The organism is Variovorax sp. LjRoot175 (genome assembly GCF_964253805.1).
Lineage (GTDB): Bacteria > Pseudomonadota > Gammaproteobacteria > Burkholderiales > Burkholderiaceae_C > Variovorax.
Window position 1 is genome coordinate 166555 of the sequence record NZ_CAXURY020000002.1, and the last position, 111254, is coordinate 277808.

Below are 111254 nucleotides of genomic sequence, written 5' to 3' on the forward strand. Positions count from 1 at the left end.
ATCGCTTCCTGACATGCCGACGACGATGCGGGCGGGCGCAAGACGCCGGGTCGACCTCCTTCGCCGTGCGCTCCGCTGGGGTGCCGTGATCGGCGCGGTGGTCGGGAGCACGAGCGGCTACGGGTTCTCCGACGCGCCGCTCTTCGGCGCAAGCTTCGGTGCCTTGGCGGGCGCCACCCACGGCGTGCTGCTGGCCGGCGCGATTTTCGGCGCCGAAATCTTCCTTCCGCCGACGCGGCTCGGTCACACGCTCGAACGGGCGCCGTTCCTCGTCAGCTTCGCGATGAAGTTGCTTGTCTATGGCGCCGTCATCGTGCTCGTTATCGGAGCCAGACCAGGCTGGCAGCTCGCCGGCGCCATCGCTGCCATATTGCCCAACCCCGAGCTCGCAGCGGCGATCTCCGTGAAGATCGCGACTCCGAGGGCGCCATCGGTTGCGCTTGCGTTCCTGATCCTAGGTGCCGGCATTTTTTTGCTGCAAATGGGCCGCCTGGTCGGCGAGCAGACCTTGCGCGACATCGTGTTGGGCCGCTACCACCGCCCGCGCACGGAGGAGCGGTTCTTCCTGTTCGTCGACATCGTCGGCTCGACGCCGCTCGCCGAGCGGATTGGCCCCGACGCGGTCCATCGCTTTCTCGGCGAGGTCTTCCGGCTCGCCTCAGACCTGATCGATGACCACCTAGGCGAGGTCTATCAATACGTCGGCGACGAGATCGTGATCACCTGGGCGGTGGCCGAAGGGCGCGAGGGCGCTCGACCGGTCGCCTGCTACTTCGCGATCGAACAGGCGCTCGCGCGGGCTGCGCCGGAGTTCGAGCGCGAGTTCGGCGCGGTGCCGCGGCTTCGCGCTGCGCTGCATGGCGGCCCGGTCATCACCGGCGAAGTGGGAGGCAGTCGGCGCGCGATCGTGTACCACGGTGACGTGGTGAACACCACGTCACGCATCGAACAGGCGACGCGAGACCTCGAGCGCCAGTTCCTGGTCTCGGGCGACGCGCTGGAGCGGCTCGAGGATCTCGAGGGCTGCGCGCTCGAGGACCTCGGCCTCCAGCAACTGCGTGGCCGCGCCGCCGCGATGCAGGTCTACGCGGTCAGGGCCAAGGCCTCAACGAACAGCCAATAGAGGATTTAACTGGAACCGGGGCTGTCGATCTAAGGCCTGCAGCCGATGACCTTCGGGCTCGCCGATACCGGGCGTGTTAGGCCGCACCAGAGACCAGTAGAACTCAATCATGGATCCAAAGCTGCCGATTCGCAGTCTCGACTACACCGTGATCTTTGCTCGCCTGCCAGCGATGCGGGAGTTCTACAGCACCGTGCTTGGCTTTCCTGTGCACAGGCTAAATCTCAGCATAGATCTCCAAGACATTGCCGTCAGGATCTCGGAAGAACAGTGTTCGATGGCCCCATGGTTGGTCAGTGGGACCCGAGATGATATTGACACCACGCTCCGCGAGGGTACTTGCACAGGTCGCGACCTCGCTTGGCGTAACACGAAACGCAAGCTGCAGTGACAGCACACCAAAATGTCGTCAGTCCAGTGACCGCTTCGCGGCGATCGGACCCACATCTTGAACAGCCGCTTTGGGCCCACTGCTGCCTTACGGGTTGTCGCGATGGACGTCCGCAATGCAGGCGAAGCGGTCTTAGATTGTGGATTCGTCCAACTGGCCGCAGTTGAGGTCATACCCTGCGGTGACCACGACCACGACCACGACCACGACCACGACCACGACCACGACCACGACCACGACCAAGATGCGATCACACTCCAATCGCGGCGTTCCAGAACGCGTTGGCGGCCTTCCCCAAAAGCTCGCTGTCGCGATAGAGCCTTATTTCCAAGGGAACTTCCCAGTCGTTGCTCGCCGCGGCGACAAGCCGACCCTGGTCAATATCGTCCTCCACCAGCGTCTGCGGCAACCACGCGATCCCCCTACCGTCTAGCACCATCGTTCTGAGGACAGAGGCGAGATGAGCCGTGAAGACGGCCTGCGCAGGAACTGACTCCAGCCTGCGACCGATCACGGCGCGCATGATGCGTCCCAGCCCTGATTCCTCGGTGTACTGGAGCACAGGTACTGCAGGTCCGCCTTGACGCGCGAGCTGATAACGCGCGTTACCTTCCTCGTCCGGCGCCGACACCGCGATCAGCAGATCCTCACCGATCCGGGCCGACCTGTACGGCTCTGCATCCAGCGCCCCTTGCGCCTTGCTGTGCGCGTGGCTCAACACAAACTGAACCTTGCTTTGCAGCATCAGTGCTTCGCAACGCTGAAGCACGTCGGACATCAGTTGCACCGGCCCGAGCGTCGTATTCGATTCGAGGCTTCGCAACCATCGCGGCAGAAAAGTAAAAGAGAGCGCATGCGTGGACGCGATGCGCAAGGTGACCGAACTGGCCTCGGCGACCTTCTTGGCGTCACCCGGCACCCGCGCGACCCTGGCGATCAATTCCTGTGCCACGCCGGTGAACCATTCGCCGACTTCGGTCAGCTTGGCGGGTTGCGAACTCCTGTCGAAAAGCTCGGCGCCGATCCACTCCTCCAGGGCACGAATGCGCCGGCTAAACGCGGGTTGGGAGCTGTGGCGGTCCTCCGCAGCGCGCGAAAAATTTCCCGTGGCAGCCAGGGCCACAAAGTCTTCAAGCCAGATCAGATTCATGTGCGGTTCGTCCGGTGCATAGAAGCAGCGAAAAAGAGCATTGGCCCAAAAAGCCCGTGCGGCGGACCATACAGGCTCTCAATCAAACACCCCCCGGAGCCAACCATGAAGATCGTCGAAATCCGCGAGAAAACCATCCCCATCAGCTCGCCCATCCGCAACGCCTACATCGACTTTAGCAAGATGACGCTGAGTCTTGTCGCGGTGATCACTGACGTGATCCGCGACGGCAAGCCGGTCGTCGGCTACGGTTTCAATTCGAACGGTCGCTATGGCCAGGGCAAGCTGATGCGCGAGCGGTTCATCCCGCGCATCCTCGAAGCGGATCCGACTTCGCTCGTCGACGACACGGGCGACAACCTCGACCCGCACAAGATCTGGAACACGATGTTCACCAACGAGAAGCCGGGCGGCCATGGTGAACGCTCCGTGGCGATCGGCACGATCGACATGGCGGTGTGGGACGCCGTGGCCAAGATCGAAGGCAAGCCCCTCTTCCAGTTGCTGGCGGACCGCTACGGAGACGGAAAGCCGAACCGCAAGATCTTCGTCTACGCGGCGGGCGGCTACTACTACCCTGGGCAGGACCACAGGAAGCTCCAGGACGAGATGCGCAGCTACATCGACCGCGGCTACACGGTCGTCAAGAAAAAGATCGGCGGCGCCTCGCTCGACGAAGACCTTCGCCGCATCGATTCGATCATGGAAGTGCTGCAGGACGGCCAGAAGCTCTGCGTCGACGCGAACGGGCGCTTCGACCTTGAAACCGCCATCGCCTACGCCAAGGCGCTTTCGCAATACGACCTGTTCTGGTACGAGGAGCCGGGCGACCCGCTGGACTTCGAACTCCAGGCGGCACTGCGAAACTTCTACAAGAACCCGATGGCCACGGGCGAAGACCTGTTCTCGATGCAGGACGCGCGCAACCTCATCCGCTACGGCGGCATGCGCCCCGACCGCGACTGGCTGCAGTTCGACTGCGCGCTGAGCTACGGCCTGGTGGAGTACCTGCGCACGCTCGAGATGCTCAAGGAGCACGGCTGGTCGGCCAGTCGCTGCATCCCCCACGGCGGGCACCAGATGTCGCTGAACATCGCCGCTGGGCTCGGACTGGGCGGCAACGAGTCCTACCCCGACCTGTTCCAACCGTTCGGCGGATTCCCGGATGGCGTGAAGGTAGAGAACAGCTATGTGACGCTGCCTGACCTGCCTGGCATCGGCTTCGAAGGCAAGGCCGATCTGTATCGCGAGATGCAGGCGCTGTCGGCCTGACGCCCGCAAACCCAAGGAGACAAGATCATGATCAATCTTTGGCGCTGCGGCGCCGGCCTCGCCGTGCTCGGATTCGCTTCGTTGGCGTGCGCAGAGTTTCCCGATAAGCCCGTCACGCTGGTCGTGCCTTTTGCCGCCGGCGGCCCGAGCGACAAGATCGCCCGGGACCTGGCCGAGGCGCTTCGCAAGCCTCTCGGCCAGACCGTCATCGTCGACAACGCCGCCGGCGCGGGCGGCACGATCGGCTCGGCCAAGGTTGCCCGTGCCACGCCGGACGGCTACACGCTGCTGGTGCATCACATCGGCATGGCAACCGCACCGGCCCTGTACCGCAAGCTCAGCTACAAGGTGCCGGAGGATTTCGAAACCCTGGGTCTTATCAACGAAGCGCCCTCGGTGCTGATAGGCAAGCCGAGCCTCGCTGCCGGCAACTTCGCTGAGTTGCGCCAGTGGATCGCGTCGAATGGCGGCAAGGTGAACCTCGCCAACGCGGGGCTCGGTTCCGCATCGCACCTGTGCGGCCTGATGTTCCAAAGCGCGCTGAAGACGAGCATGACGCCCGTGCCCTACAAAGGGACCGCGCCGGCGATGACGGACCTCATCGGCGGCCAGGTCGATGTGATGTGCGAACAGGCGACCAACGCGGTGCCGCAGATCGAGGGCAAGAAGGTCAAGGTCTACGGCGTCACCAGCTTGCAGCGGCTACCGCTCGCGGCGCTGAAGGACACGCCGACCTTGTCTGAAGCCGGACTGAAAGACTTCAACGTCCAAGTCTGGCACGGCTTGTACGCACCGCGTGGCACGCCTCCCGCAGTGCTCGCCAAGCTCAACGCCGCACTGCGCACCGCGTTGAAAGATCCTGATCTGATCAAGCGGGAGGAGGCGCTCGGCCTCACAGTCGTCAATGACGACCGACTCGACCCTGCCGGCCACAAGAAATACCTTGAAGCCGAAAAAGCGCGGTGGTCGAAGGTGATCAAGGACGCTGGCGAATACGCCGACTGATGTGACGAGGGCAGCGGGCCGATAGAGCCCGCGCTTTCCATTTGACGACACGGCAGGTCGGACGGACCTGCCAAGCCGACGGCCCCCACCGAGGCATCCAAGTGGCGCAGCGCGCTCCATTCCTTCCTGATTCGAAATATTCAGCATCGGTGGACCTGTCGTGGATGGCACACGCCACAAACAAGGAAACGACATGACACCAAAAAAGGAAGAGTTCGCTGCGTGAGATGTCACCTTCCAAGGTACAGCAGACGTCGCTCGGTGACCGAGCGCAGTGACAAAATCTCCGAAGCGGTCGTTCGCGCCTTGCGATGCCGGCAGGCATGGAGGGCCGACCCTGTGTCTGCTGTTCAAAGGATCGAACTGGCGCTGCTTTCAAAGCTGGACCGCCACACGAGGAGCCATATGCCGGGTGACACGAGCGGGGTCGGTGGCGAACGGCCGACGCGGTTACAGGTCCGACTTCTTGGTGCAGTCGAGATCATCCTGGACGGCCGGCGTCTTCGCGCCTTCAACTCTCTTCGCTTGCAACGGTTTCTGGGGTTGATCGCGTTACGCAGAGACGCGCAGCAGCGCTCACGACTCGCGTTCGAGCTCTGGCCAGACTCCGACGAACGTCAGGCGCGCACCAACCTCAGAAAGCTGCTGCACGACTTCCGTCATTCCCTTCCCGACATCGGTAAGTTCGTCGAGATCGACAACGAGACTGTGCGGTGGATTCCGAGTGGACCGGGCGAGGTCGACGTGCTGAGGTTCCAGGATGCCATGGCGGCCGGTGATTTCGAGCTCGCCGCGCGCCTCTATTCGGGCGATCTCCTTCCGGCTTGTTATGACGACTGGGTCCTGGATGAGCGAGCGAAACTTCGAGCGCAGGCGTATGGGGCCCTCGTGCGGCTGACAGAAGAGGCTGCCAGGCGCGACGACCACAACGCCGCGATCAGGCATGCCCAACGCATCATCGACCTGGAGCCGACCGACGAAGCGGCCGTTCGAATTCAGATGGAAGCACATCTCGCGCTCGGCGATAGAGCCGCGGCGCTGCGCTCCTACCATCGGTACGCGGAGGTGCTCGAGCGCGATCTCGCGGTGGCACCGGGCGAGGCGATCGGGGCCATGGTCCGAGCGCTGCGGGCTGGCACACTCAACCGTGACGAAGTGCAGGGCAAGGACCTACCCGTCGCCGAATCGCCTTTCGTCGGCCGCGACCTCGAGTGGAACCAGCTCTACGAGGCATGGAACACCGCGCGGCAGGGTCGCGCACATCTCTTGTTGGTGACCGGGGAACCGGGGATCGGAAAGTCCCGTCTCGCACTGGAACTCGGCCGCCGAGTTCGAGCAGAGGGACACGTGGTGGCATCGGCTCGTGCGTACGAGGCTGCGGGCAGACTGCCGTGGGGTCCCGTCGTCGACCTGCTCCGATCGGATGCTCTGCGAAGCGACATCGACACGCTCGACACGGTTTGGAGTGCCGAGCTCGCTCGTCTCCTGCCCGAGCTCCGCGACGTTTCGGAGCCCTCTGAACGGAGCCCGTCGGGCGACCCGGCTCAGCGCCATCGGTTGTTCGATGCCGTGACCCGAGCCATCGTCGTCGGCGACCGCCCGCGCCTGCTGATCATCGACGATCTGCAGTGGTGTGACGCCGAGACCATCGAGTTGATCGGTTTCATCATCCGTTCCCGACAGACGGCACCGGTCCTCATCGTCGGTTCTGTCCGCTCGGAGGAGATCCCACAGCATCATCCCCTCGTTGGACTCGTCGACGCGTTGGGCCACGACCAGGCAGTGACGACAGTGCCACTCGACCGACTCGACGAAGCGACCACGGCGACGCTCGCTGCCCGGCTGCGCGCCGAGGACACGATCGATCCGAAGCTGGCGGCACGACTGTGGAGCGAGACCGAAGGCAATCCACTCTTTGTCATCGAGGCTCTTCGGGCCGGGATCTCCTCTGATGGAAGTCAAGCCGTGCTCACACAGACGATGCGGGCGGTGCTGCGCGCCCGGCTGGGCCAACTCACTGACGGCGCTCGGCGACTGGCCGAAGTGGCGGCCGTCATCGGCCGGCCCTTCTCGGTCGGCCTGATGGTCTCGACCACTGGCATCGATGAGCGCGATCTCATCGATCACGTCGACGAACTCTGGCGTCGACGGATCATCCGCGATCAGGGGCTCACGTACGATTTCAGTCACGACAAGCTTCGTGCGGTCGCGCTGGAGATGCTCAGCCCGGCTCGTCGACGCCAACTCCACCGGGCTGTCGCCGAGGCGATTGCGGTCGAGCCCCACGGCGACATCGACGCGGCCAGCCCGCAGCTCGCCGCACACTACGACCAGGCCGGCATGGTGGATGCGGCCATCGATGCCTACCGCGTGGCGGGGCGCCGAGCGGTGGCCGTGTCGGCCCTCGAAGAAGCGGTCACCATGTTTCAGCGAGCGCTCGCACTGCTCGCCGACCTGCCACCGTCACCCGACCGCGACGCGCTCGAGCTCGATATCCGGATCGCCCTCGGATCCCCGCTTGTTGCCCTCGACGGCTACGGCTCCAAGGGTGCGCACCAACTCTACGAGCGAGCCCTTTCGCTATGCCGCAAGCTTCACAGACCCGTGGCGCCGCCGATCCTGCGTGGTCTCGGCCTCGCCCGGCTGCAGGGCTGCCGCTTCGACGATTGCGATGAACTCGCCCGGGCCCTTCTCGAGCATGAGAGTCATGATCCGATCGCCAGGACAGAGGGCCGATATCTCCTCGGCGTGAGCGCGTTCTGGCGGGGCGATCTGGCCGGAGCCCGCCACCATCTCGATGGCGCTATCGAAGCCTATGACGTGTCCCGTCGCGACGAGCATCTGGCGTTGTACGCCCAGGACCCGAAGGCGGTTTGCCTGGTACGGCTGGCCCTCGTCGAGCTGTGGGCCGGAGATGCCGACAGGGCCGGCCACACAGCTCGATCTGCACTTGAGATCGCGGTGGATCTCGATCATCTGATGACGTTGGCGTACGTCATCACTTACGCGGCGATCCTCGCGGCCGAATCCGAAGATCTCTCCCGCCTCGCCGAGCTGCTCGCGGAGGCCGACCTTCTGTGGAAGCGTCTTTCGGAGCGCTACCTCATGGTCGTCCTGGAGGCGCTTCGGGGCTGGCTGGACGTGTGCGAGGGATCGGCTGAGGGCATCGAGAAGATCGTGCGGTCGGCGGCGCGCTCGCGTGCCGAAGGGGAGACCCTCCACCTGACCTACACACTCCTTCTCCTCGCCCGCGCTCGCGGCATGCTCGGCGAGTTCCACCAGGGACGAGCCGCCACACGCGAGGCGCTCATGTGGTCACACCGCTGCAACCAGCGCTATCTCGAGGCCGAGCTGTGGCGAGTCGACGGTGAGCTGGCTTATCGCAGCGGAGAAACCGAAACCGCCGCCGCTTCTCTGCGCCGTGCCATCGAGATCGCCAGCGCTCAAGGGGCGGGCTGGCTGGAGCTTCGGGCGCTGCACTCCTTGGCCAGTCGATTTCCCGATCAGGCGCTGCGGGAGCAGCTCGCGGACCTCGTTGAGACCATTCCATCGGGCCACGATCTCCCGGCGTTCCGGGCAGCCACCAGTCTTCTGCGCGAGTCCGGTTGAGTTCTAGAGTGGAAGATCTCCAGCCATTACATTTCCTACGTTGCGGTCGCGCCCTGGGGGTAGGCTGCGGCGACCCGGGCCGTGTCGTACATGCAGAGGAAGTTCCGGATCTTGCCCTCGCGTACGACGAACGTCTCGACCAGGCGCGTCCGCCACTCGCGTCCGGTCGCTTTGCAACGGCAGTGTTCGTGGGCAAGAACGGTCACGAAGTCGCCGTCCGCGTGGAATTCGTCGGGACCGAACTCGATAATCTCGCAGGTGTCGGCGAATTTCTGAAGCGCTTCGCCCATACCTCGGGCTCCCATGTACTTACCGGCGAACGGGATGTTGTTGGCACCCAAGAACTCGACCTCGCAGTCGTTTCCAAAATTGGCGAGGACACCCTGGATGTCGCCACTACGGAAGAGGTCGTAAACGTTGCGGACGATGTCGACACTGGTACTCATGGCAATCCTCCTTTCTAAATCGGTAGCACGAACGACACTGCCGGATGTGGTCCGCGCTGTCGTTCCTCTACCGACCAAATCTGCCACCATGCCCGCCGTGGTGCTTCGGCGAAATCACCCAACTCCGCCCGATTCCTCGGGTGGGTAATTTGCGCCAGGACTGTCGGCGATCAAAAGAGCTTGTGGTCGTAGGCGTAGGCGGTGGCGGCCGCACGCGAGGGAACGCCGAGCTTGGTGAGGATGTTGCTCACGTGTCGGTCGATTGTCCGCTCGCTCAGCGACAGTTCGCACGCGATGCCTTTGTTGGTTTTCCCGGCGGCGATCAGCCGAAGCACCTGAAGCTCGCGGGACGTCAGCAAGGGCCGATGGTTGCGTGTCTGTTTCTCGATTGCATCGAGCCGGACGAGATCGGGTAAGGCCCCGAGCTGGTGGAAGACCGCCCTGGCGGCACCAAGCTCGAGTCCAGCTGTCTCGGCGTCGCCCAGCGACAGGCACACTCCTCCGAGAAGCACGCGAACGCGAGCAGCGGCGTACGGCACCCCGAGCTGCTGCCACATTTGGAACGCGCGACGTAGAGGGGCGATCGCTGTCCGGGCATCGCCGTCGGCCAACTCGACGGCACCGCGGGCATGCGCGGCGAGCGCGTGCAGGACGTCTGTGTCGATGGTCTCGGCGAGCTCCTCCAACTCAGCACATGCGGAGCTGGCCTCCTTTACTGCAGACCCGGACAGCATGATTTCGATGTAGGCGGGTAGCAGCTTCGCCCGCTCGAATGGATCGGTCGTCGCGTCTACGACGCGGCGAATCGTCGCGCACGCAGCGTCCCACCGCCCCTGGGCCATGAGGAGCAGCGCCAGTCCGGGTTGCGGTTCGCATCCCCACCGACTTGCGTTGCGGTACGCCTCTTCGGCCGCGGGAACGTTGCCTTGCAACCGAAGAATCTCACCTTGCAAGTAGAACGCTGCGGCAGGCGGTTGTCGGTCGGTCGGCGCGCGACGCTCACAAGCGCGGGTGGCTTCCGACAGTGCGTCCGGCCAGGCTCCTTCGAACTCCAGGATCTCGGCTCGGTGAACCAGACACGTGCCCGTGAACGCCAGCATGTCCGGCTGCTGCTCGCACCATTTGGAGAGCGCGGCGGTCCACTCGCGAGCACGGCTCAGAGCGCACACTTTCTGGCAGGCGTCGAGCACGCTGCAATAGATCAAACCGGTGAAGATGGGCGATAGTTCTCCGGTCATTGCCGCAAGCATCGCCTCGTCGAGCAACGCGAGGCCAGCATTGACCGTTCCTTTGTCGAGGAGAGCACGTCCCTGCAGGTGACGGGCGCAAGCAACCAGATCAGCATCGCCAAAACGCTGACCAACGGCGGCGGCGCGGCTCGCGGCGGCGTGGGCGGCGGCGCCGTTGCGTTCGGCGAGATGCTGCTCGGCGAGCGGCAGCAGCAAGTACCCCTGCTCCACGCAGTCGCGTGATTCGATCAATCGTCCCGCGCGCGAGAGCCATCCGGTCGCGATCCCCTTGTCGCCCCGGAGGAGAGCTGTCAGGGCCAACCAGAATGCCGCGCGTGCCGCTCGTGCCTGGTTGCCGGCGGACAGGTTCAGGTGATGTGCCCGCTCCAGGACTCTCTGGAAATCCTGGTCGCGACCGGTCAAGTAGGCACAGGTCCCCAGCAGCTCGAGGTCGTCGTGATCGAGCGGCCGGGCTTGATCCGCAAGCGAGAGTGCCCCATAGGCCTCACTCCACGCGCGACGGCGATACGCCGCGCGACCCTGTTCGAGCGTGTTGAGCATGGCGCGATCCGTACTCCCATTTGGTGATCTTCACCGATTTGAAGCTTACCGCCCGAAGCATGCCCGATCGCTGAGCTCCTGGGGAAGCGTCTCCCGATGCGTGATCTCCCGGCGTTCCGGGCAGCCACCGGCCTTCTGAGCGAGTCCGGTTGAGAGGGAACGATTCGGGAACGCCTGCGGGCGCAACCTCGGTAAGACGAAGCTGCAGGAGCGCCCAATGAGCGACACGATCAAGGCATTGACCGAAGCGGTACGCGGCCTCGTCATCACCCCGTCCGATTCTGACTACGACGACGCCCGTGCTGTCCACAACGCCATGCACGACCGCAGGCCCCGCGCCGTCATCCGCTGCGTGGATTCCGCCGACGTGATGGCCGCGGTCGCTGCCGCCCGCGACGGCGGCTTGGACCCGGCCATTCGCGGTGGGGGCCACAGCGTTCCCGGATTCGGCACGGTGGACGACGGCCTGGTCATCGACCTGTCGAGGATGAACAACGTGCGGGTCGACCCGGTCAAGAAGATCGCCCGGGTCGGGGGCGGCGCGACGTGGGGCGATGTCGACCACGCGACCTACCCGTTCGGCCTGGCCGCGCCCGGCGGGGTCATCTCCACGACCGGGGTGGGCGGCCTGACGCTGGGCGGCGGCATCGGCTACCTGACCCGCGGCGCCGGTCTCTCCATCGACAACCTGCTGGCAGCCGATGTCGTTCTCGCCGACGGCCGGCAGGTCACCGCGAGCGATTACCAGAACGAAGACCTGTTCTGGGCCCTGCGCGGGGGCAGCGGCAATTTCGGTGTCGTCACCAGCTTCGTGTTTCAGCTCCACGAGGTGGGCGACATCGTGGGCGGCCCGCTGTTCTACGAGTTCGACGATGCCGCGGCGGTCCTGGAGTGCTACCGCGAATACATTGCGGATGCGCCCGAACAGCTCGGCTGCTTCTTCGGCTGGCAGATTGCCCCTGACCTGCCGTTTATCCCCAAGAACCGGGTCGGGGATCTGTTCTGTGTACTGGTCACGTGCTGGAACGGTCCACACGAGGAGGCCGAGCGAGTACTCAAGCCACTGCGCGACGCTGCCGAAGTGAAGGCGGAGCAGTTCGGCGTGATGCCGTACCCGGCCCTGCAAAGCGCCTTCGACTTCTTGGTCCCGAAGGGCATGCAGTACTACTGGAAAGCAGACTTCATCACCGAGCTCACCGACGCGGCGATCGCTGCTCACGTCGAGCATGGCAAAAGGACACCGCACATCAGCTCGAGCATGCATCTCCAGCCGATCAACGGTGCGGCGCAACGGGTCGGCGCCAACGAGACCGCGTTCGGTCACCGGGACAAGAGCTTTGTCCCGCTGATCCTGGGAATCTGGTCGGACCCGGCCGACAACGAGGCCAACATCAAGTGGGTGAAAGACTACTACGCAGCGATTCATCCCCACTCGGGCGGCGACGGGGGCTACGTCAACTTCATGTCGGGCGACGACGATCACCGTGCGCCCGCAAACTATGGCGCCAACTACGAGCGGCTCGCCGCAGTGAAGGCGACCTATGACCCGGACAACCTCTTCCACATCAACCAGAACATCGCTCCGGCGAACGGGAGCTGAGCATCATGGCTTTCGAGATGACCCATCAATGGCTATTCAAGAGCGAAACCTATGACAACTGCAATTGCGCCGTGAATTGCGGTTGCCAATTCAACTTGCCGAGTACACATGGATATTGCCAGTCGGCCTTCGTCGGCAAAGTCGTTGAAGGCCATTTCAACGATACGCCGCTCGCGGGGCTGCATTGGGCGGCGCTGTACAAGTGGCCCGGCGAGATCAAGGACGGAAACGGAAAACGCCAGATCGTCATCGACGAACGTGCGGATGAAGCTCAACGGGCAGCACTTGAAACGATCATCTCGGGTGGGGCATGCGAACTGTCGAGCAATCTATTCGCCGTGTTTGCGTCCACATGCTCGGAATTTTGCAGGACATTGTTCCTGCCGATCAGTCTCGAAGCGAACCTGGAACTCAGAACTGCAAGGGTCGACATCCCGGGCGTCATGCAGAGCAGTGGCAGACCGATCATCAACGAGTTCAACGGTGAACCGTTCCACATTGCGTTGGCGCGTCCGAGTGGCAGCTTCGAGTTCACCTACGCAGAGATCGGGCTGGGGACGACCTCGGTGACGGGCGACATGGAGATGGCGTTCGAAGATTCATGGGCGCACTATTGTGTTCACCACTTCAACCAGCATGGCTTGGTCCGCGAAAGATCAAGGCTCACAGCATGGCTCGACGCGTGACCTCCACACGATCGGGTGAAGAGTAAGGACGGCCCCATCAACGCCACACTCGAGGCATTGGTCAGGCGCGATCGCCTGGTCGTCGTTACCGCGCTGACTGCGGTTATCGCTCTGTCGTGGGCGTATCTGCTGGCCGGCGCCGGCATGGGCATGTCGGCTTTCGAGATGACCCGCGTGTCGCAGCTCGGGATGGCAAGGGGCATGTCCGAAGGGGGTATGGCCGGCATGGCGATGATGACGCGCGCGGCCTGGACGCCCGGCTATGCAGTCCTGATGTTCTTCATGTGGTGGGTCATGATGGTCGCGATGATGCTGCCTAGCGCGGCGCCGGTGATCCTCTTGTTTGCGACGGTCAATCGCAGGCAGCGCGACACCGGCCATCCCTACGTCGCGACGAGTATTTTCGCGTTTGGCTATCTCGCCGCCTGGGCTGGCTTCAGCCTGGTCGCGGTCATCGTGCAGTGGGGGTTCGAGCTCACCGGTGTCCTTTCACCGACGCTCGTCGCGACCAACGCGACCTTGGGCGGCTTCCTGCTGTTCGCCGCCGGCGTTTACCAACTCACCCCGATCAAGCATGCCTGCCTTCGCCAATGCCGATCGCCGCTTGCATTCCTCAGTACCCATTGGCGGCGGGGCGCCCGTGGCGCGCTATGCATGGGTCTTTTGCACGGCGCCTTCTGCGTCGGCTGCTGCTGGCTCCTGATGGGGCTGATGTTTTTCGGCGGCGTGATGAACCTCTACTGGATTGCGGGCCTCGCGCTGTTCGTACTGTGCGAAAAGACTGTCCCTGCGGGACACTGGCTCGGCTACGCGATCGGCGTCGCTCTGCTCGTCTGCGGTGCCGGGATGCTAGCGCTCGCGTTTTAAGAAGGGGCATACAGGCATCACGCGGCCTGTTGGATCACAGGAGAGCAGTTCGATAGTTGAATGACTGCTCTGCTGAAAACTTCCGGTCGGGAAGTGTTCTGGGCGTAAGCTGACAGGCAGAAACTGGCCGGGACCGCCACTGCTACATGCTCGCCGATCGCGGCCAGCGGGAGACCGTGTGATCGCCGCGAAGGACACCTGTCGGGCTCGGTCGTGAACTCACAGTGCCGGGCCACTTCCGGTCGCTCACCCAGCAAGAAAATCGTGTCGCCAACGACCGGTTCCAAGGTGGAGCTGTCGGTCGATCAGAAAATCGCCACGGGCTCCTTTGGGCCCTGAACAGACGTCGGCCGTCCAGATCTCGAGGCCCGAAAGCAGCCTTTGACACGACTGCGAGGTCAGGCCGCGGTTGGAACGTAGGGAAGCACAGCGGCGGTCGCGGAGGCCGAGATGAACAAGGGGTCTGACGATCCGATTGCCATGTCCTCGCGCGCGCGAATGCTTCCATGCGATTCCGGTCCTTTCAATTCGCGGTGATCCCCAACGTCTTTACCAGCGGTCCAAAGCGTGCTCGGTCTGCGGTCATAAGTTGATCCAGCACCGACGGCGCGCCGGGCGTGGCCGTAAGGCCGAAGTCGGCTAGTCGCTTCGTCACATCCGGCTGTGCCAGCGCCTTGTTGACTTCTGCGTTAAGCCTTTGCACGACATCGGCCGGTGTGGACGCGGCGGTAAACACGCCGAACCACACTGCGATGTCGAGGTCGGCGGACGATTCTTTGAATTCAGGCAGGTTGGGAAACACTTCTTTCGCAGCCGGGCCGCTGGTCGCCAACGGGATTACATTGCCGGCCTTCACCTGTGGCATCGCCTCGGCCATGCTCACGATCACCGCATCGACGTCCCCGGCCATGAGGCCTTGCAATGCAAGTGACGTGCCCTTGTACGGCACGTGCGTCATTTGCAGCCCGAGGCGGCTTGCGACCAGTTCCATTGCCATATGAGAAGGGTGGCCTGAACCGCCGCTGCCGAAGTTGATGGCCTTGGGCTTGGACTTTGCGAGCTGGACGAACTCGGCGAACGTCTTCACCTTGAGCGCGGGGCTGACCAGCAGCACCAGCGTGGCCTTGCCCAATAGCGCGACGGAGCGGAAGTCCTTGGTCGGGTCATAGGGCAACTTGGGGAAGACAAAGGGGTTTACCACCATCACCGCATCGGGCGCCACAAGAAGCGTGTGGCCGTCGCCCGGCGCCTTGGCGACATAGTCGGCGGCGATGGCCCCGCTGGCGCCCGCGCGATTGTCCACGATGCTCGGTTGGCCCAGAGCTTCGCCAAGCTTCTGCGCTATGAGTCTCGCGATAACGTCACCCAGCGCCCCCGGCGGGCTACCAACAACTACCTTGATTGGGCGCGAGGAAAGCGGCTGTGCCCATACCGGCAGGTTGGCTGACACAGCGAGTCCGGTTGCGAGCACACGCAGCAGGGCTGTGCGACGACTGGGAAGGGAGTGGGAATAGTCGGTCATGTTGTCTCTTTGATGTGTGCTGGCTCAGATGGAGTTCTTCTTGCGGGCGCGTCGCGACGGCGAAGCTTTGGAAGGACGATTGAAAGAGGCGCCGGAGGCACTTTGCTCCGCGCGTGCCGAAAGCGGTGATGAGAACAGGAGCATTGCTTTGGCCATGCGCATCCATGAGTCCATGAGGTGCTGGAACTCCTCATCCTCTCCCGCGATGAGCTGCCGGACGCCGAAGCCGCGCGCGATCGCGAAGGTCAGGCGAACCACGTCCTTGGCTTGGCGTTCAGGATGACCAGCCTCCACCAGTGCGTCCAGCCAGGCTTGCTCCACTGGCAGGCGATATAACTGCGCCAGACGCTTCACATCGCTACCGAGCGTGGAGGCTGGGTCCACCATCATCAGGTCGAGCGAGAGCAGGAAGTCGTCGCTCAGGAAGAACTCGCGGCTGTCGGCCACCAACTGCTCCAGCAACCGCTCAGGTGCATCGCGACCGGCTTCGATGCGGTTTATCGCGCGCTGTTGCGTTCTTCGATAGACCTCCTCCAGCGCCTGCAGCACCAGCATGTCCTTCGAAGGGAAGTGGTGCGTCTGCGCGCCTTTGGACACGCCCGCGTGCTCGGCAACCTCGGCGGTGCGAAAGCTTGCATATCGCTTCTTTTTCAGCAAATCGATGGCACCGTCGATCAGCTTTCGCTGGGTCGACTGGGTGCGTTCGGCCTGGGTACGGCGAGGGCGTGCGGGTGCGGGCGGCCTGGGCATGGCGTGTATCTCTATGGGTGGCTGGAGACCCGTAGTGTCATCTCACCAATACCCTCGCAGGCGGCGCGGATCTCGTCGCCGGCCACCACTGGTCCCACACCCTCGGGCGTTCCAGTCAGGATCACATCGCCCGGGTGTAGCGTGTAGAGACGCGAAGCGAGCTCGATCAGGTCCGGGATGTCGATGGTCATCGCGGCTGTCGAACTATGCTGGCGCCGTTCGCCGTTCACCCAGAGCGACATCGTGAGCGCGTGCGGATCGGCGATTTCGTCGGCAGTGACGAAACAGGGGCCGAGCACGGTATAGGTGTCGGGCGATTTGCGGAAACTGCGGTCCTCCGCGCCGCGCACCGTCATGTCCAGACCGATGCAGTACCCCGCGACGTGCGACATGGCATCGGCGCGCGAGATGGCGTGGCCAGCCTTGCCGATCACCACGCCCAGCTCTACCTCGTGGTCGGTACGCCGCTCGGGCAGGATGATCTTCACGCCCTCGGCCGGCCCGGCGATGGCCGAAGTGGCCTTGAGGAACAGGCCGTACTTTTCGGCGGGGCGCTCCACGCCCTCGAGTGCCTTGCGGTGCACGCCTTGGTCTACGCCCGCGTCCTTGGTGTCCTGCTCCACGTGCAGTCGGTAGTTTGCCGGCGCAGCCATCACCTTGCTTGGGTTGGTGATCGGGCTGTGCAGGTGCACCTGCGAGAGTTTGTAGGGGCGCGCACTGCGCGGCACGAGGCGCGCGGCGTCCATCAACGCGGGCAGGTGCGCGATCAGCGGGTCGCCCAACGGCACGGGCCACCGCAGCGGCGGCAACGCGTCGAGCGCCGGCGTGATGTCGAACACCTCGTCGCCTTCGATCAGGCCCAGGCAGTCATTGTCGAATCGGCAGAATTTCATCCGGTGCTTCTTTCGTACATTTCTTGTCGCAATTCACAACACTAGGCAGGCACGGCGCCGCGTGCCGCGGCCGGATTCCAGAGCCAGTCGAAGCAGCGGTACAGGTCTTCCGTGGTGCGCTCCTGCAACTGCTGCGTTCGCACTTCGGCGTCGGTGCCGCCGCAGTGGTACGTGTGCCATAGGGCGCGCGACTCGAGCTGCACGCGCGCGGTGCGCACAAAACGCTGGCGCTCGAAGGCCGCGAAGGCGCGCGCCGGGTCTTCGGGGTCTTTCGCCATGAGCGCGGTCAGCGCGGACGCGTCTTCCAGGGCCATCCCCGCACCCTGCGCGAGGGACTGCAGCGTGGCGTGAGCCGAGTCACCCAGCAGCGTCACGCAGCCATCGGCCCAGCGGCGCAGCGGGTTGCGGTCGGCGATCGCCCAGCGGCGCTCAAGGTTGACCACGGAGATCACGTCGCGTACTTCCGACTGGACGCTGGCGGCGGTGTCATCGATGTAGTTCTTGTAGGCGTCGTTGTCGGTGGGCTCCAGACCGGCTGGCACGCGGAATACGGCAACGATGTTCATTTCGGTTCGCTCACGCAGTGGGTAGTAGATGACATGGAAGCCGTCGCCCGTCCACATGGTGACGCCAGTGCGCTCTTGCAGGCTGGCCGGCGCCTCGCGCATTTGCACGATGGTGCGGTGGGCGACGTATCCGGTGTCGCGCGAGGCATCTTCGGGGTGCATTTGCGCGCGCAGGCGCGAACGCAGGCCATCGGCAGCAACCAGCGCGCAACCTTCGATGCTTTCACCGGCCTCGGTTTGCACCTGCACGGCGTCGGCGGTTTGCGTGTAGCTGCTCACGGTGGTGGCCTGGTTCAGGTCCACGCTGGGCAGCTGGCGTAGCGCCCTCAGCAGGATCTCATGCAGGTCCACGCGGTGGATGGCGATGTAGGGTGCGGGGTAGCGGCGCTCGAAGGCCTCGCCCTTGAGCGGCACGCGCACCAGCTTATCGCCGGTGTACGCGTCCAGCAACAGCAGGTCGTCGGGCAGATAAGAGGCTCGGCGCACTTCGTCGCCCAAGCCGAAGCGCTCGAGCACGGGCAGCACGTTGGGGCCGATCTGCACGCCATAGCCGATGGGCGCGATCTCGGCCGATTGTTCGAGAAGCCGCACGCTGCGGCCCTGCTGGCCCAGGCCCAACGCGGTGGCCACTCCACCCAACCCGCCGCCGACGATGAGGACGGGTCGCGTCATTCGCAGGCCTCCAGTCCGTCATAGCCGCAGAACTTCATCAGGCCTTCGTCGGTGAGGGCCACGAGTACCGCATCTTCGCGCGCCGCGTGCGCCACGCGCGCCCCCAGCGGGGCCACGAACACGTCGCCAAAGGCCCAGTGGAAACGCTCGCCGCCAACGGCGCTGGTACCGCTGCCCTTGAGCACCACGTAGATGGCATTGGCGTTGCGCCGGTAGGCGCCGCCCAGCCAGCCCGCGGCCCATTGGTGAACCTTGATAGTGATGGTGGGCATCAAACTGGAGGTGAGGTCCACCGTCCTGCCGAAAAAGGACGCATCGAGGCCGCCAGCACTGGCGGCCGCAAGCCGGCGCTCGATGTCGGCCCACTCGATGCGCATGGGCGAATGGTCGACGCGCTCAGCGTTCTGTTCCCAGTGCTCGGGGTGGTCTTCCGCCTTCATGGGCTCCAGCAGGTGCACAAGCGGGAGGTCAAGGCAGTCGAACCAGAATGCTTGCGCATCGCCGTCGTGCCCGTGCCCATGCCAGTGATTGCCGGGCGTGAGGACGATGTCGCCTGTTTCCATCGGGTGCTGCTTGCCGTTGACCACCGAGTACGACCCGCGCGACTCGATGATCACGCGCAGCGCGTGTGACGAATGGCGATGCGAGCGTGCCTTCTCGCCCGGCAGGATCGACTGGTAGGCCCCCACGAGCGTGCGCGTGGTCGCGAAATCATTGCCCTCGATTGGGTTTCGCAGCACGAAGTTGCGCCGCTCCGCGAGGTCGGTGCCGATGACGCGGCCGGCCGCCAGCAGGGCCGGGCGGATCTCGGCGTAACGCCAATGCGCGGGGACAAACTCAGAGAGAGGGTCGCGCCACATCAGCGGCTGCTTGCGTGCGACCCAGCCAGGGGTGCAGTTCTGTGCATCAATGGCACGGACAAGTTCGTCCACGTCGCGGATCGCGTCGTAACGCGATGGGGGTGTCTCTAAGACTTCTGACATAGAGGTGTTTCCTGTGTGAATGAGGCGCGCGGCTCAGGCGGCGGCCAGTCCCTGGCCCATGCGCCGGTAGGCGCCCTGCGCGGCGAGGCGGCCGAAGATGCAGCCCTTGGCGAGCGACGAGCCGCTCAGATAGGAGGCGCCGTGCAGTCCGCCCATGACTTCGCCTGTGGCGTAAAGACCCGCGATCGGTTGACCGAACACGTCCAGCACGCGGGCACCCGCGTCGGTACGCAGGCCGCAGTAGGTCGAGTTGAGGCCGGTGGTGCAGGCGATGCCGTAGAACGGCGCAGCCGAGAGCGTCGGCACCGTGCCGTAGCCTGCCGTGAGGCAGTCGCGACCCATCTCGTCGCCACCCCGGCCTTCGGCCGCTGCGTTGTAGCGTCCCACTGTGCCTTTCAGTGCCTCGGCGGGCAGGCCGAACAGCCCGGCGAGCTCGTCCAGCGAGTCCGCGCGCTGGATCAGCCCGGCTTCGAGTGCCGAGTTGTAGTCGTCCACCGTGGGGAAGGGTGTGGACTGGTCCATGATGCGCTGGTCGAACACCTGCACGCCGATGCGGCCGGGCTGCTTCAGGCATTCCTCGCCGATCAGCTTGTACGACAGCGATTCGTTTACGAAGCGATCGCCCTTCGTGTTCACGACGATGCCGCCCTTGTACATGGTGTGGACCAGGTGCGGCGCGATCTTTTCCTTGCCCGCGAGCGGCGCCGCGGCGGGTGCGCCGAAGGTGCCTTTGGTGAAGCCCATGTCCACCAGGTCGGCGCCCAGCGCCCAGGCCATGCGCAGGCCGTCTCCCGTGTTGCCTTCACCCCCCATAGGTTTGGCCTCGGCCAGATGCGGCGCGAAGCGGGCTACAAGGTCGCGCGAGCGAGAGAAACCGCCGGTCGCGATGATGACGCCACCCTGGGCCATCACCCGCTCACCGTTCGCCAGCTCCACACCGATGACCCTGCGCTCGGTGTCCTCGCCGCCTGTGAGCAGCCGGCGCGCGCCTGCATTGACGCGGAACGCGCCGCCGGCGTCCAGCAGCGCTTGGTGCAGCACGCGCAGCATATGCTTCGGATCCAGGCTGTGCAGGCGTGGCACTGATTGGCCGCCGCTCAGCGAGACGTTGTCGAAATCGAGGCCCAGTGACTCGAGCCAGCGGTAGGCGTCGTACTGGTGCTCGGCGTAGGCGTGCACCACCTGCGGCTCGTTGGCGTGCTGGCCGCAGGTGAGCAGGTCCTGTTCGAGCAGCTCGGGCGTGTCGGCGATGCCCTGCTCTCTTTGCACGCGGGTGCCGGCGAAGGCGAAGGCCCCGCCGCACATGGCGGTGCTGCCGCCATAGGCTGGCATCTTTTCCAGCAGCACCACTGAGGCGCCAAGGCGCGCCGCTTCGAGCGCTGCGCAGTGGCCGGCCATGCCGGCGCCCACCACGACCACGTCAGGATGCAGGATTTCCTTCTTCATTTCGGTCTCCTCAGTTCAGTCGAGCTGGACGCCGAGCTGCTTGATGACGGCACCCCAGGACTTGATGTCGGCCCTGATCTGCGCGTCCATCTGCTCTGGCGACGCGACCAGCGGTGTGAGCGACTGGGCCGCGAGCAGCGCGGTCATCTCGTCGCCGCGCAGCACCGTGTTGATCTCTTCGTTGAGCTTGCGCACGATGGCCGGTGGCAGACCGCCCGGGCCGACCACGCCCATCCAGATCATCGGGATGTCGACGCCGGTGATGCCTGCCTCGGTGAGCGTGGGCACGTCGGGCAGCGAGGGCACGCGGCTCTTGCCAACAATGGCCAGCGGCGTCAGGCGACCAGCCTTGATGAAGGGCGCCGAGCCTCCAACGTCGAACATGGCCGAATCCACGTCACCGGCAACCACCGATTGCGTCGCGGGCGCAGCGCCCGCAAACGGCACGTGCAGCACGTCGATGCCCACCTTCGATTTCAGCAACTCGGTGGCCAGCGTGTAGGGCTGTGCGGAGCCCGTGGAGGCATATGAAAGCTTGCCGGGGTTGGCCTTGGCGCGGTCGATGTAACCCTTCATCGACGTGATGCCGGTCTTGGGATTCACGAAGATCACGGTCTGGAATTCGGCGAGCAGAGAGATCGCCGTGTAGTCCTTGTTGGCGTCGTAGCCCAGCGGTCGCTTGTAGAGCGCCGGCAGCATCGACCACGGCGTGGTAACGCACAGGTACAGCGTGTAGCCGTCCGGCTTGGCACCGGTGACGTACTGCGTCGCGATGAGGCCATTGCCGCCGGGCTTGTTCTCCACGATGACCGGTTGGCCGAGCCGCTTGGTGAGCCCTTGACCCAGTACGCGGGCGGCGGCATCGAGTCCGCCGCCGGCGCTGAAGGGCACGACGATGCGGATCGGCTTGTCCGGGTAGGCCTGGGACAGCGCGCCCGCGGAAGCGAGGGTCAGGGCTGCCGCCGTGAAGGCGTGCAGCAGGGAAATGCGAGGAATCATGGGTGCGTCTCCGTTCGTTGTCGTGAAATGCCATCGGTACGGCTGGTGTATTCGGGGGGTGCGTTGAGGGAGTGCGTGTGTCACCCGGCCGTCTCGGCGTTGCGGGCCCACCAGGCCGAGGCGTGGCGGCCGCCGAAGCGGCCAGTCTCGGCCGGTTGCAGAACATCGACCTTCAGTGTGGCGTAGGGGCCGAGCCCCGCGCCCAGGATGAGATAGCGGATGACGTCGCCCAGCGGTTCGACGATGCGCGCATTGCGCAGTGGTCCCATGTCCACTGGCGCGAGGCCCAGGTCACGCGCGAGCGCGGCCACGGTGTGGCGCGCTTCGGCATGGTCGGAGGCGATGAAGGCCGAGACCATCTGCGCGCGCAGTTCGTCCACCGGCATCTCGAACAACTCCTGCGCCATGGTGTTGAAGCACTTCACCACCTGGGTCGCGGGGAGCCAGGCCTGGAGCCTTTCCGCGAGGGACTGCGCAATCGGCGCGAAGTCGAACCTTCCTTCGGGAACTGGCCAGTTATTTGGGTCGATGACCACCTTGCCGTCGAGCGCGGAGATGTCGCCGACTACCTGAGCTGGGTGCACATCGCGGACGCTGTAGAAAACCACGTCGCCGAAAATGGCGGCCTCGCGGTTACTGCCTGCCTGCGCATGCACTGCCCCATTTGCTCGCGCGAGGTCGGCTGCATCGATTGCAGTCTGCGGTGCGCGCGCGCCGAAGAACACTTCATGCCCGTGAACAGCCCATCCGCATCCCAAAATGCGGCCCATGTTGCCAGTCCCGACAATGCCGATCTTCATCACATCAGCCCCCTTCTTCTCAGAGCCGGTCGCCGCGCGGGAATAGAGAGAGCAGGCGGTACGAATCGTCCTGATCGTTCGGCTGGCTCAGCGCCATGCCGAAATGCCCGTGGTAGAGCGAGGCGTCGACGGGGCGCTGCGTCACCCAATCGCGCACCACGCTGCGGTAGGAAATCTTCCACACACCATCGCGACACTCATACCGGTTGAACGTGCGGCAAGCTGCGATGGCTTCCGTCGCCGAGCCGTCCGCCGCGCGCTCGCGATGGTAGGAAAGGCGGTGCGTCTCGCCCTCGGCCTTGTCGCCGTCTATGCGGTACCACTCGTTGAGCACGTAGTGCGTTGTGAGTTCGTACTTGGGCAGGAAGTCTCGGAACACCCAATCTGCGAACTCCGTCGCACTGCCGCTGTACATGTCGCCGTGTTCCTCGATCGCATCCTCGAAGAAGATGGAATGCAGCAGTGCAGCGTCACGTCGATCCACCCCGCGGCAATAGGCCATCTCCAGTTCGTGAAGCCGATCCTTCACCAGCAACTCGCGCATCTTCTCGTCAGTCGTTTTCGTCATGGGCTGTCTCTTTATCCTGTTTGGTGGAAGTCGATCTGCATGGAACAAACCGTCCAGCTGGTTTGTAAGTGTGATCCATGAAATTCCCGGCGGCATCAGGGTTTTCGATAGGTGCAGGCCCTCGAACCCTTCGCGCTTAGCGAGGAGACTCGTCTTCAATCGATAGGGCGAACGTCAGAACGCATGGGCCTCGCCCCATTGCGGCTGGGACTACATGACCCCCGCTCGGGGCAGTCGCGCAGCACCCTCGCACAGGGCGCAGTCATGAGCGCCGATGCGGACTATGACCATGATCTACACGCACGTACCAAGAGTGTGGAGGTGGAGCTGTGCGAAGTCAGGTAACTCGATGAGCCGACGGTGATGCCACGAAGCCGGGCGTCCTTGCAGGGCACTTGGGCGCTTTGATCCGCCGTTTTGGTCAAACCGCACCAAAAGAAAATGCGTAAAACGAACGGTGTGGATCGAAAGCCGCTCGCAGCGCAACAAATTTCAGAGGAGCACCTCTTCATTCTTGGTCCAACCTTCCATGGCCAACTTGCAGACGTTGCAGTCACTCGGGATTTCGCTTCCGAGCCCGGCCTATATCCTTGGTGATTATTCGGCCTCATCGGGTTCGTGGCGTATCGTTACGGAAAGCGCGCCGGTCGCCAGCGAAGCAAATGGCTCGGTGTCGCCCTGATGCTCTATCCCTACGCGATTGCACAGACTTGGTTGCTATACGTCGTGGGCGCTGCGCTGTGCGTAGGTGTGCTCATCGACTGCGACTGAGTCTTCGACTTCCAGATTGGGGCAGGAACACGTCGGGGAACTGAACCAAGCTTCAGCGGTATCGAAAGCCATGACGATTCGTGTGGAGTGCTGCGCCGGCCATCGCGGTGAACCGGAACCGTTCGCCTTCTGGCTCGGCGAGCGCCGGCTTGCCGTGCGTGGCATCGTTGACCGCTGGTTTGCGCCAACGCAGCGCTGGTTCAAGGTCGACGCAGATGACGGGCATCTTTACGTCCTCCGATGCGACGAGAAGACCGGGGACTGGGAACTTGCCGCCTTCACGCTTGGGCCCGGCCAAGTCCAGCAGCTACCGCCATGGCTCGAGGCGTTTCTCGTCACGGCTTGCAAGATTGAGCGGTAGCTCCGGACGTCTGCTCTTGGGCCGCATTCTGCCTTCGCGCTGGGCGCCCATCTTCAAGCGACCTGTTTCTCGCCCTTGGCGTAACGGGTAGGGCGGCGAGGTGATGATTGCGGAGATTTGATCCGTCAGTTTGCCGGCGAGCGTCTCGGTCCGGGTCCAGATGGCCACGCCCAGATCGGTGCTGAACGCGACCAGTGGCACCCCCTCGGGCGCCGGCGTGAGGTCGCCTTCCTGCTGCGCCTTGGGGGTCAGGCGCCAATTGCCGCACTGGCCAGGAACGCGCTCGAGCAGCCCGAGCTTGCGCAGCGTTTGCTGTGCCAGCGGACGTTCCGGTGCGCCAGGTTGTGGGGCTGGCGCGCACGGCCAACAGGCTTGCGCTCACCGCCGACCAGGTCGAGCGCTTAGGAGAGAGCCTGGTTCGAGATGCCTTCTTCGTTGATCTGGACGTTCCGATAGGCGCTCGTGTAGTGGAACCACGAAGGTGCAGAGACGGCGCCATGACGGGCGGCGAATGAGGCGGCTCAGGGGAGCGAGGTTGCGAGCCCCTTCGTACGATGACTGATGACGAACTCGCGCAGCGAGTGCAGCGCCGGGTTGCGCGAGTCCTCGCGCCATGCCAGATAGATCTCGGCGGTGACGTCCTTGCGCCAGAGCGGCCTCAGCACCACGTTCTCGAAGCCGAGATACTTCGCCGAGGCGGGGACGATGGCGATTCCGATGCCCGAGCGCACCAATGAAACGATCGTATGGGTTTGCCCGATGTGATGCACGTACTCCGGCGAGCGGTCCGTTGCGGGAAACAGATCGACGATCTTGTCGTGGAAGTATTTACCCTCCCTTTCCGAGTACATGATCATCGGCTCGCCGGCCAGATCTTCGCGGCGCACGCGAGACTTGCTGGCCAACGGATGCCGGGCAGGCAGCGCGAGCACCATGGGCTCTTTCGCGATGCGGTGATAGCGAATGCCTGCCGCCGGCTGCGTCGGCCGCACGAAGCCGAGGTCGATGGTCTCCGACTCGAGCGCGCGAAGCTGGTCTGACGAGACCATCTCCTTCAGCAGGATGCGGATGGCGGGCAATGCCTTGCTCACAGCCGCCAAGAGTTCCGGGATGAGCGCATAGCCGCAGACGGCCGTGTAGCCGACCACAACGCGGCCGGCCTCGCCGCGGGCAGTGCGTCGCGCCATGTCGGCAGCAAGCTCGGTGCGGCGCAGGATCGCCTCGGCTTCTTCACACAGGACTGCGCCGGCGGCTGTGAGGCGCACTCTCCGGCTCGTCCGTTCCAGCAGCTGGGCGCCCACGGCATGTTCGAGCAGCTGGATCTGGCGCGACAGCGGAGGCTGCGTCATGTGAAGCCGCGCCGCGGCGCGGCCGAAATGCAGTTCCTTGGCGACGGCGACGAAGCAGCGCAGTTGGAAGAAGTCAAGCATCGATCCAGATTGTGCATCGATCGATCCAGGATCTGGCTTGGACTTTTATCGATCCGCTTCTTAGACTCCAGTTCAAATCCTCCAGGAGACTTTGCATGCGTCCACTCGTCCTGGGCATCCTTGCCGCAGCGACTGCTGCGTCCTTCGCCGCGCCGGCCACTGCCCAATCATTCCCCGCCAAACCGATTCGCATCGTGGTGCCCGCGACACCGGGTGGCGCGATTGATCTCGCCGCCCGCGTCATCGGCGACAAGCTCGCGCAGGCGTGGGGCCAGCCAGTCGTCGTCGACAACAAGCCGGGCGCCGCGGGCATCTCCGGCACGGACATCGTCGCGAAGGCGCCTGCAGACGGCTACACCTTCGCGCTCGTCGCGAGCAGCCATGCGATCAACGCCACGCTCTACGGCAAGCTGCCGTACGACACGCAGAAGGACTTCACGCCCGTCGCACTCACCCACGTGGTGCCGCTGGTGCTGGTCGTGAACAACAACCTGCCGGCGAAGAGCGTGCGCGACTTCGCGAACTACCTCAAGGCGAACCCGGGCAAGGTGAGCTACGCGTCTTCGGGCAACGGCGGTGCGCCGCACCTGTCGGCGGAGCTGTTCAAGTCGCTGACCGCAACGACGATGACGCACATACCCTACAAGGGCAGCACCGCGGCGCATACGGACCTCATCTCCGGCGAGGTGCAGGCGATGTTCGACACCGTGGTTGCGATCGGACCTCAGATCAAGGCCGGCAAGGTGCGGCCCCTGGGCGTGACCACGGCGAAGCGCTCCGCCGCATTGCCCGAGGTCCCGACGATCGCCGAGTCCGGCGTGAGCGGCTACGAAACGAGCACCTGGGGCGGGCTTATCGCGCCCGCCGGCACGCCGAAGGACATCGTGGCCAAGGTCAACGCGGAGGTGAACCGCATCCTGAAGATGCCGGATGTGCGCGAGCGGCTGCAGGCTTCGGGCGCCGAGCCGGGGAGCGGAAGCGCCGATGACTTCGATCGTTTCATCCAGTCGGAGATGCAGAAGTGGGGACAAGTGGTCAAGGCCTCCGGCGCCACGGCCACGCAGTGAAGGGGCAGCCTTGAAGAAGTCATTGATTGCGGCACTGGTCTCCATCTCGGCGGCTGGTGCCTTCGCGCAAACGTGGCCGGCGCGCGCCGTCACGCTGGTGGTCCCATTTCCCCCGGGTGGCGGCACCGATACCGGCGCCCGCATCGTCGCGCAGCAGCTCTCGAAGAAGTGGGGCCAGCCGGTCGTGGTGGAGAACAAGGGCGGGGCGGCGGGACAGATCGGCGCCGAGTTCGTGGCCAAGGCGCGCCCCGACGGCTACACCATCCTCATGGGAAACATCGGAACACAAGCGATCAATCCCGTGCTCTATCCGAAGCTGCCGTACAACCCCGACACGGCGTTTGCGCCCATCGCTCTGGTGGCGGAATTGCCCCTCGCGATGATGGTTCATCCCGGCGTGCCGGCGAGGTCGGCGAAGGAACTCGTCGCGCTGGCCAAGGCGCAGCCCGGCAAGCTCAGCTACAGCAGTTCCGGCGCCGGCGGCGCTCCGCACCTCGCGGCCGAGATGTTCAAGGACGCGACGGGCAGCTTCATCCTTCACGTGCCCTACCGCGGTGGCGGACCTGCGATCGCCGACCTGCTGGCCGGGCACGTCCAGCTTTCCTTCATGACCGTTCTGGAAGCCAGCGGGCACATCAACGCGGGAAAGCTGCGTGCGCTGGCCGTCACCAGCGACAAGCGCGTGAGTGCGCTTCCTGCCGTGCCCACCCTCGCGGAATCGGCGGTGCCGGGATTCAACAGCATCTCGTGGATCGGGCTGTTGGCGCCGGCGCCGACCCCGCGCGATGTGGTCGAGAAGATCTCCGCCGATCTGCGCGAGGCGGTGGCGAATGACGAAGTGCGGGAGAAGCTGGTTCAGCTCGGCGCCGTCCCAGCCGCGACGACGCCCGATCAGTTTGCGCGGCTGATCGACAACGACCGCAAGCGCTATGCAGAGATCATTCGCGTGCGCAACGTCAAGATCGATTGAAGAAGATGACCGACCGTCCCGTCCTCCTCCAGACCATCGCGCTGCTGCCTTCGCTGGAGCGCGCACTCGCCGAAAGCTACATCGTGCATCGCCTGCCTGGGCGCGGGTCTGAGCGCGATGCCTTTCTCGCCGAGCGCGGCGCGGAGATCACAGGGGTGGTGACATCGGCGGCCAGCGGTGCCGACGCTGGCTTGATCGGCTTGCTGCCCAACCTGCGTGTCATCTCGAGCTTTGGCGTCGGCCTCGATCGCCTGGACGTCACCGCCGCGGCGCAGCGCGGAATACCCGTCGGCTACACCCCGGATGTTCTCAACGACTGCGTCGCGGACATGGCCATGGGACTGCTGCTGTCGGTGGCGCGGCGGCTGCCGGAGGCGGACCGCTACGTACGCGCGAAAGGCTGGCAGGGTGGCGGCCACTCGCCCTTTCCCCTGGGCCGGCAGGTGAGTGGCGCGAAGCTCGGACTCGTTGGCCTCGGCCGCATCGGCCGGACGATCGCCCGGCGCGCGCTGGGATTCGACATGGAAGTTCGGTACCACACACGGCGGGCTGTGGAAGGCGTCGATTGGGCCTATGAACCTCAGTTGCTCGATCTTGTGCGCTGGGCGGATTTCCTCGTGATCATCACAGCGGGCGGTCCGGGTACCCGCCACCTCGTGGATGCCGCGGTGCTCGATGCACTGGGCGCCAAGGGCTATCTGGTGAACGTGGCCAGGGGTACGGTGGTCGACGAAGCGGCCCTTGTCGACGCATTGAAGGGAAAGCAGATCGCCGGCGCCGCCCTCGACGTTTTCGAGGACGAGCCGCGTGTGCCGGTCGACCTCCTCACGCTCGACAACGTGGTGCTCGCACCGCACATCGCGAGTTCGACGGTGCAGACCCGGGAAGCCATGGGCCGAAGGGTGCTGGACAATCTTTCGGCGTTCTTCTCGGGGCGCGCGTTGCCCAGCGCTGCTGCGAGCTGATGCTGCCTCGCCGCGGAACTTGCAAGAACTGAGAGCCTTCGGGAGCACTTCCATCCCGCCTGTTTGTGCGCCACTGTGTTTTGAAGCATGACGTTGGGTGCTGTGTGTTGGTGTCGATAGCTTCTGGCCAACTTCGTCCGCTCTTGGGCCGGATTCTGCCGGCTATCGGTAGCTGTGCATGACAAAGTTGGGCACGGAGCCTGCCCGGACCTTTCGCTCCCAAATGTCCAACCACGCGCCACCCATCTTCCAGAAGACTCTGCACTGTTGAAAATAGCTAAGAACTGACCCGAACTCCCCGTGCTTCAGCAGCTCTTTTGCGAGCTGCATGCTTGGCCCGAACGAACCGAGTTGAGGCGACCCGCTGGTTTCGCCGGACGCTTTGAGCTCCTGTATACCAAGCAGCAGTTCGTCCTGTCGCACCGCAAGGAGGCCCAGGACGGTGTGCGCAAAATGAATGGCATTGCCGTGGTTCCAGTTCCGCTCAAAGGAAGTCGCAAGGTCAAGCAAGCTCCGGGCGAGCTGTTCTGCCAAGTCGTAGCGCTCAAGATTGAAGGCTGCGACAGCCGCACCCGGCAGCGCGTAAAAGCGGTCTTCTTCACTCGCTACGCCTTCCAACTTCTCGATTGCAACAGGTGCACGCTCAAGAGTAAGGCGCCTAAGTTGCCTCTGCATGCGTCGCGTGAGCGGCTCTCGCTCGCTCTCAGCTTCGAAGCTAGTCCGTTTGCTCGTGCGCTTTGGCATCTTGTTGCGTTCCTAGCCTTCGACCGGCGGCATCGCTTCGAAGCCCGGCAGCGACCGAAGCAGCGCAGTCATCGACTTTGCAGCAAGCGCCGGTACATCCGCAATGTCCACCCACCTAAACTGGTCCACTTCGGGGGTCATCACGCCTGACGCGCGGTGAGGGAAGAAGCTCGTGCATTTGCATGCCGCGATGTCGCAGTTGCGCGTGTGCAGGACGACACGGAAAAGGTGTAGGTCCTTTCGGGAGAGGTAAAGCATGCGCCCAAGCTCCTCCATCGAATCCGCAATCAGTTCGATACCCGTTTCTTCCCGGACTTCGCGGATGGCCGCCTCGCGCGGAGACTCGCCTTCTTCCGCGCCACCCTTTGGGATGTCCCAGTGCTTCTGCCCGGTGGCGTGCGCCAGCAGGAGCTGACCCAGCTCGTTCAGGATGAGCACCCCATAAGAAGTGGTCTTCATAGGCACCGAATTGTCGTTGGGCGCGGCACGGTTTGCGACGTCATTGCTGGCCGACTGTAGCCGGCGATCGACCGGTCCCAATCACCGCTCAACGCGAAACTGGACCGCCGTGACGTAGGTCCGCTTGGCCGAATGTAGCCAGTCCGGGCCGGCCCGCCGCGCAGGAGTCGAGTTTGAGGCGCGGGCGACTTTCGAGCACCAGGGCTCTCAGACGAAAGCGGCGTAGTCATGCAGGTCTTTGCATCCATACCCTCGACTAACGAGGGCGGCACGCTGCTCAGAGGTGAACTCGGGCGAGAAGACGACTCTCTCCTGCGTCCAGTTGCTCAGGTGTTTGTGCTCGCGTGCAGCCATGAATCCCGCGACATGCTGGTCGAAGGCCTCGAGGGCCGCGTTGTCGTGCGCGCCAGCGGTGCGCTTACAGGAGCCGAAGCGAATACGCTTGCTGGCCTCATCCAGCGCGACAAGGTCTATCTCGATGCTACGGGCCACGTCCCGAGGCCTATTCCAGTAACCGAGCCTGAGCTCAGACAGCTCGAAGTCGCCGAGGCCTTTGCGAGACATCTCGGTATGCAGGCCGCGCACCAGCTTTTCGAAGGAGAAGCCCTCGAGAACCTCAAGCCGGCGCAGAGCCGGAGCCAGTGCTTTGTCCAACGGTTTGAGCCGCGCGGCTTCACGAGCGGGCTTCGCCACCGCAAGCCACGCCTGCAGGAAATTGTCGGCGAGGTAGTAGCGCGCATTTCGGCTCTTGCTGTCCGAGAACACAGGATGGAGCTTGTCCACCATGCGGTAGTCGTTGACGAGCCGGCTGATGTGCGTGCCTAGTGGCGTCTTGTCGTGAGGGTCGTTCAACGCCGTGACCAGGTCTCCATTGCTGCAACCTGCGTGGTCGGCCAGGTAGTGCAATATGGAAACGGCTCGGCCGCGCAGTTCGCGCAGGAACCACGTGTCGGCCTCTTCAGACAACGGGCTGGAGCCGCGCACGAACATTCGGGTCAGCAGCTCTCGAGCGAGGTCCGCCGCGGGTGCCGCGAACAGGTCCTGCTCGAATGCATCGTGATAGAACTTTGGGACCCCTTCGAAGAAGGTCCAGAGCGTGAGCCATCGCTGCGGTTCCTCAACACCTTGGCTACGGAACACCGCCATCAGGTCCTGGAAGTCCCAGTGGTCCAGCCGGATTTGTGCCGTTATGCGCCCATACAGGGGTGCTGCCTTGTCGTCCAGGAGGGCATTCATCTCGGACTGAAGAGAGCCCAGCACGAACAGCCCGCCGCGGCGCAGACCAGCGTTGCGCAGCCGGTCCACCTGCGCTTGAAGGAACGAATTGAACGCATGAAGCTTGGCGCGCGTGAAGTACTGGAACTCATCCAGCACGACAACCATGCCCGCATCGCAGAGCTGGCCGATGGCACCGGCCATTGACGCAAAATCCGTCACGTTTGCCGCAAGCGCCTGTGCATCGTCGCGCTCGCATTCGCCAAGGCTTCGAGCGAACGTGGTTGCGACATCGCGCTCGTCGGAATCGGGCACTTGCATGTACACGAGGTTCGCCCCCAGGCTAGCCTCGCCCTTTGCAAGCTGGCCCAGCAGCGTTGTCTTGCCTATCCGACGGCGTCCCTCGATGCGGCAGAAGTACCAGCGCTCGGCCTCAACAACGCGCCGAAGCTCCGCCAACGGCTCGGTCCGCCCGTAGAAGCCCCACTCAGCCATGAAATTCATTTAAGATACAAATTTGTATGCTAAAGGAAAATGACGGATAAGGCAATGATTTATATGGGTTTTTTGGCGGCAGAAACTATCGCCAACACGAGCCCGCAGGCAGTGAAGCCTCTGGACAGGTTCAGCCGCCGCGCGGTGGCAGCGAATCCCGCACGACGAAGTACTTGTCGCCTGAGAAGCGCAGGTACCCCTTGGCGACAAGATGCTCAAGGAAGCGAAGCACTTCCGAAATGATGCCGGTCATGGACTCGCCAGCGCTAGCGTCGAATCGCGCCCAGGTCCAGCCGTTCACTGCTGCTGCGGAGAAGCCGTAGTCGCGCTTTCGCGCGTCCGCAAGCGTGCCAACAATCGTTGGCCAGCTCGCCAGCTTCAAAGGGGGCTAGGGCGAAGGCTCGCCATTGCATCGCGATCTCCACGCGGTCCACGCGGCCAACGACGAGACCTGCCGATCGACTGGTGGCGACGCCCGAACCGCTGCGGCCGCGGGAGCTGAAGCCCAAGCCAGAGCGGGCGCGGCCGAAGCAGCCACCGGCCGAGCTTTCGCTGTTCTGGAGTTCGGCCGCCATGACGATGATCTTGAACGTGCCAGGCGCCAGCCCCGGCGACATTGCCCGAGGCCTCGCCGCAGCGCAGGCTGTCGTCGCGAAGGTGGGAGTCACCCCGATGCAAGCCGCCGAAGCATTGCTCAAGCGCGACGGCTTGGCTACGTTGGGCTTCCCGGACGGAGGCGAACCCTCCGCGGACGAATTCGCTGCGGCCGATGCCTTCGACGTGGCGAAGAAGCTGCGATCCCGGCGTGCTGCGCGGGCTGGGCTGATGTGCCCGAGGAAGCACATCTGCGCGTGACGCCCGACGCCTTGTGGCGATCTCGCGAGGCGACGGCCGCCCGACGGAAGTTGGACTTCACCGGCTTCGCCGGTCGGGCTGTTCCAGGTTCGCGCTGTGGCGCTCATCCCTTCGGGACGGCCCGTGGCCGCCTTGCGCATACCTGACGCGGAGGCGGGAAAGAAGGCGGTCGGGGTGTCTGTGATCCGCGAAACCAGATGTCGGAATCGCAATCGTGAGGACAGCAAGGCCGACCCATAAGGCATGCAGCGCTGACGCAAGGTCTGCGGCGGTGCCTGCTGAACTAGGTGCTCACGAACTTCGGATCCAACTCTTGCACCGCAAACCTCCGGACATGATCGACGAAGGCGCTCACCAACATCGATGAGGTGCGCCGCGCCGGCGTCAGCACGGAGAACTCCGTGACCATGACTGGCTCGAACGGCAGGAAGGTCAGGCCCCTGCCGCGGTGCTCCAGCGCGGTGATCGGGTCGACCAGCGACACGCCGAGGCCGGCAGCCACCATGGCGCAAATGCCGGCCGACACCTGCGTCTCTACCTGTAGCTCGCGCTCGATGCCGTAGGACGCGAAGAGCGCGTCGATGTGCAGCCGCGATTCGATCGCATGCGGATGCGAGACGAAGTGCTCGCCGGCCAGGTCCGCGGGGCGGATCACCTTTTTCCTCGCGAGCCGGTGATCGCTCCGCATCACGCAGACCATCCGGGTCGCGATCAGCTGCTCGCCGTGCGTGCTGGAGTGGCTCATCGGCAGGACGACGAAGCCGACGTCGCAGCGCTCGCCCACCACCAAGTCGACCACGGTCCGTGACGAATGGTTGGCGAGCGATATGCGGATGTCGCTGTGCTCGCGTAGGAACGTCGCGATGGCGCGCGGCAGGAACGACAGCGCCAGCGCCGGGGCTGCAGCGATGCGCAGCGCGCCACGCTGCAGCGAACGTATCTCGTCGGCGGTTCGCGCGATGCGTTCCATGCCGAGCAAGGACCGCTCGACCTCCTCGTTCAGCGCCTCTGCTTCCGCCGTGGGTTGCAGGCGCCCTCGCACGCGCAGGAAGAGCGCGAACCCGACGCTTTCCTCCAGGTCCGCGATGAGCCGCGTGACGGCGGGCTGTGACACGTGCAGGGACTCGGCCGCACGTGTCACGGTTTGCCACTGCATCACGGCGCGAAAGGCTTCCAACTGACGAATCTTCATATGAGCAACTCCATACGCCAATGTTATGGGTTTCCGAAAAAAAACGATTGTTCAGTTGGAGATCGAATGACTAATCTCCGAGCTGCGAGTGAAACCAACCGCAGATTCCATCCTGGTGCGCCATAAGCAAAACGCATCATGATGGGGAAAACCCCGACTTCTTGGTGCGCAACAAAGGAAATCCCATGATGCTTCGTCCCGTTTCCGCGGCCGTGAATGTGGCCGTCTCCGCAGCGCTGGCACTCGGCGCCCTGACCGCAGCGACCAGCGCGTTGGCCGATCCCACCACGCTGTATGTCGGCTCCTACGGCGGGTCGACCGAGAAGGCCTTCAAGGAGAGGCTGATCCCCGCGTTCGAAGCCAAGCACAACGCCAAGATCGTCTACGTGCCGGGCAACTCGACCGACACGCTGGCCAAGCTGCAGGCGCAAAAGGGCAAGCAGGAACTCAACGTCGTGCTGCTCGACGACGGCCCGATGTACCAGGCGGTGCAATTCGGCTTCTGCGACAAGCTGGGCAACCCGGCGGTGCTGAAGGACCTGTACCCGGTCGCGCGCATGACCGACAGCGCGGTTGGCATCGGCATCGTCGCCACCGGCATCGCCTACAACACCGAAGCCTTCAAGAAGGCGAACCTGCCCGCGCCGGATTCATGGGAAGTGCTGACCGACAAGCGCTTCAAGCAGAAGGTCGCGATCCCGCCGATCAGCAACACCTACGGGCTGCAGACGCTGCTGACCTTCGCCAAGCTGCGCAAGGGCGGCGACAAGAACATCGACCCCGGCTTCACCGCGATGACGCGCGAAATCGGCCCCAACGTGCTGGCGTGGGAGCCCTCGCCGGGCAAGATGACCGAGCTGTTCCAGAACAACGACATCATGTTGGCCGTCTGGGGCAGCGGCCGGGTGCAGGCGCTGAAGGACACGGGCTTCCCGGTGCAGTTCGTCGTTCCGAAGGAAGGCGCGCCGGCCTTGCTGACGGCCGCCTGCCCGGTGGCGCAGAACAGCGCCCCGGCGCTCTCGCAGGCCTTCGTCCAGTATCTCCTGACGCCCGAGGTGCAGGCCATCCTCGCTGACACGCAGGGCTGGGGCCCGGCCAACAGCAAGGCGAAGCTCGAGCCGGCCGTCGCCGCCAAGGTGCCTTACGGCAAGGAGCAGATCGACAAGCTGCTGCCCACCGACTGGACCGTCGTCAACGAGAAGCGCGCCGAGTGGACCAACCGCTGGAACCGCACCGTCGAACGCTGAGCTCGCAACGCCGCTCCTGAACCCGGGCCCCCTTCATGACCTTCCTTCAACTCGATCAACTCGGCAAGGCTTTCGGCGACTTCCGCGCGGTGGAGAGCCTGAGTCTCGAGGTTAAGCGTGGCGAGTTCATCTCGCTGCTCGGCCCTTCGGGCTGCGGCAAGACCACCACCCTGCAGATGGTCGCGGGCTTCGTCGAGCCGACGCGCGGGCGCATCCGCCTCGACGGCGCCGATATCACGGGCATGCGGCCGGAGAAGCGCGGCATGGGCGTGGTGTTCCAGAGCTACGCGCTCTTCCCGCACATGACCGTGGCCGAGAACATCGGCTTCGGCCTCGAGATGCGCGGCATCCCGCGCGCCGAAAAGCTCAAACGCGTCGACGAGACGCTCGAGCTCGTGCGGCTGCCGGGCCTCGGCAAGCGTTACCCGAAGGAACTCTCTGGCGGGCAGCGGCAGCGGGTCGCCATCGCGCGTGCGCTGGCGGTGCGACCCGCGGTGCTGCTGCTGGACGAACCCATGTCGAACCTCGACGCGAAGCTTCGCGAGGACATGCACGTCGAGTTGCGCAGCATCCAGCGCCATCTCGGCATCACCACGATCCTGGTCACGCACGACCAGGTCGAGGCCATGACGATGAGCGATCGCATCGCCGTCATGCATGGCGGACGCATCGTGCAGCTCGCCACGCCGTACGAGGCGTACGAGCGGCCCGAATCGGCGTTCGCATCGTCCTTCCTTGGCAAGACGAATGTGCTCAAGGGCGTGGTCGAAGCGCGCAACGCGCGCTGCTGCGAGGTGCGCGTCGGCGATTCGCTGCTGCACGTGCCGCACCAGGAGAAGCCGCTCGCGCGCGAGGTCAACGTCTACGTGCGGCCCGAGAAGGTAAGGCTCGCGCCGGCCTCGGCCGCGCACGGCATCCCGGCCACGATCCGCACGCGCCTGTTCCTCGGCAACCACTGGCTGGTCGAGGTCGACAGCGCGCTCGGGCCCATGCGCGTGAGTCACCCCAACATCGGCTCGGTGCCGCCGGCCGAAGGCGAGGCGGTCGCCGTGCATTGGCTGGACGACGACCTGCGCCTGCTCGACACGGAGGCCGCGCATGGCTGAGGCCGCCACCGCTCTCGTGACTGGCGCGCCGGCCCGGGCCGCGCCGCCGTCGAAGTCGGTCGAGCCGCGCGCCGGCTCCGCGCCCTGGCTCCTGAGCGCACCCGCGCTGCTGCTGTTCCTCGGGCTGCTGGTGATTCCGCTTGCGCTCACCGCGGTGCTGTCGTTGCACTCGTTCGACGGCACGCGCGGCGTGCTGCCGGACTTCACCGCGCGCAACTACCTCGAGGTCTTCTCGGACCCGTACTACTACGAGATCTTCCTGCGCACGGCCGGCCTTGCGCTGGCGGTCACGCTGCTGTCGGTGCTGTTCGGCGTGCCGGAAACGATCATCCTGTCGCGCATGAAGGCGCCGTGGCGGGGCATCTTCCTGGTCGTCATCCTCGGCCCGCTGCTGGTCTCGGTCGTGGTTCGCACGCTGGGCTGGGCCATCCTCATGGGCAACAACGGGCTCATCAACGCGGGCCTGCAGGCGCTCGGCCTGACGGACGAACCGGTGCGGCTGCTGTTCACGATGACGGGGGTGGTCATCGCGCTCACGCATGTGCTGATGCCGTTCATGGTGATCTCGGTATGGGCCTCGCTGCAGAAGCTCGATCCGCAGGTCGAGAATGCGGGGCTCTCCTTCGGTGCTGCGCCTTTCACGGTGTTCCGGCGCATCATCCTGCCGCAAATCGTGCCGGGCATCCTGTCGGGCGCGATCATCGTGTTCGCGCTCGCGGCGTCGGCCTTCGCGACGCCGGCCATCCTCGGCGGGCGCCGGCTCAAGGTGGTCGCCACCGCCGCGTACGACGAGTTCCTCAGCACCCTGAACTGGCCGCTGGGCGCGTCGATCGCGATCCTGCTGCTGATCGCCAACGTCATCGTCATCGCCGGCTTCAACCGCTGGCTCGAGCGGCGCTACGCGCAGGTCTTCGAAGGCTGAGAAGGAGCACGACATGCGCAAGAACGGACTGCTCTCTCTCGTCTATCACACGATCTTCATCGCCTTCATCCTGGCACCGCTGGTGGTGGTGGTGCTCGTCTCGTTCACCGGCAAGGGCTACATCTCGCTGCCGACCGACGGCTTGTCGCTGCGCTGGTTCCGCGCCATCGGCGGCGCCACCGAACTGGTCAACGCGTTCTGGCTGTCGCTCTGGCTCGGCCTCGCGAGCGCGACCGTCGCCGTGGTGCTGGCGGTGCCGGCGGCGCTCGCGCTCGTGCGATACCGTTTTGCCGGGCGCGGCGCGATCGCGGCCTTCTTCATGTCGCCGCTGATGATCCCGCACGTCGTGCTGGGCGTGGCCTTCCTGCGCTTCTTCACCACCATCGGCGTGTCGGGCTCGTTCGTCTGGCTCTCGTTGACACACGTCGTCGTGGTGATGCCGTACGCGCTGCGGCTGGTGCTGGCCTCGGCCACGGGCCTCGATCGCGATGCCGAGAAGGCGGCGCTCTCGCTCGGCGCGAGCCGCATGACCGCGTTTCGTCGCATCGTGCTGCCGCTGATCCTCCCTGGCGTGGTTGGCGGCTGGATGCTCGCCTTCATCCAGAGCTTCGACGAACTCACCATGACGGTCTTCGTCGCCACGCCCGGCACCACGACGCTGCCGGTCGCCATGTACAACCAGATCGCCCAGACCATCGACCCGCTGGTCGCATCGGTGTCGACCGTGCTCATCGCCGGCACGGTGGTGCTGATGGTGCTGCTCGACCGGCTCGTCGGCCTCGACCGCGTGCTGATCGGCAAGGGCTGAGCGCGGTTTGCCCGCATCCGGGCGCTTCCTTTTTTTCTGCACTCCATGAACACAAGTGATTTGATCGTCGTCGGCGGCGGCCTGGTCGGCACCGCGCTGGCCTACGGCGCGGCACGCAACGGCATTCGCGTCACCGTCCTCGACGAGGGCGACGATGCGTTCCGCGCGTCGCGCGGCAACTTCGGACTCGTATGGGTCCAGGGCAAGGGCTTCGGCATGGCGCCGTACGCGCGCTGGACGATGACGTCCGCCGCGCAATGGCCGCAGCTCGCCCGCGCGCTGGCCGACGACGGCGGCGTCGACGTGCAGCTGCGCCAGCCCGGCGGCTTTCACTTCTGCTTTTCCGACGATGAGCTGCAAAGCCGTGAAGAGCGGCTGCGCAGCATCCGCGATGCACTCGATGGCGACTACGCCTTCGAGATGCTGGACCACGCATCTCTCAAGGCGAGGCTGCCCGGCATCGGACCCGCGGTCGCCGGCGCGAGCTACACACCGATGGATGGCCACGCCAATCCGCTCAAGCTGCTGCGCGCGCTGCACGCGGCCTGCCGGCATCGCGGCGTGCATTTCGCGCACGGCAGCCGCGCGACGCGCATCACGCCGCGGGCGAACGGCTTCGATCTCGAGGCGGGCGCGACCACATGGCGCGCGCCGCGCGTGGTGCTCGCGGCCGGCCTCGGCAACCGCGAGCTGGCGCCGCAGATCGGCCTGCACGCCCCGGTGCGGCCCAACCGGGGCCAGGTGCTGGTCGGCGAGCGCGTCGCCAGGTTCCTCGACCATCCGACCACCTACGTGCGCCAGACGGACGAAGGCACAGTCCAGCTCGGCGACTCGCTGGAGGACGTCGGGCTCGACGACGGTACGACCGTCGACGTGCTCAGCACCATCGCGCGCCGCGGGGTGCGCAGTTTCCCGGCGCTGGAGAGCCTGCGCCTCGTGCGCGCATGGGGCGCGTTGCGCGTGATGACGCCCGACGGCTTCCCCATCTACCAGGCATCGACGCAATGCCCGGGCGCCTTTGTCGTGACCTGCCACAGCGGCGTGACCCTGGCTGCCAACCACGTCTTCTCGATCGCGCCATGGATCGCCGGCAGTGCCGGGCACGGCGTCCCGGTCGGCATCGAGTCCTTCGGCGGCGACCGCTTCCTCAACGGCAACGAAACCTTCCACCATGCCCATTAACGTCCGCTTTCGCCCCCTCTTTCCGATCGACGCTTCGCCGCGCGGCGAGCCCACGGTCGGCCTCTACTTCGATGGCCGCGCCATGCGGGCGCCGGTCGGCTGCAGCGTGGCGGCGGCCTTGCTTGCCAACGGCGTCTCGACCTTTCGCACCACGCCCGTGAGCGGCGCGCCGCGCGCGCCCTATTGCATGATGGGCGCGTGCTTCGATTGCCTCGTCGAGATCGACGGGCAACCGAACCGGCAGAGCTGCCTCGTCGCGGTGACCGAGGGCATGCAGGTGAGAACGCAGGCGGGGCTGCGTTCCTTGGATTGCGGCGGGGCCGCCGTTTCCGAGGAGGCCGCGCATGTCGAGTGAGCGTTGCGATATCGCCATCGTCGGCGCCGGCCCGGCCGGCATGTCGGCTGCCATCGTCGCCGCGCGGCTCGGCGCCCATGTCGTGGTGCTCGACGAGCAACGCGCTGTGGGCGGCCAGATCTACCGTGCCATCACCGACGCGCCGGCACGCCGGGTCGACCTGCTCGGGCCGGACTACGCCGCCGGCCGCTCGCTTGCCGAGGCCTTCGCCGCGAGCGGTGCCCGGCACGTCACGAATGCAGCCGTCTGGCAGGTGACGCCCGAAGGTGCGGTGCATTACCTGCATGACGGTGCGACCGCGACACTCCAGGCCGAACGTGTCGTGCTCTGCTCCGGTGCCATGGAGCGTCCGTTCCCGATCCCGGGCTGGACGCTGCCGGGCGTGCTCACCGCAGGTGCCGCGCAGATCCTCCTGAAGAGCGCCGATGTGGTGCCGGTCGAGCCAGTCGTGCTGGCGGGCTGCGGACCGCTCCTCTACCTGCTCGGCTGGCAGTACGTGCGCGCCGGCGTGCCTATCCGCGCACTGGTCGACACGACATCGATCGAGGACTACCGCCGCGCGCTCCCGCACCTCGGCGGCGCGCTTGCCGGCTGGCGTTATCTGAAGAAGGGTCTGTCGCTCATGCGCGTGCTCAAGCGCGCCGGTGTGCCATTCCATACCGGTGCGGAGAACCTCGCCGCGCAAGGCCGGGACGGGGTCGAGGCGCTGCGCTTCACGATCGGCGGCAAGGCCCATCGCATCGAGACCTCGACGCTGCTCCTGCACCACGGCGTCGTGCCGAACACGCAGTTCACTTGGTCGCTACGGGCCAAACACAAATGGGACGATGCGCAGCTCTGCTGGCAGCCCGAGGCGGACGCCTGGGGCGCGCTGGACGTGCCCGGCATCCATGTTGCCGGCGATGGTCTTGGCATCGGCGGCGCGCTGGCGGCGGCGCTGCAGGGCGAGCTCGCGGCGCTCGGTGCGATGCATGCGCTGGGCCGAATCACGCTCGGCGAGCGCGACGGGCTCGCTGGACCGCTTCGTTCGGCGTTGCGCGACCAGCTGCGCATCCGTCCCTTTCTCGATGCCCTGTACCGGCCCAAGAAGGCCAATCGCATTCCGGCCGACGACGTGATCGTGTGCCGCTGCGAGGAAGTCGCCGCCGGCGACATCCGGCATTTCGTGGAGCTCGGCTGCCATGGACCGAACCAGGCGAAGGCCTTCGGGCGTTGCGGCATGGGCCCGTGCCAGGGGCGCCAATGCGGCCTGACCGTGACCGAGCTGATCGCGGACGCGCGCGGGGTGACCCCGGCGGAAGTGGGCTACTACCGAATCCGACCGCCCATCAAGCCGATCTCGCTGGGCGAACTCGCCGGCGCGGATCGAAGCGTGGCATGAAGCGATCGGCGGACGCGATCGTCGTCGGCGGCGGCCTGCACGGCCTGTCGAGCGCGCTGCACCTCGCGCGGCGCGGACTCGAGGTCATCGTGCTGGAGGCCGAATTCTGCGGCCGCCATGCGTCCGGCGTGAACGCGGGCGGCGTGCGCACGCTGGGCCGCCACGTCGCCGAGATCCCGCTTGCGCTGGCGTCGCGCACGCTGTGGCACCACCTGGCAGAGCTCGTCGGCGACGACGCGGGTTTCGCGCCCAGCGGCCAGTTGAAGATTGCCGAAACCGACGATGAGCTGCAGATGCTGCGCGACACAGTCGCGCATCTCCAGTCGCTCGGTTTCGATCATGAAGAACTCGTCGACGCGCAGCAGGTCGGCGAACTCGTGCCCGCCATTGCGCCGCACGTCGTCGGAGGCATCTGGGTTCGCGACGACGGCCATGCCCTGCCGTACCGCGCCGTCACCGCATTCCGCCTCGCAGCCCAGCGCGCCGGGGCCGAAGTGCACGAAGAGACGCGCGTCGAACGCATCGACCATCGTGCCGGTCGCTGGCACGTGGCGACCACGCGTGGCAGCTTCGACGCCACCCATCTGGTCAACACCGCGGGCGCCTGGGCCGGCGCACTCGCCGCGCAGGCCGGCGATGCGGTGCCGCTCGAAGCCGGCGGACTGATGCTCATGATCACCCATCGCGCGCCGCCCTTCGTCACGCCGGTGCTCGGCGCGACCGGCCGGCCGCTGTCCTTCAAGCAATTCGCGAACGGCACCGTGCTGATCGGCGGTGGCCTGCGCTGCGCCGCCGATCTCGACGCGAGACACGGCATCGTCGACATGCCCAAGCTGGCGAGCAGCGCGCGCACGGTGACCGCCCTGTTCCCGCACCTGAAGCCGCTTGGCGTCAACCGCGCCTGGGCCGGCGTCGAGGCCTTCATGCCCGACGGCATCCCCGTGATCGGCCCGAGCCGCGCGGCACCGAACCTCGTCCATGCCTTCGGCTTCTCCGCACACGGCTTCGAGCTCGGGCCGATTGGCGGGCAGATCGTCGCCGAGCTCGTGACGGAAGGCCGCAGCACGCTGCCCATCGAACCGTTCGCCGTCGAGCGCTTCGCGCGTCGAGCGGCTGCATCGTTTCAACCACTCCAAGAAGGAAGTTCATCATGAGCGACATCCAGCGCTACGACTCCAACGCACGCCTTTCCCGCATCGTCGTGCACAACTCGGTGGTCTACGTCGCCGGGGTCACCGCGACCGATCGCAGCGGCGACGCACAGGCGCAGACCGCCGACATCCTCGCCAAGATCGACGGCTACCTCGCGAGCGTCGGCACGAACAAGTCGCGCCTGCTGTCGGTCCAAATCTGGCTGCAGGACATCGAGCGCGATTTCACCGGCCTGAACGCGGCCTGGGCGGCATGGATACCTGCCGATGCGATGCCCACCCGTGCGACCTGCGAGGCCAAGCTCGCGGCGCCGGACCTGCGAGTCGAGATCATTGTGACCGCCGCGTTGTAGCCGGCTTCGGACGCGTTCGGCGTGAACGTGACGGGTGAGGGCGGAATCGCGCCATGCGCTGATGCTTGGCGCCGGTGGTGTGGCCCTCGGCACGCGCTTCTATGCCTCCGTCCTGCGGCGCCCCCACGGCCTGCCATAACCAGCCAAGCTGGGGCAGCGCGAGTCAGCATGCGGTATGTCCTACGACCGCTCCACGGCGCGTCCTACCTTTGCGTGACTCGGCCGATTTCTACATTTGCTGTTGATGTCGGACCTCACGCCGACGTCAAGGAGAAATCACCATGAAAGAACTTCTGTTGATGTTCGCCATTGCGTCATCGTGCCTGGTTGCCGGCCAGGCCGGCGCGCAGGCCACCCAGCCGCCGCCGGCTGCGGCGGTCGATCCGGTCGATGCCGAATACAAGGCCGCCCGCGACAAGATCGCAGCCGACTACAAGGCTGCCAAGGCCCTGTGCGACGCTATGAAGGACAACGCCAAGGACGTCTGCATCGAGGAAGCCAAGGGCAAGGAAAAGGTTGCCAGGGCCGAGCTCGACCAGCAGCGCAAGCCCAGCGACGGCAATGCGCGCAAGGTGGCCGAGGCCAAGGTGGAGGCCGCCTACAGTGTCGCCAAGGAGAAATGCGACGACCAGAAGGGCGATGCCAAGAAAGCATGCGTGACATCGGCCAAGGCAGAAGAGGCGAAGGGCAAGGCCGACATCAAGGCAATGGCGATGAAGAAATGAACGCCGGCGCCTTGGTCTTGATTGATCCGAAGCCATCGAACTGATCGCTGATCAGATCCCGCGAGGTCTTTCAGGCTTAATTTGCCCGCAGCGATGCGGGCATTCTTCATGGGCGCCCGCGGGGTGCGCTCCCTTCCAAAAGGGACAGATCCGGATCAGTTTTCGTTCCTGGTCGCGAATGCAGTGTCGGCAAGGCCACCGCGCTAGCCCTTGCGCGGATGCCTCGGCGGAAGACCCCTTGAGGTCGAGCCGGTTGCTAGCGAGATCGCGGTGCGGCGCGGCGACCGGCCTGCCGGCCCACCAGCTCAAGTTCAACGTCGATTGGCGCGTCACGCCGGCTTGGAGTGTGGGCGCCCAGTACCGCGCCTACTCGAGGCAATTCGTGCGCGGCAACGAGAACGGCGCGCACACGCCCGATGGTGTCGGGTTCAACGGCAGCGGCCACCTCGGCGGCTATGCGCTGCTCGATCTCACGACGAACTGGAAGCCGGGCCGCAGCGTCGAACTCGTCGCGAAGGTGGCGAACGTGTTCAACCGCCGCTACGCCAGCGCCGGCCAGCTCGCCCGCAACGGCTTCGATGCCGGCGGCGCGGTGTTGCCGCCGGATGCATGGCGCAACGAGCAGTTCGTGGCCCCGGGCGCGCCGCGCGCGGTGTGGGTCGACCTGGCGTTCGTGCTGGCGCAACTACGCTGACGCGTTGACAGCATCCTTCAGGGCTTTGCCTGCCGTGAATTTCGGCACCTTGCTCGCCTTGATCGTCATCGGCTCGCCGGTCGATGGATTGCGGCCGGTACGCTCGGCACGGCTCGCGACGGTGAAATTGCCAAACCCGATGAGCTGCACGGCTTCTCCACGTGCCAGAGCCCGCGTCAGGTTTTCAAGTGCCGAGTCGAGTACACGGCCAGCATCGGCCTTGCTGAGGTTAGTGTCCGCAGCGATCGCGGCGATAAGTTCGGTCTTGGTTCCATCTCAATAGCCCCGCCGTCGGGAACCCCTTGCCTCGGGTTCCTTGATGCTCACCTTGATGTGTGTGCTCCACCTGCCACGTGTCCGGCATGCGGAACGTTCCTGTCTGGCCTGCCCTTCACAACTCGTCCGTCGCTCAGTCGAACTCGTGCGAGCTGGTCGGCATTCGTTGGATCGGCGGCCATCAGCGCTTTGAGGCTGACCCACGTCTCCCAGGTCTGTTTGGGCCGTAGCCGCACAGGAAGCGGTCGCTGGTAGTGGTCTGGGGCGACTTGCCCCTTTGCCGTCTCTATCCAGACATGCGTGATCTCTGCATCCTGGGCCAGGGAGACGTTGGTGACGTTTACGAAGAGGGCAACCGTACCTGGCTCGCCATCCTTTCCGAAGAACTGTCCGAGATGGGTGCGCACCCGTACGTGCGTCGTCAGGCCGAGAATTCGAAACGACCAATCAAGAATCGGAGGTATGACCGAGGTCCAAGACATGTTGCCCCTCACTCTCGCGTGCGCGCCCAGGGGAATGCTCTCGCTCACTTTAACCGCCTGGTTGCGAGATGGCGATGGAGGTTTGCCTCGCCCACACGATCGCGCTGGCAAACGATGGACGGAATCCGCCGATGCCATGAGGCGCTTATGAATGAATGGCTGAACTGCCTCCAGCCTGCCACATGGGCGACCGTCCGCTTCTGGACCGATATCGACCTGATCGATCGTCGCGCCCAAACGCGTCGCCTGCGCGGCAACCCACGCTCCAGAATCGGCCTGGCGAATAGCGCGAGGGCCCCGCAACTTGAAGCAATGGAAAGCGACCGGTCCGGACCCTGAACCAGATCGCCCGTAGTCACGTGCGCAGCATCTTGCCTGGGTTCATGATTCCTAACGGGTCAAGTGCACGTTTGATGTCACGCATCAGTTCAATAGCCTCACCGTGCTCGACTTCGATCTGGCCTATGCGGTGCAGCCCGACGCCGTGCTCACCGGTGCAAGTGCCGCCCATCCGTATTGCGCGCAGCGCGACACGCTCGGCCAGCGCCTCGGCCTCGCCACGCGCCATTCGATCCGCGTCGTTGTAGATGATCCCGAGGTGGAAATTGCCGTCCCCCACGTGGCCGACGATCGGTGCGTAGAGCCCGCTTTCGCGGATGTCGGCTTCGGTCTCGGTGATGCACTCGACCAGTGCCGAGATCGGCACGCAGGCGTCGGTTCCCATCGAACTCCAGCCCGGATGCATCGCCAGGTTGGCGTGGTAGCAGGAGTGCCGCGCCTTCCACAGGCGCGAGCGCTCTTCGGGCCGGTGCGCATAGCGGAACCCGCTTCCGCCGTTGTCGCTGGCGAGTGACTGCACCGTCTCGACCTGCTCGGCCACGGCCCCTTCGCTGCCGTGGAATTCGACGAACAGCGTGGGCCGTGCCTCGAACTCGTCGAGTCTCGAGTAGCGGATGCATGCGTCCATCTGCACGTCGTTGAGCAACTCGATGCGCGCCACCGGCACGCCCAGCTGCAGGGTGGCGATCACGGTGTCCATGGCTGCGTGCAGGCTAGCGAACTGGCAAACCGCGGCGACCACATGCTCGGGCAGGCCGAAGAGGCGCAGCTGGACCTCGGTGATGATGCCCAGCAGCCCTTCGCTGCCTACGTAGAGGCGTGTGAGATCGAAACCCGACGCCGACTTGCGCGCCCGCGAGCCGGTGCGGACGACGCGGCCGTCGGGGGTAACTACCGTGAGGCCCATGACGGTTTCGCGCATGGTGCCGTAGCGCACGGCCGCCGTGCCCGAGGCGCGCGTCGACGCCATGCCGCCGAGCGAGGCGTTGGCGCCCGGGTCCACCGCGAAGAAGAGACCACTGGCGCGAAGGTGCTCGTTGAGCTGCTCGCGCGTCACGCCGGCCTGCACGCGACAGTCCATCGAATCGGTGGAGACCTCCAGCACGCGGTCCATGCGCGAGAGATCGATGCACACCCCGCCGTGAATCGCCGCCACGTGACCTTCCATCGAAGTGCCGCTGCCGAAGGCGATGATCGGCACCTCGGCGCGGTGGCACAGCCGCGCGGCCGCGGCCACCTCCTCGTTGGTGAGAGGGAACAGCACGAGATCGGGCAGCCCCGGGTCGGGAAGGCCCTCGCCGTGGCTGTGATGCGCCCGCACCGCAGCCGAGGTGACGGCCCGGTCGCCGAAGATCGCCCGGAACTCAGGCAGCAGGGACTCGACCGCGCGCGCGGTCTCGCCGAGGGATTTGTGAAAGGCCATTGCGGATGCTGATGTGATTCAGGCGCCCAGGTAGGCGTCGCGCACGTGGTCGTCGTGCAGCAGTTGGTGGGCCGGGCCCGCCAGGGCGATGCGCCCGCCTTCCAGCACATAGCCGTGGTCGGCAACGCTCAGCGCGGCGAACGCGTTCTGCTCGACGATGACCACTGTGCGACCAGCGCGGGCAATGCGGCGGATGTCCAGGAACATCTCCGTGGTGAGCTTGGGCGACAGGCCCATTGAGGGTTCGTCGAGAAGCAGCACGCGCGGCCCGGCCATCAGGCCACGGGCGACGGTGAGCATCTGCTGCTCGCCGCCGGACAGCACACCGCCCATCTCATTGGATTTGCGCTTGAGCACAGGGAAGAGCTCGTACACCTCGTCCAGCGTCTCGCTCACGGCTGCCTTGTCGTGTCGACGCACATAGGCGCCGACCTCCAGGTTCTCCTTGACACTGAGCGTCGAGAAGATGCGCCGACGCTGCGGCACGCAGGCGATGCCGGCCGCGACAATCTGCTCGATCGGGCGGTCGTGGATGCTCTGGCCACAGAACTCGACGCTGCCGGCAGTCGGTTTCAGGCGCCCCACGATCAGATTGAGCGTGGTCGACTTGCCGGCGCCGTTCGCCCCGATCACGGCCACGATCTGTCCATGGTAGGCACGGATCGACAGATCGAACAGGATCTGCGCCTTCCCATAGAAAACGTCGACGTGCGAGAGCTCGAGCTCCGGGCGCTGGGCGATCAAGGAAGGAGGCAGATCCGCTTTCATCATTGCTGTCCTCGCGCGGAGGCTGCCTTAGAACCTGACCGCCGAGCGCACGACCGGCTGGCCGCCCTTGATCTCGACGATGTTCACCTGCTTGTTGCAGTCGCCCGCCTGGTCGCACTTGTAGTCGGCCAGCAGGCCGCTGTAACTCACGTTCGGGAAGGCAGCGCGGATCTTCTGGACGTCGGCCGACTTCGCCGCGTTGATCGCCTTGGCCGCGAGTATGGTGGCGTCGTAGTAGGTGGCCGACCACACGTCAGGCGCCATTCTGTACTTGGCCTCGTACTTCCTGACGAACGCCTGCACGGCCGGGTTGGGATCCGTGGGCACGAAGTACGAGGCGCTCATTGAACCCTCTGCCGCACTGCCCGCCAGCTTGAGAAAGGCCTCTTCCGAGAGCACCGCGCCGGCGAACTTGAAGGGCAGGCCGAACTGCTTGGCCTGGCGCAGGATCAGCGCCGCATCGGTGTCGTGCGCCCACAGGATCACCAGTTCCGCGCCGGACTTCTGCAGCTTGGCGAGCTGGGCGGAATAGTCCTTGTCGCTCGGGTTGTGACTTTCCACGGCCACGGGCTTCAGGCCCAGGGTGGCCATCTGCGCCACCACACGCGCCTGGCCCGACTTGCCGAAGTCATCGTTTGCATAGAAGACGGCCGTTTTCTCGCCAGCCTTGAGCTCCTTCTGCGCGTACTCGATGAGTGCCTTGGCCTGCACGTCGTCGTCCGAGCGCGTGCGGATGACGTAATTGCAGCCACTGTGCGTGATCGCAACGGAGGTGCCGCCGGTGATGGACACTACCTTGCCATTGCAGTACGTTTTCTGCGTCGCCATCTGTGTGACCGAGTAGTGCGGTCCAATCATCACCGGCACCTTGCTCACTTGCATCAGCTTGTTGACGGCATTGATGGCGCCGTTCGGGTTGTCGCCCTGATCATCCTCGAACACGACCTCAAGCGGCTTGCCGAGCACACCGCCGGCGGCATTGATCTCGCTCACCGCAAGCTCCACGCCTTGCTTGAAATTGCGCCCCACCAGCGCCTTGGGGCCGGTCTGGGGCAGCGACACGCCGATCAGCGCGTCGGCCATGGCCGGCGTGGAAAGCAGCAATGCTGCGGCACCGAGCCAGCTGACGCGAGGCAGGGGAATGGAAAGTCTATTCATGGCTTGTGTCTCCAGGTGATGTCTTGACGAAAACGAAGGGGAACGAACGGAAAAAGAGGGCGAAAACCTCACGCCGCGGCTGGCTCGCGCGCCAGCTCCGGAGCCGCTTCCTCGGGAATGCGCTCGCCCAGATAGGCCTCGATCACCGCCGGGGAATTCATGACCTCCATGGGCCTCCCGTCTGCGATCTTGTTGCCGAGGTTGAGCACGACGACGCGGTCGCACATGTTCATCACCAGCTTGATGCGGTGCTCGACCACCAGGATCGACATGCCCTGCGACCGCAGGTGCTGCAGGATCTGCGCGAGTTCCAGGATCAGGCCGCCGCGCAGGCCGGCGGCAGGCTCGTCGAGCAGCAGCAGTCGCGGCTTGTTCACGATGGCACGCGCCATCTCCACCAGCCGGCTCTGGCCGAAAGAGAGGTCGCCGCCGCGGCGGTAGGCGAGATGCGCGACGCCCATGCTGGCGAGCGCTTCCAGTGCGGCCGCGCGGCTGCGCGCCTCGCGCGCGCCCACCTGGTCGAGCGGCGCACGGTAGGCCACCATGACGTTCTCCAGCACCGTCATCGATTCCCACAACCGCACGTTCTGGAAGATGCGCGCCACGCCTCGGCCATGGATGGTCCACGGCGCCAGGTTGTCGATGCGGTCGCTGCCCAGCTCGATCGAACCCACCACGCCTACCGTGCCCGAGCACGCGTTGATCATGGTCGACTTGCCCGAGCCGTTGGGACCGATGAGCCCGAGGATCTCGCCGCGGCGCACGTCGAAGCTGACGTCGTTGAGTGCCTTCACCCCGCCGAAGCTGCGCGAGACGCCGCGCACCTTGAGCAAGGCCGCGCCGCCGACCGCCGCCGGCGCGCGGCCGGCCAACGCCGAGGCCGCGGCGCCTGCCGCAACGCTGAGGTTGAGCGGCGCCGCAGGCGCCTCGCCTACGGCCTCGCGCTTGCCGGTCAGAAACGATCCCAGCAGCCAGTCGCCCACGACGCCCAGGCCACGCGGCGCCACGAGCAGGATCACCACGACGCCAATGCCGAAGGCGGCGAGGTAGTAGGTTTGCAGCCCGCGCAATGCCTCGGGCAGGACCGTGATGACGACCGCGCCGAGAAAGGTGCCGGCGATCGAGCCCAATCCGCCGAGCACCACCATCAGCATCATCTTGATGCTCTCGAAGACCGTGAAGTTGGTCGGCGCCGCAAAGCCCACGAGCAGGACGTACATGCCGCCGGCCAGCGCCGCCCAGGCGCTGCACACCACGAAGGCGATGGTCTTCATGCGACGCGAATCGACGCCCATGGCCTCGGCGGCGATCTCGTCGTCGCGCACGGCGCGCATGCTGCGTCCCGTGCGCGTGCGGTGGAAGAACACCGTGGCAGCGTACGCCGCAAAGCACAACGCCAGCAGCGGAAAGTAGAGCTGCTTGTCGATGTTGTCGCCCAAGGAAGGGATGTTCAGTGTCGGGATGTCTCGCATCCCCATCGGCCCGCCGGTCAGCCACTCCTCGTTGAGTGCCACCATACGGAAGATCTCGTTGAGGGCCAGCGTGACGATGGCCAGGTAGTGGCCCTTGATGCGCGTGCTCACCGCGCCCAGTAGCACGCCCACGGCGGCCGTGAGCAGCATCGCCGCCAGGAGGGCGAGGTACCACGGCAGTGTCAGCCGCATCATGAACAGCGCCGTTGCGTAGGCGCCGAATCCCACCAGAGCGGCCTGGCCGAGCACGATCTGGCCGGTGATGCCGGTCGCCACCTGCAGGCCCAGCGCGGCGATCGCGAAGATCCACGCCAGGTTGAGCACGTGCAGGTAGTAGCTGTTGAGGTCCAGCGCGATCGGCATCGCAAGCACCGCGAGCACGGCAATCCACGCCGCGGGACGCATCCAGGTCTTGGTCATGGCAGCTCCTCAGGCGCGGTCGGCATTGCGCTCGGGCAGCAGCCCCTGCGGGCGCACGAGCAGGAACACAAGCAGCACGCCGAAGGCGATCGCGTCCTTGTACGTCGAAGAGATCGTGAAGGCGCCGACGTTCTCGATCACGCCCAGCAGCACGCCGCCGAGAATCGCGCCGGGCACGCTGCCGAAGCCGCCGATGATCATCGCAACGAATCCCTTGAGGCCCACCAGCGTTCCCATCTCGGTCGTCACGTAGAAGAGCGGCGCGAGCAGGATGCCGGCCAGCGCCGCCAGCACCGAGGAAAAGGCGAAGGTACCGGCAAGCACGCGGTTCACAGGAATTCCCATGAGCAGCGCCGTCTCCCGGTCCAGCGCGGTGGCGCGCATCACCTTTCCGATGGTGGTGTAGCGCAGGACCAGGTACTGAAGCGCCATCACGACGACGACGACCGCCATGATCACGAGCTGCTGCACGGGGACGCGCAGTCCGCCCACCGTCACCACGCCGTCGCCAAATGGGCTGGCATACAACAGCGGCTCGGGCCCGTAGATGATGCGGGCCATCTCTTTGAGGAAGATGCCGAAGCCCACGGTGGCGATGATGGCGACGAGCGCCTTCTGCCGCTGCAGGCGCGCGAACACCAGGCGCGAGAACACCGCGCCGAGCACGGCCATCACCACCGCGGTCAGGATGGCCGCGAGCCAAAAAGGCAGGTGCAGGCTGGTCGTGAAGGTGGCGACGAAGACGAAGGCCGAGAAGGTCAGGAACTCGCCGGCCGCGAAGTTGACGATCGCCATGGTGTTCCAGACGTAGGCGTAGCCGAGCGCGATCAGGGCGTAGATGCAGCCCATCGCGAGGCCGCTGACGATCACTTGTCCGAGCATGTTTGAGGTCTCCGGGGAAGAATGCGCACGCGGTGCGGGCCGAGTGTCAAAGGGCGTCGACCATGCGCAGCAGCGCCACCATGCCGGGGTCCTCCATGCCGATGGTCTTGTCGGCGAACATGCGGGCGCGGCCGATGCGGTTGGGCTTGTCGCGGAACGCGTCGAGCGCGGAACGCGCCGCGACGCTGGCCACGCGGCGCGCGTCCGCGCTTTCGGGTGATGCGGCCAGCGCCACGTGGACGGCCTGCAGGCCATCGAGCACGGTCTTGTCGCCCAGGCTCGCGCCGCCGCGCGCCGAGAGCGTGCTGACCACCTCTGCCAGTAGCGCCGCGAGTGCCGCATGGTCGAGCGAGGCCACGCCCGCGCAGCGCTTCGCGCTGGTCATCAGGGCGACGGTCAACAGCGTGCCGAAGCTCGAACCCGAAGCCTTGGCCGATGCCTGCGCGCAGCACTTGAAAATGCCTTCCAGCGTGTCAGGCATTTCGGGCAGCGCCTGTTCCACGAGCGTGGCGCACTTGTCGAGCGTCGCTCCGAGGTCGGCGTCGCCAAGGCGGCCGTCGAGCGCATTCAGTTCGGGCGCCGCGGCATGCACGCCCGCGCACCAGCGGGGCAAGGCAGCCGCGAGGGTGGCAGCGTCCAGCATCAGCGCACGCTCCAGAAAGGGCAGTCCGCCGGGGCGGCCAGCAAGGCCTCAAGTTCCGCGTCGAGCTTCATCACGCTCAGCGACGCGCCCGCCATTTCCATCGAGGTGGCGTAGCGACCCACCAACGGGCGCACGATCGATACGCCGCGGCCTGCCAGCACGGCCGCCACGCGGCGGTACAGGATGTAGAGCTCCTCGGCCGGCGTGGCTCCGAGGCTGTTGACCAGCACGGTGACACGGTCACCTCGCGCCAGCGTGAGCTCGGGCATGACGTGTTCGAGCATCTCGTCGGCGAGCGCGTTGGCCGACTTGAGCGGTCCGCGCCAGATGCCGGGCTCGCCATGGATGCCCATGCCGAATTCCACCTCTTGGTCACTGATGGCGAAGGAGGCCTTGCCGGACTCGGGCACCACGCAGGGGCTGAGCGCAACGCCGATCGACCGGCATGCGTCGTTGGCCTTGCGTGCCAGCGCCGCCACGGCCTCCAGGTTCGCGCCGCCGGCCGCCTTGGCGCCCGTAACCTTGTAGACGAGCACGAGGCCGGCGACGCCGCGGCGCTGCTCGCGCTGTGCTGCGGGTGCACTCGCCACGTCGTCGGCGACGCGGACCGACACCACCGGCATGCCCTCGAGTTCGAGCATCTCGGCCGCCATGTCGAAGTTCATGCGGTCGCCGCCGTAGTTGCCATAGAGCTGCAGCACGCCCACGCCGCCATCGGCCGCGCGCATCGCCTCGATGCAGTCGCCCATGCGCGGGCCCGCGAACACGTTGCCCACGGCGCAGCTGTCCAGCAGGCCTTCGCCAACATAGCCGAGGAAGACAGGCAGGTGGCCCGAGCCACCGCCAGTGACGATGCCCACCTTGCCGGGCACGGCGCCGATGCTGCGCGCCACCACGCGGCCGTCCTCCCCGCGGCGTTGCAGTTCGGGGTGGGCCAGGCACAGGCCGTCGAGCATTTCATCGACGTAGGCGTTGGGGTCGTTGATGATTTTCTTCACGGTGGTATTCGTCTGTTCGGGGCGCTTCGCGCGCCGTTGCGGACACGGCAGCGCCAGCGCCGGCTCGCGCGCTTGCGCGGGTGAATCTGCTCAGTCGGCCTTGAGGCGGCCGTCCTTGGTGGCCTGCGTGGCCAGCGCGTACTCGGTGTCGAGGATCCGGGCGAATTCCTGCGGTGTGCTGGAGAAGGCGACACTGCCGAGTTCACGGGCACTGCTCACTGTCTGGGGATCCTTGACCGCCTGTGCGAGCGCAGCGGCCAGCTTGTCCTGCACGTCCTTGGGCGTGCCGCTGGGCGCGAGGACTCCGACGTACGTCGTGCCGTCGATCTCGCCGAAGCCGAGCTCCGCGACGGTCTGCACGCCGGGAAGCGACGGGTCTTGCACGGGACCCAGTATCGCGAGCGGCTGGAGCGTGCCGCCCTTGATGTGCTGCAGCGAACTGGTGACCTGATCGAAATGCACGTCGACCTGGCCACCGATCAGATCGACCAGCGCGGGACCCGAGCCCTTGTAGCTGACGACCGTGAACTTGGTCTTGAGCAAGGACTCGAGTTGCAGCAGCGCCAGGTGATTGGGCGTGCCCGGTCCGGAGTGCGCAGCGGTCAGCTTGCCCTCGCCGGAACGGGCGTAGGCCGCGAGTTCCTTGAAGTTCTTGAAGCGGGTCTCGTTCTTGCGGGCGAGCAGCACCATCGAGCTCTTGTTCACCAGACCGATTGGCGCGAAGTTCGAACGGCTGTAGCTGGTCTTGACCATTTCCGGGACCGTGACCACCACGCCGGCACCACACAGCAGCAAGGTGTAGCCGTCAGGCGCGGCGCGGGCGACCTGCATGGCGCCGATCGAGCCGCCGGCGCCCGCGCGGTTGTCGACCACCACTGACTGGCCCAGCACCTTGCCCAGCGCCACGGCCACGGTGCGCGCGACGATGTCGGTGTTGCCGCCGGGTGCGAAGGGCACCACGAGCGTCACCAGCTTGTTCGGAAAGCCTTGCGCCGAGGCCGGCATGCCGAGCATGCTGCTCGCAGCGGCGACCGCGCCGAAATTGAGAATCTGCCGACGTTTGATGTTCATTTGGTTCACCTGTCTCCGGGCGGATGTGACGCGCTCAGGCGTCGAAGCGCAGCACATCGTCCAGCGCCGACTTGATCCGGGCCTTTTGGGCTTCGCTGGTGGGCGGCATGGGTGCGCGCGGCAGGCCGGCGTTGCAGCCCTGCAGCGTGATGGTCGTCTTCAGGTTCGCCGGCAGGTTGTCGCCGATGACGGCGTTCCAGAACGCCAGCATCGACTTGTGCATCTCCAGCGCCTTCACGTGGTCGCCGGCCTGCACCGTGTTCCACAGTGCCACGCACACGCCCGGCAAGGCGGCGGGGGTGGCGGCGATCGTGCCGTGCGCCCCGAGCGCGAACGACGAGTACAGCAACGCGTCCACGGCCGAGAACACCTTGCAGCCCTTCGGCACGCTGAGCAGGAGGTCGGCCATCAGCTTGAGGTCGCCCTGGCTTTGCTTGATGCCTTGCACGCCGGGCAGGTCTTTCATGAGGCGGATCATCTGGGCCGGGTTCAGGTAGTTCCACGGTATGACGTTGTAGATGATCACGGGAATGTCGACCGCTTCGGTCAGCGCTTTGAAATGGCGGTAGGTCGCGTCCTCGTCGGGCTTGAACAGGTAGTGCACCGGCGTGACCTGCAGCGCGGCGATCGGCAGGTGCGAGATCGCCTTGGCGCGGTTGATCGCGTCACGCGTGCTGTTGGAGATGATCCCGGCCACGATCGGCACTTCGCCGGCGACCTCCGCGGCGGTGATCTCCATGAGGCGCTTGAACTCGTCGATCGTCAGCGTGTGGCCCTCGCCGCTGCTGCCGCCGGGGCAGACGCCGTGCACCTTCTTGTCGAGGTTGAAGCGGATGACCTTGCGGAAAGCAACCTCATCGATGTTGCCGTCGGCAGTGAAAGGCGTTACGAGCGGCGGAATGACGCCAGTGAGATCAAGACCCATGAAAAGTGCTCCGGTGCGTGATGAAGACAATGAATACAGGCATCTGGTATCCTGCTATGATGCACACTATACCCCGACTAACATGTCAGTTGGATGCTAGTGATTACCCTAGGCGATTGACGTCGCTGCCGCAGCACCTGCGCCACGTACCATGATTGATATGAACGCCCATGCCATCGCTCGCTCTGAACTGTCCAAACGCCAGGCGCACAGCGGTCTCGAAACTGAGCCGGTGAACCAGCGCGGCCGCGCTTACGAGGGCTTTCGCCAGCAGATCATCGATGCGCGAATTCGACCCGGGCAGTTCGTGTCACAGCGCGAGCTCATGGAACTGCTGGAGATGCCGCTCGCTGCGGTGCGCGAGTTGGTGCCTCGGTTGGAGGCGGCCGGCCTCATCAAGACGGTACCGAAACGGGGCCTCCAGATCGCCAGCGTCGACATGAAGCTGATCCGGAACGCCTGGCAGGTGCGGGCAATGGTGGAGCGCGAAGCCGTGGTCCACTTTGCGCGGATCGCCAACGCCGAGACGATCGCGGGCCTCATCGAAGCCCACGAGGCCATCCTGGAACGCGCACTAAGACCCCATCCCGACGCTCAGCTCGAGAAGGACGCGCAGGCGGTCGACTGGGGCCTCCACGACTCAATGGTCGATTCGATCGGCAACGAGATTCTGTCGGAGATCTACCGGGTCAACAGTCTTCACGTGCGTCTGATCCGCTACGACGCCGATTCCATGCGCCCGATTCAGGTGGTGCCCGCGATGCGAGAGCACCTTGAGTTCCTGCATGCACTCGCCGCCAAGGATGGCGAACGCGCGCTCGACCACATGATGGCGCATATCGAAGCGTCCAAACACCGGGTGCTGGCGGGCATGCTGCGGGTGGGTCAGCTGCCGGGATCGGTCTAGCGATGGCACAACGGCGCGCAGGACGCAGGCCGGCATCGGTGTGCGCTCGCTCTGCGTGGTGGCCCCAGGGAATTTCTGCGACAAGCTGTCGCAGTACTTCGGGTCGGGAAATGTTCTTCGTACAGCCGCCGCATGTCCCAAACATTGCGACCGAGAAGCCCTGCGTCGCCGGGGAATGACGCCCGAAGAGCGCGCGAAATCCGTTCGACGATCGACTGACCCCAGCCCCGCGACCGCTGCTGTTCCACGACAGCCCTGTCAATGTCCCGGTATGGCGAAATCAGCTCTCGATTGACGGCGTGCCCGCAGACGCGCGCGGCCGCTATGCGCGCCTTCGGTTCGCCGACAAGAAGGGCATCGTCGGTCGTGATATCCCGTATTGCGCACCATTGCCGCCACCACTGCAGGGCAGGCTTTACGCGCGACAGTGTCGGTTTAGCAAAGACTTGAGCAGCTCGGTGAACCCAGCCTGAAGTCGTGTGTCACCAGATGCCGGCTGAGAGCCGGTTGTACTTTGTACGCGCCGCGCATCTCCTCCAGAACCCGCCGCGCGCAGGCCGCACGGCGAATGCCATGCGGCCTGCGGCCGCTTCCTCCTGGCGCGTCAACCAGCGTCTGCAATCGCCGCGGCTCCGATGGCGGCGACCTGCGCGTCCTGTGTGGATTGCATGCCCGAGACGCCGATCGCTCCAACCAGCTGGCCCGCCATCATCAGCAGAAGGGGTCGGCAGCGCTCCTGGCGGCCTTTCTTTGCCCCCGAGCGTTCGACCCTTGTTGTGTGCGCCGTAAGCGGTAAGCCGACGGCGGCGTTGCGGAGGCGAAGGATGTGTGATGGGTACGAGCGTAAGAGGCGATCGCTACGCTGGGACCGTCGCGGGCGTGTCGGTCGGGCGACTGAGAGGGACGCTCTTTCGGTGAGCTCAGCGGTTTCACTCCGTTGTTCTCGGCGCTGTCTCCGCAATGCACTCAACCAAGTTTAGCGCTGCCAACATCAGCATCTTTTCCGTCTCGGTTTCGATGCCCAGAAGGCCGTGCTCCCCGAACTTGCCGAAGACGTATGCGAGCAACTGCTGCTCGGAATGGTCCGCGATGGCGTCCGAAGTGGCTTGCGCTCGCTGCTGCGGCGTCAGGCCCTCTATGAAGCGCACGCGTCCGGAGATGCGCTTCAGGCAACGTTCCTGGACGTCTTCGGAGATGACCGGCCAGGCTCTGCCGCTGGTCTTCATCGCCTCATAGAAGACGAGTAGCAGGTTCAGAACCACCTCGATTTGCTCAAGGGTGGCGCCATAGCGCTGAAGGACGAGCACCGAGAAGAACAGGTTGGGCTGTCGGGCGTGGACTTCGTCGGCAAGTTGCTCGCGTTCCTTGAAGGTCATGCGCTCGACGCTGAGCACGGCGTCGACGAGAAGCCGACTTGAGATCGATGTCATGGGGCGATTGTCCAACGCCGCCTCTCGGTTACGCAGTGGCTTCTTGCCTACGCGATGGCTTCGTGCAAGTTCGAGCGAAGCGGCTTGTGATTCTCCGGCCAAGAGGCGGGCCCGCAACCATGAGGTTCCCATTTCCACATCGTCACCAAACTCAAGGCGCTCGATACGCTGAACGGATGCTTGATTGAGCCCGAGACGTGTTCGGGAATCGAAACGGCGCATGAGTTTGTATGCGCCTCTCGCCCTTACGGCGTCGAGCCAGTGGATGTCATCCGCGTAGTGGGCAAGTTCAGCGATGCGCCAGTCCACCTTCGCGTCAGAATTAAAGCCGAACTCTGAGCGCGCGCCTCATAAGTCGTTGAAACTAATAGGAATGGGCAAGGGGAGGTGGAGGGTAGGTCGATTTAGCCAAGAAACCCTGACAGATTTCGTGGTCTGACCGCCAATGCCGCTCCCGCCAGCCGAGTCAGTTGGCTTGGGGGAACCTGACCGAGAAAACAGGCGCTCGCGCTATTGCCAGTACGGCTAGCCACAACTGTCGGAACTTCACCGCCCAGCGGCCCGTCAAACTTATTTTGACGTGCGCCTTCTGGTCGCGCGCAAGCGCATTGGGCACGAAGGCGCCCGGCTCTGTCGGTTGCAAGGAGAGCGCGCGCATGGAAAAGATGCTTCACCTGCTCGAGACTTTTACCGCCCGCGGAAGCGATGGCCAGACCTACCGTGTCCAGGCCTATGAACACCTCGCCCGTCTCGACGCGGTTCCGGACACGCAAGGGCTATGGGAGCCGACGGGGCTCACCGAATACAAGCTGGCGGATGGTCGGCATGTCAGCGTTGACAAGGATGGCGCGATGACGTTGGCCGGCACGGGGATGAGGCTGGAGCGCGACCCTTCCCTGCAGGCCTAGAGAGTGATGCCCGCGTGAGCGGGAGTTGTGGCGGATTCCTCGGGCTCCACACGGCCGTCCAGTTCGAATGCCTCGAGGCCCGACCCGGCAGGGCTTTTGCTGTCGGTCGGTTTGTGACGGCGTCGAGAGGCGCCTTGCGACCGGGGCTGTGTGAAGACGCGTTGATCGACCAAATTGAGGCAACGCGACTGAGCACGCCGACGCTGGGTAACCCCAACCAGTGGAGAGGACCATGCCAACCGAGAAAAAACGCCAGATCGCCCAGTTCGAGCCCGGCACCTACCGGGTGAATCCGCCCAAAAATGCGAAGGAGGTGATCGCCCTCGTGCGGGAGCACGGAATCCAGATCGTCGACCTCAAGTTCACCGATCTGCCTGGACTGTGGCAGCACTTCTCGATCGGGCTGCCGGAACTCAACAACGAGTTGTTCGATGACGGCATCGGGTTCGACGGCTCCTCGATCCGCGGTTTCCAGCAGATCCACGAGTCGGACATGCTTCTGCAGCCGGATCCGACCACCGTATTCATCGATCCGATGTGCGAGACCCCGACACTTTCGATGATCTGCAACGTGATCGACCCGATCCTCAAGGGGCCCTACTCGCGCGATCCGCGATTCGTGGCCCGCAAGGCCGAGCGCCATCTGAAAGCCACCGGGGTCGCGCAGACCTGCTACTTCGGCCCAGAGCTCGAGTTTTTCATCTTCGACTCGATCCGGTTCGAGCAGAACACGCATTGCGGCTACTACTACGTCGATTCGGTCGAGGGCGCCTGGAACTCGGGCCGGGACGAAGGCGCGTTCGGGGGCGGGAACCTCGGGTACAAGCCTCGCTACAAGGAAGGCTATTTCCCGGTGCCCCCGCACGACACCCTTCAGGACATCCGCTCGGAGATCGTGCTCGGACTGATGAACGCGGGTGTGCAGGTCGAGATCCACCACCATGAGGTGTCGACCGCGGGCCAGAATGAGATCGACATGAAGTTCGCGCCGCTCGTGCGGATGGCCGACAACGTGATGGTCTACAAATACTTCGTCAAGAACATCGCGCGCCGGCACGGCAAGGTTGCCACGTTCATGCCGAAGCCGCTCTTCGCTGACAACGCGAGCGGCATGCACTGCCACCAGAGCCTGTGGAACGACAAGCGCAATCTTTTCTACGACGCCAAGGGTTGGGCTCTGACCTCCGAGCTGTGCCGCTGGTACATCGGCGGGCTGCTCAAGCATGCGCACGCGCTGATGGCGTTCTGTGCGCCGACCACCAACTCCTACCGCCGGCTCGTACCGGGCTACGAGGCGCCGGTGAACCTGGTGATGTCGCAGCGAAATCGCTCGGCCGCGGCGCGTATTCCGATGTATTCGGACTCGCCGAACGCGAGGCGCGTCGAGTTCCGTTGTCCGGACCCGACTGCGAATGCCTACCTCGCGTTCGCAGCAATGCTGATGGCCGGCCTCGACGGGATCGCCAACAAGACCGACCCGGGCCCGCCGCTCGACAAGAACATCTACGAGCTACCCCCTGAAGAGGCAAAGAACATCGCGAAGGTCCCTGGATCGCTCGAGGAGTCACTGCGCGCGCTGGAGAAGGATCACGACTTCTTGATGCGCGGAGACGTGTTCACCACGGACCTGATCGAAACCTGGCTCGAATACAAGTGGAAGCACGAGGTCGATCCCGTGAGGTTGCGCCCGCACCCGTGGGAGTTCTATCTCTACTTCGATGCCTGAGACCCAGCGTGAAAAATTGGCAAGGAGACAAAGAACGTCCTATCTGAGCTGGTGGCAATTGGTGAGGACGGCCGGCGTTTTCGAAAGGCAGCCGCTTGCGCTGCGGTGATCAGCTCCTTGGGGTTCGGCCACATTACGGCCTCGAACCTCTCCGGCCGAGGGCGTCGCCGCTCTTCGATATTGGCACTTCAGGGCGACTGCACTTGACCGATGGTTCATGGACGCCAGTTTGTGTGCATGCGCTTCAAGGCGGGTGCTCCCAATACCAACAGAGATTGTTGTGCGCGCGCCGCGAAGGTCAGCTATCGGGCAAATTGAGCGTGGTCACCGAATGACGGGTCCTGGCCGCATGCTGCCGCACACGCGCCGGCGTCAGTGGGCGCTTAGGTCGTCTGACCCTAGTCAAAACGGTCATTCAGTCCGAAGGGCCGAACCACAGCGACTTACAGCCGCATTGGGCTCAGTGGTAGTCCTCTTCGCGCTGATGACGAACGGCCAACACCTTGATAGCCCGCCCCCGCCCTGGAAGGATTTCGTAGAGGGCCACATAGCCTGTGGAACCAAGGCCTACGATTAACTCTCGGCGCGTTGTACGCCTGCCGTCTCCCGCTTTCCGATACGCCCAAGGATTCTCGGCCAGCCGCTTCTTGATACTGGTGCGAAGCTGGTGCAGCACATGCTGAGCATGGTCCAGTTCCTCCAAGGTCTCTGACCGTACGACGAGGAACTCAAACAACCGCTCAAGGTCATCCTCGGCTTGCGGGGTCATCTCAACCCCGAACAACTCAGTCACGTGCTGGGGCTTTGCAATTCGCGACGTCGTGCATCAATGCGGGCCTGGACGCGGTCAAACACTTCGTCCACGGGGTGCGAAACACCGGTTCGCAGGTAGTCCTGCCAAGCGGCCTCGCCGCGCGCATGGAAGTCCGTCTGGACGCGACGGAAGTCAACTGCTCGGCGCACGGCATCGGCCACAAAGGTGCTGATGGTTTCCTCTTCACCCAGGACCGCTTCGAGCTCGGCACGCAGTTCCGGCTCAACGCGAACGGCAGGTAAGGTGCACGATTTCATGGCTGTGAGTGTATCACATTTGTAATGCGTTCGCCATTTGTCCCGACGCTGACATTGGAAGGTGACTTCGAGTGTCTGGTCCTGGCCGTCTACGGCTGTCGACCACCCCAAGCGATATTGTGTTCAAAGCCCGGGACAACCCCGAGCAGCCGTTCGGTTGCCTCCTTGGCAACCATGAAAAACGCAGCATACGAAGAGTCTTGGCCGTCATCGCGAAAGCCGGAGAGCTCGATGTTGCATCCCAGAACCGATAGGTAGCTCTGCGCAAGCAAGGTCGTCAGTACACCGTTCCTCGCGGCCGCCACGTATTCATCAAGGATTCCATCGGCGCTGACGGAGATGGAGAAGGCATCAGCAGGTGCGATGGCAGCGGTCAACGCGGCGCTCATGCTCCGTCCGCCGAGCTGCCTTCGCCATTCGTGGGCGACGGTGCGCGCCTCGTGCACGCTCGCCCATGGATGTTGCTCGACCTTTTCAACGAGCCATTCATTGATGATGTGGGGAGTCTTCATACTGGCCGGTTGAGTTGGTCAATGGACGTGCGCCTGGAACGTCAGTTTCTGGCCGTGTGCAGCCTCAAGGGATGAGCGCACCCGCTTCGCCCCGCGGATAGACCACCTTGTACTGGTCGTTTCTTTAGGCGACAGCTCCGAAATGCCGACCTTGGCTGCTTCAGCGAGCCGGTTCCCGTGCACCACCTCGTCATCGAGCATGGCGATAACGAAGGGCATAGCGTCGGTGACGCTGCTTGTCGACAAGTAGATGAGCATCGCGTTGGTACCGTCCTCGTAGTCAAACCCCGAACTCTTGACCACGCCGCCTGACGCCTGAAAAAGGCGGCCTGGAATGTCGTATCGAAGGTCCAGGTCCGGGTTCGCCAGGCGGGCCGGGTCTAATCAGCCCTTCCCCAGAGGAGGACGGCCAAACAAGCTGGAAGCGTTGCTGATCGGCCCGAGTTCGGATGCCGCGGCCAGGAGAGCTGGCGCCAGTTCGTGCATGCGTTCGCTGCCGAGGCGCGTGCGAGGCCCCGCGATGCTGATGACGCCGATCACCTCCTTGCGTCGAAACACGGGCGCTGCCATGGCAGCCATGCCTGGCGCGAACACCTCGTCGATCATTGCGTATCCGCGCACCCGCGCCGCGTGCAGGAAGCCCAGCAGCGCCCTGATGGTGGTCGGCGCCTTCGGGCCGTACTCCGCCGGCGTGCCGAAGCCCTGGCGCGAGACGAGTTCCAGCGCGCGTTCGTCACTCAGGGTCATCAGCCAGGCGTGGCCTGAGGAGGTGCACGACAGGCGCGCATCCATGCCCATGTCCGGGTCGTAGCGCAGTCCTGCTTGCCGGGCCCCCTGCGACTTGGCGACCCAGGTGAGGCGGTCCTCGTCCACGATCGACAGGCGCACCAGCTCGCCCGAGGTTTGCGCGAGCCGCTCCAGCAGCGGTTCGGCGACGTTCACGATGCCGGCGCCGCTCAAAAAGCCCAGCCCCAGCGACACGACCTTGGTGGTCAGCACGTAGTCGCCCTGTTGGCGCGCCTGCCGCACGTAGCCGCGGCGCTGCAGGTCCGCAAGCAAGCGATGGCAGGCGCTGAGCGGGATGTCGAGTTCGGAGGCAACCAGCGTAAGGGGCAGCCCCTGCGGGTGCCGGGCGAGGTGTTCCAGGACGCTGAGGCCCCGGTCGAGTGAGATGCTCATGTCCTGTATTATGAAATGAGTTTCCAGAACGGAAAGTCTTTCCTGGCGCCACCGAAGAATGGGCCGCATGAGCTCCACCGTCTACATCCTCAACGGCCCCAATCTGAACCTCTTGGGCGTGCGCGAGCCGCACCTGTACGGCAGTACGACGCTGGCGCAGGTGGAGCAGCTGTGCCGGCGCGTCGCCGGCGAGCTGGGGCTGGACTGCGAGTTCCGTCAGACCAATCACGAGGGGGTGATGGTGGATTGGGTGCAGGAAGCCCGTGAGCGGGCCGCGGCGATCGCCATCAACCCGGCTGGGCTGTCGTTCCGGTCCATTCCGCTGCTGGACGCCCTCAAGACGGTCGAGCAGCCCATCGCCGAAATCCACGTGACCAACATCCATCGGCGCGACCCGCTCTATCAGCATTCGCTGGTGTCGCTCGCGGCCACGGGAGTGATCTGCGGCTTCGGCGTCTTCGGCTACGAGCTGGCGATCCGGGCGCTGGCGCAGCGCCTGGCGGCTGCAGCGGCGGGCTGAGGTCCCCCGCGTTCTTCACCACAACACAATAGGAGACCACCATGAACCGTTCCATCGATCGTCGCACGCTGCTGGGCGCGGGAGCCACGCTGGCCGCCGGCGCCATCCTGCCGGCCTGGGCCCAGACTCAGCCCACGCTGCGCTTCGCAGCCGTGTTCTCGGACAAGGACATCCGCGCCGACATGATGCGGATGTTTGCCAAGGACATCGAAGCCGATTTCAAGCTCGAGATGCACCTGAACTCGACGTTGTTCCGCCAGGGCACCGAGCTCGTCGCCCTGCAGCGCGACAACCTGGAGATGGGCAATATTGCGCCGCAGGACATTGCCAAGCAGGTGCCCGCGTGGTCGCTGCTCGCATCGGCCTATTTGTTTCGCGATGCCCACCATCTGAACAGCTTCTTCGCGAGCGACCTGGGTGCGCAGATGAAGAAGATGGCGGAGGACCCGCTGAAGGTGAAGATCCTGGGGCCCACCTTCTTCGGCACGCGCCATGTGGGCCTGAAGACGAAGAAGCGGATCAACGTGCCCGCCGACCTCTCCGGCGTGAAGCTGCGCATGCCGCCCGGCGACACCTGGCAGATGCTCGGCCGCTCGCTCGGGGCGAATCCCACGCCCATGGCCTACGCCGAGACCTATACCGGCTTGCAGACCGGCGCGATCGACGGCCAGGACAACCCGCTGCCCAACGTGCAGAACATGAAGTTCTACGAGGTGATGTCGCAGATCGTGCTGACCTCGCACCTCGTGGGTTTCGACCTGCTCACCGTCAACATGAAGACCTGGCAGGGCATGACCCCGGCCAAGCAGCGCGCATTCCAGGCCGCCGCCGACAAGGCGATCGCCTGGAGCACGGCCGAACACCTGAAGCGCGAGGCCGAGCTCGTCGAGACCTTCCGCAAGCAGGGGCTGGAGGTGTATTTGCCCAATGTCAACGCCTTCCGCGAGCATGCCCAGAAAGCCTATCTCGCCTCGGACGACGCCAAGAATTGGCCGCCCGGCATGCTGGACAAGATCAACGCCCTGAAATGACAGCGAACTTCTTCCGCCGGATGTCGGCGTCGCTGCATCGCTTCGCCGAAGCGGTCGCAGCCCTGTTGCTGGCGGTGATCTTTGTCGCGTTCATCGTGCAGATCGGCTTGCGGTACCTGTTCAATTGGCCGGTGGGCTGGACTTCGGAGCTGTCGCTCGCGGCCTGGCTGTGGCTGGTGCTCTGGGGTGCGGCCTTCGTGCTGAAGGACGACGAGGAGATCCGCATCGACCTCATCACCGAACGTGCGAGCCGCCGCACGCGCCGCGTCCTCGGCGCGATCGGCGCCTTGAGCATCATCGTGCTGTTCGGGATGTCGCTGCCCGCTTCCTACGAGTACGTGAGCTTCATGAAGGTCGAGAAAAGCTCGTACCTGGGCATCCGAATGGACGTCACGTACTCGATCTACCTGGTCTTCGTCCTTGCGGTCATCGCTCGCGGCGTGCGCCAGCTGATCCGCGGGCCTGCACCCGCTCGGGCCGACGCGCCCGCTTCCTCTTCCGCGCTGTGAACTTCACCAGCCCCTTCTCGCTGGCGCTTTGCACCATCGTGGCGCTGAGCCTGCTCGGCGTGCCCATCGGCCACGCCATGATCGGCGGTTCCGTCCTGTACCTGTACCTCAAGGGCATGGACATGGGCGCGGCCGCCGAGCAGCTCCTGAACGGCACCTATTCCAGTTTCCTGCTGCTGGCGATCCCGCTGTTCATCCTGGCCGCCACCATCATGAGCACCGGCAGCATCATGGACAGGCTGCTGCGCTTCTGCAATGCGATCGTGGGTCGCTTCCCGGGCGGCCTGGCGCAGGTCAACGTGCTGCAAAGCGTGGTGTTCGCCAGCATGTCGGGCTCCGCCCTGGCCGATGCCGCCGGCTCGGGCAAGGTGATGCAGGTGATGATGACCCGGGACGGCAAGTACACGCCGGGCTTCGCCGCGGCGCTGAGCGCCGTCTCTTCGGTGATCGGCCCGATCCTGCCGCCTTCCATTCCGCTGGTGTTGTATGCGCTGGTGTCGGGCACCTCGATCGGCTACCTGTTCATCGGCGGTGTGCTGCCGGGGCTGCTGCTGGGTGCCGTGCAGATGGGATTGATCTACTTCCTGGCACGCCGCCGCGGCTTTCCGGTGGAGCCCAGGGTGCCGCTGCGCGAGATGCCCCGCATCACGCGCGAGGCCTTCCCGGCGCTCATGCTGCCGGTCATCCTGCTGGGCTGCCTCTACAGCGGCATCACGACGCCCACCGAGGCTGCGGGCGTCGCCGCCGCCTACGCCCTGCTGATCTCGGTCGGCCTGTACCGCAGCATGCGCTGGAGCGACCTCTACGAATCGCTGCTGTCCAGCGCGCGCATGAGCATCTCCATCGGGATGCTGATCGCCGGCGCGCTGGTGTTCAACTACGTCATCACCTCCGAGAACATTCCCGCCACCCTCAGCGTGGCGATGAAGGGCCTCCAGCTATCCCCCATGGGCTTCCTGCTGCTGGTCAACGTGATCCTGCTGGTGCTGGGCGCCTTTCTCGAAGGCTCGACCATCATCCTGATCATCCTGCCCGTGCTGCTGCCCACCGCGGTCGCGCTGGGCATCGACCCCGTGCATTTCGGCGTGATGGCCGTGCTGAACATCATGATCGGCCTGGTGACGCCGCCTTACGGCCTGCTGCTGTTCATGATGATGAAGATCGCCAATGTGTCGCTGGCGGAGCTCTTGCGCGATGTCTACCCGTTCCTGCTCGTCATGCTGGGCGCCCTCGCGCTGGTGACGGTGTGGCCCAGCATGGTGCTGTGCCTGCCGCGGCTGGCGGGATATTCGGGTTGATGACCGAGAGAATGGCGTAACTGGGGTCATATCTTGATGCCACTAAGTCCCAGCTGAGCCAAGCGACCGACTGAGGTTCGGTTGCCAGCACTTCGCTTCCATTCACAAGCACGCGAAGGGTATGCAAGTTAAGCCTCCAGGTTGGTACCGCTCCTGTGGCGAGGTTCTATCTGCATGTAGAGGCATCGCGTCCGGTTCATTCGGGGAATGGGATCCATCCAGTCTTTAGGCAGAGCACTCAAGCGGCCGCTCCTGGCCCGACTGTAGCCGGCACGGGAGCACTTGTAAGGCACCATCGGCTGGAAACTGGAAGGTCGTGACGAACTTCTGGTATTGGCCGCATCCTGCCAGATGTCATACGCACCTGCCGAGCGCGATTGCCGAGCAGCCATTCACCATGCATCACCTCAATGGACAAAAAGTGACGACCGCGGCTTCACCGAGTTCCTTCTGAAGGAGAGCTGCTAGCTCGACGCTGAGCCCATCGTGACTCCTCCGTTTCTCCTCAGATTCGAAGCCTGAGTCTGGTGGGTACCCCTCCGAAAACGTCCTTTGGAAAGCTGCATCCCATTCCGCAATCCGCGAGAAGACACGCCGCCCCTGCGCCGGGTCCGACCGTCAGGGTGCGACGAAGGAGTCGCGCGCGAGCTTGCCGAGGTGCGGATGGTCGGTGAAGAATCCGTCCATACCGAGCTTGAGGAAGGCCTTGATCTGGCCGTCGAGCTTGCCGAAGGCCGCCGGGTCGGCGCCAGCGTCGAACTCGTTCGGCAGGAAGGCGTTCTCCGCGCGGAAGGTCCAGCCGTGCACGATCAGGCCGGCTGCGTGCGCGTCGCTGACGAAGCTCGTCGGCGTGCCGAGCGTGCCGGCTGCGGTGAGCGGAATCATCACGCTGGTGTTGGCACCGACGCCGTTCGCGTAGCTGCGGATGTCGGCCAGGCCGGCGGGCTTGGCCAGATCGGCGTACGTGCGCGGGTCGCCGCTCGCGACGAAATCCCACGGCTTGCCGCTCGCGCTGATGAGCTGCACCAGCGGCACCTGCGTCATGCGGTTGAGCTTGCGCAGGTTCGCGGTCTCGAACGACTGGACGAACACCGGCGCCTGCGGCCCCACGTAGCCGTGGCGCGCCAGCGTGCGCACCAGCGGCTCCTCGAGCGGCAGGCCGATGCCCTGGAAGTAGCTCGGGTGCTTGGTCTCCGGATACACACCGATCGGCCGCCACGCCACCGGACGGCCGCGCCCGGCGTGCACCTCGGCGCGGCGACGCTCGTTGGCCTGCGCGACGAGCTGCAGCACCTCGTCGAGCGTCGGCACCTCGAACATGCCGTCGAAGCGCGTGTTCGCGGTGCGCAGCGCGGGCAGTCGCTCGCGGGCGCGCAGCGTCTTCAGCTCGGCGAGCGTGAAGTCCTCGGTGAACCAGCCGGTCACTGTCACGCCGTCGATCGTCTTCGAGGTCTTGCGCGATGCGAACTCGGGACGATCGACCACGTCGGTGGTGGCTTCGCGCACCGAGCCGTCGGCATTGAGGATCGCGATCGCGTTCTCGTGCCTGGCGACGAGCACGCCGTCCTTGGTGATCACGAGGTCGGGCTCGACGTAGTCGGCGCCTTGCTCGATGGCCATCCAGTAGGCAGCCAGCGTGTGCTCGGGCAGGTAGCCGCTGGCGCCGCGGTGGCCGATGACCAACGGCGGCGCCGGCGGGCGGGCGCCGTGCCGCTCACTTGGCTGGGCGCAGGCGGAGATCGAGACGAAGGCGAGAGTGGTCGCGGCGAGCAGCGACAGGAGCTTCATGTGCTAGTCCCATGGCAGGTGGAAAGCGCGAACCATAGGATCCGGCCGTGACTCCATCATGACGCCGCGTCGTCAGGAGCACGCCGCGACACGTCTCAGATCGGCGAGACCCCTCGAAGTCGCGGCCGATATGCGGTCCATGTCGAGGTGGTGGTGGGCCGGCTAACTGACCGTGTGGCGCTCAGGCCGTTGTACCTGGGCAGCGCGTTGCTGCAGTACCGGTGCCGCTCTGTCCTCGTGGGCCGACGGCGAGTGATTGCTACCTCAGATGTCCAAGGTCCGCGTTGGGTCGAGAGCGGCGTCGAGCGGCTGCTTCTTGGCATCCACGTTGAATGGGGTGATGGCCGCATTCTGCCGCACGTGCACCGGCGTCAGCGGTCCCAGAGCCGTCCTTCGCAGCGGAGATGCTGGACGGGGCTTGCTGCAAATCAAGACACGCGGCACAGTCACACGTTTGCGTGTTCAGTCGCACCGAAGAGAAAATCAGATGCCAAAAGCCTACTGGGTAAGCGCGTATCGCGCGGTCAACGATTCGAACAAGCTTGCCGCGTATGCGAAGCTGGCCGGCCCGGCACTCACTGCCAACGGTGCGCGCTTCCTGGCGCGTGGCGAACCGTCCAAGGTCTACGAACTCGGCCTGATGCAACGCACTGTACTGATTGAGTTTGACAGCGTTGAACAAGCAATTGCCGCGCTTGACAGCCCGGCATACCAGGCAGCACTGGCTGCGCTGGGCGACGGAGCCGACCGCGAGATTCGCATCATCGAAGGTATTTGAGCGGCAGCTGCGGGACCCGCCCCCTTTAGTACCCGCGGACAAGACAAGCTCGCCCCAGTGCGCGATTGGGAGACAGGGAAGGAAGACGCGCAATGGGGGTGCTCAGAACGAAGGGCTGCTCCTGGCCGCCGACTGTAGCCGGTCGTGGCCTCGGCGCTGCGGGCGTGCGGCGGTCCCTCGCACAGGGGCGCGCAGCAGCTTATTCGCTCTCCGACTTGTGTCGAATGCCCCGGCCATCGATTCGACAGGCCCATCTGATCGACGCTGCCCACGAAGCATCACTGCTGTTCTTCTCGACCACGCCATCCGCATACAAGTCGTCGGGCTTCTGCTCGCTGTCCTTGTCCTCTTGGCAGACCCGTACACGAAGACCCTCATGTAGCTCAACGAGCTGCCCCTGAGCGTCTAGGCGGCGGTCTGTCCTTGCGAGCAGGACCAAGTCAGGCTCGACGAGCTCGTTGAAATCGACGTGGAGGCAGAGCCGGGTCATGTCATGAACGTCTGGTCGTGGCCGAACTCAGTAGAAGCTCCATGCGGCGGCCGCGAGAAATCCGGCGGCTAGAACAACGAACACCCAGAACAGGCCTGGGATCCCGCCGACGGCGGTGAACTCGTTCCTCTGGGCTCGGTCCTGCTCTAGCGTTGAGAGGGGGTCAACGCCGACTGCCCGCCCCATTCGTTCTATCGGCACCGCGAAGGCCTTGAAACGAGAAGACGCCTCAAACCGATAGGCGTCGAAAGCCAGAGCAGCGAAGAAGAGCGACGCCAAAAGAAAACCAAAGGCAAGCATGAACCGATTGTTTCCGTTCCCAGTTGGGGTGAGTGCCTAGCGGCCGGATTCTGCCGCATGGATCGATGTCCGTTTATGGCCGGGAACGGTAGCTGCGATGCGCACCCTGGCAGACGTCGACGAGATATCGCCACCGGCGCAGCCTATGCCGCTTTCGTGCTCATCGGCTGCATCCAGGCGGTCGCTTCTCACGCCTGCTTCAATCCGCTGGGGCCATCCCCCGCATCAACGTCAGCAGGGCATGCTCGAGGTCTTGCTCGAAGTCGTATCGCAAACCCTCCAACTCGGGCAGCTCGACGACTTGCGCGGCCATCTCTGCCGGGTTGCTGAGCGGCCAGAGTCCGATGATGAGCGGCACCGCGTGCTTCACCACATGTTCGAAGGCTTGTACCGGCATGCCGGGCACGCGGGCGTGAAAGGCCTGCGCTGCTCCCTGCCGAACGGCCAGCAGGTTGCCTTTGAATTCGACCATGCGTTCGAAGGACACCTTGCGCTCGAGGAAGGACGGCAGGATGCTGGTCAGCCTGCAAAGCAAGGGCCGGGCAGAAATCGTCGAGGCGAAGACGCGGGCAATGTGTTCAAAGCTGGCGCCCGCCTTGCCCCCGCGCGCCAGCGCCGTGCTCAGTTCGGCATGCCAGGCTGCAAATTCTTCGACGAGCAGATCCATCAGCACGGCCTCGCTGCTCTCGAAATACCGGTACACGTTCGACTTGGTCATCTGCGCCTGGCGCGCCAGCTCGTTGATTCCCAACTCGAGAGCGGCCGGGTTCTGGCTCAGCATTTCTCGAGCGGCAGCCAGCAGGTGGCGGCGCCGCTCTTCCTTCTGCTCGGCGGATCGAGCGCGTACGTATGAGCTGGGCGAATTCATGCGGTGATCACATTCCATTTGCTAAAAGACCACTGGTCTGCTAAATTACAGACCAGTGGTCTCCAATCTTGCCTGAAAGCGAGGGTGCCGGCCACCTCCAGCTTCACCCTGACTTCAACAAAGGCAAACATCATGGCTACCAACGTCGACTCCTGGGTTCTCATCACTGGAGCGTCCAGTGGCTTTGGCGAAGAATTCGCCAGGCAATACGCGGCCGAAGGCCACCCGCTCATTCTGGTCGCACGCCGGCTCGATCGGTTGCAGGCCTTGGCTGCAGCGCTGCAACAGCAGTACAAGGTCAAAGTCATCGTGGAGCAGGTCAATCTCTCGGACGTGGCCGCCGTCCACGAGTTGCACGCCAGTCTTCGCGAGCGTGCAATCGCGGTTGAAATCCTGATCAACAACGCAGGCCACGGCTTGCAAGGCCCACTGCTCGACACGCCGATGCAGAGCACCCTGGACATGTTGCAGCTGGACATTGCAAGCCTGACGGTCATGACGCGGCTCTTCGGCGAGGACATGCGCGAGCGGGGCCACGGAAAGATACTGCTCGTCGCCAGCATGCTGGCTCACTTCGGCGTGGAAAACATGGCGGTCTACGGCGCAGCCAAGGCCTACGTGCTGCGCCTCGGCGATGCGTTGCACCGTGAGTTCAAGCGCGACGGCGTGACTGTTACCTCGCTGTGCCCCGGCATGTCCGACACCGGCTTTGCGCAAGCCGCCAAGCAGAAGATCACGTGGGGGCTCAAGCTGCTGATGATGAAGCCGGCACCGGTGGTGCGGGCGGGAATCCATGCGCTGCACACTGGTCGCATGAGCGTCGTTCCGGGCTTCAACAACAAGGCCGCGGTGGCGATGGTGTGGGCGACACCGCGCTGGCTGCACCAGGCCATCTTTGCGCGCGTCATGAACGGTTGAATCCGCCGGGCTCGGACTGCTGAGTGGCCTCGCTGCGACAAACAGCGGCCTATTGCTTGAGGGGCAGCCGGCATCGAATCCGCAAAAGCCTCGCGCGCACGTCGCGGCTTAGAAGCTGAAGCTTGAGCCGTTCACCCAACCGCTCAGGCACATGATGAAGAGATCCCCCACCCCCACCCCCACCCCCGCATCCGGCGGCCAGCGCGTGCAGGCACACGCTCGTCGGTAGCCGTAGCTTGGAAGGTGCGCGATCTGACTGCGAATGTCATTGAGCAGCTCGAGGTCGCCAGCGCACGTCCTTGCGCTTCGGCGATCCTGCCAAGACACCGATCGCTTTGCGACAGCGTGAACGTGCGAGCGCGCCAGCCCCAGTGCCTGACAGACGGTCTTCATTGGCCGTCGTCCTTGGGCAACAAGGGCGAGCGCGCAATCCACCTTTTTTCCGGCAGCGTACTCCACGGCTTCCTTGAGGATCTCGTTCTCCAGGGTCTTCTTGCCCAGCACGCGCTGCAGCTTGGCGATTTCGGCGCGCGCCGCCGCCAACTTTGAAGCGGGCACCACTGCTTCGCCTGCAGACACCGCCGTCAGCGCCCCCTGACGATCGAGCTTGCGCCACTGAAACAGCAAACTGGCGGCAACGCCTTCCTGGCGCGCCACCAGCGACACCGTCATGCCTGGCTCATACGTGCGCCGAACCAGCGCAGCTTTCTCCGAGGGGGACCAGCGCCTGCGGCGCTGGTCTTTCAGAATGACTTCAACACTATCCGTATGCCTAGTCGTACTCACAGTCCTACTCCTATCCGTAAAGATAAGCGATGGACCGTGTCCGGTCATTCAGGGGCCAGCTCATCCCTACGTCTGGTAGGAAGTGGGGCGGTCGTTTGCAAGAAGTCGGTGCATCGTCGCCACGGAGCATTGGGTCCACTGGCAACGTCACGCTCCGTGACCAAGCAGATCGATGGGTCGAACGACTGGAACTGGCCGCCTTCTGCCTGTCGAGCCGACCATGCAGCCTGCCTACTTGGCGTCTTTGCCCATCAGCTCCCATGCTAGGCCGGCAACCCAGCCAATGCCGACGAGCCATGCCCCGACTTGAACAGCGTCAGCGCTTGGTGCCAGCCAGTGGACCAACACCGCAATCAGCAATCCAGCCACCGCGCCGAAGCAGGACCACGGTGAAGCGAAGACATCAAGCATTTTCGAGTGTCCGGTGAGGGTCTGGTTGTGGCCGCATCCTGCCCGACGGCGAGTGGGTGTGCACGCGCTTCACGCCGTCACATCTGAAAGGGGCCCATAGGAGCCAGCGATGGTTTTCTCAGCGAACGACCGGTCTACCTTGGAACTTGAACCTCGCGACAGACAGACTACTCCCCACTTGGGTCGCCCAGCGCCGGCCAGGATTGAGTGCCAGCGGGCAGGTACGGGTTGCGCGCCTTGAACGATCCGCAGGCTTCAGGCAAGCCCACTTGACCTGGATGTTGTTGCCGCTGTATGATTGAGCAATCACTTACTCAACTAAAGTTCAAGTATGGCCCGTCCCCTGAGCGAGGAAAAGCGCGCAGCCTTGCTCGAGGCAGCGTCAGACCTTGTCGCCAACCTCGGCACTGGCGCTTCCACAGCGAAGATCGCGCAGGCGGCCGGCGTGTCCGAAGGAACGCTATTCACATACTTTCCGAGCAAGGATGACCTCCTCAATCAATTGTTCATGGAGATCGAGGCTGACTTGGCCGCGACGATGCTGGCGCCGTATCCGGTGGATGCGTCACCTCGAGACCTGCTATGTCTCGTCTGGAATCGCCTGATCGACTGGGGGCTGGCCCACTCCACATCGCGCAAGGCGCTGCGCCAGTTGAAGGTGTCGGATCGCGTGACGGCAGAGAGCCGCAGCCATTGCCACGTCATGCTGAGGGATGCACGTGCGATCGTGGAGCGATGTCTATCGGGGCATGCTGCTCCAAACAGGGTCGCCTTCTACATCGACACGATCCTGTTCGATCTGGCCGACATCACCATCAACGCGATCGCCTCGAAGCCCAAGGAAGGTAAAGCCATTAGGCAGGCCGGGTTCGACTTGTTCTGGAAAGGTTCGGCTGCCTGATTTTTCGATCGATAAATGAGTGTGTAATTACTCAAATAAGGAGCTATATGTCAAATCACAAAGGATTCACCGAAGCGGATGTCCCCGATCAGTCGGGAAAGAGCTTCATCGTTACAGGCGCCAATGCTGGCGTCGGCTTCGAAGTGTCGAGGGCACTCGCTGCGAGGGGCGCGCGCGTCCTATTGGGTTGCCGCGACCAAGCGAAGGCAACGGAAGCCATCACGCGGATCAAGCGCATCACGCCGAAGGCGGATGTCAGCTGGCTCCCGCTGGACCTGGGCGATATGGAGAGCATTCGCGCCGCGGCCAGAGCCGTTGCGGCGCAACCGCTGATTGACGCCCTCATCAACAACGCGGGCGTCATGAACCCGCCCCTGATGCGCACCAAGCAGGGGTTTGAGTCGCAGTTCGGGGTCAACCATCTGGGCGTGTTCGCGCTGACCTCGCTGCTTCTGCCCAAGCTGGCCCAAACGCCCGGATCGCGCGTCGTCGTCACGTCGAGCATCGCGCATCTCAAGGGCAAGATCGATTGGGACGACCTCAACGCTGAGCACAGTTATTCGAAGGGGGATCGCTATGGCGGCAGCAAGCTGGCGAACGCGCTGTTCTTCTTCGAGCTGGATCGTCGCCTGCGCGCGTCAAGGTCTCCCATCACAGCCGTTGGTATCCATCCGGGCGTCGCCAACACCAGCCTGGGGCGGCATATGGGGCCGGCCCAATGGGCGGGGCCGATCGTCGGCCTGCTCCTCAACAGTGCTGAAAAGGGCGCATGGCCGGCGCTGCTTGCAGCGACGGGAAGAGTGAAGCCCGGGGGCTACTACGGGCCCATCGGATTCGGCGGCATCCGGGGTGTGGCAGGTGAGGCCAATCGAGCCCCGCAAGCCGAGGATCCGGAACTTGCAAAGCGGTTGTGGGATGTCTCCATTGCCATGACTGGTATCGACCCGGGCTTGCCGCCGGCCTGAAGGCTTGCCAAACACTGATTCAAAACACCGAAGCGGCAACCCAAGCGATAGACAAGGAAAAGACATGACAGCACCTGATGGATCCACAACGACAGTGTGAGACTGCTCTGGAGAATGAGCAGCTTCGGGTGACGGTCGGCCTACGGCGGCTGTGCTTTGAAACCGGTCGTTGGCGTGGCGATCTTCTGACCGATGGTATGACCGCAAGTGGCCGACTGTAGCCGGAAGCGTCGCCATCACGAAGAGGCCCAAGGCCGGCGTTGATCGCGCCGGCAAGCGGACGCTCAGGACGTGCTTTGTATGAAATCCACAAATGCCCGTAGCGGCGCTGGCAGCAGCCGGCGGCCAGGGTATTAAAGGAATGGGCCGGAGAAGCGTAAGCCACCAGGGTTCGAGGATCGGCTCGAGCGCGCCGCTTTCGAGGTGAGGCCGCAGCCAGTCCTCGAACAGGTAGATCACGCCGGCGCCGGCTATCGCTGCGTCCACTTCAAGATCGGTCGAGGCGCCGAGCCGCACGATCAGCTGCCCGGCCACCTCAACGCGCAACACCTCGCCGTCGCGTTCGAACTCAGATCATCCGCGAAGCACTCGCGCCTTATTCGAAAGGACCTCGTGATCGTCACCAAGATCGGCGCGCGGCGTATCGACACCGGCGGCTGGCTGCCGGCGTTGTCGCCCGACGAGCTGACACAGGCGGTTCATGACAACCTGCGCAACCTCGGCCTGGACGTGCTGGAGGTCGTGAACCTGCGCATCATGTTCGACGCGCAGGGCCCGGCCGAGGGGTCGATCGAGGCACCGCTGACGGCACTGGCCGAGCTGCAGCGCCAGGGCCTCGTGCGCCATATCGGCCTGAGCAACGTGACGCCCACGCAGGTCGCCGAGGGGCGCCGCATCTGCAGCATCGTCTGCGTCCAGAACCAATACGACCTCGTGCATCGCAACGACGACACGCTGATCGACGACTTGGCACGCGATGGCATTCCCTACGTTCCGTTCTTCCCACTCGGCGGCTTCACCCCAGTTCAGTCATCTGGCCTCTCCGACGTCGCCCAACGCCTCGGCGCCACGCCGATGCAGGTAGCGCTTGCCTGGCTCCTCCGCCGCTCCCCCAACATCCTGCTGATTCCCGGCACCTCGTCAGTCGGCCATCTGCACGAAAACTTGGCCACGGCGAAGCTGGAGTTGCCGATCGATGCGGTCGAAGCGCTGGACCGCATGGCTAGACGCACTCCGCGATCGCCCGGCGATGCCGTAGGCCAGCACGCAGACGCGGTCGGACATCGCGCCCGAGCGATGCCTGGAGGCGGCCTCATCGCAGAGCCTGCCTCGCAGCAGCGATGAACGGTTCGACAAAGGGGCTGTCCAGATCGTGGCGCCGGCAGACAGCCACGTCGAAGCCTTCGCTGACGCCCTTCAGCTTCCGGAAGGCGACACCCGGAGGACGGCCAACCGCAGCGCATGCCGGAACCAGGGCATACCCCTCACCAGCGAGCACGAGAGCCAGTGCGGCGTGCACGGTCTCCACACGTTCGACCACCTGCATCGTCACCTGGTGCCGGCGAAGCAGTGCGGCCACCAGCGACGTGTCCGCGTTCTCCTTGAGCTTGGGCAGGGCGACCAGCTTCTGGCCCTGGAGCCGTTCGATGGGGACCGAAGCGAGACGCGCGAGCGGCGCGCGTGCAGGCATGGCGAGCCGCAGCGGCTGCATGCCGACGATGGTGTTGGCCACTTCCACTCGCTGCATCGGCGGCATGCACAAGCCGACGGTCACCTTGTGATCGACGATCTGGGCCTCACAAGTGGCGGCACTCATCTCGACGAATTGCAGTTCGACTTCGGGTAGGGTGCGACGTAAGAGCGGGACGAGCTTGGGCAGGACGGCGTAACCCAACGAAAACATGTAGCCCACCGCCAGCAGGCCGCGTCGTCCGGAGCCGATCGCGCGCGCAGCCTCGTAGCCGTCGCAAGCCAGGGCCAGGGCTTCGCGAGCGCGCGCGAACAGGGCGCTCCCCGCGTCGGTGAGCCGCATCCCCGTCGATTCGCGCAGGAACAACGCAGTCCCTACCTGGGCCTCCAGGTTGCGGATCTGGACGGACAACGGTGGCTGCGCCATGTGCAGCCGCTGGGCTGCCTTGCCCACGCTGCGAGCTTCCGCCACGGCCACGAAGTAACGCAGGCTCTTGAGGTCCATGCCCATACGCTTCTGATATGAGTGGATTGTGAACGAGTATTGGACCGTGCGGCAGCCGGATGGCACCCTTCGGCGCATGCCGGCTGGATGTGCCGGTGTCTGACAGAGGAAGGTTGGATGGCCGAAGAGTTTTGCTTTTGGACAGCAGTACGCCTGCGCGAAGCGATCGCGCACCGTGAAGTCTCTCCCGTCGAAGTGACCCGGGCCGTGCTGGATCGCGCGACACGGCTGCAGCCGAAGCTCAACTGCTTCATCACGTTGTGCCCCGACGAAGCCATGCGCGATGCGAAGGCTGCGGAGCGGGCAGTCATGCGGGGCGAGCCCACCGGACTGCTCCACGGCATTCCGTACGCCTGCAAGGACCTGGTCAATACGAAGGGCGTGAAGACCACCTTCGGGTCGCTGCTGTTCGCCGACAACGTCCCGACCGAGGACGCGGCAGCCATCTCCCGGCTGCGGCAGCACGGTGCCATCCTCGTCGGAAAGACGACCACGTCGGAGTTTGGCGCCAAATGCCTGACCGATGCACCCTTGTTCGGACGCACGCGCAACGCATGGCACCCCGAGCGCACGAGCGGCGGATCGAGCGGCGGCGCAGCGGTGGCGGTGGCGACTGGACTTGCCCCGATCGGGATCGCAACGGACGGTGGAGGCTCCACCCGGATTCCGGCAGCCTGCAACGGAGTCGTCGGCCTGAAGCAGTCGATCGGGCTGGTCCCGCATTCGCAGGCGGAGGACGCCATCGGCAATCTCACCTACGTCACACCGATCTCGCGTACGGTCGCCGACACCGCCCTCATGCTGCAGGCCATGGCGGGCGAGCATCCCTGCGACCCCTGGTCTGCCGGCGCCCGGGCGGAAGACTATCTCAAGGACATGCGCTCCGTGGCTGACTTGCGGGGCAAGCGCATCCTGTTCGCGGGAATGCCGCCCGGCAGGCCTATGGCGTCCGACGTTGCTTCCTGCTTTGGATCCGCACTGCAGCTCCTGGCGGAGTTGGGCGCGGAGTTGGCCGAGATGGGGCCGTCGACAGACTTCGACGTCGAGCCACTTTGGCGCACCATCAATCACACGGTCTGGAAAGCACGGTTCGGGAAGATGGCCGAGGAGCAGCCGGATCAGCTGACCCCCTCCCTCCTTCAGCAGCTCGCGCTCGCGAAGGACTACACCGCCGTCGACTACCAGAAGGCGAACTTCGCTCGCACTCGCCTCTTCCGGCATGTGCAGGACTTGCTGCGTGACAACGACTTCATCGTGGTTCCCACGCTGGCACGGACCGCCGTTCCGATCGACCAGGACCTGTTCGGCAAGCTCGAGATCGATGGACGGCTCTTCGACGAGGTGCGGTCCAACTGGTTCCCGTGGACCATGCCGTTCAACCTGACCGGCCACCCCGCCATCACGCTGCCCTGCGGCTTCGGCAGCGACGGACTACCGATCGGCCTGCAGTTGGTGGGGCGCCTGCGCCGGGAGTCGGATCTTCTTGCCGCTGCGGCGGTATTCGAGGCTGCCAGGAATATTGTGTCCCGCTGGCCGAACGAGGAGGTGTGGTGATGAACGTGATTCGGATTTTCCTTTCCGCCGCGTGGATCGCGGCGATCGCTGCCGTTGCAGCCGGCCCTGCGCAGGCGCAAGCGCCTGCGCAGGCATCGGTCGGAGGCGCCCATCCGCTGCGTCTCGTCGTCGGATTTCCGCCCGGGGGTGCGCTCGACACGCTGGCGCGGGCGCTCGCCGAGCAGCTGCGCCTTGGCGGCGAGGAACAGGTCATCGTGGACAACCGGCCCGGCGCCGCCACGCGGATCTCCATCGAGTACGTGAAGCGCGCCCCGCCCGATGGCAGGACCGTGCTGCTGTCTTCCAACGCGCCGCTGGTCATCTTTCCGATGACCTACAGGCAGCTTGCCTACGACGTCGATCGCGATTCCATCCCCGTGAGCCACCTCGCCGAGGTTCCCACGGTGATTTCCGCCGGTGCGGACCGGCCGTACAAGACATTGCAGGACTACCTGAGCTGGGTGCGCGCCAACCCTTCGCAGGGGAGCGTGGGGCTCACCAACCTCGGCGGGACACTGCACTTCGCCGTCCTCGGCATGGCCAAGACCGTGGGTGTTCCGCTGACGCCCGTGGCGTACAAGGGTGGCGCACCGCTCGTGGCGGACCTGATCGGCGGGCACGTTCCCTTGAGCGCGGACGCCCTGGCCAGCCAGCTGGAACTCCATCGTGCCGGCAAGGTGCGCATCCTGGCGGTTTCAGGCACACGCCGCATTCCGTCCCTGCCGGACGTTCCGACCGCGCGCGAGGCCGGCATCGATGCATTCGAGCATGCAAACGCCTCCTACAGTGCCTTCGTGCCTGCAGGCACCCCTGCGGAGGTGGTGCAGCGCCTGGAGCGTGCCTTCGTGGCCGCGATGCAGCAACCGCAGGTCCGCAGCGCGATGGCGCGCGCAGGTCTGGAGGCGACGGGCCTGCCTGGCGCCGCGGTGAAACGCACGCTGAGCGCGGAGCGCGACTTCTGGCGTCCCGTGGTGCAAACCTCGGGATTCCGCAGCGAGGAGTGATGGCGTCACGGGCGCCCTTCAACCGAAGGAGATCACGGTGCGCAGAGCGATCAGCAAGACTTCCGCATGCACGCGCCGCCGTGCAGGCGTACGCACTCTGGCCCTGTTCCTTGCTGCATGCGTGATGCCGCTGGGACCAGCGGCTGCCGCGGGCTATCCGGAGCGTCCGGTGACGATCGTCTCGGCGTTCCCCGCCGGCGGTATCGTGGATGTCATCGCACGCCGGCTCGCGCAGCATCTCTCCGAGCGCTTCAAGCAGAGCTTCATCGTCGACAACCGCGCGGGTGCCGCCGGCAGCATCGGCTATTCGGCCGTGGCGCGTGCGGCGCCCGATGGGTACACGCTGGTCGTGGCCAGCGGCCCGACGACCATGGCGCCGCCCGGCGCGGCAGCGCCCTCCTGGCAGCCGCAAACCGCGTTCAGCGCGATCGGGATGATCGGCACGATCCCCCAGGCGATCATCGTGAGCAACGGATTGCCGGTCCGCTCACTGCCTGATCTGGTCGAGTTCGCCAAGGCGCGGCCGGGCCAGGTCAACTACGGCTCTGCCGGCGGGGGCACGACGCCCTTCTTCACGATGGAGTTGCTCAAGAGCCAGCAGAAGATCGAACTCACGCACGTGGCCTATCGAGGCCAGCCGGAGGTCATGACGGACCTGGTGCGGGGCGAGATCGGTGTCACCGCGATGACCGTGCCCCTGGTCGTCCAGCAGGTTCGATCGGGCAAGATCAAGGCGATCGCCGTCACTTCGAGCACCCGGGTCCCGTCGCTGCCGGACGTGCCGACGGTCGTCGAACAGGGCATGCCCGACCTGGCCATCTCCAATTGGTTCGCCCTGATGGGGCCAGCCAGGATGCCGCCGGAGGTCGTGGCCACGCTGGCCCGTGTCCTGTCGGAGGCGCTCGCGGCTCCCGATGTCCGGGCCAGCCTCGGAGACCTGGGGCTGGTCATCCAGCCCGCACCGCCGGCCGAGACACAGGCTTTCGTGCAGGCGGATCTCGCCCGCTGGATCGCGATGTCCCGATCGCTCGGCACCGAACCCACCCACAGCAAGGAGACAACGAAATGAACAACGATATCGCGCAACTTTCTTCGCATGCCAAGCCTGAAGGCATGGATGCCGCCGAGTGGCAGTTGCGCTGCGACCTCGCCGCCTGCTACCAGCTGACGGATCTCCATGGCATGTCGGACCTGGCCTCGACCCACATCTCCGTGATGCTGCCGGGGCCCGAACATCACTTTCTCGTCAATCCGCTGGGCACCCTGTTCGACGAGATGACGGCATCGGCCCTGATCAAGGTCGACCTCGATGGCCGCGTGGTGCAGGGGGACCCGTCGCTGCTCAACCCCGCCGGGTTCATCATCCACAGCGCCGTCCACATGGCGCAGACGGAGTTGGTGTGCGTCATGCACAGCCACACCCGTGCGAACAACGCGATCGCGATGCAGGCCATGGGTCTGCGGCCCCTGAGCCAGAAGGCCTGCGTCATGCTGGATTTTCTCGGCTACCACGACTACGAGGGCACGGCGCTCGACGAAGACGAGCGCGAGCGCCTCGTGCGTGACCTCGGCCCCGAAGGCCGTGTGCTGGTCCTGCGCAACCACGGCGCCCTGACGGTGGGCCGTAGCGTAGCAGAGGCCTTCTGCTGGATGCTGCGCCTGGAGACGGCATGCCAGTACCAGATCGATGGACAAGCCGGCGGAGTGCCGCTCCACGAGCTGTCCGACGCCACCATCCGGCACACCCGCGCCCAAGGCCGCAAGATGCTGGGGCCCGGCGGCTTCATGGAAGTCGGCAAGCTGGAGTGGCCGGGACTGCTGCGCAAGCTGGAGCGCGAGCGCGGGGCCTCCTACCGGACTTGAGCAAGGGCGCGCGACGCCGGCGCCGGGGCGCTACAGGATGGAGAAGGAAATCGACTTCGCCACCGCGTCGCGGATGTGCCGGATGCGCTCCCGGTTGAGTCGTTCGGCACCTTTGGCGTCGCCGCGCACGATCGCGTCCAGCAACTTCTCATGCTCCTCGATGGCAGCTTCCATGCGCCCCGGCAACATCGCGGTGCGGCTGCCCGTCAGACGCAGGCGGTTTTCGATCGCCATGACATGCTCCGACAAGGTGGCACTGCCGCAGCATTCCACGAGCGCACGCCGGAACGCCAGCGCCTGATCGAGGTACGCGCCGACGTCGCTCTTCCTGGCGCTCGCGGCCAGCTGCTGCAGTGATTTCTTCAATCGTTGCAGGTGGAAGCTGTCCATGTTTTCCGTTGCAAGCCGGGCCACCAGTCCTTCGAGGACTTCACGGATGTCCAGCAGCTCGATCACTTCTTCCGGGCTGAGCTGGGTCACCGTGACGCCCACGAAGGGTGTGCGGCTGACCAGGCGCTCCACTTCCAGCTGGCGGATGGCTTCCCGGATCGGCGTGCGGCTCACTTCGAATTCGGCCGCGAGATCCTGCTCCGTGAGCTTCGACCCCGGCTTGAGCTCCCCGCTCAGGATCGCGGCGCGGATCCGCTCGCAGACCTGCTCGGCCGATAGCGGCTGCGGACCGCGCTTGCGCAATGCGTTGGACTTCTCTGATGTCATGCAATCGTTATACAAGAGATGGCGGGCACTTCAGCCACCCGAATATTCGGGCGCGATGGCCGGCATCTGCAGCACGAGCAGGTGAACGCCGCTTGCCCCGGCGGCGCAGCCACCTGCATCTTCACCAGGTGAAAGAAAGCGGCTTTCCCATGCCTGCAGCCGCCGCTGCGGGGTTTCGAGCGCTCCGGCAAGGACGAGCTGGAACTGGCCCGAGCCGCGCGCTTCGATCGGCTCGAGTGGCGACCAAGGCGGGAGCTGCAGCGCATAGGCCTCGAGGCCGTCCTGCGGCGCGATCAACGGGACCCGGCGCGCCGATGCCAGGCCGCGAAGCGCTTCCAACGCCAAGGGCTCGTGCACCGGCCCATGAGCATTCCGTTTCGGTCCGCGCGGCAGCCTGTCCCGTGCGGCCGGGAGGAAATTCGCGCCCGTTTCGTACACCGCACGAATCGTGAAATAGCTCAGGCCGGCAGGGCCCGCCACCAGCGGCCCGTAGCCCGTGAACGCGCCGGCATAGTGAAGCGACCCGGGGCCCACGGCGTGCGCACCCAGGGTGCCGCTGCCCTCCTTGACCACCTGGAACTGGTTCTGGGTGTGGAAGTGCGGCGCCAGCACGGCATTCGGCGGTTGCTCCACGAGGAAGACGGTCGGAGACAGCCCCGGGCCGCGATCGCTTTGCATCCACTCGCTTCGATGGAAGCTGAAGCCGTTCTCCAGCACACGACGGTGCCGGGTTTCGCCTGCGAGGGCGGCGCAGCCGAGTGCGATCATCACCTCACTCCAGCCTGGCCCCGGAGCCCTTGATGACGGTGGCCCAGCGATCGACTTCGACCCGCACGAAGCTCTTGAACTCCGCAGCCGATTTGAATCGGGGCCGCGCTCCCAGGCCGATGATCCGCTGCGAGAAGTCCGGCGAGCGCACGATCTTCGCGAGCTCTTCGCTGACCTTGTCGACGACGGCCTTGGGCGTACCGGCGGGCGCGAGCAACCCGACCCACGGCACCAGATCGAAATCGGACAGGCCGCTCTCCGCCACCGTCGGAATCGAAGGCAGCACCGAAATGCGCTCGCTCGAACTCACGGCGATCGCGCGCACCCTCCCGCCCGCCAGGAAGGGTTGGGCCGCGGCGTAGGCGTCGAACGAGACCTGCACCTGGCCTGCGGCCAGGTCGGTGAGCGACTTGGCCGCGCCCTGATAGGGCACGTGCGTCATCCCGATGCCGGTGCGCCGCATGAGCTCCGACATGGCGAGGTGCGACACGGAGCCGTTGCCCGGCGACGAGTAGTTCACCTTGCCCCGGTTCTCCTGGGCGTAGGCGATCAGCTCCTCCAGCGACTTGACCGGCACGCTGCTGTTCACCATCAGCACGAGCGGCGCGTCATAGATCAAACCGACAGGCTCGAAGTCCTTCACGCTGTCGTAGCGCACGTTCTTGTAAAGGACCGGATTGCCGGCGACAGCCGCGGAAGCGGACAAGGTCATGACGCTCCCGTCGGCAGGCATTCGGGCGACCGCCTCGAGCGCGATGCTGCCGGACTGGCCGGGCATGTTTTCCACGATCAGGGTGCGGCCGATCGCCAGGCCCAGGCGTTCGGCAAGCAGCCGGGCGACCGCGTCGACGGACTGCCCTGCCGGATAGCCCACGATGAGCTTGCCGGTGTCTTTTTGCGCGAATGCCGCAGTGCCGGTACACAGCAGCGCGATGATCGCGCTGTTGAAGGTGCGACGGATGATCTTCATGCTCGTCTCCTTGTCCGGTTCGCTCAGTGATGCGCGGGCTGCGCAGCGCCGAGCATCTGGATGATGGAAGAAAAATCGAGCCGGCCCCGGCCCGCGGCGCAATGCATCGCGTAGACGGAAGCGGCCGCGGCGCCGAGGAGCGCAGGCGAGTGGCTTCCGACGGCGGCCTGCTCGGCCAGGCGCAGGTCCTTGAGCATCAGTTCGGACGCGAAGCCGCCCTCGTAGCCGCGATTGGCGGGGGAAGACGGCACCAGGCCGGGCTCGGGTGCGTAGCTGGTGAGTGCCCAGCACTGGCCCGAAGACGTCGAGGCAATCTCGAAGAACTTCTTGGCATCGAGGCCCAGGCGCTTGGCCAGGTGCAGTGCCTCGGACACCGCCAGCATCGAGATGCCTGCGAGCATGTTGTTGCAGATCTTCGCGGCCTGTCCTGCGCCGGCCGCGCCGGCGTGAACGATGTTCTTGCCCATCGCGCACAGGATGTCGAGCGCACGCGCAAAGGCGGCTTCGGTGCCGCCCGCCATGATGGTGAGCGTCCCCGCGGCGGCGCCACCGACGCCGCCTGAGACCGGGGCGTCGAGCGTGACCAGGCCCTTGGCCTGCAAGCTTTCGTGGAAGGTGGCGCAGGATGCGACATCGATCGTCGAGCAATCGATGACCAGCGCACCCGGGGCGAAGGGCAGCGCCCGCGCCGCGAGCACGTCCAGCACATGGCGGCCGCTGGGCAGCATCGTGATCACGACCTCCGCGCCGGCCACCGCTTCGTCGACCGATGCGCGCCGCTGCAGCCCCGCCTCATGCGCGCGTTCCATGGAGCCCGCGCTCACGTCGAAGCATCGCACCTCGTGCCCTGCTTCCTTCAATCGGCATGCCATGGGAAAGCCCATGTTGCCCAGTCCGATGAAACCGATCACAGCCATGGTGTCTCCTTTGAGCAAGCCTGCTCAGGTCATGTTGAAAATCACTGTCTTCTTGTGGGTGAAGTGGTCCAGCATCGCCTCCAGCGAGGCCTCGCGCCCCAGGCCGGATTGCTTGACGCCGCCATAGGACAGGCCAGGCTGGACGACGATGTTCTGATTCACCTGCACGAAGCCGGCATGCAGTCGCCGGGTGGCATCCAGCGCCGTCCTCAGGTCCTGCGTCCAGATGGTCGCTGCCAGCCCGAAGTCGCTGTCGTTCGCCAGGCTCAGGGCCTCTTCGTAGCTGGAGAAGCGGATCACGCAGGTCACGGGGCCGAAGATCTCTTCCCGCGCGAGGCGGGAGGTGTTGTCGAGCCCGGTGAAGATGACCGGCCGCACGAAAAGCCCGGCCCGAAGCGCTTCGTCCGCGGGCAGCTGCGAACATTCGTGCGCCTGAGACCCGGGTTCGGAGCGGCCGTATTCGATGTAGCTCAGGACCTTGTCGAGCTGGGGCCGCGAGATGATCGTCCCGATGTCCGTCGCCTCGTCCAGCGGGTCGCCCATCTTCATCGCATCGACGCGCGCCTTGAGCATGGCGACGAATTCGTCGTGGACCTTCTCGTGCACGAGGATGCGGCTGGCCGCGGTGCAGCTCTGGCCCTGCCGGGTGAAGCGCATGCCGCTGACCGCGCCGGCGACGGCCTTGGGGAGGTCGGCATCGTCCATCACGATCATCGGGCTCTTGCCGCCCAGTTCGAGCGTGACGGGGATGAGCTTCTCCCCGGCGGTGCGCGCGACGATGCGGCCGGTCTCGACCGAGCCGGTGAACGTCACCTTGCCGACTGCCGGATGCGCGACGAGGGGTGCCCCGCAGTCCGGCCCAAGGCCGGAGACGATGTTCAGCACACCCGGAGGAAGCTTCTGGTTGAGGATCTGGCATACGCGCAGAACCGCCAGCGGCGCCTCTTCCGCCGATTTCACGACGACCGTGTTGCCTGCCACCAGGGCCGGCGCGATCTTCAGCGCCATCAGCATCATGGGCGCGTTCCACGGAATGATCACGCCCACGACGCCGATCGGGTCGCGTTGGGTGAAAGTCAGCATGTCGGGGCTGAAAGGGACGCTCTCCCCCTTGAGCTCCGAGCCGAGGCCGCCGTAGAACTGCAGTGCGTCGGCGACGACCGAAGCCTCCACGCGGCTCTCGGTGCGCAAGGCCTTCCCGGTCTCGAGTGCGACCAGCCGGCCGAGTTCTTCCACGTGGTCGGCCAGGAGGCGCGCGCATTCGGCCACGAGGGTGCCTCGCTTGCGCGCGGCCGTGGCGGCCCACGCAGGCTGGGCGCTTGCCGCGGCGGCGACCGCCCGGTCCACGTCGCTCGCATCGCTGTGGGCGGCATGCCCGATCTCGCGGCCGGTTGCGGGGTTGACGACCGGGAAGGTGCGCCCCGATCGTGCCTCGACCAGTGCGCCGCCGATCAGGTTGTACCCACTGAGGGCGCGCGCGAGGCGGTGCGGATCCGTGTCCGCAATCAGCTTGTCCTGAGTCATGCTGCGGCTCCTTTCATTTCCCGGCGGCGGCCAGCGGCGGCCAGCGCTTCTTGACCTTGATCACCCGCGCACTGCCGCGGCGCACGAAGCGGCGCGTGTCGTCGGTGCTGGCCTGGTAATCCCAGACCGGCTGCATGGCGTCGGGCAGCGAGTTGATGAACTTGCGCCTCGCCTGGCTGGCCAGCACCTGCTGCGTGATCGCCTCGGGGTCCCAGCGGGAGAGCACGCGCGCCTTGAGCTCGGCGACCACCTGCGGCTGCTGCTGCGCGATGTTGACCAGTTCGTTCGGGTCGGCCTCCATGTCGAACAGGAGGTCGGGATGGCCGTGCGTGTATACGTACTTGTACTTGCCGCGCCGGAGCATGCAGCAGGGGCCGGTCACCCCTTCGGCGGTGTATTCGACGAAGGCTTCCGCCTCGCCACTTTCATCGCCGGTGGCGACCAGCGGCACGAGGCTGCGGCCATCGATCGGCTCGACCCAGGCCGGCGCCTTCCCCTCGGTGGCGTAGTCCACCAGGGTCGGCAGCAGGTCCACGTGCGAAACCGGTTCTGCAATGCGCCGCGGCTTGGGTGCCCGGGGATCGAAGACCAGCAGGGGCACCTTGGCCGACCAGTCGAAGAACACCCGCTTGAACCACATGCCGCGTTCTCCCAGCATGTCGCCATGGTCGGAGGTGACCACCACGATCGTGTTGTCGTCGAAGCCGGCGCGCTTGAGCGTTTCCAGAAGGCGCCCGACCTTGTCGTCGATGTAGCTGACCATCGCGTAGTACGCATGCCGCGCGCGCCTGACTTGCTCGTCGGTCGCTCCTTCCTTGTCGAGCCCGTGGGAGTACTGCACCCACTGGCTCAGCTTGTCGCGCTCGTGCATCGGCATGTCGCCGACATTGGGCAGGTTGATCTCTTCCGGCTTGTACCGATCGAGGTACTCCGGCGGGACGTGGTACGGCGGGTGGGGATGCGTGAACGAGACGCACATGAAGAAGGGCTGCTCGTCATCGCGTGCGAGGTCGTACAGGCGCTGGATCGACTTGGCCTCCACCTCCTCGTCGAAATCGAGTTGCAGGCTTCGGTAGCAGGAGCCGCTTTCATCCACCGTGCTCAGGTTGTGGCCCGGCGAGTAGAAGCTGAATTCGCCTTCCGTCCAGTCCGCCACCCAGCCGAAGTCCGCGGGATAGATGTCGGTGGTGAGCCGCTCCTCGAAGCCGTGCTTCTGGTCGGGCCCCACGAAGTGCATCTTGCCGCTGAGGATGGTCTTGTAGCCCTGCTGGGCGAGGTAGTAAGGCAGCGTCGGCGTGGCCGCCTGGAACTCGCAGGCGTTGTCGAAGGCGCCGATACGCGTCGCGAACTGGCCCGCGAGGAGCGAGAAACGCGCCGGCGCGCAGAGCGGGAAGTTGCAATAGGCGTTGTCGAAGACGGCGGACCGCTCGGCGAGCGCCTGCAGGTGCGGCGCCTTCACTGCGTGGTTGCCGTGGAAGGGCAGGGCGGGGGCCGACAGTTGGTCCGCCATGATGAAGAGGATGTTGGGTTTGCGCATGGGGCTCCTTAATTGCACAACGGTTGCATTATGGTTGTATGCAATATAGACTGGCTTCCGCGATGTGACAAGTGGAGAAAACGTGACCGACCCAATTTCCCTGCCCCTGTCCGGCGTGCGCGTCCTGGATCTCACCCGCGCGCTGGCCGGGCCTTTCTGCACGATGATCCTTGGCGACCTCGGCGCCGATGTGATCAAGGTCGAGCCAGCCGGCGGCGACATGATCCGCGAGTGGGGGCCATTCGACCGCGGCACCAGTGCGTACTACCTGAGCGGAAACCGCAACAAGCGCGGCATCGCCGTCAACTTCCGCGACCCTGCGGCGCTGGACCTGTTGCGAGAGCTGGCGGGAAGCTGCGATGTCGTCGTGGAGAACTTCCGGGCTGGCGCCATGGAAGCGATGGGCCTCGCCTACGAAACGCTGGCGGCCGCGAATCCGCGCCTGATCTACGCGAGCGTGACCGGCTTCGGCCGCACGGGACCGGCCAGCGGCCGTCCGGGCTTCGACCAGATCGCCCAGGGCTATTCAGGCCTGATGAGCGTCACCGGCAGCGCCGAGTCCGGTCCGGTGCGGGTGGGGGTGGCCATTGGCGACCAGACCGCCGGCATGTGGTGCGCGATCGGCGTGCTCGCCGCCATCGCGGAACGGCACACGACCGGTCGCGGCCGGCGCGTGGAAACTTCGCTGCTTGCCGGCCTGGTCGGGCTGATGAGCGTCCAGGCGCAGCGCTACCTGAGCCTCGGCGAGGTGCCGGCGCTCGCCGGGAACACGCACCCAGTCATCGCCCCGTATGGTGTCTTCGAAACAGGCGACGGCCCCTTGAACATCGCGCCGGCGACAGCGGAGATGTGGAAGCGGCTTTGCGACGTGCTCGAGCTGCAGCAACTGGTCGACGATCCTCGCTACGCAACCAACGCCGCGCGGATGGAGCGCCGCGTCGAACTCAAGGCCATCATCGAGGCGAAGTTGAAGGAGCGCAGCCGCCGCGAATGGAGCGAGCGGCTCCTCGCGGCGGACATCCCGGCCGGGCCCATCAACAACCTGGCCGACGTCTTCGGTGATGAGCAGGTGGTCCATTCGCGACTCGTGGAGGAGATGCAGCACACGCAGCTCGGCACGATCCGGCAAGTGGGCAGCCCGGTCACGTTCGACGGCCGCCTGGGCGGATCGATCCGCCGCGCACCGCCCGTCCTGGGGGAACATACGTTCGAGGTGCTTCGCGAACACGGATATGCGCAACGTGACCTGGAAGCGCTCGCTCGCAAAGGCGTCGTCGTGCAGCATGCGCAGGGAGCGAGCGCATGAACATCGGCTCGGCACCCACGCTGGAGATCGTTGACTCGGTGGCGACCATCACGCTGCGCCGTCCCGCGCAGCACAACCGCATCGATCCGGACGACCCCGCGGTCCTCCTGCGCCATCTCGATGAAATCCGGGCCAATCCCTCCGTGCGGCTGCTTGTTCTCACCGGCGAAGGCGAGAAGACGTTCTGTTCGGGATACACGCTCGGGCAGATCGGCGCGCGCCTGGATCGATCCTTCGAGGACATGCTCGATGCGCTGGAGTCACTGGAGATTCCTACGCTGTGTGCGCTCAACGGCAGCGCCTATGGCGGGGGCACCGACCTGGCGCTCGCGTGCGACTTCCGCATCGGTGTTCGCGGTTGCAGGCTGTTCATGCCCGCCGCGAGGTTCGGATTGCACTACTACCCTGGCGGGCTGCGACGCTTCGCCGCGCGGCTTGGCTGCTCAGCCGCCAAGAAGATCTTCCTCACCGGAATGACCATGGAGAGCGAGGAGCTGCTTCGAACCGGGTTCCTGACGGAGTTGGTGGCGCGTAGTGAGCTTCAGTCGCGCGTCGACATCTACCAGGACCACATCGCGCGCTGCGATGCGCAGGCGGTCCGCTCGATGAAGCACCACATCAACGCCATTTGCGCGGGCGAATGGGACGAGGTGTCAGGCCGGACTGCTTACGAAGCGTCCCTGAGGTCGGAGGAAGCCGGCAGACGGCTGGCGGAGCTGGCGGGGAGGTAATTGCCGGGCGCCGACGAGCGCAGCCAGAAGGGAAGAATTTCATCAGCGGCGGCAGCTACGCACTTTCGAATCAGACCGTTCGACGGACTTCCAACTGCATGCTCTCCGAAGATTCCGAAGAACCTGCTTTGGGCGGTCCGCCCCGGAGGTCCGGTCCCGGCCGTATTCTTCCGTCGCACTGCGGCCGGAGAACTGGCAAGCCCGCTACGGTCGCTCGCATTGCAGCCTATGGTCTCCCATCCACGCCCTGATGCGCGCAAGCCGCTCTTGCGTGGAGAGGTCGCCCTCAAGGCTGTTGGCCGATTGTTGCCGGACCAGAGGTCAGTGCACAACGCTAAGCGCTGCGCGGCTCCTGAATGATGCGGACCTCGCCCGCCCACTCGGGGTCAGCACCGAACCATCACCAGCTTTGCGATTTCTTGTCCCATACGGCCCGCGGCAGGTGAGTTGCCGCTCGCATCTTGCTGTGGAAAAGATAGCAGGCGTCGCACCAACATGGCGTGCTGCACTGCACTGGCCCAACGCACACAGAACGTGCTTCTACCAATGAGGAAAGGCATTGTGCACTGCACCAAAACACGAATGTCAAGGCCTTGTTTTCCCCTTGACCGGTGCACGACTCTGTGGATAACCCAGTGAGCATCTCGTCGGAGCCGCATTCTGCTTGGCTTTCATTGCGGTGCTCATCGAACGAGCAACCCCATTCGCAATTCAAGTTTTGTGTAGGATCCGAAGTCCCTCTTGCGGAACCGCAGGCAACCGTTTTCACGGAGGGCCTCCCCGCCAACTGAGCAGCTTGGGCACGCCGTCACTGCCTGCCTTCAGGATACGCGTGAGCTCGTGTGGGTCGAGCTCCGATGAAGCTACCCTGCTCATCACGTTTTCAAAAGGAACCTCAGTTTGAACAAGACCGAACTTATCGCCGCGATCGCTGCGGACACTAACCTCAGCAAGGCCGATGCTGGCCGTGTACTCGACTCGGCACTTGAAAACCTGACGCTGGCCCTGGCGCGCGGGGAACCCGTGCAGCTGATCGGGTTTGGCAATTTCACCGTGGCGAGCCGTGCCGAGCGCACCGGCCGCAATCCATCGACCGGCGAGCAAATGACGATCAAGGCGAGCAAGGCGCCGAAGTTCACGGCGGGCAAAGCATTGAAGGATGCTGTCAACGCGTCAGCGTAGTCGCTGCCAGCTCGAACGCCGGGCGCGACGAATGCGAGGCCCAGCAGTATGTAGACCGAGGAGGCTCGCGCCATCAAGGGCGACAGTCGTCCAAATGCGGACGTTCCCCCCAGCTCGCCGATCGTCGCCTTCGTATTTGCGAATGATCTCCTCGACGGTTCCCTCGGCCTCATCGCCCGGCAGCATGCGGTCAGGGCGGCGAGAGAGCGAGACGTGCTTCTCCCACCAGAGCCGCGCCGCGTTCGGTGTCTTCGAGATGGCCGAGCTTGATCCGAAGACGATCTACGGGAAGATTGCCTTCATCCACCGGCAGTGCTTGGCGTTTTCTGGTGACAGGGAGCTGCGCCTGCTCCAGGGTATGACCCTCCCCAAGATGTATATCGCGGTTGACCGCCAGGCCCACAACGTGAACTGGTCGAGTCGAAGGGATCGACGAAACGTGGTCCTCAATGCGATTGCCAGTGCGGACCTGGAAAGCGGCTACGTTTTCGGCTTCCACCTCAACTTCGATCCCTCCATGGATCCGCTGCAGGTTGAGCGGGAAGCAAATGCCGCCGGCGATCTCGGGTCTATGAGCCCTTCAGGAAGTATGCGCGAGTCTGGCTTGCGCGCGACTACGCTGCCGCGGTGGCAAACAGCGCCAGGCTTCGGTCCAAAAGACTTGATGGCGGCGGCAGGATGACGCAGGTGGATCGCCTTGCAATGGAGATTGCCGAAACCTACGAGGATGCTGAGTCTCGGGCTGACGTCGAAGCCTCCGAATCCAAGAACAGCGACATGGCGCTGCCGTCGCACGGAATGCAGGTCAGAGAGTCGTACACGGTGCACGGCCACTTTCAGCTACTCGCCGCCATGCTCCAGGGGGCCGAGAAGGTGCGGGTATACATGGACCAGGACAGTGGCATCCGGGCCGCCTTCCTGGCGGCTTTCGTCGACCGGATCAAGGAGCGAACCGCTGACGGCTGGTACGTGTCGGTGCTCAAGGAAACAACCATCCACGACAAGGAAGCGGCGGTCAAACTTGCCCGAGATCGCCTGAAAGCGGAGGCGGAGATCCATCCAGGCCTGGACCAAGACGAACTGCTTGTTGAACTGATGAAGCGGGAAATGCGTTGCGCGACGCGAGTGGGTCAGTATGACGACCTGTGGCTCGAACATCCGATGCCGAGCATGAGCGAGCCAGCCAAGAAGGTCTGCTGGCTCACGGATCTTGGGGACTACGACGAGGAGCACGCGGCACGGCCCTATTCGAAGGCTAGCCTTCACGCGGTTGACCGGTTTTTCATGCAGACGCGCCGACGCCTGTCCATGGCCGAGCGCTCGATCATCACTGCCAGCAAGGACCGGCGCGTCTGGCACGGCCACTCGGCGTATCGGCCCGAAAACCTGGCCATGACCCTCGAAACGTTTCGAGTCTTCTACAACTACTGTAAGGCCAGTGACGATGGCAGAACACCGGCGATGCGCCTCGACCTTGCAAAGGGGCCTATTCAGCTTGAGGAGGTGCTGTACTTTCAAGGAAAAGCGTGAGCACGCCCTGGTCATCCTCTTGTGAAGCCCCATGCCGCAGCGAGACTGGTAGCAAATTGGTTGCAGTTCGATGCAGACAGGACGTCCAACAGATCTTCCTGGCTGATGGGCGGGGCCTTGAACCGGCCGATCATTTTGATTAGCACCCTCGCGACGTTGGGGTCCGCCGCGAGAAGATCGTTGAGGAGCGTTCCAGGCCTCGTCACTTGGACCATGGTCCCCGCAAATGCCTTCTGTGGCAGATCCTTCATGTTGCTTGTTACCAGCACGACTGACTGGCCCCCGCGAATCATTAATCATTTGGCTGAGCTTTAAGGCGCCGGCAGCCACGTGGGCGTCTTTGGGGTCAGTCGTGCCAGCGAAGTTCGCCTCCAATGTCTCGCTGCCAAGGACCAATGCGTCCGGGAACGCGTCGGCCATCAATCGAAGCAACTTGTCGACGCTCGCGGCGGATTGCCCGAACTTCGGCTTGAGGAGGTTTCGGCGAACCTCGACCAGGACTTGCTTGCCCCAGTGCGCCTGAATGAGCCCCGCATGCGCAAGATCCAAGAAAACACTTCGCAGGTATTCGGGAATTAGGACGTTTGCATCCAAGTACACCAGCGGCACCTGCCCCGGCGCGACCAAGGCCGCGCGCTGCAGCTTAGCTGCCGCCATCAGGAGGTCTTCACCCAGGGACGCTTTGACTTGGCGCGTGCGGCATTGAGCTCCCTTGTCCTCTGCTTCGTGGTGATGCTGTCCATTTCCAGGAAGGCAGCTTCACGCGAAGCACGCATTTCACCTTGAACCCGATCGACTTCCTGCCGTGGAATTCGGCGATGGCCAGATTGCGTTCGCTCAACGCCCTGGAAAGTGCCATCATCAACAAGGCGGGCCACGTATGGCCTGCTCACATTGAGCCGATCCGCGGCTTGCTGTGTGGTGAGCATTTCGGGGCTTTGGGCGCTGAGCTCAGCTGTTGATGCAGGCCTAACGCGAAGGATTACGGCGGTCGGTTCTTGCGGGTCAACCGCATACTCGACAACGAAGCGGCGATCTGGCTCGCCCTTGGGTCGGATCCGAACCGTCTGAACGGTGAGCAAGCCTTGCTTCTTGAGGTCCTCCAGAAAAAGGTGGCTTTGCTGGCCAGGAGGAACCAATTTCATTGGATCAACGCCTTGCACGACCTCTCGGATGGTGGTCGCCTTGGTGCGCGATGCGCCCGTCTGGATGGCCTTCCGGGCCGCGCTCGGCAGCCCTCGCTTTGCTGTTCGCTGAGAGTTCTTGAGCGCTTCGAGCACGGCGGACTCTAGGGTGCCAATATAGGGCCTCCCTGATACTCGTTGTGCCGTAGTGTGCTTCGCTCCTGCGTTGCCAGGCGCTTTTAGGGTCGTCATTCGACGAGGTTACCAAACTTCCCATCAATTCGCAAATATCGAAATCAAGGTCTCGCTCTGGAAGCAGCCCTGCGCGGCGCCATCAAGCTTAGAGCCACCTGTGGCCGGTGGTCGGCGGCGCGCATGGCTGGACTGTGGGTGCCGAGCTACACCAGCGGTGCATAACGCACGGGCAGACAGCTTTGAAAGGCTACAGTCGGCCATGAGCCGCCGACCACGATGGTCTGCTGTCCGGCAGCGCCGAACCCTTGCGAGCGGCCAGGACGCCTTGACGTGGCCATGGGCCGGTCGTCTTCGGGAGCCTTGCGGCGAAGCTTGTGGACTATTTGGCGGCGACGGCACCTGAGTCCGGCTCTTCGCCCAGCGAAGCGGCCACGTCCTCGAGATACGCCTGTCGATTGACGAGCCGCAGAAACTCGCGCCGATCGTCTACTAACGCAACGAACGGCATCGGACAGCGCAGTAACGCGCGCGAGCGTCGCGCCCGCGATTCGTCGCTCAGCGCCTTGGCGCTGGCGGCGAGTGCACTTTCTGGTAGCAACTCGGCCAGCAAGCGCCTCGTCACCCAGCTGGCTCGTTCTTCCGCGTGCCCCAACGGAACCCAGTCGCCCGACGCTGGCGCAATTGGGGAAGTCGGCGGGATCGCTGGGCGCTGCAACGCTGCAATGAAGCTGCTCACCAGCTGCCGAGCCATCCATGGCTCCATCGCTCCGGTGTCCGAAATCGTCTTCACAGTCGTGGTGATCTGCGGGTTTTCTGCTTGCGACGCCTCCGCAGTAACGAACGCGGCCTGCAGCCAAGGGAAGCGCCTGGCCAGCGCCCACCGCAGGTGCCGCACATTGGCCACCGCCACGAACTGGCGCTCAGCATTGGGGGTACGTTCCACGAATACGAACACCTTGACGCCGCGCATGCGTTCCATCATCACCGCAGCGATGAAAAGGCGCGACGTGAGCCATTCGTCGCCTTGGCCCAGCGCGATGAGCGAGAAGTCCGCAGGCTCGGTGGACTGGGCCTGCTCCAACATCATCCGGCTCGAATCGCTGACTTGCGCCGAACTGGTCGCAGCGCGAATGTCGTCCAACAATGGCGTCGCGGTCGATGGCTTAGCGGCCGCGAGCTCGAATTGCAGACTGAACACCGAGAGTTTGCTGATGCGCCCGCCGATGGCACCGATGAAGTCGCCGATCGGCTTGCGAAACCACACCGCCACGGCCAGGGCTACCAGGGGCCACGCCAACGACTTGGTCAACTCGACAAGCGCACCCAGGCCGGAATAGGTCACCGCGGTCGGAGCGGATGCAGCTGGCGCGCCAGAGAGAGCTTGCGCGGCACAAAACAACGGCGCAAGCAACGCGGCCGCTGCGATGACAAGAGATCGGTTGGTCTTGATTGACATGATGCGTCCGAGTAGATAGCGAAAGCGCGCAGGCCACCTCCACACGCCTGTGGACGCTGGCGCGACTAGCTTAGCCTGGGGCACTCGCGAGCGGCAGCAGATGGAGGACATTCGACAGCGGAAGCCGGCCATTAGGCACAGGACCCACTTATGAACAGTTGGCGGGACCGATGATCGCCTGAGGCGCACCGCACCTCGTGATCGAACCTCGTCCACGGGCGAGTCTGTACATAAGTTCGCATTTGCGGCAGCACGGCGGCTCCACTTCTGGAGCCCGCCATGCACAAGATTCCCTCTTTGCACCCAACCGTCCGCGGCTGGCTTTTCGACGGCCCGTTGGCCGAGCATGTTCCGGCATACGTCGCGCGGCTGAAGGGCGGTCGCTACGCGCCCAACACCTCGGCCCGCTGCCTCGGCGCCATCGCGCACTTCGCTCATTGGATGGCGCTGTGCCGGTTGTCAGCGAACCGGCTCGACGAGAGCCGCATCGAGCAGTTCCTGCACGAGCACCTCCCGCACTGCGGTTGCCCTCCGCCGGCGATGCGGCATCCGCGCGAGGCGCACGCTGCATTGATGCCGTTGTTGGCCCTGCTGCGCCAGCGCGGTGTTATCAGCGACCTGCCGTCGCCGACGGGGCCGATCGCCGACGAGCTCAGCCGCTACGACGCTCACATGCGCGACGCCCGCGGCCTGAGCGCAATGACCAGGACGAACCGTCTGCGCATCGTTCAGCGGCTGCTGCTCGCGAAGTTCGCCGGCCGCGCGTTGAGATTCCACGAGCTTGCGCCCGACGACGTGCGCCGCTTCATCGCCGAGCAGCTCGAACTACGCAACACGGTAAGCAACGCCATCACCATCAACGGTGCGCTGCGGGGCTACCTGCGCTGGCGCGGCAGTTGCGGCGACGCGGTGCAGCCATTGCTGGGCGTCATCAGCTCGCCGCCCAACTGGAGCTTGGCGTCGCTGCCGCGCGCGCTTACGCCCGAGCAAGTCGACCGCGTCCTGAACTCGTTCACGGGCACGCTGCGCTCGCCCAAGCGCGGCTACGCGATCGTCCGCCTGGCGCTTGATCTGGGCCTTCGCACCGCCGAGATCAACCGCCTGCGGCTCGACGACATCGACTGGCAGCGCGGCACCGTCACCCTCAAGCGCACGAAGTCGAAGCGCCAGGACGTGCTGCCGCTGCTGGAGGCCGCCGGCAAGGCGCTGGAGGACTACATTCGCCACGAGCGACCGGCAAGCCGCAACCGAGCGGTGTTCGTTCGGCATCTCGCCCCGCACGATCAGCCTGTGGGCACGGCCGCCATCCGCAGCGTGGTGCGCCGTGCGTTCCGCCGCGCCGGCATCCCGCATGAACGTACCCACGCCCTGCGCCATACCTTGGCCTGTCGCCTCGTGGGCAGCGGCAGCCCGATCAAGGAGGTGGCCGACGTGCTGCGCCACCGGTCGCTGAACACCTCCCTCATCTACGCCAAGCTCAATGTGGGCGCGCTGGCCGAAGTGGCGCTGCCGTGGCCGGGGAGCGCGTCATGAGCCGGGCCGTCAGCCTGGCTGCTCGGGTGGAGCAGTACCTCGCAGAGCGCCGTCGGCTCGGGTTCGATCTGAGGTCGATGCGCTATGGCCTGGACAGCCTGGTCGAGCATGTCAGGAAGACCCGGCATCGCGGCACGTTGACGATCGAGGTGATGGCCGCCTGGGCACGGCAGGCCAGGCAAGGCGCCGGAACGAATGCCACCTGGGCGCGCAGGCTGCGCCTGCTGCGGCCGTTCACGCGCTGGCTTCAGCAATTCGAGCCGGCTACCCAGGTGCCCGAGGAGGCGATGTTCGGTCCGATCCCGGGTCGGGTGACGCCGCACATTTACCACGACGAAGAGCTCGTTGCGCTGCTGGAGGCCGCCGGTCGCATCGGCCCGCCGACGGGGCCCCGCGGCGCCGTGATGCAGACGCTGTTCGGTCTGCTGGCGTGCACCGGGATGCGGATCTCGGAGGCGCTTGCGCTGGTGGACGCCGACGTCGACCTGAAGTCCGGCGTGTTGACCATCCGGCAGAGCAAGTTCGGCAAGCCCCGGCTGGTGCTGCTGCATGTAACCGCCGTGGCGGCGCTGCAGCGCTATCGACGCCAGCGTGATCGCTACGTGCGCGCCACCCCGGAGACGCCACTGTTGATCGGATCGCGGGGCCAGCGGCTGGGGCAGCCGCTCGGCGACCATCAGGTTCACCTCATCTTCGATCAGCTACGCCGCCGGCTCGGCTGGGTGGGCCGCGGCGCTCACGGCATGCCGCGCATTCATGACCTGCGGCACAGCTTCGCGGTGAGGCGGCTGCTGCTGTGGCACCAACAGGGCGTGGACCTGGATCAGCGGATGCTGGCGCTGTCGACATACCTGGGCCACGCCAAGGTCTCCAACACCTACTGGTACGTCAGCGCCGTGCCGGAACTGATGGCCATCGTCGGCAAGCGCTTCGAGCACTTCGTCGATCCGTGGGAGAGCCTGAGCGAGGACGGCGATGAGTAAGACAACGCCCAAGCCGCCGAGCTTCGCCGCGCTGGTGCAGGCCTTCTTCGCCGAGCACCTTCAGCAACAACGCGCGATGAGCCCCCACACGGTGGCCGCCTACCGCGACGCGTTCGTGTTGTTCCTGGACTTCGCGAAGAAGCGACTGCGCAAGCAGCCGACGGCGACCCGGCTGCACCACATCACGCCGAAGCTGATCCTCGCGTTCCTCGACCATCTGGAGCACGAGCGAGGCAACTCGGTGCGCAGTCGCAATGCACGGCTGGCGGCACTTCGCGCGTTCCTGAAGTTCGCCGGCCGGCGCGACGTCACCGCGCTGCATGTCGTCGAGCAGGCGCTCGGCGTGCCGATGAAGCGCTTCGAGCGCCCGATGCTCGGGTTCCTCTCGCGCGAGGAGATGCTGGCCATCATCGGCGAACCGGGTAACAGCTGGACCAGCCAGCGAGACCATCTGCTGCTGCGCATGCTCTACAACACTGGCGCGCGGGTGTCCGAGATCATCGGTGTCAAGCTCGCCGACGTAGTGCTCGACGGCGCGGCTTGCGTTCACCTGCAGGGCAAGGGTCGCAAGCAGCGCACCGTGCCACTGTGGCGTTCCACGGTCAGGCAGATCCGGACTTGGCTGAAGCTCAACCCGCAACTCGGGCCGGCCTCACCGCTACTGCCGAACCGTATCGGCACGGCGATGACGCGCAACAACGTGACGCAGCGGCTTGCCCTGGCGGTAAAGGCCGCGACCACGATCCAACCGCAGCTCGCCAAGCGCCGCATCTCTCCGCACATCGTTCGACACGCGACAGCGATGCACTTGCTGCAATCCGGCGTCGACATCAGCGTCATCGCGCTGTGGCTGGGGCACGAGAGCCCGACAACGACACATCTCTACATGGAGGCGGACCTCGCGATGAAGGAGCGCGCGCTGGCCAGGCTGCACGAGCCCGACGCGGCAATACGTCGTTACCGAGCTCCCGACTCGCTGGTGGAATTCTTGAAGACTCTGTAGTTATGGGCAGTACCCGGGTGCCGCGTCTCCGCCCCGTTCGAGGAGGGCGCCCGGGATCGCCCGGCGAACTGTTCATAACTGGGATCTGTGCCTAATGGCCGTTATGAACATCTATTCATAACGGCCAGGAGCACTCCTTCGCGAAAGTCCGCTTCCTGGCTGTATCCGGTCGCAACCGGGGAGCTTGGGGCCCGAAGCGGCGGTACGTGTCGCTCTGACACTCGAGCGTACGGCACGGGACCCAGGCCACGTCGTCAGAGAACAAGGCAGTACTTGTGGTTCCCATGGTTCTCGAGGTCGCTGCGCAGCGAAAAGAGGTGACCGGTGTCGGCCAGACAAAAGCGATCTTGCCAGCCGAATGATGCTGAAATAGACTTCGCACTGCCCGAGGTGTGAGAACCTCGGCTTCGCCGGCAGCATTGCCGCGACAGCCAGCATAGTCGTATGACCTGGCGCCCGCATCTGCGCTCATGGCGTCGCGGGGAATCACAGCCGTGAAACCCTCTCGTGACGCCTATGACAACAGCCAAGATCCGCACCCTCCGAGGTCTAGCCTTCGCCGCACAGCACGGCCGCTGCATCTACTGCAACTGCCCGATGTGGTTCAACTACTCGCAGGCATTCGCCAAGCGCCTGAGGATCTCGCTCGATGAGGCCAAGCTATTCCGGTGCACCGCCGAGCACAAGGTTGCTCGTAAGGACGGAGGGAAACACACGCGAGGCAACATCGCAGCGTCGTGCTGGGATTGCAATCACCGTCGGCACGCGGACAACCCGAACTGTGCGATGGACCATCTAACGTACTCGATCCACGTCGCCTGGAATGTGAGAGAAGGAACTTGGCGCTAGGCTGAGGGCCGCCGACAGTGCAGCTAGCCGGCTCGAGTGAGCGTCCGGGTTGTGGCCGTTCAGTAACTTTGACGAAGGTCAGCTTCTCTTGATGCTGAAGGGCCGCAACGGGCTGTTGACGCCAGGCCGCCGGCAGGGGTGTGGTGGGTTGAGAGCCGCAGCAGGGAGGAGCACGCGCACCGCGACCTTCCGCGCGGCAGAATCGCGTCGCATGGAAATCACAATTGCGGTCTCGCTACTTACGTACCTTCTTGGCCTTTGGGACGGCCACTACTTCAGCTTGTTGCGGGATAGACGAAAGGAATATAACGAAGCCGCAGACCGCCTGCGCAAACACTTGATGGGCGAGAACCCAGAAGCTTTTTGCATGTGTCGATCGCCATCCGCATTCGAGCTTGACCAACTCGAGCGGCTCTCGCACTGGTGGCGGCGAAAGCCGCTAAGACGTGCCCTTGCCCGTTACAGCGCCGCAAAGCAGGACTATCGGCAAGACGAAGTTGGCGGCATCCACCAAAACAACGTTCCGGAGGCCTGCGCCGCTCTCGAAGCACTGATTGCGTTCACTGAGCGCCGCTAGCTTTCATTTCTCTCAACAGACCATCACCAGCGGTGCCAAGGGGTGGTGGGTGGACGGAACCGAGGGGAAAAATTCCAGGTAGGGTGAAAAACCCATCGGGGAATTCAAACTGTGCTGGAAAGCCGGTTCAACCTCGTCTGGTCAATCGGCTTGCAAAGCGTTGATTTGCAATGCTGCGCCAGCTCCACCATGGTGCAGTTCGACATCAACTTACCTTGAATTTTTTGCAGCTTAGTTTGAACTCCCGCGCCCGCTGCGGGCGAGCAGCCCGGTCGTGGGGGGCGTGCGCCCCTTGGCGAAGCAGGACGTGCGAAGGAGTTTTAGCGGCTAAAAAAATCCGCAGTGCTGATGGCGCGCGGCTGCGAACCCCCGATCGAGAAGAGGAGGGCCAGGGCGCGGGGCCTCCGATTCCAAGGCGCGCGCAGGGCAGAATGCCGCCACAGCCGGTAACGGAGAGCATTTATCTGACGCCGTGCCGACGCTGATCGAGCGCGCTGGTGTTGCGGCGGCAGATAAACGTCGATGGACTGAACCGCCGCTCCGGGGTGGCGTGCGGGGCTGTTGGGGAATGTAAGGTTCAGACGCGGTGACGGTAGTAGGTGCGGGGTGTGCAGGCGTGAACGTGGGTGCTCAGGCGGCGATTGGTGACGGCCGTTGGGCGGTCGAGGCGCAAGCGATGGGTCGTTCGCGGCATACCGATGGTTCGGCCACACACGTCGGGACGATCCGCACCGCCGTCGCGATGTCGGTGACGGACAAGTTCTTGGACGGTGATGCGCCGGCCGGGTATCACGGCGGACCCCGGCATGCAACGGCTTGCGGTGCAGCGCAGCCGCGCTGGGGTGGCAACACCTGCACGGTACGCCAGTGCCCCAAGCGGCAGTGCGGGCAGCACGAGACTTCGATGCCCGTGACGCGCTGGAGGAACGTGGCGGCGTCCTCTCGAGCCTGGGCATTGGCCGCCGGCATCGACAGCGCCAAGCGGGCCTGCGCCAGGCGCTCGGCCTTGACGGCCGGGCTCAGCAACCCGTAGTGGCGGATGCGCTTGAACCCCGGCGGCAGCACATGCTGCAGGAAGCGAGCGATGAAGGTCGGTCCGTCGATGAGGACCGTTCGCTTGCCGCCATGATCGTCGGCGCGCACGCGCAGTCGCACCCCGTTGGCATCGATGCCGACGATGCGCTCGTTGGAGACTGCCACGCGGTGCGTGTAGCGCGACAGGTAGTCCAACACCGTCTCGGGGCCAGTGAGCGGCGTCTTGGCATACACCACCCAGTCGTGACGCTTGAGCTCGGCCAGCCGTACCTGGCGCATCGCCGGCGTGTTGGCGGGATCGCGGGGCAACTCGCCGGCCTGACTCGCGCGGCGCAGCGCGTCGACGAACTTGCCTCTGAACACGCGTGACAGCGCATGCACCGGGAACAGGAACGTCGGGCTCCGCTTGGGTGCACACCACAGGCCATCGCCGTCCAACCCACCGCAGGCCATCAGCGCGTGCACATGGATGTGGCGGCGCAGGTCCTGCGTCCAGGTATGCAGCACCAGAGTGAAGGCAGCTGTTGCACCGAGCCAGCGCGGGTTCGCGGCGAACTCGCTGAGCGTGGCCGCCGCGCATTGCATCAGCGTGCCGTACGCCCAGCGCGCGTGGAACTGCGCCAGGGCGTTGAGGGCGTGCGGCAGCGTGAAGACCAGGTGGCAGTACGGTACCGGCAGCAACTCGGCAAGCTGGGCCTGGCGCCAGGCGTCGCGGGCGTCGTTCTGGCACTGCGGACAGTGCCGGTTGCGGCAGGAGTGGAACAGCCGCTGCTCCCGTGCGCACTGGTCACAGCGCTGCAATTGACCACCCAGCGCCGGTGTGCGGCAAGCGACGATGGCTCGCCAGGCACGCGCCTGCGGCGTGCTCAGCGTGTGCTGGCGCAGATAGGCCGGCTCGAAGGTGTGCAGCACCTCGGCCAGGGTGGCACTCATCGCGCAGCGGCTTCAGTGCAGCGGCGGTCGCGGTGGCGTCGGCGGTGACGACGGCGCCTTTGGCTCGACCTTGGGCAGATGGGCCAGCAACGCCAGCGCGCTGTCACCGACGCTGTGGCCGGGGCGAGCCATGCGAAGGTAGCGGCTGGTGGTGCTGAGCTTGGCGTGGCCGAGCAACTGGCTGATGCTGTTGAGGTCCACGCCGGCTTCCAGCAGATGTGTGGCAAAGCAGTGGCGCAGCGTGTGGATGCCGCCGACCTTGGCGATGCCCGCAGCGTTGCGCGCGGCGTAGAAGTAGCGCCCGGCGCTACGGGTGTCCAGGTGCTGGGAGGGGTTCAGCCGCGCAGGGAACAACCAGTCCTCGGCCTGTGCAGTGCGTCTGCATTGCCGCCAGTACAGCCGCAACTGCTCGAGCAACTCCGGGCTGAGCAGGCTGTAGCGGTCGTGCCCTCCCTTGCCCGCGATGACGTGAATGCACATGCGGTCGGGCGAGGAGTCGATGTCGCAGCCGCGCAGTTGACACAGCTCGCTCACGCGCAGCCCGCTGGCGTAGGCCGTCATCAGAAGCGTGCGCGCCTTCATGGACATCGGCGCAGCCAGCACCGCTGCCACTTCGGCGCGAGACAACACGTCGGGCAGCCGCTGCGAGGTGTGCCCCATGGGGATGCGCTGGCGTCGCTCGTTCTGGCCGAGCACCTCGCACACCAGAAACCGCACGGCGCTGGAAGCCTGATTGACACTGCTTCGCGCCAGATGCCGCTCGCGCACCAGGTGCAGCAGATAGGCCTGGACCTCCTGGTCGGTGATCAGCTCCGGGGTTCGGCGGTAGTGACGGGCCATCTGCGCGACAACCCTCAGGTAGGACTCTTGCGTGCGTGGCCTGAAGCCGCGCAGCACCATCGCATCGATCATGCGTTGACGTAGTGGTGTCATCGTCGTCTCCGAGTTCCGGGGAACATTCCCCGCAACCAAGGTACAACTCAACTCCGCGCAACGCGATCTGCCCTCGTCGCACACATCCACCGCGTCAGCGGTTTAGTCCAACGGCCATAAGCCGACCTTCCGGTCGACCGTCCAGCTAGGATTGATGAATGACCTATATCCAGCGCAAGCTTCGTGACCTGCCTGCACACCGAGGACTCCTTCAAGACCTTGCTTGCACGCCGCTGACGGAAAAACAGCTGACCGAGAAGTACGGCTTCGTGTTCGAAGAGGTGTCAGACGCGCTTTCCATGACCCAGGCCTGCTTTGTCGGCACGGCCAGCGGTCGCCTTTTCGTCATCGTCTGTCGGCGAGGCATCCCTGAATGGGTGAACACAATTCGGACGGAACGGTCGGACGAGCCGCTGGCTTCCTATGTCCCGCAAATGCTCGCTGAATTCTGCGAATCAACGGGCTTTGCTGCCGGCGACCTTGAACGTATTTGGGCTGACGGCGTGTGACTGCCCGCGGCCAGAAGCCGACGTCGGCGCGTCGGCGTTCAATGTCTGCTTCCAGCTGATCTGAGACGTTCGACATCACCTAGCGAAGGTCGGCTGCTGCCAGCAGCTGACGACGAACATAGTCCTTGAAGGAGCAGTGGGAGTTCGTCGCCTGCGATGCGCCGTTTCAGGACATGCCGCTGCAGAATGCGGCGACCCGTTCCAGAGCGGTGGGTTTCCTTGTTTCTAGAGCCACTGGCTGATCACCCACCAAGACGTGAAGAGCGCGGGGCAGATTTGCGTAGCGATGAATTTCCTAGTCAAGGGGGTGAAGCGGGACGCCGCAACGGTGGTAAGACAAGACACTGACGGAGGGCGTCGCGGGATCAGCGCTTCTTCGCCTTCCCCACACGCTCCTTGTAGAACAGCGCCAGGTTCACCTGCGCCAGCAGCCGCTCCGCAAAGTCCGCATCGATGCGGGCGTGAACGAAGAGCAGCCGGTACCAGATGGGTCCGAACAGCATATCGAGGATAACTTCAAGGTCGATGTCCGCCTCGATCTCGCCGCGCTCCTGGGCGTGGCGCAACAGTCGCAACCCCGACTCTCGCCGCGGCATTACGACCTTGTCCCGCAACATGGCGGCGGTGCTCTCATCGTACTGCGACTCGGCCACAAGCGAACTCAGAATCGTGCGCCACTCGAGGTCCTGCAGGCGCTCGACCGTCGCCAGCAGGTAGCGGCGCAGTTCCGCCTTGAGCGACTTGGCGCTCTCGGAAATCGCCTCGTCCGGCAGCCCTTCCATGTAGAGCTCGATCAGGATCGCCCCCTTGCTGGGCCATCGCCTGTAGATCGAGGTCTTTGACACGGCCGCCAGGGCTGCGACCTGCTCGATCGAGAAGCCCGCGTAGCCGTGCAGGCGCAGCACCTCGCGCGCCGCGTCGAGGATTGCGTCGTGCGTTTGCTGGTTCCTCGGGCGTCCTCTTCCCGGCGCCTCCACGGGTGAGATCTCGTCCCGCATGACTTTTTGCTTCATGAGCGATTCTGGCATTTGACATACGGATCGTACCGTAATAGATTATAGATACGGTGCGTACCGTTTATGGAGTCCAGATCATGTTGCTGTATGGAGCTATTCCCCGGCTCGCCGGCCTGGCCGTCGTCCTGTTTTGCCTGACCGCGCAGGCAGTGCCCTTCAAGTGGGCGTCGCAGGACGATGCGGCCACGATGGACCCGGACGCGTTCAACCACGGTCCCACGTCCACCGTGCTCGGCCACATCTACGAGGGGCTGGTGCGGCGCGACCGCAACCAGCGCATCGAGCCCGCGCTCGCGCGCGCCTGGACGCATCCCGCGCCCACCGTCTGGCGCTTCAGCCTGCGCGAGGGCGTGCGGTTCCATGACGGCACGCCGCTGGCTGCGGAGGACGTGGTGTTCTCGATCCAGCGCGCGATGACGCCCGAGTCGGACATGAAGGTCTTTGCGGCGTCGATCGCGGACGTCAAGGTGGTGGACGCGAAAACGGTCGACGTGATCACCGAGTTTCCGAATGCCGCGCTTTTGCAGTCGCTGCCCGAACTCAAGATCCTCTCGAAGATCTGGGCCGAGAAGAACGGCGCGCAGAAGCCCGCGGACATGCGCCAGAAGAACGAGAACTTCGCCACCCGCAACGCCAACGGCACCGGGCCCTTCAAGCTCTCGGTACGCGAGCCCGATGTGCGCACGGTGCTGGTCGCCAATACCGACTGGTGGGACAAGCCGACCACGAACATCACCGAAGCGACGATGGTGAAGATCTCCTCGGCTGCCACGCGCGTGGCGGCGCTGCTCTCGGGCGAGCTCGACTTCGCCTACCCGATCCCGCTGCAGGACATTCCGCGCATCGAGGCCGCCGCAGCCTACAAGGTGCTGCAGGGGCCGGAGATCCGCACCCTGTTCCTGTCGATGGACCAGGCGAGCCCGGAACTCAAGTACGCGAACGTGAAGGGCCGCAATCCCTTCGCCGACCGGCGCGTGCGGCTCGCGATGTATCAGGCCATCGACATCGAGACGATCCGCAAGCGGGTCATGCGAGACTCGGTGGTCGCCACCGGCATCCTGGTGCCCGGCGGCGTGAATTCGGTCGATGCGGCCATGGTGGCGCGTCCGTTTCCCTACGACGTCGCCGCGGCCAAGCGGCTGCTGGCGGAGGCCGGCTATCCCTCTGGCTTCGAGGTCACGCTCGACTGCACCAACGACCGCTACGTGAACGACGAACAGGTCTGCACGGCGCTCTCCGGCATGCTCGCGCGCATCGGCGTGAAGGTGTCGGTCAACGCGATGCCGGGCGCTCGCTTCTTCACCAAGGTGGGCGCCGGCGATTCGAGCCTCAATTTCTTCGGCTACACGCCGGTCAACCTCGACGCCTACAACACGCTCAACGTGCTGATGACAACGCGCGACGGCAAGGCAGGGCAGTGGAACGTGGGCCGCTACAGCAATCCCGAGGTCGACCGGCTGGTCGGCCAGGTGCTCACCGAGATGAACTCCGAGGCGCGCACGCGCCTGGTCACCCAGGCGATGACGATCCATCGCAACGAGGTCGGGCACATCCCGCTCTACCAGCAAGGGCTGGCCTGGGGCATGCGCAAGAACGTCGACGCCGCGTTGCAGAGCGACAACCGCGTCAACCTGCGCTTCATCAACGTCAGGTAGGCCGGCATGCTCGCCTTCTTCCTGCGGCGGCTGCTGTCCGCCGTCGCGGTGCTGGCCGTCGTGGCGTTCGTCGCCTTCGGGTTATTCCAGTACGTGGGCGATCCGGTGACGCAGATGCTGGGCCCGGACGCGACCGAGGCCGACCGTGCGCGCGTGCGGCAGGAGCTGCACCTGGACGAAGCCTTCCCCTTGCAGTTTGCGCGCTTCGCCGGGCGGCTGGTGCACGGCGAACTGGGGGTGTCGCTGCGGCAGGGCCGCCCGGTGCGCGACCTGCTGGCCGAGCGGCTGCCCGCGACGCTCGAGCTGAGCCTCGTGGCCGCCGCGAGCTCGGTGGCGGTGGGGTTGCTGCTGGGCGTGCTGTGCGCGGTGCAGCCGGACGGGATGCTGGCAAAGTGCACGATGGCGCTGTCGCTGGTGGGCGCATCGCTGCCGACCTTCCTCATCGGCATCCTGCTGATCCTGGTGTTCTCGGTGCTGCTGGGCGTCCTGCCTTCTTACGGGCGCGGCGAGCTCGTGGCGGTGGGCTGGTGGAAGAGCGGCCTGCTGACAGCCGACGGATGGCGTCATCTCGTGATGCCCGCGACGACGCTCGCGCTGTTCCAGCTCGCGCTGATCGTTCGCCTCTCGCGCGCGGAAATGATGGAGGTGCTGCGCACCGACTACATCCGCTTCGCCCGGGCTCGCGGCGTGCGCGAGCGCGCGATCCTCTATCGCCATGCGCTTCGCAATGCGCTCATCCCCGTTGTGACGATCGTCGGGCTGCAGCTGGGCGCCGTCGTCGCGTTCGCCGTGGTGACCGAAACCGTCTTTCAGTGGCCCGGCGTCGGGGCGCTGTTCGTGGACGCGATCGGCTTTGCCGACACGCCCGTCATTGCGGCGTACCTGTGCTTCGTCGCGGTCATGTACGTCGTGATCAACTTTGCCGTGGACCTCCTTTACTTCGCGATCGATCCGCGGCTGAAAGTCACCTGAATGAACCAAGACAGACCACTGGACCCGACCGTCGAGGCGGTCGGACGCTTCAAGGACGAACTGGTCGCGCTGCGCCGGGACCTGCACCGCCATCCCGAGCTCGGTTTCGAGGAGCATCGCACGGCCGAGCGCATCGCCACGTTCCTGCAGGTGCTGGGCATCGAGGTGCATCGCCACATCGGCCGCACGGGCGTGGTCGGCGTGCTGCACGGGCGCAGCGTCGCGAGCGGGCGCAGCATCGGGCTGCGGGCCGACATGGATGCGATCCCGATCCAGGAACTGGGCGACGCGAGCTACCGCTCGTGCCGCCCGGGCACGATGCACGGCTGCGGCCACGACGGCCATTGCGCGATCCTGCTCGGGGCGGCCCGGTACTTGGCGCAGACGCGCCGCTTCGACGGCACCGTCTACTTCTTCTTCCAGCCCGGCGAGGAGGGCCATGCCGGCGCGCGCGAGATGGTCCGCGACGGCCTGTTCGAGCGCTTTCCGGCCGAGCGCGTCTTCGCGTTGCACAACTGGCCCTCGCTGCCGGCCGGCACGATCGCGCTCAACCCCGGCCCGATGATGGCGGCCATCGACAAGTTCTCGATCCGCGTGCAGGGACGCGGCGGGCATGGCGCGCATCCGCAGCAGGCGATCGATCCGATCCTGGTCGGCTCGAAGATCGTCTCGGCCGTACACACGATCGTAAGTCGCAACGTCAACCCGGTGGATGCGGCGGTCATCAGCTTCCAGTCCTTCCAGTCGGGGGCGCCCGAAGCGCTCTCGGTGATTCCGGACCACGCCACGCTGCACGGCATGGCCAAGTGGTTCAAGCCGGAGGTGCAGAAGGTACTGCGCGAACGGTTGGTCGAAACGGCCGAGCGCACCGCCGCGTCCTTCGGCGCGCAGGCCTCGGTGCACTACGAGCCGCTTTATCCGCCCACCGTCAACACGCCCGCCGAGGCCGCCGCGGTCGAGCGGGTCGCGCGGAAGGTCGTGGGCGACGACCGCGTCATAGGGGACATGGAGCCGAGCATGGGATCGGAGGACTTCGCTTTCATGCTGGCGGAGCGGCCCGGCGCGTATTTCCGGCTCGGGCAGGGCATGACCGACGGGCGCTTCCTGCACCACCCGCGCTACGACTTCAACGACGAGACGATTCCGGTAGGCAGCGGCGTGTTCGCCGCGCTCGTCGAGGAGCTGATGCCATCATGAAAGCCGCCGTCTTCCGATGGCTCGACAACGACGTCGGCCACAGCTTCCGGCACTCCCCCGTGGCGATCGTCGCGGCCGTGGTCGCGCTGGGGTGCCTGCTCAGCGCGGTGTTCGCGGGATGGATCTCGCCCCAGGATCCCTTCGACCTGACGCAGCTGGAGCTCATCGATGCGCGCCTGCCGCCCGCCTGGTCGCCCGAAGGGTCGCCGAAGTACCTGCTGGGCACCGACGACCAGGGCCGCGACATGCTCTCGGCCCTCATGTACGGCACGCGCATCTCGTTGATCGTCGGCCTGGCTTCGGTCGCGCTCTCGATGGTCGCGGGCGTGGCACTCGGCCTGCTCGCGGGCTTCGCGGGCGGCTGGCTGGACGCCTTGCTGATGCGCGTGTGCGACGTGATGCTGTCGTTTCCGCCCATCCTCACCGCGTTGCTGATCGCCGGCGTGGCGCGCGCGGTGGTGCCGGGCGCCAACGCCGGCGTCGCCTTCGGCGTCCTGATCGTCGCGATCTCGCTCAGCGGCTGGGTGCAGTACGCGCGCACGGTGCGCGGCTCGACCCTGGTCGAGCGCAACAAGGAGTACGTGCAGGCCGCGCGGGTCACCGGTGTGTCGCCGCGTCGCATCATGCGGCGGCACGTGCTGCCCAACGTGATGGGACCGGTGCTCGTGCTCGCGACGATCCAGGTCGCCACGGCCATCATCACCGAAGCCACGCTGTCGTTCCTCGGCGTGGGCGCGCCGCCGACCTCGCCCTCACTCGGCACGCTGATCCGGGTGGGCAACAACTACCTGTTCTCCGGGGAATGGTGGATCACCGTCTTCCCGGGCCTGATGCTGGTCCTCGTTGCGCTGAGCGTGAACCTGCTGGGCGACTGGCTGCGCGATGCGCTCAACCCGCGCCTGCGATGACGGGCGTACAGACCTCCTCATGAACATCCTTCAAGTCAACGACCTCGTGGTCGAGTTTCCGGGGCGGCGCGGCACCTTGCGCGCACTGGACCGTGTGTGCTTCCACATCGCGCCCGGCGAGATCCTCGGCGTGGTAGGCGAGTCGGGCGCTGGCAAGTCGCTCACCGGCGCGGCAATCATCGGCCTGCTCGAGCCGCCCGGACGGATCGCCGGCGGCGAGATCCTGCTGCAGGGCGAGCGCATCGACGGGCTCGGGCACGACGCGATGCGCGCCCTCCGCGGGCGCAGGATCGGCATGATCTTCCAGGACCCGCTGACCTCGCTCAATCCGCTTCACACCGTCGGGCGCCAGCTCGTGGAGACCATCCGCACCCACCTGCCGCTGGACGCCCGGCAGGCGCGCGCGCGTGCCATCGCGCTGCTCGAGGACACCGGCATCCCGGCGGCCGCGCAGCGCATCGACCACTATCCGCACCAGTTCTCGGGCGGCATGCGCCAGCGGGTGGTGATCGCACTGGCGCTTGCAGCGGAGCCGTCGCTGATCGTGGCCGACGAGCCGACCACCGCCCTGGACGTCTCGGTGCAGGCGCAGATCATCACGCTGCTGCGGCGCCTGTGCAAGGAGCGGGGCGCTGCGGTGATGCTCATCACGCACGACATGGGCGTGATCGCCGAGACCTGCGACCGCGTGGCCGTGCTGTACGCCGGCCGCATCGCGGAGATCGGGCCTGTGCAACAGGTGATCCATGCGCCTGCGCATCCCTATACCGCTGGGCTGATGGCCTCCATCCCGGACATCCGTGGCGATGCCGTGCGGCTCGCGCAGATCGATGGCGCGATGCCCCGGCTCAACGCCGTGCCACGCGGCTGCGCGTTCCACCCGCGCTGCCCGCATGCGATGGCACGCTGCGTGCAAACGCGTCCGGACCTGCTCGATGCCGGCGCGACGCGCGCGGCCTGCTGGCTGCACGATGCACCTTCAGCTCCGACCGAGTACGCCTTCGTCGAGAAGGCCCTCGCATGACGCGGCTTGTCGTCGCGCACGACCTCGCGCGCACCTTCGACGTGTCGCCGCCCTGGCTCAACCGCGTGCTCGAACGCAAGCCGCGCGTGCTGCTGCATGCGGTCGACGGCGTGAGCTTTTCCATCGAGCGCGGCAAGACGCTCGCGCTGGTCGGCGAATCGGGCTGCGGCAAGAGCACCGTCGCGCGCCTGCTGGTGGGGCTGTATGCGCCCACACGTGGCGGCCTGCAGTTCGACGGGCAGGACGCGCACGCCGCGTTCAAGACGCCCGAAGGCCGGCAGTTGCGCCGCCGCATCCAGATGATCTTCCAGGACCCCTACGCGAGCCTCAACCCGCGCTGGATCGTCGAGGACATCATCGGCGAGCCGCTACGCGAGCACGGCATCCTGAGCGACAAGGACGCGCTGCGCCAGCGCGTGGGCGAGCTGCTGCAGTCGGTGGGCCTCTCGCCGCTGGACATGAGCAAGTACCCGCACCAGTTCTCGGGCGGCCAGCGCCAGCGCATTTCGATTGCGCGCGCGCTCGCCACGCAGCCCGAGTTCCTCGTGTGCGACGAGCCCACCTCGGCGCTCGATGTGAGCGTGCAGGCGCAGGTGCTCAACATCATGAAGGACCTGCAGCGCGAGCAGGGCCTGACGTACCTCTTCATCTCGCACAACCTCGCCGTGGTGCGCCACGTGGCCGACCAGGTCGGCGTGATGTACCTGGGCCGGCTGGTCGAAGTGGCGGACAAGCAGAAGCTCTTCGCCAAGCCGCAGCATCCGTACACGCGCATGCTGCTCGACGCGATCCCGCAGATGAAGCACACCGGCCGTGCGCGCACGCCGGTGCAGGGCGAGGTGCCGAACCCGCTGAACCCGCCGACCGGTTGTGCCTTTCATCCGCGCTGTCCGCATGCGAATGCGCGCTGTTCGTCGCAGCGGCCGTCGCTGCTGAGCCTGAAGGGCGTGCAGGTGGCCTGCCACGCGGTGGAGGAAGGGCGCCTGTGAGCGTCCCTTCCTTCGGTCAGCCCGCGTTCGCGAGCTGCCGCAGCGCGGCCAGAGCCTCGGGATTGGCCAGGGAGGACAGGTCACCCGGCGGCTGGCCGGTCAGCACACGGCGGATGACACGGCGCATCACCTTGCCGTTGCGCGTGCGCGGCAGATCCGGCACGCAATGCACCGCGGCCGGACGGAACGGCTTGCCCAGTGCGTGCTCGATGGCGCGGGCGGCGCGCTCGCCGAAGGAGGCCACCGCTTCGGCTGTCGCGCCGTCCTGCGGCTGCAGCAGTACGACGAGCTTCTGTCCCTTGGTCGCGTCGGGCAGCCCAATCGCCGCGGCATCGCGCAGCGGCAGCGCCGCGAGCACCACCGATTCCACCTCGGCAGGGCCGAGCCGCTTGCCGGCCACCTTCAGGGTGTCGTCCGAGCGGCCCAGCACGAAGAAGTGACCCTCACCGTCCTCCTGCACCAGGTCGCCGTGGGTCCAGCACCCCGGCACCGCCTGCCAGTAGGCCTCCATGTAGCGATCGTCCGCCTGCCAGAAGCCCTGCGTCATGCCGACGAAAGGCGCGGCGATCGTGAGTTCGCCCGGCGTGCCGACGATGCGCCGCCCCGCGTCGTCCGCCGCGAAGGCGTGGACCCCGGGCGATGCGCTGTTGAAGCCCGAGGCCTTGATCGGGCGCACCGGCACGTTGGCCAGGATCGCCCCCGAAGCCTCGGTGCCGCCGGTGTAGTTGATGACCGGCAGCACGCCGGCGCCCATGCGGCGGAAGAACCACTCGAAGTGCTCCGGATCGAGCACCTCGCCCGCAGCCATGAGCAGGCGCAGGCTGCGC

110 protein-coding genes and 4 pseudogenes (1 of these 114 running past the window's edge) are annotated in these 111254 nt (G+C 65.2%); 57 read left to right on the plus strand and 57 right to left on the minus strand.

Annotated features, from left to right (window positions below; translation table 11 throughout):
- The first annotated feature begins 13 nt into the window (after positions 1-13).
- A complete protein-coding gene (locus ACSQ89_RS30690; RefSeq protein WP_436293119.1) occupies positions 14-1123 on the plus strand; it encodes an adenylate/guanylate cyclase domain-containing protein in 1110 nt (369 codons plus the stop codon).
- Between the two features lie 217 nt (positions 1124-1340).
- Here the strand turns inward: ACSQ89_RS30690 and ACSQ89_RS30695 are convergent, their stop codons facing one another.
- The 3 genes from ACSQ89_RS30695 to ACSQ89_RS30705 all read right to left on the minus strand — a co-directional run bounded on the left by ACSQ89_RS30695 (position 1341) and on the right by ACSQ89_RS30705 (position 2664).
- Complete coding sequence (locus ACSQ89_RS30695; protein WP_436293118.1) at positions 1341-1520, minus strand: VOC family protein; 180 nt, start codon at positions 1518-1520, stop codon at positions 1341-1343.
- Between the two features lie 126 nt (positions 1521-1646).
- Entirely contained in the window at positions 1647-1775 is a 129-nt protein-coding gene (locus tag ACSQ89_RS30700) for a hypothetical protein (protein ID WP_436293117.1), read from the minus strand.
- Complete coding sequence (locus ACSQ89_RS30705; RefSeq protein ID WP_436296779.1) at positions 1765-2664, minus strand: LysR family transcriptional regulator; 900 nt, start codon at positions 2662-2664, stop codon at positions 1765-1767. The genes ACSQ89_RS30700 and ACSQ89_RS30705 overlap by 11 nt, the downstream gene beginning before the upstream one ends.
- Before the next feature lie 105 nt (positions 2665-2769).
- Here ACSQ89_RS30705 and ACSQ89_RS30710 point away from each other — a divergent pair, with 105 nt between their 5' ends.
- The 3 genes from ACSQ89_RS30710 to ACSQ89_RS30720 all read left to right on the plus strand — a co-directional run bounded on the left by ACSQ89_RS30710 (position 2770) and on the right by ACSQ89_RS30720 (position 8550).
- Entirely contained in the window at positions 2770-3936 is a 1167-nt protein-coding gene (locus ACSQ89_RS30710; protein ID WP_436296780.1) for a mandelate racemase/muconate lactonizing enzyme family protein, read from the plus strand.
- A gap of 27 nt (positions 3937-3963) precedes the next feature.
- On the plus strand, positions 3964-4941 hold the full coding sequence (locus ACSQ89_RS30715; RefSeq protein ID WP_436296781.1) for a tripartite tricarboxylate transporter substrate-binding protein: 978 nt from the start codon (positions 3964-3966) through the stop codon (positions 4939-4941).
- A 261-nt stretch (positions 4942-5202) separates the two neighbouring features.
- Entirely contained in the window at positions 5203-8550 is a 3348-nt protein-coding gene (locus tag ACSQ89_RS30720) for an ATP-binding protein (RefSeq protein WP_436296782.1), read from the plus strand.
- Positions 8551-8585: 35 nt separating this feature from the next.
- On the opposite strand, the gene ACSQ89_RS30725 is transcribed toward ACSQ89_RS30720, so the two are convergent.
- Together ACSQ89_RS30725 and ACSQ89_RS30730 are read right to left on the minus strand one after the other, a co-directional pair.
- Complete coding sequence (locus ACSQ89_RS30725) at positions 8586-8996, minus strand: nuclear transport factor 2 family protein (RefSeq protein ID WP_436293111.1); 411 nt, start codon at positions 8994-8996, stop codon at positions 8586-8588.
- 170 nt (positions 8997-9166) lie between these two features.
- Positions 9167-10786 (minus strand): LuxR C-terminal-related transcriptional regulator, encoded by a 1620-nt coding sequence (locus tag ACSQ89_RS30730; protein ID WP_436293110.1) that lies wholly within the window; start codon positions 10784-10786, stop codon positions 9167-9169.
- A gap of 217 nt (positions 10787-11003) precedes the next feature.
- Here ACSQ89_RS30730 and ACSQ89_RS30735 point away from each other — a divergent pair, with 217 nt between their 5' ends.
- The 3 genes from ACSQ89_RS30735 to ACSQ89_RS30745 are packed head-to-tail and all read left to right on the plus strand — an operon-like array spanning position 11004 to position 13939.
- The gene (locus tag ACSQ89_RS30735; protein ID WP_436293109.1) at positions 11004-12386 is read left to right on the plus strand and encodes an FAD-binding oxidoreductase; all 1383 of its coding nucleotides are present in this window, start codon (positions 11004-11006) and stop codon (positions 12384-12386) included.
- A gap of 5 nt (positions 12387-12391) precedes the next feature.
- Positions 12392-13072, plus strand: coding sequence for a DUF1326 domain-containing protein (locus ACSQ89_RS30740; protein ID WP_436293108.1), 681 nt, complete (start codon positions 12392-12394; stop codon positions 13070-13072).
- Positions 13073-13087: 15 nt separating this feature from the next.
- Complete coding sequence (locus ACSQ89_RS30745) at positions 13088-13939, plus strand: DUF2182 domain-containing protein (protein WP_436293107.1); 852 nt, start codon at positions 13088-13090, stop codon at positions 13937-13939.
- Positions 13940-14462: 523 nt separating this feature from the next.
- On the opposite strand, the gene ACSQ89_RS30750 is transcribed toward ACSQ89_RS30745, so the two are convergent.
- The 9 genes from ACSQ89_RS30750 to ACSQ89_RS30790 all read right to left on the minus strand — a co-directional run bounded on the left by ACSQ89_RS30750 (position 14463) and on the right by ACSQ89_RS30790 (position 23114).
- Positions 14463-15461, minus strand: a complete 999-nt coding sequence (locus ACSQ89_RS30750) for a Bug family tripartite tricarboxylate transporter substrate binding protein (RefSeq protein WP_436293106.1) — start codon at positions 15459-15461, stop codon at positions 14463-14465.
- A 24-nt stretch (positions 15462-15485) separates the two neighbouring features.
- Complete coding sequence (locus tag ACSQ89_RS30755) at positions 15486-16211, minus strand: TetR/AcrR family transcriptional regulator (RefSeq protein ID WP_436293105.1); 726 nt, start codon at positions 16209-16211, stop codon at positions 15486-15488.
- An 11-nt stretch (positions 16212-16222) separates the two neighbouring features.
- Positions 16223-17104, minus strand: a complete 882-nt coding sequence (locus tag ACSQ89_RS30760; protein ID WP_436293104.1) for a fumarylacetoacetate hydrolase family protein — start codon at positions 17102-17104, stop codon at positions 16223-16225.
- A 41-nt stretch (positions 17105-17145) separates the two neighbouring features.
- Positions 17146-18342, minus strand: coding sequence for an FAD-dependent monooxygenase (locus tag ACSQ89_RS30765; protein ID WP_436293103.1), 1197 nt, complete (start codon positions 18340-18342; stop codon positions 17146-17148).
- The gene (locus ACSQ89_RS30770; protein ID WP_436293102.1) at positions 18339-19325 is read right to left on the minus strand and encodes a cupin domain-containing protein; all 987 of its coding nucleotides are present in this window, start codon (positions 19323-19325) and stop codon (positions 18339-18341) included. The genes ACSQ89_RS30765 and ACSQ89_RS30770 overlap by 4 nt, the downstream gene beginning before the upstream one ends.
- Before the next feature lie 33 nt (positions 19326-19358).
- Positions 19359-20771 (minus strand): FAD-dependent oxidoreductase, encoded by a 1413-nt coding sequence (locus ACSQ89_RS30775; RefSeq protein ID WP_436293101.1) that lies wholly within the window; start codon positions 20769-20771, stop codon positions 19359-19361.
- A 15-nt stretch (positions 20772-20786) separates the two neighbouring features.
- The gene (locus tag ACSQ89_RS30780; RefSeq protein WP_436293100.1) at positions 20787-21770 is read right to left on the minus strand and encodes a Bug family tripartite tricarboxylate transporter substrate binding protein; all 984 of its coding nucleotides are present in this window, start codon (positions 21768-21770) and stop codon (positions 20787-20789) included.
- Between the two features lie 80 nt (positions 21771-21850).
- Positions 21851-22570 (minus strand): NADPH-dependent F420 reductase, encoded by a 720-nt coding sequence (locus ACSQ89_RS30785; RefSeq protein WP_436293099.1) that lies wholly within the window; start codon positions 22568-22570, stop codon positions 21851-21853.
- A gap of 19 nt (positions 22571-22589) precedes the next feature.
- On the minus strand, positions 22590-23114 hold the full coding sequence (locus tag ACSQ89_RS30790) for a nuclear transport factor 2 family protein (RefSeq protein WP_436296783.1): 525 nt from the start codon (positions 23112-23114) through the stop codon (positions 22590-22592).
- Between the two features lie 865 nt (positions 23115-23979).
- Here ACSQ89_RS30790 and ACSQ89_RS30795 point away from each other — a divergent pair.
- Complete coding sequence (locus tag ACSQ89_RS30795; RefSeq protein ID WP_436293097.1) at positions 23980-24270, plus strand: hypothetical protein; 291 nt, start codon at positions 23980-23982, stop codon at positions 24268-24270.
- 521 nt (positions 24271-24791) lie between these two features.
- On the opposite strand, the gene ACSQ89_RS30800 is transcribed toward ACSQ89_RS30795, so the two are convergent.
- Positions 24792-25700: a LysR family transcriptional regulator gene (locus tag ACSQ89_RS30800; protein ID WP_436293096.1), complete on the minus strand. Its 909-nt coding sequence runs from the start codon at positions 25698-25700 to the stop codon at positions 24792-24794.
- 95 nt (positions 25701-25795) lie between these two features.
- On the opposite strand from ACSQ89_RS30800, the gene ACSQ89_RS30805 reads away from it, so the two are divergent.
- Genes ACSQ89_RS30805 through ACSQ89_RS30815 form a run of 3 tightly spaced genes read left to right on the plus strand, consistent with a single transcriptional unit; the run spans position 25796 to position 28702 of the window.
- Positions 25796-26767 carry a tripartite tricarboxylate transporter substrate binding protein gene (locus ACSQ89_RS30805; protein ID WP_436293095.1) on the plus strand — a complete coding sequence of 324 codons (972 nt, stop codon included), beginning with the start codon at positions 25796-25798 and terminating at the stop codon, positions 26765-26767.
- A gap of 10 nt (positions 26768-26777) precedes the next feature.
- Complete coding sequence (locus ACSQ89_RS30810; RefSeq protein ID WP_436296784.1) at positions 26778-27737, plus strand: Bug family tripartite tricarboxylate transporter substrate binding protein; 960 nt, start codon at positions 26778-26780, stop codon at positions 27735-27737.
- 5 nt (positions 27738-27742) lie between these two features.
- Positions 27743-28702 carry a 2-hydroxyacid dehydrogenase gene (locus tag ACSQ89_RS30815; protein ID WP_436293093.1) on the plus strand — a complete coding sequence of 320 codons (960 nt, stop codon included), beginning with the start codon at positions 27743-27745 and terminating at the stop codon, positions 28700-28702.
- Positions 28703-28864: 162 nt separating this feature from the next.
- Here ACSQ89_RS30815 and ACSQ89_RS30820 read toward each other — a convergent pair whose 3' ends face one another.
- The 4 genes from ACSQ89_RS30820 to ACSQ89_RS30835 form a co-directional block, all read right to left on the minus strand.
- Complete coding sequence (locus tag ACSQ89_RS30820; protein ID WP_436293092.1) at positions 28865-29446, minus strand: hypothetical protein; 582 nt, start codon at positions 29444-29446, stop codon at positions 28865-28867.
- Between the two features lie 12 nt (positions 29447-29458).
- On the minus strand, positions 29459-29905 hold the full coding sequence (locus ACSQ89_RS30825) for an NUDIX hydrolase (protein WP_436293091.1): 447 nt from the start codon (positions 29903-29905) through the stop codon (positions 29459-29461).
- Positions 29906-30112: 207 nt separating this feature from the next.
- Positions 30113-31624 (minus strand): ATP-binding protein, encoded by a 1512-nt coding sequence (locus ACSQ89_RS30830; RefSeq protein ID WP_436293090.1) that lies wholly within the window; start codon positions 31622-31624, stop codon positions 30113-30115.
- Between the two features lie 121 nt (positions 31625-31745).
- On the minus strand, positions 31746-31997 hold the full coding sequence (locus tag ACSQ89_RS30835; RefSeq protein ID WP_093110691.1) for a hypothetical protein: 252 nt from the start codon (positions 31995-31997) through the stop codon (positions 31746-31748).
- A gap of 83 nt (positions 31998-32080) precedes the next feature.
- Here ACSQ89_RS30835 and ACSQ89_RS30840 point away from each other — a divergent pair, with 83 nt between their 5' ends.
- A complete protein-coding gene (locus tag ACSQ89_RS30840) occupies positions 32081-32470 on the plus strand; it encodes a hypothetical protein (protein WP_436293089.1) in 390 nt (129 codons plus the stop codon).
- Between the two features lie 283 nt (positions 32471-32753).
- On the opposite strand, the gene ACSQ89_RS30845 is transcribed toward ACSQ89_RS30840, so the two are convergent.
- Positions 32754-33662 carry a LysR substrate-binding domain-containing protein gene (locus ACSQ89_RS30845; RefSeq protein ID WP_093110688.1) on the minus strand — a complete coding sequence of 303 codons (909 nt, stop codon included), beginning with the start codon at positions 33660-33662 and terminating at the stop codon, positions 32754-32756.
- Positions 33663-33847: 185 nt separating this feature from the next.
- On the opposite strand from ACSQ89_RS30845, the gene ACSQ89_RS30850 reads away from it, so the two are divergent.
- The 11 genes from ACSQ89_RS30850 to ACSQ89_RS30900 all read left to right on the plus strand — a co-directional run bounded on the left by ACSQ89_RS30850 (position 33848) and on the right by ACSQ89_RS30900 (position 43586).
- Complete coding sequence (locus ACSQ89_RS30850) at positions 33848-34909, plus strand: ABC transporter substrate-binding protein (protein ID WP_436293088.1); 1062 nt, start codon at positions 33848-33850, stop codon at positions 34907-34909.
- A 35-nt stretch (positions 34910-34944) separates the two neighbouring features.
- Entirely contained in the window at positions 34945-36015 is a 1071-nt protein-coding gene (locus ACSQ89_RS30855; protein WP_436293087.1) for an ABC transporter ATP-binding protein, read from the plus strand.
- Positions 36008-36937, plus strand: coding sequence for an ABC transporter permease (locus ACSQ89_RS30860; protein WP_436293086.1), 930 nt, complete (start codon positions 36008-36010; stop codon positions 36935-36937). Before ACSQ89_RS30855 ends, ACSQ89_RS30860 begins: the two co-directional genes overlap by 8 nt.
- Positions 36938-36950: 13 nt before the next feature.
- Positions 36951-37745, plus strand: a complete 795-nt coding sequence (locus ACSQ89_RS30865) for an ABC transporter permease (RefSeq protein WP_436293085.1) — start codon at positions 36951-36953, stop codon at positions 37743-37745.
- A gap of 45 nt (positions 37746-37790) precedes the next feature.
- Entirely contained in the window at positions 37791-38927 is a 1137-nt protein-coding gene (locus tag ACSQ89_RS30870; RefSeq protein WP_436293084.1) for an NAD(P)/FAD-dependent oxidoreductase, read from the plus strand.
- The gene (locus ACSQ89_RS30875) at positions 38917-39282 is read left to right on the plus strand and encodes a (2Fe-2S)-binding protein (RefSeq protein WP_093110676.1); all 366 of its coding nucleotides are present in this window, start codon (positions 38917-38919) and stop codon (positions 39280-39282) included. The genes ACSQ89_RS30870 and ACSQ89_RS30875 overlap by 11 nt, the downstream gene beginning before the upstream one ends.
- On the plus strand, positions 39272-40663 hold the full coding sequence (locus ACSQ89_RS30880) for an FAD-dependent oxidoreductase (protein ID WP_436293083.1): 1392 nt from the start codon (positions 39272-39274) through the stop codon (positions 40661-40663). The genes ACSQ89_RS30875 and ACSQ89_RS30880 overlap by 11 nt, the downstream gene beginning before the upstream one ends.
- Entirely contained in the window at positions 40660-41817 is a 1158-nt protein-coding gene (locus tag ACSQ89_RS30885) for an NAD(P)/FAD-dependent oxidoreductase (protein WP_436293082.1), read from the plus strand. The genes ACSQ89_RS30880 and ACSQ89_RS30885 overlap by 4 nt, the downstream gene beginning before the upstream one ends.
- The gene (locus ACSQ89_RS30890) at positions 41814-42167 is read left to right on the plus strand and encodes a RidA family protein (protein ID WP_093110670.1); all 354 of its coding nucleotides are present in this window, start codon (positions 41814-41816) and stop codon (positions 42165-42167) included. Before ACSQ89_RS30885 ends, ACSQ89_RS30890 begins: the two co-directional genes overlap by 4 nt.
- Before the next feature lie 281 nt (positions 42168-42448).
- A complete protein-coding gene (locus ACSQ89_RS30895) occupies positions 42449-42892 on the plus strand; it encodes a hypothetical protein (protein WP_436293081.1) in 444 nt (147 codons plus the stop codon).
- A gap of 253 nt (positions 42893-43145) precedes the next feature.
- Positions 43146-43586 (plus strand): hypothetical protein, encoded by a 441-nt coding sequence (locus tag ACSQ89_RS30900; RefSeq protein WP_436293080.1) that lies wholly within the window; start codon positions 43146-43148, stop codon positions 43584-43586.
- On the opposite strand, the pseudogene ACSQ89_RS30905 reads toward ACSQ89_RS30900, so the two are convergent.
- A pseudogene (locus ACSQ89_RS30905) lies at positions 43578-43853 on the minus strand (HU family DNA-binding protein); the annotation flags it as partial. The gene ACSQ89_RS30900 and the pseudogene ACSQ89_RS30905 overlap by 9 nt on opposite strands.
- A 638-nt stretch (positions 43854-44491) precedes the next feature.
- On the opposite strand from ACSQ89_RS30905, the gene ACSQ89_RS30910 reads away from it, so the two are divergent.
- Positions 44492-44683 carry a hypothetical protein gene (locus ACSQ89_RS30910; protein WP_436293078.1) on the plus strand — a complete coding sequence of 64 codons (192 nt, stop codon included), beginning with the start codon at positions 44492-44494 and terminating at the stop codon, positions 44681-44683.
- A 16-nt stretch (positions 44684-44699) separates the two neighbouring features.
- Here the strand turns inward: ACSQ89_RS30910 and ACSQ89_RS30915 are convergent, their stop codons facing one another.
- The 9 genes from ACSQ89_RS30915 to ACSQ89_RS30955 all read right to left on the minus strand — a co-directional run bounded on the left by ACSQ89_RS30915 (position 44700) and on the right by ACSQ89_RS30955 (position 54443).
- The gene (locus ACSQ89_RS30915; RefSeq protein ID WP_436293077.1) at positions 44700-46106 is read right to left on the minus strand and encodes an FAD-binding oxidoreductase; all 1407 of its coding nucleotides are present in this window, start codon (positions 46104-46106) and stop codon (positions 44700-44702) included.
- An 18-nt stretch (positions 46107-46124) separates the two neighbouring features.
- Entirely contained in the window at positions 46125-46877 is a 753-nt protein-coding gene (locus ACSQ89_RS30920) for an ABC transporter ATP-binding protein (RefSeq protein WP_436296785.1), read from the minus strand.
- A gap of 24 nt (positions 46878-46901) precedes the next feature.
- The gene (locus ACSQ89_RS30925; RefSeq protein WP_436293075.1) at positions 46902-48032 is read right to left on the minus strand and encodes an ABC transporter substrate-binding protein; all 1131 of its coding nucleotides are present in this window, start codon (positions 48030-48032) and stop codon (positions 46902-46904) included.
- A 68-nt stretch (positions 48033-48100) separates the two neighbouring features.
- Positions 48101-49924: a branched-chain amino acid ABC transporter ATP-binding protein/permease gene (locus ACSQ89_RS30930; protein ID WP_436293074.1), complete on the minus strand. Its 1824-nt coding sequence runs from the start codon at positions 49922-49924 to the stop codon at positions 48101-48103.
- Positions 49925-49933: 9 nt separating this feature from the next.
- A complete protein-coding gene (locus tag ACSQ89_RS30935) occupies positions 49934-50806 on the minus strand; it encodes a branched-chain amino acid ABC transporter permease (RefSeq protein WP_436293073.1) in 873 nt (290 codons plus the stop codon).
- Between the two features lie 46 nt (positions 50807-50852).
- Complete coding sequence (locus tag ACSQ89_RS30940; RefSeq protein WP_436293072.1) at positions 50853-51449, minus strand: DAK2 domain-containing protein; 597 nt, start codon at positions 51447-51449, stop codon at positions 50853-50855.
- The gene (locus ACSQ89_RS30945) at positions 51449-52447 is read right to left on the minus strand and encodes a dihydroxyacetone kinase subunit DhaK (RefSeq protein WP_436293071.1); all 999 of its coding nucleotides are present in this window, start codon (positions 52445-52447) and stop codon (positions 51449-51451) included. The genes ACSQ89_RS30940 and ACSQ89_RS30945 overlap by 1 nt, the downstream gene beginning before the upstream one ends.
- A gap of 90 nt (positions 52448-52537) precedes the next feature.
- Positions 52538-53518: a Bug family tripartite tricarboxylate transporter substrate binding protein gene (locus tag ACSQ89_RS30950; RefSeq protein ID WP_436293070.1), complete on the minus strand. Its 981-nt coding sequence runs from the start codon at positions 53516-53518 to the stop codon at positions 52538-52540.
- Positions 53519-53552: 34 nt separating this feature from the next.
- Positions 53553-54443, minus strand: coding sequence for a dihydrodipicolinate synthase family protein (locus tag ACSQ89_RS30955; protein ID WP_436293069.1), 891 nt, complete (start codon positions 54441-54443; stop codon positions 53553-53555).
- A 160-nt stretch (positions 54444-54603) separates the two neighbouring features.
- Here ACSQ89_RS30955 and ACSQ89_RS30960 point away from each other — a divergent pair, with 160 nt between their 5' ends.
- On the plus strand, positions 54604-55350 hold the full coding sequence (locus tag ACSQ89_RS30960) for a GntR family transcriptional regulator (protein ID WP_436296786.1): 747 nt from the start codon (positions 54604-54606) through the stop codon (positions 55348-55350).
- On the opposite strand, the gene ACSQ89_RS30965 is transcribed toward ACSQ89_RS30960, so the two are convergent.
- From ACSQ89_RS30965 to ACSQ89_RS30975, 3 genes are all read right to left on the minus strand, one after another.
- Positions 55347-55778, minus strand: a complete 432-nt coding sequence (locus ACSQ89_RS30965) for a DUF1016 N-terminal domain-containing protein (RefSeq protein WP_436297264.1) — start codon at positions 55776-55778, stop codon at positions 55347-55349. The genes ACSQ89_RS30960 and ACSQ89_RS30965 overlap by 4 nt on opposite strands.
- A 176-nt stretch (positions 55779-55954) precedes the next feature.
- On the minus strand, positions 55955-56062 hold the full coding sequence (locus ACSQ89_RS30970; protein ID WP_436296787.1) for a heme-binding protein: 108 nt from the start codon (positions 56060-56062) through the stop codon (positions 55955-55957).
- Between the two features lie 217 nt (positions 56063-56279).
- Entirely contained in the window at positions 56280-57089 is an 810-nt protein-coding gene (locus ACSQ89_RS30975) for a hypothetical protein (RefSeq protein ID WP_436293067.1), read from the minus strand.
- A gap of 347 nt (positions 57090-57436) precedes the next feature.
- On the opposite strand from ACSQ89_RS30975, the gene ACSQ89_RS30980 reads away from it, so the two are divergent.
- Positions 57437-57688 carry a hypothetical protein gene (locus tag ACSQ89_RS30980; RefSeq protein WP_093110665.1) on the plus strand — a complete coding sequence of 84 codons (252 nt, stop codon included), beginning with the start codon at positions 57437-57439 and terminating at the stop codon, positions 57686-57688.
- Positions 57689-57920: 232 nt separating this feature from the next.
- Positions 57921-59414: a type I glutamate--ammonia ligase gene (gene glnA, locus ACSQ89_RS30985; protein WP_436293066.1), complete on the plus strand. Its 1494-nt coding sequence runs from the start codon at positions 57921-57923 to the stop codon at positions 59412-59414.
- Between the two features lie 460 nt (positions 59415-59874).
- Here the strand turns inward: glnA and ACSQ89_RS30990 are convergent, their stop codons facing one another.
- The 5 genes from ACSQ89_RS30990 to ACSQ89_RS31010 all read right to left on the minus strand — a co-directional run bounded on the left by ACSQ89_RS30990 (position 59875) and on the right by ACSQ89_RS31010 (position 62176).
- Positions 59875-60207: a type II toxin-antitoxin system RelE/ParE family toxin gene (locus tag ACSQ89_RS30990; RefSeq protein ID WP_436296788.1), complete on the minus strand. Its 333-nt coding sequence runs from the start codon at positions 60205-60207 to the stop codon at positions 59875-59877.
- The gene (locus ACSQ89_RS30995; RefSeq protein WP_170855773.1) at positions 60204-60485 is read right to left on the minus strand and encodes a YlcI/YnfO family protein; all 282 of its coding nucleotides are present in this window, start codon (positions 60483-60485) and stop codon (positions 60204-60206) included. The genes ACSQ89_RS30990 and ACSQ89_RS30995 overlap by 4 nt, the downstream gene beginning before the upstream one ends.
- A gap of 89 nt (positions 60486-60574) precedes the next feature.
- Complete coding sequence (locus ACSQ89_RS31000; RefSeq protein ID WP_436293064.1) at positions 60575-60997, minus strand: hypothetical protein; 423 nt, start codon at positions 60995-60997, stop codon at positions 60575-60577.
- 18 nt (positions 60998-61015) lie between these two features.
- Complete coding sequence (locus ACSQ89_RS31005) at positions 61016-61300, minus strand: hypothetical protein (protein ID WP_436293063.1); 285 nt, start codon at positions 61298-61300, stop codon at positions 61016-61018.
- A gap of 81 nt (positions 61301-61381) precedes the next feature.
- The gene (locus tag ACSQ89_RS31010) at positions 61382-62176 is read right to left on the minus strand and encodes an IclR family transcriptional regulator (RefSeq protein ID WP_436293062.1); all 795 of its coding nucleotides are present in this window, start codon (positions 62174-62176) and stop codon (positions 61382-61384) included.
- A 67-nt stretch (positions 62177-62243) separates the two neighbouring features.
- On the opposite strand from ACSQ89_RS31010, the gene ACSQ89_RS31015 reads away from it, so the two are divergent.
- The 4 genes from ACSQ89_RS31015 to ACSQ89_RS31030 are packed head-to-tail and all read left to right on the plus strand — an operon-like array spanning position 62244 to position 65534.
- Positions 62244-62696 carry a type II 3-dehydroquinate dehydratase gene (locus ACSQ89_RS31015; RefSeq protein WP_436293061.1) on the plus strand — a complete coding sequence of 151 codons (453 nt, stop codon included), beginning with the start codon at positions 62244-62246 and terminating at the stop codon, positions 62694-62696.
- Between the two features lie 41 nt (positions 62697-62737).
- On the plus strand, positions 62738-63727 hold the full coding sequence (gene dctP / locus ACSQ89_RS31020; protein WP_436296789.1) for a TRAP transporter substrate-binding protein DctP: 990 nt from the start codon (positions 62738-62740) through the stop codon (positions 63725-63727).
- The gene (locus ACSQ89_RS31025; RefSeq protein ID WP_436293059.1) at positions 63724-64236 is read left to right on the plus strand and encodes a TRAP transporter small permease; all 513 of its coding nucleotides are present in this window, start codon (positions 63724-63726) and stop codon (positions 64234-64236) included. Before dctP ends, ACSQ89_RS31025 begins: the two co-directional genes overlap by 4 nt.
- A complete protein-coding gene (locus ACSQ89_RS31030; protein ID WP_436293058.1) occupies positions 64233-65534 on the plus strand; it encodes a TRAP transporter large permease in 1302 nt (433 codons plus the stop codon). Before ACSQ89_RS31025 ends, ACSQ89_RS31030 begins: the two co-directional genes overlap by 4 nt.
- A 618-nt stretch (positions 65535-66152) precedes the next feature.
- Here ACSQ89_RS31030 and ACSQ89_RS31035 read toward each other — a convergent pair.
- The gene (locus ACSQ89_RS31035; protein WP_436293057.1) at positions 66153-67322 is read right to left on the minus strand and encodes a glycerophosphodiester phosphodiesterase; all 1170 of its coding nucleotides are present in this window, start codon (positions 67320-67322) and stop codon (positions 66153-66155) included.
- A gap of 487 nt (positions 67323-67809) precedes the next feature.
- Here ACSQ89_RS31035 and ACSQ89_RS31040 point away from each other — a divergent pair, with 487 nt between their 5' ends.
- The gene (locus tag ACSQ89_RS31040; RefSeq protein ID WP_436293056.1) at positions 67810-68100 is read left to right on the plus strand and encodes a DUF1330 domain-containing protein; all 291 of its coding nucleotides are present in this window, start codon (positions 67810-67812) and stop codon (positions 68098-68100) included.
- Between the two features lie 517 nt (positions 68101-68617).
- Here ACSQ89_RS31040 and ACSQ89_RS31045 read toward each other — a convergent pair.
- Entirely contained in the window at positions 68618-68890 is a 273-nt protein-coding gene (locus tag ACSQ89_RS31045) for a hypothetical protein (RefSeq protein ID WP_436293055.1), read from the minus strand.
- A 199-nt stretch (positions 68891-69089) separates the two neighbouring features.
- Complete coding sequence (locus ACSQ89_RS31050) at positions 69090-69776, minus strand: TetR/AcrR family transcriptional regulator (RefSeq protein ID WP_436296790.1); 687 nt, start codon at positions 69774-69776, stop codon at positions 69090-69092.
- Between ACSQ89_RS31050 and ACSQ89_RS31055 the strand changes: the two genes are divergently transcribed.
- A complete protein-coding gene (locus ACSQ89_RS31055) occupies positions 69762-70676 on the plus strand; it encodes an SDR family NAD(P)-dependent oxidoreductase (protein WP_436293053.1) in 915 nt (304 codons plus the stop codon). The genes ACSQ89_RS31050 and ACSQ89_RS31055 overlap by 15 nt on opposite strands.
- Positions 70677-70886: 210 nt before the next feature.
- Here ACSQ89_RS31055 and ACSQ89_RS31060 read toward each other — a convergent pair.
- Both ACSQ89_RS31060 and ACSQ89_RS31065 read right to left on the minus strand, forming a co-directional pair.
- Positions 70887-71510, minus strand: a pseudogene (locus ACSQ89_RS31060) (transposase); the annotation flags it as partial.
- Between the two features lie 183 nt (positions 71511-71693).
- Positions 71694-71873: a hypothetical protein gene (locus tag ACSQ89_RS31065; RefSeq protein WP_436293052.1), complete on the minus strand. Its 180-nt coding sequence runs from the start codon at positions 71871-71873 to the stop codon at positions 71694-71696.
- A 331-nt stretch (positions 71874-72204) separates the two neighbouring features.
- Here ACSQ89_RS31065 and ACSQ89_RS31070 point away from each other — a divergent pair, with 331 nt between their 5' ends.
- On the plus strand, positions 72205-72774 hold the full coding sequence (locus ACSQ89_RS31070) for a TetR/AcrR family transcriptional regulator (protein ID WP_436293051.1): 570 nt from the start codon (positions 72205-72207) through the stop codon (positions 72772-72774).
- A 47-nt stretch (positions 72775-72821) separates the two neighbouring features.
- Positions 72822-73739, plus strand: coding sequence for an oxidoreductase (locus tag ACSQ89_RS31075; RefSeq protein ID WP_436293050.1), 918 nt, complete (start codon positions 72822-72824; stop codon positions 73737-73739).
- A gap of 284 nt (positions 73740-74023) precedes the next feature.
- On the opposite strand, the pseudogene ACSQ89_RS31080 reads toward ACSQ89_RS31075, so the two are convergent.
- A pseudogene (locus ACSQ89_RS31080) lies at positions 74024-74309 on the minus strand (LysR family transcriptional regulator); the annotation flags it as partial.
- On the opposite strand from ACSQ89_RS31080, the pseudogene ACSQ89_RS31085 reads away from it, so the two are divergent.
- Positions 74300-74963: pseudogene (locus ACSQ89_RS31085) on the plus strand (oxidoreductase); the annotation flags it as partial. The pseudogenes ACSQ89_RS31080 and ACSQ89_RS31085 overlap by 10 nt on opposite strands.
- An 88-nt stretch (positions 74964-75051) precedes the next feature.
- Here ACSQ89_RS31085 and ACSQ89_RS31090 read toward each other — a convergent pair.
- Entirely contained in the window at positions 75052-75933 is an 882-nt protein-coding gene (locus ACSQ89_RS31090) for a LysR family transcriptional regulator (protein WP_093110726.1), read from the minus strand.
- A gap of 117 nt (positions 75934-76050) precedes the next feature.
- On the opposite strand from ACSQ89_RS31090, the gene ACSQ89_RS31095 reads away from it, so the two are divergent.
- From ACSQ89_RS31095 to ACSQ89_RS31110, 4 genes are read left to right on the plus strand one after another with little or no spacing between them, the layout of a single operon-like run.
- Positions 76051-77487, plus strand: coding sequence for an amidase (locus ACSQ89_RS31095; RefSeq protein WP_436293049.1), 1437 nt, complete (start codon positions 76051-76053; stop codon positions 77485-77487).
- Positions 77487-78491 carry a tripartite tricarboxylate transporter substrate-binding protein gene (locus ACSQ89_RS31100; RefSeq protein ID WP_436296791.1) on the plus strand — a complete coding sequence of 335 codons (1005 nt, stop codon included), beginning with the start codon at positions 77487-77489 and terminating at the stop codon, positions 78489-78491. Before ACSQ89_RS31095 ends, ACSQ89_RS31100 begins: the two co-directional genes overlap by 1 nt.
- 37 nt (positions 78492-78528) lie before the next feature.
- Complete coding sequence (locus ACSQ89_RS31105) at positions 78529-79560, plus strand: Bug family tripartite tricarboxylate transporter substrate binding protein (protein WP_436293047.1); 1032 nt, start codon at positions 78529-78531, stop codon at positions 79558-79560.
- Positions 79557-80354 (plus strand): class II aldolase/adducin family protein, encoded by a 798-nt coding sequence (locus tag ACSQ89_RS31110; protein WP_436293046.1) that lies wholly within the window; start codon positions 79557-79559, stop codon positions 80352-80354. Before ACSQ89_RS31105 ends, ACSQ89_RS31110 begins: the two co-directional genes overlap by 4 nt.
- A 30-nt stretch (positions 80355-80384) precedes the next feature.
- On the opposite strand, the gene ACSQ89_RS31115 is transcribed toward ACSQ89_RS31110, so the two are convergent.
- The 6 genes from ACSQ89_RS31115 to betC are packed head-to-tail and all read right to left on the minus strand — an operon-like array spanning position 80385 to position 86787.
- Positions 80385-81047, minus strand: coding sequence for a GntR family transcriptional regulator (locus tag ACSQ89_RS31115; RefSeq protein WP_436293045.1), 663 nt, complete (start codon positions 81045-81047; stop codon positions 80385-80387).
- A 54-nt stretch (positions 81048-81101) separates the two neighbouring features.
- Positions 81102-81839: a hypothetical protein gene (locus tag ACSQ89_RS31120; protein ID WP_436293044.1), complete on the minus strand. Its 738-nt coding sequence runs from the start codon at positions 81837-81839 to the stop codon at positions 81102-81104.
- Positions 81840-81843: 4 nt separating this feature from the next.
- Positions 81844-82809: a Bug family tripartite tricarboxylate transporter substrate binding protein gene (locus tag ACSQ89_RS31125; RefSeq protein ID WP_436293043.1), complete on the minus strand. Its 966-nt coding sequence runs from the start codon at positions 82807-82809 to the stop codon at positions 81844-81846.
- Between the two features lie 23 nt (positions 82810-82832).
- A complete protein-coding gene (gene mmsB, locus ACSQ89_RS31130; protein ID WP_436293042.1) occupies positions 82833-83744 on the minus strand; it encodes a 3-hydroxyisobutyrate dehydrogenase in 912 nt (303 codons plus the stop codon).
- Between the two features lie 6 nt (positions 83745-83750).
- Positions 83751-85250 (minus strand): aldehyde dehydrogenase family protein, encoded by a 1500-nt coding sequence (locus ACSQ89_RS31135; RefSeq protein WP_093110641.1) that lies wholly within the window; start codon positions 85248-85250, stop codon positions 83751-83753.
- A gap of 13 nt (positions 85251-85263) precedes the next feature.
- A complete protein-coding gene (gene betC, locus ACSQ89_RS31140) occupies positions 85264-86787 on the minus strand; it encodes a choline-sulfatase (protein ID WP_436293041.1) in 1524 nt (507 codons plus the stop codon).
- Positions 86788-86869: 82 nt separating this feature from the next.
- Between betC and ACSQ89_RS31145 the strand changes: the two genes are divergently transcribed.
- From ACSQ89_RS31145 to ACSQ89_RS31165, 5 genes are all read left to right on the plus strand, one after another.
- Positions 86870-88093, plus strand: coding sequence for a CaiB/BaiF CoA transferase family protein (locus tag ACSQ89_RS31145; RefSeq protein WP_093110637.1), 1224 nt, complete (start codon positions 86870-86872; stop codon positions 88091-88093).
- On the plus strand, positions 88090-88824 hold the full coding sequence (locus ACSQ89_RS31150; protein WP_436293040.1) for an enoyl-CoA hydratase/isomerase family protein: 735 nt from the start codon (positions 88090-88092) through the stop codon (positions 88822-88824). Before ACSQ89_RS31145 ends, ACSQ89_RS31150 begins: the two co-directional genes overlap by 4 nt.
- Positions 88825-89724: 900 nt before the next feature.
- Positions 89725-90006 (plus strand): HU family DNA-binding protein, encoded by a 282-nt coding sequence (locus ACSQ89_RS31155; protein WP_436293039.1) that lies wholly within the window; start codon positions 89725-89727, stop codon positions 90004-90006.
- 256 nt (positions 90007-90262) lie between these two features.
- Entirely contained in the window at positions 90263-90688 is a 426-nt protein-coding gene (locus ACSQ89_RS31160; protein WP_436293038.1) for a hypothetical protein, read from the plus strand.
- Positions 90685-91536, plus strand: a complete 852-nt coding sequence (locus ACSQ89_RS31165) for a hypothetical protein (RefSeq protein WP_436296792.1) — start codon at positions 90685-90687, stop codon at positions 91534-91536. Before ACSQ89_RS31160 ends, ACSQ89_RS31165 begins: the two co-directional genes overlap by 4 nt.
- Positions 91537-92192: 656 nt before the next feature.
- Here the strand turns inward: ACSQ89_RS31165 and ACSQ89_RS31170 are convergent.
- Positions 92193-92816 (minus strand): excisionase family DNA-binding protein, encoded by a 624-nt coding sequence (locus tag ACSQ89_RS31170; protein ID WP_436293035.1) that lies wholly within the window; start codon positions 92814-92816, stop codon positions 92193-92195.
- Positions 92817-93234: 418 nt separating this feature from the next.
- Positions 93235-94311 carry a hypothetical protein gene (locus tag ACSQ89_RS31175; protein ID WP_436293034.1) on the minus strand — a complete coding sequence of 359 codons (1077 nt, stop codon included), beginning with the start codon at positions 94309-94311 and terminating at the stop codon, positions 93235-93237.
- Positions 94312-94590: 279 nt separating this feature from the next.
- Between ACSQ89_RS31175 and ACSQ89_RS31180 the strand changes: the two genes are divergently transcribed.
- The 5 genes from ACSQ89_RS31180 (at position 94591) to ACSQ89_RS31200 (ending at position 99256) form a co-directional block, all read left to right on the plus strand.
- Positions 94591-95844: a site-specific integrase gene (locus tag ACSQ89_RS31180; RefSeq protein ID WP_436296793.1), complete on the plus strand. Its 1254-nt coding sequence runs from the start codon at positions 94591-94593 to the stop codon at positions 95842-95844.
- Positions 95841-96827 (plus strand): tyrosine-type recombinase/integrase, encoded by a 987-nt coding sequence (locus ACSQ89_RS31185; RefSeq protein WP_436295995.1) that lies wholly within the window; start codon positions 95841-95843, stop codon positions 96825-96827. Before ACSQ89_RS31180 ends, ACSQ89_RS31185 begins: the two co-directional genes overlap by 4 nt.
- Entirely contained in the window at positions 96820-97830 is a 1011-nt protein-coding gene (locus ACSQ89_RS31190) for a tyrosine-type recombinase/integrase (RefSeq protein WP_436296794.1), read from the plus strand. The genes ACSQ89_RS31185 and ACSQ89_RS31190 overlap by 8 nt, the downstream gene beginning before the upstream one ends.
- 597 nt (positions 97831-98427) lie before the next feature.
- Positions 98428-98679, plus strand: a complete 252-nt coding sequence (locus ACSQ89_RS31195; protein WP_436294400.1) for an HNH endonuclease — start codon at positions 98428-98430, stop codon at positions 98677-98679.
- Positions 98680-98890: 211 nt separating this feature from the next.
- Positions 98891-99256, plus strand: coding sequence for a hypothetical protein (locus ACSQ89_RS31200; RefSeq protein WP_436294259.1), 366 nt, complete (start codon positions 98891-98893; stop codon positions 99254-99256).
- Positions 99257-100045: 789 nt separating this feature from the next.
- On the opposite strand, the gene ACSQ89_RS31205 is transcribed toward ACSQ89_RS31200, so the two are convergent.
- Together ACSQ89_RS31205 and ACSQ89_RS31210 are read right to left on the minus strand one after the other, a co-directional pair.
- On the minus strand, positions 100046-101224 hold the full coding sequence (locus ACSQ89_RS31205) for an IS91 family transposase (RefSeq protein ID WP_436296795.1): 1179 nt from the start codon (positions 101222-101224) through the stop codon (positions 100046-100048).
- A 12-nt stretch (positions 101225-101236) separates the two neighbouring features.
- Positions 101237-102157 carry a tyrosine-type recombinase/integrase gene (locus tag ACSQ89_RS31210; protein WP_436296796.1) on the minus strand — a complete coding sequence of 307 codons (921 nt, stop codon included), beginning with the start codon at positions 102155-102157 and terminating at the stop codon, positions 101237-101239.
- 158 nt (positions 102158-102315) lie between these two features.
- Between ACSQ89_RS31210 and ACSQ89_RS31215 the strand changes: the two genes are divergently transcribed.
- Positions 102316-102666 carry a hypothetical protein gene (locus ACSQ89_RS31215; protein WP_436294260.1) on the plus strand — a complete coding sequence of 117 codons (351 nt, stop codon included), beginning with the start codon at positions 102316-102318 and terminating at the stop codon, positions 102664-102666.
- 365 nt (positions 102667-103031) lie between these two features.
- Here the strand turns inward: ACSQ89_RS31215 and ACSQ89_RS31220 are convergent, their stop codons facing one another.
- Complete coding sequence (locus tag ACSQ89_RS31220) at positions 103032-103679, minus strand: TetR/AcrR family transcriptional regulator (protein WP_436296797.1); 648 nt, start codon at positions 103677-103679, stop codon at positions 103032-103034.
- 80 nt (positions 103680-103759) lie between these two features.
- Between ACSQ89_RS31220 and ACSQ89_RS31225 the strand changes: the two genes are divergently transcribed.
- Genes ACSQ89_RS31225 through ACSQ89_RS31250 form a run of 6 tightly spaced genes read left to right on the plus strand, consistent with a single transcriptional unit; the run spans position 103760 to position 110427 of the window.
- Positions 103760-105337 carry an ABC transporter substrate-binding protein gene (locus ACSQ89_RS31225; protein WP_436294262.1) on the plus strand — a complete coding sequence of 526 codons (1578 nt, stop codon included), beginning with the start codon at positions 103760-103762 and terminating at the stop codon, positions 105335-105337.
- 6 nt (positions 105338-105343) lie between these two features.
- Positions 105344-106309, plus strand: coding sequence for an ABC transporter permease (locus tag ACSQ89_RS31230; protein WP_436296798.1), 966 nt, complete (start codon positions 105344-105346; stop codon positions 106307-106309).
- Positions 106310-107506, plus strand: coding sequence for a M20 aminoacylase family protein (locus ACSQ89_RS31235; protein WP_436294264.1), 1197 nt, complete (start codon positions 106310-106312; stop codon positions 107504-107506). It abuts the gene before it with no gap.
- Positions 107503-108414: an ABC transporter permease gene (locus tag ACSQ89_RS31240; RefSeq protein WP_436294265.1), complete on the plus strand. Its 912-nt coding sequence runs from the start codon at positions 107503-107505 to the stop codon at positions 108412-108414. The genes ACSQ89_RS31235 and ACSQ89_RS31240 overlap by 4 nt, the downstream gene beginning before the upstream one ends.
- 19 nt (positions 108415-108433) lie before the next feature.
- Complete coding sequence (locus ACSQ89_RS31245; protein WP_436294266.1) at positions 108434-109438, plus strand: ABC transporter ATP-binding protein; 1005 nt, start codon at positions 108434-108436, stop codon at positions 109436-109438.
- Positions 109435-110427: an ABC transporter ATP-binding protein gene (locus ACSQ89_RS31250; protein ID WP_436294267.1), complete on the plus strand. Its 993-nt coding sequence runs from the start codon at positions 109435-109437 to the stop codon at positions 110425-110427. Before ACSQ89_RS31245 ends, ACSQ89_RS31250 begins: the two co-directional genes overlap by 4 nt.
- Before the next feature lie 16 nt (positions 110428-110443).
- Here the strand turns inward: ACSQ89_RS31250 and ACSQ89_RS31255 are convergent, their stop codons facing one another.
- Positions 110444-111254, minus strand: partial view of an AMP-binding protein gene (locus ACSQ89_RS31255; protein ID WP_436294268.1) — the end only. Its footprint extends 1139 nt past the window's final position; only the last 811 of its 1950 coding nucleotides appear in the window; the start codon falls outside the window, past its right edge; it ends in the stop codon at positions 110444-110446.

Excerpts from the sequence above, each read along its gene's own strand:
- ACSQ89_RS30690 (WP_436293119.1), top strand. The coding sequence starts at position 14 with ATGCCGACGACGATGCGGGCGGGCGCAAGACGCCGGGTCGACCTCCTT.
- ACSQ89_RS30705 (WP_436296779.1), bottom strand. The coding sequence starts at position 2,664 with ATGAATCTGATCTGGCTTGAAGACTTTGTGGCCCTGGCTGCCACGGGA.
- ACSQ89_RS30710 (WP_436296780.1), top strand. The coding sequence starts at position 2,770 with ATGAAGATCGTCGAAATCCGCGAGAAAACCATCCCCATCAGCTCGCCC.
- ACSQ89_RS30715 (WP_436296781.1), top strand. The coding sequence starts at position 3,964 with ATGATCAATCTTTGGCGCTGCGGCGCCGGCCTCGCCGTGCTCGGATTC.
- ACSQ89_RS30725 (WP_436293111.1), bottom strand. The coding sequence starts at position 8,996 with ATGAGTACCAGTGTCGACATCGTCCGCAACGTTTACGACCTCTTCCGT.
- ACSQ89_RS30730 (WP_436293110.1), bottom strand. The coding sequence starts at position 10,786 with ATGCTCAACACGCTCGAACAGGGTCGCGCGGCGTATCGCCGTCGCGCG.
- ACSQ89_RS30735 (WP_436293109.1), top strand. The coding sequence starts at position 11,004 with ATGAGCGACACGATCAAGGCATTGACCGAAGCGGTACGCGGCCTCGTC.
- ACSQ89_RS30740 (WP_436293108.1), top strand. The coding sequence starts at position 12,392 with ATGGCTTTCGAGATGACCCATCAATGGCTATTCAAGAGCGAAACCTAT.
- ACSQ89_RS30750 (WP_436293106.1), bottom strand. The coding sequence starts at position 15,461 with ATGACCGACTATTCCCACTCCCTTCCCAGTCGTCGCACAGCCCTGCTG.
- ACSQ89_RS30755 (WP_436293105.1), bottom strand. The coding sequence starts at position 16,211 with ATGCCCAGGCCGCCCGCACCCGCACGCCCTCGCCGTACCCAGGCCGAA.
- ACSQ89_RS30760 (WP_436293104.1), bottom strand. The coding sequence starts at position 17,104 with ATGAAATTCTGCCGATTCGACAATGACTGCCTGGGCCTGATCGAAGGC.
- ACSQ89_RS30765 (WP_436293103.1), bottom strand. The coding sequence starts at position 18,342 with ATGACGCGACCCGTCCTCATCGTCGGCGGCGGGTTGGGTGGAGTGGCC.
- ACSQ89_RS30770 (WP_436293102.1), bottom strand. The coding sequence starts at position 19,325 with ATGTCAGAAGTCTTAGAGACACCCCCATCGCGTTACGACGCGATCCGC.
- ACSQ89_RS30775 (WP_436293101.1), bottom strand. The coding sequence starts at position 20,771 with ATGAAGAAGGAAATCCTGCATCCTGACGTGGTCGTGGTGGGCGCCGGC.
- ACSQ89_RS30780 (WP_436293100.1), bottom strand. The coding sequence starts at position 21,770 with ATGATTCCTCGCATTTCCCTGCTGCACGCCTTCACGGCGGCAGCCCTG.
- ACSQ89_RS30785 (WP_436293099.1), bottom strand. The coding sequence starts at position 22,570 with ATGAAGATCGGCATTGTCGGGACTGGCAACATGGGCCGCATTTTGGGA.
- ACSQ89_RS30790 (WP_436296783.1), bottom strand. The coding sequence starts at position 23,114 with ATGCGCGAGTTGCTGGTGAAGGATCGGCTTCACGAACTGGAGATGGCC.
- ACSQ89_RS30795 (WP_436293097.1), top strand. The coding sequence starts at position 23,980 with ATGACGATTCGTGTGGAGTGCTGCGCCGGCCATCGCGGTGAACCGGAA.
- ACSQ89_RS30800 (WP_436293096.1), bottom strand. The coding sequence starts at position 25,700 with ATGCTTGACTTCTTCCAACTGCGCTGCTTCGTCGCCGTCGCCAAGGAA.
- ACSQ89_RS30805 (WP_436293095.1), top strand. The coding sequence starts at position 25,796 with ATGCGTCCACTCGTCCTGGGCATCCTTGCCGCAGCGACTGCTGCGTCC.
- ACSQ89_RS30815 (WP_436293093.1), top strand. The coding sequence starts at position 27,743 with ATGACCGACCGTCCCGTCCTCCTCCAGACCATCGCGCTGCTGCCTTCG.
- ACSQ89_RS30820 (WP_436293092.1), bottom strand. The coding sequence starts at position 29,446 with ATGCCAAAGCGCACGAGCAAACGGACTAGCTTCGAAGCTGAGAGCGAG.
- ACSQ89_RS30825 (WP_436293091.1), bottom strand. The coding sequence starts at position 29,905 with ATGAAGACCACTTCTTATGGGGTGCTCATCCTGAACGAGCTGGGTCAG.
- ACSQ89_RS30830 (WP_436293090.1), bottom strand. The coding sequence starts at position 31,624 with ATGAATTTCATGGCTGAGTGGGGCTTCTACGGGCGGACCGAGCCGTTG.
- ACSQ89_RS30845 (WP_093110688.1), bottom strand. The coding sequence starts at position 33,662 with ATGAAGATTCGTCAGTTGGAAGCCTTTCGCGCCGTGATGCAGTGGCAA.
- ACSQ89_RS30850 (WP_436293088.1), top strand. The coding sequence starts at position 33,848 with ATGATGCTTCGTCCCGTTTCCGCGGCCGTGAATGTGGCCGTCTCCGCA.
- ACSQ89_RS30855 (WP_436293087.1), top strand. The coding sequence starts at position 34,945 with ATGACCTTCCTTCAACTCGATCAACTCGGCAAGGCTTTCGGCGACTTC.
- ACSQ89_RS30860 (WP_436293086.1), top strand. The coding sequence starts at position 36,008 with ATGGCTGAGGCCGCCACCGCTCTCGTGACTGGCGCGCCGGCCCGGGCC.
- ACSQ89_RS30865 (WP_436293085.1), top strand. The coding sequence starts at position 36,951 with ATGCGCAAGAACGGACTGCTCTCTCTCGTCTATCACACGATCTTCATC.
- ACSQ89_RS30870 (WP_436293084.1), top strand. The coding sequence starts at position 37,791 with ATGAACACAAGTGATTTGATCGTCGTCGGCGGCGGCCTGGTCGGCACC.
- ACSQ89_RS30875 (WP_093110676.1), top strand. The coding sequence starts at position 38,917 with ATGCCCATTAACGTCCGCTTTCGCCCCCTCTTTCCGATCGACGCTTCG.
- ACSQ89_RS30880 (WP_436293083.1), top strand. The coding sequence starts at position 39,272 with ATGTCGAGTGAGCGTTGCGATATCGCCATCGTCGGCGCCGGCCCGGCC.
- ACSQ89_RS30885 (WP_436293082.1), top strand. The coding sequence starts at position 40,660 with ATGAAGCGATCGGCGGACGCGATCGTCGTCGGCGGCGGCCTGCACGGC.
- ACSQ89_RS30890 (WP_093110670.1), top strand. The coding sequence starts at position 41,814 with ATGAGCGACATCCAGCGCTACGACTCCAACGCACGCCTTTCCCGCATC.
- ACSQ89_RS30895 (WP_436293081.1), top strand. The coding sequence starts at position 42,449 with ATGAAAGAACTTCTGTTGATGTTCGCCATTGCGTCATCGTGCCTGGTT.
- ACSQ89_RS30910 (WP_436293078.1), top strand. The coding sequence starts at position 44,492 with ATGAATGAATGGCTGAACTGCCTCCAGCCTGCCACATGGGCGACCGTC.
- ACSQ89_RS30915 (WP_436293077.1), bottom strand. The coding sequence starts at position 46,106 with ATGGCCTTTCACAAATCCCTCGGCGAGACCGCGCGCGCGGTCGAGTCC.
- ACSQ89_RS30920 (WP_436296785.1), bottom strand. The coding sequence starts at position 46,877 with ATGATGAAAGCGGATCTGCCTCCTTCCTTGATCGCCCAGCGCCCGGAG.
- ACSQ89_RS30925 (WP_436293075.1), bottom strand. The coding sequence starts at position 48,032 with ATGAATAGACTTTCCATTCCCCTGCCTCGCGTCAGCTGGCTCGGTGCC.
- ACSQ89_RS30930 (WP_436293074.1), bottom strand. The coding sequence starts at position 49,924 with ATGACCAAGACCTGGATGCGTCCCGCGGCGTGGATTGCCGTGCTCGCG.
- ACSQ89_RS30935 (WP_436293073.1), bottom strand. The coding sequence starts at position 50,806 with ATGCTCGGACAAGTGATCGTCAGCGGCCTCGCGATGGGCTGCATCTAC.
- ACSQ89_RS30940 (WP_436293072.1), bottom strand. The coding sequence starts at position 51,449 with ATGCTGGACGCTGCCACCCTCGCGGCTGCCTTGCCCCGCTGGTGCGCG.
- ACSQ89_RS30950 (WP_436293070.1), bottom strand. The coding sequence starts at position 53,518 with ATGAACATCAAACGTCGGCAGATTCTCAATTTCGGCGCGGTCGCCGCT.
- ACSQ89_RS30955 (WP_436293069.1), bottom strand. The coding sequence starts at position 54,443 with ATGGGTCTTGATCTCACTGGCGTCATTCCGCCGCTCGTAACGCCTTTC.
- ACSQ89_RS30960 (WP_436296786.1), top strand. The coding sequence starts at position 54,604 with ATGAACGCCCATGCCATCGCTCGCTCTGAACTGTCCAAACGCCAGGCG.
- ACSQ89_RS30970 (WP_436296787.1), bottom strand. The coding sequence starts at position 56,062 with ATGATGGCGGGCCAGCTGGTTGGAGCGATCGGCGTCTCGGGCATGCAA.
- ACSQ89_RS30980 (WP_093110665.1), top strand. The coding sequence starts at position 57,437 with ATGGAAAAGATGCTTCACCTGCTCGAGACTTTTACCGCCCGCGGAAGC.
- glnA (WP_436293066.1), top strand. The coding sequence starts at position 57,921 with ATGCCAACCGAGAAAAAACGCCAGATCGCCCAGTTCGAGCCCGGCACC.
- ACSQ89_RS30995 (WP_170855773.1), bottom strand. The coding sequence starts at position 60,485 with ATGAAATCGTGCACCTTACCTGCCGTTCGCGTTGAGCCGGAACTGCGT.
- ACSQ89_RS31000 (WP_436293064.1), bottom strand. The coding sequence starts at position 60,997 with ATGAAGACTCCCCACATCATCAATGAATGGCTCGTTGAAAAGGTCGAG.
- ACSQ89_RS31010 (WP_436293062.1), bottom strand. The coding sequence starts at position 62,176 with ATGAGCATCTCACTCGACCGGGGCCTCAGCGTCCTGGAACACCTCGCC.
- ACSQ89_RS31015 (WP_436293061.1), top strand. The coding sequence starts at position 62,244 with ATGAGCTCCACCGTCTACATCCTCAACGGCCCCAATCTGAACCTCTTG.
- dctP (WP_436296789.1), top strand. The coding sequence starts at position 62,738 with ATGAACCGTTCCATCGATCGTCGCACGCTGCTGGGCGCGGGAGCCACG.
- ACSQ89_RS31025 (WP_436293059.1), top strand. The coding sequence starts at position 63,724 with ATGACAGCGAACTTCTTCCGCCGGATGTCGGCGTCGCTGCATCGCTTC.
- ACSQ89_RS31035 (WP_436293057.1), bottom strand. The coding sequence starts at position 67,322 with ATGAAGCTCCTGTCGCTGCTCGCCGCGACCACTCTCGCCTTCGTCTCG.
- ACSQ89_RS31040 (WP_436293056.1), top strand. The coding sequence starts at position 67,810 with ATGCCAAAAGCCTACTGGGTAAGCGCGTATCGCGCGGTCAACGATTCG.
- ACSQ89_RS31045 (WP_436293055.1), bottom strand. The coding sequence starts at position 68,890 with ATGCTTGCCTTTGGTTTTCTTTTGGCGTCGCTCTTCTTCGCTGCTCTG.
- ACSQ89_RS31050 (WP_436296790.1), bottom strand. The coding sequence starts at position 69,776 with ATGGAATGTGATCACCGCATGAATTCGCCCAGCTCATACGTACGCGCT.
- ACSQ89_RS31065 (WP_436293052.1), bottom strand. The coding sequence starts at position 71,873 with ATGCTTGATGTCTTCGCTTCACCGTGGTCCTGCTTCGGCGCGGTGGCT.
- ACSQ89_RS31070 (WP_436293051.1), top strand. The coding sequence starts at position 72,205 with ATGGCCCGTCCCCTGAGCGAGGAAAAGCGCGCAGCCTTGCTCGAGGCA.
- ACSQ89_RS31075 (WP_436293050.1), top strand. The coding sequence starts at position 72,822 with ATGTCAAATCACAAAGGATTCACCGAAGCGGATGTCCCCGATCAGTCG.
- ACSQ89_RS31090 (WP_093110726.1), bottom strand. The coding sequence starts at position 75,933 with ATGGACCTCAAGAGCCTGCGTTACTTCGTGGCCGTGGCGGAAGCTCGC.
- ACSQ89_RS31095 (WP_436293049.1), top strand. The coding sequence starts at position 76,051 with ATGGCCGAAGAGTTTTGCTTTTGGACAGCAGTACGCCTGCGCGAAGCG.
- ACSQ89_RS31100 (WP_436296791.1), top strand. The coding sequence starts at position 77,487 with ATGAACGTGATTCGGATTTTCCTTTCCGCCGCGTGGATCGCGGCGATC.
- ACSQ89_RS31110 (WP_436293046.1), top strand. The coding sequence starts at position 79,557 with ATGAACAACGATATCGCGCAACTTTCTTCGCATGCCAAGCCTGAAGGC.
- ACSQ89_RS31120 (WP_436293044.1), bottom strand. The coding sequence starts at position 81,839 with ATGATCGCACTCGGCTGCGCCGCCCTCGCAGGCGAAACCCGGCACCGT.
- ACSQ89_RS31125 (WP_436293043.1), bottom strand. The coding sequence starts at position 82,809 with ATGAAGATCATCCGTCGCACCTTCAACAGCGCGATCATCGCGCTGCTG.
- ACSQ89_RS31135 (WP_093110641.1), bottom strand. The coding sequence starts at position 85,250 with ATGACTCAGGACAAGCTGATTGCGGACACGGATCCGCACCGCCTCGCG.
- betC (WP_436293041.1), bottom strand. The coding sequence starts at position 86,787 with ATGCGCAAACCCAACATCCTCTTCATCATGGCGGACCAACTGTCGGCC.
- ACSQ89_RS31150 (WP_436293040.1), top strand. The coding sequence starts at position 88,090 with ATGAACATCGGCTCGGCACCCACGCTGGAGATCGTTGACTCGGTGGCG.
- ACSQ89_RS31160 (WP_436293038.1), top strand. The coding sequence starts at position 90,263 with ATGGCCGAGCTTGATCCGAAGACGATCTACGGGAAGATTGCCTTCATC.
- ACSQ89_RS31165 (WP_436296792.1), top strand. The coding sequence starts at position 90,685 with ATGACGCAGGTGGATCGCCTTGCAATGGAGATTGCCGAAACCTACGAG.
- ACSQ89_RS31175 (WP_436293034.1), bottom strand. The coding sequence starts at position 94,311 with ATGTCAATCAAGACCAACCGATCTCTTGTCATCGCAGCGGCCGCGTTG.
- ACSQ89_RS31180 (WP_436296793.1), top strand. The coding sequence starts at position 94,591 with ATGCACAAGATTCCCTCTTTGCACCCAACCGTCCGCGGCTGGCTTTTC.
- ACSQ89_RS31185 (WP_436295995.1), top strand. The coding sequence starts at position 95,841 with ATGAGCCGGGCCGTCAGCCTGGCTGCTCGGGTGGAGCAGTACCTCGCA.
- ACSQ89_RS31190 (WP_436296794.1), top strand. The coding sequence starts at position 96,820 with ATGAGTAAGACAACGCCCAAGCCGCCGAGCTTCGCCGCGCTGGTGCAG.
- ACSQ89_RS31195 (WP_436294400.1), top strand. The coding sequence starts at position 98,428 with ATGTGGTTCAACTACTCGCAGGCATTCGCCAAGCGCCTGAGGATCTCG.
- ACSQ89_RS31200 (WP_436294259.1), top strand. The coding sequence starts at position 98,891 with ATGGAAATCACAATTGCGGTCTCGCTACTTACGTACCTTCTTGGCCTT.
- ACSQ89_RS31205 (WP_436296795.1), bottom strand. The coding sequence starts at position 101,224 with ATGAGTGCCACCCTGGCCGAGGTGCTGCACACCTTCGAGCCGGCCTAT.
- ACSQ89_RS31210 (WP_436296796.1), bottom strand. The coding sequence starts at position 102,157 with ATGACACCACTACGTCAACGCATGATCGATGCGATGGTGCTGCGCGGC.
- ACSQ89_RS31215 (WP_436294260.1), top strand. The coding sequence starts at position 102,316 with ATGACCTATATCCAGCGCAAGCTTCGTGACCTGCCTGCACACCGAGGA.
- ACSQ89_RS31220 (WP_436296797.1), bottom strand. The coding sequence starts at position 103,679 with ATGAAGCAAAAAGTCATGCGGGACGAGATCTCACCCGTGGAGGCGCCG.
- ACSQ89_RS31225 (WP_436294262.1), top strand. The coding sequence starts at position 103,760 with ATGTTGCTGTATGGAGCTATTCCCCGGCTCGCCGGCCTGGCCGTCGTC.
- ACSQ89_RS31230 (WP_436296798.1), top strand. The coding sequence starts at position 105,344 with ATGCTCGCCTTCTTCCTGCGGCGGCTGCTGTCCGCCGTCGCGGTGCTG.
- ACSQ89_RS31235 (WP_436294264.1), top strand. The coding sequence starts at position 106,310 with ATGAACCAAGACAGACCACTGGACCCGACCGTCGAGGCGGTCGGACGC.
- ACSQ89_RS31240 (WP_436294265.1), top strand. The coding sequence starts at position 107,503 with ATGAAAGCCGCCGTCTTCCGATGGCTCGACAACGACGTCGGCCACAGC.
- ACSQ89_RS31245 (WP_436294266.1), top strand. The coding sequence starts at position 108,434 with ATGAACATCCTTCAAGTCAACGACCTCGTGGTCGAGTTTCCGGGGCGG.
- ACSQ89_RS31250 (WP_436294267.1), top strand. The coding sequence starts at position 109,435 with ATGACGCGGCTTGTCGTCGCGCACGACCTCGCGCGCACCTTCGACGTG.